Below are 114,158 nucleotides of genomic sequence, written 5' to 3' on the forward strand. Positions count from 1 at the left end.
CGCCTCGGCCGCGGCCGCGTCGGCCGGGGTGAGCGGCACCACCGGGCTCAGGTCGAGCGTGACGCCGACCTCGCCGCTGCCGCTGAGCACCGACATCCCCAGCCCGTGCGCGAGCAGCAGGTGGTGAGCGGCCCGGTCGCGCTGCACCCGGTCCCGGATGCCGGGCGCGTGGATGCCGTCGCCGTAGCCGGCGTGGCTGGACACCTTCGGCTCGTTGAGCGTGGCCCAGTGGTCGACCACGTCGCCGAGCGCGTCCCGCACGATCCCCGCGTAGTCGGCGAACCGGTACGCGGTGTCCCGCGCCGGCCAGCCGCCCCGGTCCTGCAGCGCCTGGGGCAGGTCCCAGTGGTACAGCGTCACGTACGGGACGATGCCCCGCTCACGCAGCCCGTCCACGAGCCGGCGGTAGTGGTCGAGGCCCTTCTGGTTGGCCGGGCCGGTGCCGTCCGGCTGGACGCGGGGCCACGCGATGGAGAAGCGGTACGCGCCGAGCCCCAGCGACGCCATCAGCGCCACGTCCTCGGGCCACCGGTGGTAGTGGTCGCAGGCGACGTCGCCGGTGTCGCCGCCGGCGATCGCGCCCGGCACGCGGCAGAACGTGTCCCAGATCGAAGGTCCGCGCCCGTCCTCGCCGACCGCGCCCTCCACCTGGTAGGCGGCGGTCGCCGTGCCCCACACGAACCCCGCCGGGAACCGGACGCCGGTCATCCCTTGACTCCCCCACTCACCAGGTCGAGCCGCCAGTACCGCTGCAGGAACAGGAACAGCGCGACGAGCGGCAGCACGGACAGGAAGACACCCATGACGACCAGGGAGTACAGGGCGGGCTGGCTGGCACCCTGGTTGAGCATCGTGAACAGGCCCACGGTCATCGGGAAGCGGCCGTCGTCGGAGATCATGATGTACGGCAGCAGGAAGTTGTTCCAGATCGCGACGAACTGCAGCAGCAGCAGCGTCACCATGCCCGGGATCATCGGCGGCAGCCCGACCTTCCAGGCCAGCCGGTACTCGCCCGCGCCGTCGATCCGCCCGGCCTCCAGCATGTCGTCGGAGACGACCGAGGCGGCGTAGATCCGGGACAGGTAGATGCCGTACGGGCTGATGATGCTCGGCAGCAGCACCGACCAGTACGAGTTGACCAGGTCGAGCTCGGACATCAGCAGGTACTGCGGCACGGCGAGCGTGATCTGCGGTACCAGCACGCCGGCGAGGATCGTCATGAAGATCAGCTCGCGGCCGACGAAGTCGTACTTGGCCAGCGCGTACCCGGCGAGCGTGGAGACCGCGACCGACAGCACCGAGCCGACGCCCGCGTACAGCAGGCTGTTGAGGGCCCACTTGAGGAACACGCCGTCGCGGAAGTCGAGCAGGTGCGTGACGTTGTACTGGAACCCGCCCTGGAAGCTCGGCCAGAACGAGAACGTGCTGAACAGCTCGCTCGGGCCCTTCGTGGCGGCGATCGCGACCCAGACCACGGGCGCGAGGCAGTACACGGCGCCGAGCAGCAGCAGCGCGGTCGGTACCCACCGCGTGCGCGGCTTTTCCGGGCGCGGGACCGGCCGGGTCCGCGCGGGCGCCGGTCGCTCGGTGAGGACGCTCATGCCCGTCCTCGCTTCGCTGCGGGCGGGCACGAGGCTCCACGAGGGCTGTGCCTGATGATTCGCTCGCTGCGCTCGCTCATCGGTCCCTCCCGAAGGCCCGCCGCTGCAACACCGTGAGCACCGCGACCGACACGGCGAGCGTGCCGAGCGCGAGCACCACCGACGCGGCCGCGGCGCTGTAGAGGTCCGCGTTGACGAACGCGTCCCGGTAGATCGTCATGAGCGGCACCCAGGTCTGCGAGACGGTGTCGGTGAGCGGCTGGAGCGTCGCCGGCTCGGTGTAGACCTGGAGCGTGGAGATCATCGCGAAGATGGCGGTCATGATGACGGCCGGCATGATCAGCGGCACCTTCACGCGCAGCGCGATCTGCACCTCGTTTGCGCCGTCGATGCGGGCCGCGTCGTACATCTCCTGCGGCACCCCGCGCAGCGCGGTGAACAGCACGATCATGTTGAACCCGACGCCGCCCCACACGCCGATGTTGGCGACCGAGAAGAGCACCGAGCCGGGCGCGAGGAAGTCCGGCGCCGGGAGCCCCACCGCCTCGAACACGTCCCGGATCGGGCTCACGTTGGGCAGGTAGAGGAAGCCCCACAGCAGGGAGGCGATCACGCCGGGCACCGCGTACGGCAGGAAGATGCCGATCCGGGAGAACGCGCCGAAGCGCACCCGCGGCGTGTCCAGCAGCAGCGCGAAGAGCAGGGCGAGGCCGAGCATGGTGGGCACGACGATCAGGCCGTACAGCAGCATGCGCAGCAGGCCGTCGACGTACGCCGAGTCGGTGAGCACGCTCGCGTAGTTGTCGAGGCCGACGAACGTCTCCTTGCGGATGCCCAGCCCGCCGCCGGTGACCCGGGCCGCGCGCAGGCTGAGGTACACCGTGTACCCGATCGGGACCAGCAGGAAGAGCACGAGCAGGACGATGGCCGGGGCCAACAGCACGTACGGGGTCGGGCCGCCGCGCCGGCTGGGCCGGCGACGGCGGCGGACCGCGGTGGCGGCGGATACCATGCTTACCTCGCTCCGCCGCTCGGCGCTCGTCCACCATCGTGGTCGAGGTCCGTAGCCTCCCGGCTCCCGCTCATCACGCCTCCTTGACCTCGAAGCCCTGCTTCTTGAGGTCGGCGACGGACGCGGCCTGGATGGCGTCGACGGCGGCGGCGAAGTCGGACTTGTCCTGGATCGCCTTGGCGAAGATGTCGTTGTACTGGCTGTACGTCACATTGACGTTCGGCGCCCAGTTGAAGCCGCGCGCGGTCTTGGCGATCTCGGCGGCATCGGTGAAGAACGTGGGCTGGTTGGGCATCATCGCCGGCGCCTTGTTGAGCTGCGGGCTGGACTGTCCCTTGGACGCGGCCGGGTAGATGCCGCCCTCGGAGATGAGCGCGTCGAGCGCCTCCTGGTCGGTGTTGAGCCACCTGACGAACTTCTCCGCCTGCGCCCGCTGCGACGACTTGCTGGAGATGGCGGTGGCGGAGCCACCCCAGTAGCCGCTGGCCGGCGCGGCGGCGTCCCACTGCGGCATCGGCACCATGCGCCACTTGCCCTTGGTGCTCGGCGCGACGCCTTCCAGCACGCCGGCGCCCCAGATCGCACTGGGCCAGGCCAGCAGCGTGCCGTCGGTCATCGCCTTGTTCCACTCAGGGGTGTACATCGGCTTGCCGGAGAGGACGTCGGCGTTGACAAGCTCGCCCCAGAAGGAGGCGACCTTCTTCGTCGGCTCGTCATTGATGCGCACGGTCCACGTACCGTTGTCGTTGGTCCACCAGTTGGCGCCGGCCTGCTCGGCCAGCCCCGCGAACCAGCCCGGGTCGCCGGAGGAGAAGGTGGCCAGGTACCGCTTGCTGTCCTTCTGCCGCACCTGCCGCGCCACGCCGGCGAACTCGTCCCACGTCTTCGGCACCGTGAGGCCGAGCTGCTGGAAGAGGTCTTCGCGGTAGTACAGCATCATCGGGCCGACGTCCTGCGGTATCCCGTACGTCTTGCCGCCGAACGAGGTCAGCGCCCAGGTCCCCGCGGTGAAGTCGCCCTTGATGCCGTCGGCCAGGGACGTGAGGTCGGCGGCGACGCCGTTGGTGATGAGCACCGGAAGCGCCTGGTACTCGGCGTGGATCAGGTCGGGTGCGTTGCCCGCGCGGTGCGCGGTCAGCGTCTTGGTGATCAGCTCTTCACCCTGGGCCTGGTTGCTCACCGTGACCTTCTGGGTGGGGTTCTTCGCGTTCCAGATGTCGACGACCTTCTGGATGTTGGTGGTCCAGGTCCAGAACGTCAGGTTGGCCGGGGCGTCGGGGTCGCCCGCGGTCTGTGCCGGCTCCTCGTCGTCACCGCTGCACGCGGCGAGGAAGGCCGGCATCGTGGCGGCCGCGCCGATGGTGGCGATGCCCTTGAGGAAGCCGCGCCGTTGGATCCGCTGAGTCATGGGGGTGCCCTCCTGAGTTCACTCGAAGGGGTAGCAGTCTCTCTGTGAGCGTTCACAGAATCGGCGCGTCGCCGAGGCTGTGTCAAGGCTTCGTTGCGGATTTGTTTCCGCTGTCAATCTGCGCTCAGCGGTTGACTCTGGTGTGCCTGTGAGCGGTCACGGTAGGGTGCCGGTCGTGACGACACGTTCCGCTGGGCTGCGGCAGGTGCGGCTCGGTTCCCGCGACCTCGACCGATCCGCGGCCTTCTATCGCGACCTGCTCGGCTTCGACGAGGTGCCCGCGGCCGGCCCGCACGCGCGGTGCTTCGCGGCCGGCGAGGTGCGCGTCCTGGTCACCGAGGTCGAGCCGGGCGCCGACCTCGGCGGCTGGGTCGACGACGACCTGCAGGGCGGTGTCCGGCACTTCGGCATGAAGGTCGGCGACATCGACGCCCGCGTCCGCGACCTCGCGGCGGCCGGGGTCACCGTGCTCTCGCCCCCGGCCGACGTGCTCGGCGACGTGCGGATCGCGTTCTTCCTCGACCCGGACGGCGCCCGGCTGGAGTTCGTCCAGGGCAACCTTTCCTACCAGCACGTGTTCGCGCCGGATCTGGCCGCCGCCGAGGCCGCGACGAGGGCGGCGCCGGGCGAGCGGCCGCGCTTCGACCACGTGGCGATCACGGTCGAGGACCTGCCGGCGGCGCTGCGCGAGTTCGACTACGAGGTGATCGGGGAGATCCGCCACCACGACGACGCGCGCGGCTTCCTCATGACCTACCTGCGGGCCGGCCCGGCGGTGCTCGAGGTGTTCAGCTTCGACGTGCCGGTGCGCCCCCGGCCGCTCACGATCGAGGGCGTGCTCGGCTTCCAAGGATTCGAGGTCGACCGATGAGCGGGACCCTGGCGAGCAGGTGCCTGGTGACCGGGTCGTCGGACGGCATCGGCGCGAAGGTCGCCGAGGTGCTGGAAGGCATGGGCCACGACGTGGTCCGGCACGCCCGCGACGAGGCGAAGGCGGCGCGGCTGCGCGAGGCCGGCGCGGGCGAGGTGGTGGTCGGCGACCTCGCATCACTCGCCTCCACCCGCGACATGGCGGCGGCGCTGCGGGCGGGCGCCCCGTTCGACGTGGTTGTGCACAACGCCGGCTGGCTGCCGCCGGAAGGCCCCCGGCCGGTGACCGCAGACGGGCTGGAGCGCACCTTCCAGGTCAACGCGCTCTCGGCGTACCTGCTCACCGCCCTGCTCCCGCTGCCGTCCCGGCTCGTCTACGTCAGCTCCGACTCGATCGTCCGCGGCCGGATCGACCTCGACGACCTGCAGCACGCGGCGGCGTGGACCGCCGACAGCGCGTACGCCGACTCGAAGCTCGCGATGACCGCGATCGCGTTCGCCGTCGCCCGCCGCTACCCGGCCCTGCGCGTCAACGCCGTGCATCCCGGCTGGATCCGCACCAAGATGAGCGGCTTCCCGGCCCAGGGGCCGGCAAGCTCCGGCCCGAGGAGCGCAGCGACGAGGGCGGAGCGCGCCGGCCTCCCGGGGCCGCCAGCGAGCGAAGCGAGCGCGAACAAACCAGCCCCCTCGACGTGGCCGCCGGCGCCGACACGCCCGTGTGGCTGTCCACATCGGACGAGCCGGCGACCGGCCAGTTCTTCCACGACCGCCGGGTGGTGCGCCTCAACGAGCAGGCGTACGACCCGGAGGTACAGGACGCGCTGGTGGAGCACTGCGCCCGGCTCACCGGGGCGGCGCTCCCTCCAGCGTGACGAGGTCATAGCACCCGCAGCTCCAGTTCCAGCCGCGCGGGGGCGGCGGGCAGCAGGTAGGGCGGCAGAACGCCGGGGCCGCACGAGGCGGAGCCGATCCCGTTGTGCCCGGCGTCGAGCGTGAGCCAGGTGTGCCCGTCGGGGCCAGGTCCGTCGGGTGCGCGGCCCGGTCGAGCGCCTCCGCCGTCCACGGGCGCACGGTCAGGCCGAACGGCGCCCGCCCGCCGACCCGCAGGCCGCCGCCCTGGCCGCCGGTCACGGTCGCCCACCGCACGTCCGCGCGGCGCCCGTTCTCCTGGGGAAGACGTAGGGCGCCTGCAGGTCGGCCACCGTCCGGAACCAGCGGCCGAAGCGGGTGGCGAGGCCGGTGTCGGGGTACGCCTCGCCCGGCCCGCGCCCGAACCACTCCACCTGGTCGAGCTCGCCCGGCAGCGCGAAGAGCACGCCCAGCATGGGCAGCGGCCCGGGCAGGTGCCCGTCCACGCCGATGTCCACGACGAGGCCGGCGCGGTCGCCGTCCAGGGCGGTCCAGGTGTACGTGGCGAGCAGCCCCGCGTCCGACGACGCCGGCGCGACCCGGGTGCGTACCACCGCGCCGTCCGCGGTGACGGTCAGGTCGTCGAGGCGGTGGGTGAGGCGGTCGAGGCCGGCGGCGCGCCAGCGCGGTTCGAGGGCCTCGCCGTGCGGCGCGCGGTCGTTGTCGGTGGGCGCCCGCCAGACCTGCAGGCGCGGCCCGTCGACCGGCCAGCTGCCGAGCTGGGTGAGGCGGCCGGTCCGCTCGTCCAGCACGGCCGGCCCGAGCGCGACGCGACCCCCGTCGCGGCGCACCGCGCCCGCCGCCCGACGCCTCCCGGCCAGCAGCGGCACCCCTTCCGGCGGTGGCGCGGCGGCGACCGGGACCTGGGCGGCGGCGACCTCGTGGCCGGCCTTGGCCCACGGCTCGTCGGCGGCGAGGACGGCCTGCACGGTCAGGAAGGCCTCGCCCGCGGTCTGCGGCAGGGCCGGCAGGTCCACCCGCACGCTCGCGCCGGGAGCCACGTCGGCGACCTCCAGCGTGCCGCGCGCCACGACCTCGCCGTCGTCCTCCAGCACCCAGCGGAAGTCCAGATAAGACAGTCCACTGTGGACGTGTTTGTTGTGGACGGTCAGGCCGCCGTCGCCCGACGGGGCGATCCGCACCGGCTCGAAGACCTTCTTCAGGTCCAGCAGGCCGGGCGAGGGGGTACGGTCCGGGAAGAGCAGCCCGTCCGCGACGAAGTTGCCGTCGTGCAGCACCTCGCCGAAGTCGCCGCCGTAGGCGAAGTACTCGCGGCCGTCCGCCGTGCGCGCGCGCAGGCCGTGGTCGATCCACTCCCACACGAAGCCGCCCTGCAGGCGCGGGTAGGTCTCGTAGAGGCGCTGGTACTCGGCGAGGCCGCCGGGTCCGTTGCCCATCGCGTGCGCGTACTCGACGTGGATGAACGGCATCGCCCGCCGCCGCGCGTCCAGCGCCGGGTCGTCGAGGGGTGCCTCCGCGCCGCGGCCGATCGCCTCCACCTCGGCGACCGTGAGGTACATCCGGCTGTACACGTCGACGTCACGGCAGGTCCAGTCGCGCTCGTACAGCAGGGGGCGGCTCGGGTCGCGGTGGCGGGTCCAGCGGGCCATCGCGGACAGGTTGCGGCCGCTGCCGCTCTCGTTGCCCAGGGACCACAGCACGACGCTCGGGTGGTTCTTGTCCCGCTCGACGGTACGCCGCATGCGGTCGACCAGCGCCGCCTCCCAGCGCGTGTCGTCGGCCGGGTTGCCGCGCCAGTCCACCGCGCCGTAGCCGTGGGTCTCCAGGTCGCACTCGTCGACGACGTACAGGCCGTACTCGTCGCAGAGCTCCAGGAAGCGCGGGTGCGGCGGGTAGTGGCTCGTGCGTACCGCGTTGACGTTGTGCTGTTTCATCAGCCGGACGTCTTCGAGCATGTCCTCCTCGGTGACCGCGCGCCCCCGGTCCGGGTGGAACTCGTGCCGGTTGACGCCGCGGAAGAGCACGCGGCGCCCGTTCACCGTCAACGTCCCGTCCTCGATCCGCACGGTCCGGAAGCCGATTCGCAGGGTGACGGTCTCGGCGGCGGTGCTGACGATCGCGTCGTACAGGCGGGGGTGCTCGGCGGACCACGGCTCGACCGAGGCCAGCCGCACCGTCTCGCCGGTGGCCGCGTCGACGCCGAGCTCCGGCACGCGCACCCGGGCCGGGACGTCCGCGGCGACCGTGAGCGTGCCGCCGCCGCTCGTGTGGTCGTAGTCGGCGCGCACCTCCACGTCGCCGACGCCGCCGTCCGGCCGGGCGAGCAGGTCGACGCCGCGGAAGATGCCGGACAGCCACCACATGTCCTGGTCTTCGACGTAGCTGCCGGCGCTCCACTGCACGACGCGTACCGCGAGGACGTTGTCGCCGTCCGGGCGCAGCGCCTCGGTCACGTCGAACTCGGTCGCCAGCCGGCTGCCGGTGGTGCGCCCGACCTCGACGCCGTTGAGCCAGACCAGCGCGGCGGAGTCGGCACCGGCGAAGCGGAGCACCGCGCGCCCTTCCGGCCAGCCGGCCGGGAGGCGGAACGTGTGGCGGTAGTCGCCGGTCGGGTTCTCGTCGGGCACGTGCGGCGGGTCGAGCGGGAAGGGGTAGGTGATGTTCGTGTACGCCGGTGCGCCGTACCCGTGCAGCTGCCAGTGCGACGGCACCGGCAGGCTGTCCCAGCCCTCGTCCTCGAAGGCCGGCGCGGTGAAGTCCAGCGGCCCGTCGGCACGCTCGGCGTACCGGAACCGCCACAGCCCGGAAAGCGACAGCCGCGGGGCGTCGCTGTCGAGCCAGGCCCGGGCGGGCGCGGCGGTCGGCGGCGGGGCGAAGGACTCGTACCACGGGTGCTGCTCACTCATGGCCAGAACCATACTGTGAGCGCTCACAGGAGGCTAGCCTGCACTGCTTCCCCGCCGTTATCGTGAACCATGCGCCGCTGGACCCTGGTCGGGGCGGCCGCGGTGGTGGCGCTCCTGCTGCTCGCGGTCGCGCTGGTCCGATGGGGCCCGGGTGGCGGTTCGCCCGAGGCCGAGCCGACCCCGTCGCCCAAGCCGACCGCCGTGGAGGAGCTGAGCGCCGCCGAGGTGTACCAGACGGTCGCCCCGTCGATCGTCATCGTCGAGCGGCTCGCCGCCGGTGACCGGGTCGAAGGCACCGGCACGGGCGTGGTGGCCAGCGACACCGGCGTGATCCTGACCGCGCTGCACGTGGTCAAGGGCGGCAGCGCGGTGCGGGTCACGTTCGCCGACGGCACGCGCTCGGCCGCGACCGTCGAGGCGAGCGACCCGGAAAATGACATCGCCGCGCTCTCAGTGGCCAGCCTCCCGACCGTGCTGGTGCCCGCCACGATCGGCAACTCCGGCCGTCTCGCGGTCGGCGACACGGTCGTCGCCGTCGGCAACCAGCTCGGCATGACCAGCAGCGCGACCTCGGGCGTGGTCTCGGGCCTGGACCGGGCCGCGTCCGGCAACGACGGCACGCGGCTGGCCGGCCTCATCCAGTTCGACGCCGCGGTCAACCCGGGCAGCTCGGGCGGCCCGCTGGTCAACACCCGCGGCGAGACGGTGGGCATCGTCGTCGCCCTGGCCAACCCGACCAGCGCCGGCACGTTCATCGGCATCGGCTTCGCGGTGCCGATCGGCACCGCGCTGGGCGGCGGCCCGGGCAGCGAAGACGGACCACAGCGATGACGAAACGACGATAGGACGCCTGGATGGACACACCGGTGGAGCAGGTCCTCTACGAGGTCAAGAAGACCATCGTCGGCCAGGACATCCTGCTCGAACGGTTACTGGTGGCGATGCTCGCCCGCGGCCACATCCTCGTCGAGGGCGTGCCCGGCCTTGCCAAGACGCTCGCCGTCAAGGCGCTCGCCGGCGCGATCGGCGGGCAGTTCCACCGGATCCAGTTCACGCCCGACCTCGTGCCCGCCGACATCGTCGGCACCCGGGTCTACCACCAGCCGACCGGCGAGTTCCAGGTCTCGCTCGGGCCGGTATTCACCAACCTGCTGCTCGCCGACGAGATCAACCGGGCGCCGGCCAAGGTGCAGAGCGCGCTGCTGGAGGTCATGCAGGAGCAGCAGGTCACGATCGGGCGGGAGACGCACGAGGTGCCGCGCCCGTTCCTGGTCATGGCCACGCAAAACCCGATCGAGTCCGAGGGCACCTATCCGCTGCCCGAGGCGCAGGTCGACCGGTTCATGATGAAGGTCGTGGTGGGGTACCCCAGCGCCACCGAGGAGTTCGTGATCGTCGAGCGGGCCATCGCGGCGCCGCCGGCCACCCAGGCGGTCGCCGACCCCGCGCGGCTCATCGCCATGCAAGCCAAGGTCGAGCAGGTGTACGTGGACCCGGCGCTGATCGAGTACTCGGTCCGGCTCGCCGGCGCCACCCGCCGCCCCGCGGAGGTCGGCCTCGACGACCTGACGCGGTACGTGAGCTTCGGCGCCAGCCCCCGCGCCTCCATCAACCTGGTGCTGGCCGCCCGCGCGCTCGCGTTCGTGCGGGGACGCGACTACGTGGTGCCGGCCGACCTCACCGACCTCGCGCTCGACGTGCTGCGGCACCGGCTCGTTCTGTCGTACGAGGCACTCGCCGACGACGTCACGCCCGACGCGATCCTCACCCGGGTGCTGGCCACGCTGCCGGTGCCGGACGCGCCCTCGCGAGAAAGCGCGGCCGTCCGGTGACCACCGCGCCCGACCGCCTGCTGCGCCGCCTGGAGTGGCAGGTCGTGCGCCGGCTCGACGGGCGGCTGCAGGGCGCCTACCGCACGGTGTTCCGCGGCACCGGCATCGACTTCGCCGACCTGCGCGGCTACACGCCGGAAGACGACGTGCGGCACATCGACTGGAACGTGACCGCCCGCCTCGACGAGCCGTACGTGCGGCAGTACACCGAGGACCGCGAGCTGACCGCCTGGCTGGTGCTGGACCGCTCGGCCTCCATGCGCTTCGGCACCGCGTCCGGGCGGGCAGGCTCCGTTCCGACGAGTCCGGAGCGCGCGGGCCGGCGGAAGCGACCGGCGAGCGCGGAGGGCGGGGACGCCGAGGGCGGCAAGGCGTCGGTGGTGACGGAGCTGGCGGTGTGCCTGGCGCGGCTGTTCACGCAGGGCGGCAACAGGGTCGGCGCGATCCTCTACGACAACCAGGTGCACCGGGTCGTCCCGGCCCGCACCGGGCGCAACCACGTGCTGCACCTGACACACGAGCTGACCAGGGACGGGCCGGCCCGCGCCGACCGCCGCCCCACCGACCTCGCCGCGATGCTGCACCTGGCCGCCTCGACCGCGCGGCGGCGGGGGCTGGTGTTCGTGGTCTCCGACTTCATCGGCGACCTCGACTGGGAGCCGGCGCTGACCCGGCTGGCGATGCGGCACGAGGTGGTGGCCATCCGGGTCGTCGACCCGGCGGAGCTCGACCTGCCCGACCTGGGGCTGGTGCTTGTCGAGGACGCGGAGACCGGCGAGCAGCTGCTGGCCGACACCAGCGACCCGCTCTTCCGGCGGCGGCTGCGGGCCGAGGTGGACGCGCGCGAGTTCGCGGTCACCGGCGCGATCCGGCGGGCGGGGGCGGCCGCACACCGGCTCGGCACCGACCAGGACCTGGTGACCGCGCTGGTCGAGATGGCGCAGCGCTCCAAGCGGAGGCGAGCGTGAGCGAGCGCAGCGAGCGAACCATCGGGCCCAGCGCGTCTTGTGGCTCATGGCCGCCCGCAGCGAAGCGAGGACGGTCATGAGCTTCCGGTACCCGCTGTTGCTGATCGTCGCGCTGGCGGTCGGGGTGGGGCTGTTCGTCTCGTACCACCTCTTGCAACGCCGCAGGGCGACGGCGCTGGCGGCCGCCGGACTGCAGCCCGCACGTCCGCGCGGTGGGCGCCTGCGGCGGCACCTGCCGCCGCTGCTGATGCTCGCCGCGCTGGTCCTCCTCTTCCTCGGCGTCGCGCGTCCACAAGCGACGGTGCCGGTGCCGAGGGCCTCGGGCACGGTGATCCTGGCCTTCGACATCTCCAACAGCATGGGCGCCAAGGACATCGCGCCGACCCGGCTGGGCGCCGCGCAGGCCGCGGCGGCCGCGTTCGTGCGCGAGCAGCCGGACACGGTGGACGTCGGGGTGGTCGCGTTCGGGCAGGGCGCGCTCACCACCCAGCTGCCCAGCGCCGACCACGACAGCACGATCGCCGCCATCAACCGGCTCACGATCGCCGGCGGTACCTCGGTCGGGCAGGCGATCCTCGCCTCGCTCTCCGCGATCGTCGGGCAGCCGGTGAGCCTGCCCGACCCGGACGCCGCCGAGCCGCCGCCCGATTTGGGCTTCTGGCGTTCGGCGACGATCGTGCTGCTCTCCGACGGCGAGGACACCGGCGGGCCGGACGCGGTCGCCGCCGCGGAGCTCGCCGCCACGGCCGGCGTGCACATCGAGACGGTCGGGGTGGGCACGGTCGAGGGCGCGACGATCGAGGTCGACGGGTTCCAGATGGCGACCTCGCTGAACGAGGAGCTGCTCACCGCGGTCGCGGAGACCGCCTCGGGCTCCTACCATCGAGCACAGGACGCGCAATCCCTGAACGACGTCTACGACTCGCTCGACCTGCGCATCACCACCGAGGACAAGCTCGTCGAGCTGACCGCGGCGGCCGTCGGGATCGCGCTGCTCCTGCTGACGATCGGCGGGCTGCTCATGATCACCTGGTTCGGACGGATCCTCTGATGTCGCTGACCTGGCCATGGGCCCTCGCCGCGCTGCTGGCCTTCCCCTGCTGCTGGGCTACCGGTGGTGGCTGCGCCGCCGGCGCCGCCGCGAGACGGTGCGGGTCTCCAGCGTCACGCTGATCCGCGCCGCGCTCCCCGGCCGCTCGCTGTGGCGGCGGCGCATCCCGATCTGGCTCTTCGCCGCCGGCCTCGTCGTGCTCGCCGGCGGCGCCACCCGCCCGCAGGCCTCGGTGCCGGTGCCGTCCAACTCCGCCTCGATCCTGCTCGCGATGGACGTCTCCGCCTCGATGTGCTCCACGGACGTCGAGCCCAACCGGCTGAGCGCGGCGCAGGAGGCGGCCCGCGCCTTCGTCAAGGACCTCGACGAGGGCACGCGGATCGGGCTTGTCACGTTTTCCGCGATCGCCGGGCTGCTGGTCGAGCCGACCAGCGACAAGGACGTGCTGCTGGCCGCGATCGACGACCTCAAGACCTCCCGCGGCACCGCGATCGGCCAGGCCATCCTCACGTCGGTCGACGCGATCTCCGAGATCAACCCGGATGTGCCGCCGACCGGCGTCGAGGTGCCGCCGGCCACGGGCGACACCGGGGAGTACCAGCCGGACACGATCGTCGTGCTCACCGACGGCCGCAACACACAGGGCGTCGACCCGGTCACCGCGGCCGCGGAGGCGGCGGCGCGGCGGCTGCGCGTGTACACGATCGGCTTCGGCAGCACCGAGCCCGCGCCCTCGATCTGCACGCGGGAGCAGATCAGCGGCGACGCGGCGTTCCGCGGCGACGCAAACGGGCCGTTCGGCGGCTTCGGCGGCCGCGGGCGGTACATGCAGGCCGACGAGGGGACGCTCACCGAGGTCGCCGAGCTGACCGGCGGCGAGTTCTACAAGGCCGAGGACACCGACGCGCTCACCGAGGTGCTGCTCGACCTGCCCTCCTCGATCGTGCTCCAGCGGGAAGACGTGGAGATCACCGCGTGGTTCGCGCTGGCCGGGGCGCTGCTCGTGCTCACCGGGCTGGGCCTGGCGCAGTGGTGGCAGCGCGCGGTCGTGGCGGTCCCGCCGGCGCCACCTGCCACCGCCGCGCCCGAGCCCTCGCCCTCTCCACCTCCCGCCGCGCCCCCGCCACCGCCGCCCGGCCGGGACGACACGGTGTGGAAGCGTGGATAACGCCGCCCTGGTGCGCCTGAGCCGGCGCGTGTCGTACCTGCTGCGCCATGACCCCGCCAGCGCCGGCCTCACGCTGGACCCGCAGGGCTGGGTGGGGGTCGACGACCTGCTCGCCGCGCTCGGCACGTCCGTGAGCCGGGCCGACCTGGACGCGGTGGTGGAGGGCAACGACAAGCGGCGGTACGCGATCCGCACCGGCCCCGGCGGCCGCGACGAGATCCGCGCGAGCCAGGGCCACACGGTGCCGGTCGACCTGGGGCTCGACCGGGTGCCGCCGCCACCGGTCCTCTACCACGGCACGTCCGCGGCGGTGGTGCCGTCGATCCGCGCGCGCGGGCTGGAGCGGGGCGAGCGGCACCACGTGCACCTCTCGCCGGACGTACCGACCGCGCGGGCCGTGGGTGGCCGCCGGCGCGGTCCGGCGGCGGTGCTCGCCGTCGACGCGGCGGCGATGGCGGCGGCCGGGTTCGCCTTCTACCGCAGCGCCAACGGCGTGTGGCTCACCGACCACGTCCCGCCGGAGTACCTGCGAGTGTCGCCGTGATCGCCTCCTCGGCGTGTGCCCAGGTGGGGGTGTGCGTCAGCCACGGTTGCGGCGTTTCCCGCTCGCCGAAGAGGTAGAGGTGCGGCACCAGGCCGCGCAGTGCCTCGTGCACCTCCATCGTGTCGTCGACGAAGTGCGTGATGCCCAGCTCGGCGCAGTGGATCGCCTTGTCCGGCCGTTGCCGGCAGAAGCGGACGTGGTCCGGCGGGATGCCGGTACGGCCGGCGAAGTCGTGGTGCTCCAGCCACTGGAGCGTGCGCCGCTCCACCCGCTCGCCGCATTTGGAGACGATCCACACCCGCCCGTCGAAGAGCGTCACGAGGCGGGCGATGGCCTCGAACGAGCCGGGCATCGCCGGTGTGCGCAGCATCCGCGCCGTGTCGCCGGTGAAGAACGCGGTGTCGCCGCCCTCGGGGTGCGCGGGACCGTTGATGATGACCTTGCCGATGTCGATTCCGAGTCTCATGCCTTTGATGGTGGGGCCGGCGGTGCTTGAGCAGAACTATTGTTCGCAGCCCCAGCTATAGTCAGGGACTATGATTGAGGCGGGAGTGTCGAGCGAGGCGCTGACCGCGTTCGCCGTCTTCGCCGAGCACCTCAACTTCACCCGAGCCGCCGCCGAGCTGCACATCTCCCAGCCCGCGCTGCACGTCAAGGTGGCCAAGCTGGCCCGCACGCTGGACCGCCCGCTCTACCACCGCAGCGGGCGGCGGCTGGTCCTCACGCCGGACGGCGAGGCGGTGGCCCGCTTCGCCCGCGACCACGACGACCGGCTGGCCCGCTTCCTCGGCGAGCTGCGCGCCACTCCCCCGCACCAGCCGGTGATCCTCGCCGCCGGCCAGGGCGCCTACCTGTACCTGCTGGGCGACGTCATCCGCGAGACGCTCCCCGCCCGGCTGCGGCTCGTCAACGGTGACCGCGGCCAGACACTCGCCGCGGTGCGCACCGGCCGCGCCCACCTCGGCGTCGCGGTGCTCGACACGCTGCCGGACGACCTGACGACCGAGCTGCTGGCCAGCTACCCGCAGACCGCGATCCTGCCGGCCACCCATCCACTGGCCCGCCGCCGCCGGCTCCGCCTGCGCGACCTCGCCGGCGCCGCGCTGGTGGTGCCGCCACCCCACCGTCCACATCGGATCGCGCTGGAGCGCGCCTTCCGCGCCGCCGGCGTCGAGTGGTCGGTAGCGGTCGAGGCCGAGGGGTGGCCGCTGACCGTCCACTTCGTCTCGCTGGGCCTCGGGCTCGCGATCGTCAACGGGTGCGTCACCCCGACCGCCGGCCTGGTGAGCCGCCCGGTCACCGACCTGCCCGACGTGCCGTACCACGCCATCCACCGCCCGGCCGCCCTCGACGACCCCCGCGTCGCCGACCTGCTCGCCCGCACCCGCGCCCACCTCGCCTCGGCCGGCGCGCGGTGAGCGGCCGGCCTCACCCTCCGCGGTCGCGCACCTCAACCCCTCCTGGCCCGAACCCGGCGCGCGGCTGACGACGCTGGCCGGTCGAGCGCACCCAGGTCGAGCGCCGCTCGCCGCGTTCCTGGAAGGAATCAGGGGTGCGTCGCTAACTTGCCAAGATCTGCCGGAGCGGGGAGCTGGCCGACCGCGGAGGGTGAGGCCGCGGGAGCAACGGTCCGGACCACCGCGGACATCGCGGCAGCTCGCATCTCATTCGGTTTTGACTTCCAGAAGGCTCTCCCCTGAACCTCGCGGTCCCTCGTGGTCGCACGGTCGCACGCGGCGCGGCCCACGAAGATCCGCTAGCAGGAGCCGCGGTACTTCACGAGCGCGTCGCGGGCGGCCTTGACCTTCTGGGTCTGCAGCAGGTCGACCGCCTCGGACGCGGCGGCGTCGCTCGCCAGCTTCGCCTTGGCCGCGCCGGCCGCGGCCACCACCGTCGCCAGGTCGTCGGCCAGGTTGGCGGGGAGCTCGGGCTCGATCAGCGCGCCGTGCGCGGCGATGGAGTCGACGAGCTGGCTCACGTTCCGCCGCTCGTTGGGGGTCTCGCCGTCGATCAGGGCGAGCGCGCCGAGGTCGAACGCGGGCCCGGCGGCCGCGGCGAAGGCGTTGAGGTCGGCGCAGAACGCGGCCAGCGCCGCGGCGCCGTCCGGCGACGGTGTGGGTGTCGGTGTGCCGGCGGCGGAGGGTGACGCGGTCGCGGGCGGGGCCGGTGGCGCGGTGTCGGGCTCGGAGGAGTCGCAGGCCGCGGCGGCGAACGCGACCACCGCCAGTACCGCCGCGCCGCGTGCCAGGGCAGCCCTCATGGTCGTCAATGCTACGGGCGGCGAGGCGTCAGCGGCGGGGCAGCTGGACCGGCTCGTGCAGGGTGGGGTCGGGCGCGGACGCCCGCTGCTTGCGCACCAGATGGCTGAGGTACAGCAGCGAGCCGGCCAGCAGCCCCATGTCGTCGAGGTAGATCGGGTCGGGCAGCACGTCGACCGGGAGGATCGTGTAGAGCAGCGCGCCGTAGAACGCGACCTTGCCGCCGGCGCCCAGCTCGCCGAGCAGCTTGCGGGTGCGCCAGACGCGGAAGGCGAGCACGATCGCGCCGATCAGCGTCACCACGGCGAGGATCACGCCGAGGACGATGACCACGGTCCAGGCTTCGCGCGACATGCCGTCACCGTATCCGAGCGGAGCGCAACCCGCCCGTCGAGCGGCGCCCGGCTATCCCACCCGGTCGATGAACGCGAGCACCCGCTCGGTGAGCAGACCGGCGGCGGCCTCGTCGTAGCTGGCCAGGCCGGGGTCGGCGAACAGGTGCGCACCGCCGGGGTAGAGGAACAGCTCCGCCGCCGGCGTCGCCTCGACAAACGCCCGGGCCGCGTCGAGGTCGCCCTCGCCGGCGAAGATCGGGTCCGCGTCCATGCCATGCACCTGCGCGGGTACGCCCGCGGGCCACCCGCCGAACTCGGACGGCGGCACGAACGACTCCAGGAACAGCGCGCCCTTGGCTCCCGGCCGGGTCTGCGCGAGTCGCTGCGCCGGGAGGACGCCGAGCGAGTAGCCGATGTACACCAGCCCGGCCGGCAGGCCCTCGGCCGCGGCGACGCCGTCGTCGATGATCGCCTCGAAGCCCAGCGACCGCCCGTACGCCGCGCCGGCGTCGAGCGTCTCGAAGACCTTCCCCCCGTACAGGTCCGGCGTGTGCACCGTGTGCCCGGCGCGGCGGAGCGTCTCGGCGAGGTCGCGCTGCCCGGACGTCAACCCGAGGGCGTGGTGGAGGTAGAGGATCTCGGCCATGGCATGAGCCTAGGCCCGACCCTCCAGGAGGCGCTTGAGGCTCGCGTAGCTGGGCGGCGCGCCCTTGGCGGCCAGGCGGCGCACCATCGGCGCGAGCGCCACGCCGACGCCGTGGCCGGTGAAGTCGAGCGTGAACGTGACCCGCGAGCGCTCGCCGGGAAGCGGCTCCACCGTGACCGAGGCGTTCGGCCGGATCGGCCCGTCCACTCCCGCCACCGCCCACCGGCGCGGGTGGCGCAGCTCCGTGACCTCCTGGGTCATCGTCCGCTCGGTGGCGCCGATACGGCGGGTGGTGGTGAAGCGGGCGCCCACCGCCGGGTGGTACCCGTCCTCGACCTCCACCCGCACGACGTCGCCCTGCCACTGCGGGAAGCGGGTGGGGTCGGTGACGTACGCGAAGACCTCCTCCGGAGGCCGCGCGATCTCGATGGTGCTGGTCAGGGCCGTCATGATGCCTCCAAACGGTTGCCGTCACCGCAATGACGGAGGCGACCGCGAGGAGGTAACAGGAGGGCTTCAGGACCAGGAAGCGTGCGCCTCGTACGCGTCACCGACGGTGAGGCGCTGCAGGTCCTTGCCGTCCGGGCGGGCGATCCAGAGCGACGGCTCCTTGACCTTGCCGCGGGTGAAGGCGACCCATTGGCTGTCCGGCGACCAGGTGGGGTCCATGTCCTGCGCGGTACCGCTGGTGACCGCCCGGTTTTCCGACCCGTCCGGCCTGACCACCCAGATGTCCTGCTGCCCGCTCACCTTGCCGTTGCGCGTGTACGCGATCCAGCTTCCGTCCGGCGACCAGCACGGGTCGGCGCAGTTCACCTTGTCCTTGGTCAGCCACCGCGGGGTCGCGTCCGGCTGTTCGAGGCTGACGAGGCCGATCTGCCGGTTGCCCTTCGTGTTGATCCACATCGCGACGTCCCGGCCGTCCGGCGACCAGGTGGGGTCGTCCTTGTCGTCCGTGCTGCGGGTGACCTGCTTCGGCCCGGCCTCACCGAGCGTGAACGTCATGAGCTGGTTGCGCCCGTCCACCCGGTCCACATAGGCCAGCTTCTTGTCATCCGGCGACCAGCAGACACGGGTGCCGCGCACCACCTCGTCGATGATGACCGTCTGCTGCGAACCGTCCGGGCGCATGGTCACCACCTGCCACCAGTTGCCGGCGTCCCGGATGTACACGATCGTCTGCCGGTCGTGCGACCACTGCGGCAGCGCGTCGTGCCCGGAGTTGGCCAGCATCTTCCGCTGGTCGCTGCCCGGCGTGCCGCTGAAGATGAACGATTTTTCGCCCTGGTCGAGGCGGAAGAGGATGGTGTCGCTCGGGTACGGCCGCGCCGGGCCGACCACCGTCGGCGACTGGGTCGGCGCCGAGCCCAGCCCGCCGCTCCCCCGCCCACCGTCGCCGGTGCCGCCCTCGCCGGCGGGCGGGTCGCTCGCGAGGCTGTAGCCGGTCACCGCGCCGATCGCGGCCAGGCCGGCCAGCACCGGCACCCCGATGAGGATCGTGCGACGGTCCACGACGGATGCCAGGCCCTTCGCGCGCGGCGCGGGACCACCGGCCGGGGCGTCGCCGCCGGTGTAGGGTGGCGCGCCGCCCGGCGGCGTGGCGCCCATGAGATAGGTCTCGGGCGGCGGGCCCGGCTCGTGCCCGGGGTTGGTCATCGTCCCTCCCCTGGCTTCGACGACCGGTGCGACCGCACGGTCTGCGACCGCCGGCAAACGGGACCGCGGTCCCTCGCCGCAGCAGCCAGATCGTTGCACCCAGTGGCAACTCCGACAAGGAACAGCAGTGTCGCCTACCCGTCAGGGTTTGGAAGATAGAGTCTCGGGAACATCTCGGCCAGGTCTCGGTTAGGTCACGGCGGACGGGAGCACAGATGCGCATCGCGATTCTTTCGGTCGACCACCGGCCCGTGCGCCCGGCAAGCCGTGACTGGACCGCCGCGCCTGCGGTCCACGTCACCGAGCTGGCGGCCGCCCTCACCGGCCTCGGGCACGACGTCCGCGTCTACACCCGGCGCGTCAACCCCTCACAACCCGAGGTCAAGGAGGGTACGGACGGGGTGACGACCATCGCCGTGCCCGCGGACGAGGGCGACGTCTTCGGGCAGTGGCTGGACGCCGCGTGGCAGGACGGCTGGGCACCGGACATCGTGCACGCCCACGCCCTGACCTCGGCGGTGGCCGCGATGGCGGCCCGCAAGCTGACCAGCCGGCCCACGGTGGTCACCTTCCACGGGGACGAGGAAGGCGACGCCGCGGCCATCGCCGGCACCACCGACGCCGTCGTGGCGCTCTCCAGGGCCGAGGCACACGGGGTACGAAGACTCGGCGCCGCCCCGGCGACCGTGTCGGTCATCGCGCCCGGGGTGGACGTCACCCGGTTCACCCCGGAAGGGCGAGCCTGGGCTCGCCGGAGGACCCACCGCCTGCTCGCGGTGGGTCAGCTCGTGGCGGAAAGCGGCTTCGCCGCGCCCATCGAGGTGCTCCCGGAGCTGCCCGACACCGAGCTCGTCGTGGTGGGCCGGCCGCGCCCGCCGTCGAACGGCCTCGGCCCGCACGCCGCCGAGCTGCGCGCGCTCGCCGTCAACCACGGCGTGCACGAGCACCTGCGACTGACCGGCGCCGCGCCGTACGGCGACATGCCCGGCTGGTACCGCTCCGCCGACCTGCTGGTCTGCACGCCCGAGCACGCGTCGTTCAGCCGCGCGGCGATCGAGGCGATGGCCTGCGGGATCCCGGTCGTGGCCACCACCGGCGGCCCGCTGGCCGAGACCGTGACGGATGGCGTGACCGGCCGTCTCGTCACACCCGACCGGCTCGCCGAAACCGTCCGCGACCTGCTCGCCGACCCCGAGCTGCGGCGCGCGTACGGCATCGCGGCCGCCGAGCGGGCACGCGGCGCGTACGACTGGACGGTGGCCGCTCTGCGCACTGTGGAGACATACGAGCGGACCCGCACCCAGCACGCCCTGACCCATGAGGGTGCGACCGCGGCGGAGCTGGCCGCGTAAGCTTCGGTACGTGATCGCACGGGTTCCGTTCGGCGCGACCGGACACGAGTCGAGTCGGGTGATCTTCGGCGGTGCCGCGCTGGCCAACGTCTCCAAAGGCGAGGCCGACCGCACGCTGGATCTCCTGCTCGCCCACGGCATCAACCACATCGACGTCGCGGCCGGCTACGGCGACGCGGAGCTGCGGGTCGCACCGTGGCTGCGGCGCCACCCCGGCACGTTCTTCGTCGCCACAAAGACCGGCGAGCGGTCGTACCGCGGCGCCCGCGAGCAGATCCACCGCTCGCTGGAGCGCCTCGGCACCGACCGCATCGACATGATCCAGCTGCACAACCTCGTCGACGTCATCGACTGGGAGACCGCCCTGCGCGACGGCGGTGCGCTGGAGGCAGCGGTCGAGGCGCGGGAGGAAGGGCTGGTCCGCTTCATCGGCGTGACCGGCCACGGCTTGACCGTGCCCGAGATGCACCGGCTCAGCCTGGAGCGCTTCCCCTTCGACTCGGTCCTGCTGCCGTACAACTACCGGCAGATGAAGGACCCCTACTACGCGGAGAAGTTCGAGGCGGTCGCGGCGGTGTGCGCCGAGCGCAACGTCGCGCTCCAGACGATCAAGAGCCTCGCCCTGCGCCCGTGGGAGGGCCGGCCCAAGACCGCCGGTACCTGGTACGAGCCGCTGCGCGAGCAGGCCGACATCGACCTGGCGGTGCACTGGGTGCTCGGCAACCCGCAGGCGTTCCTGCTGACCACCGGCGACGCGGAGATCCTGCCCGCCCTCCTCGACGCGGCCGAGCGCTTCGAGCAGCGCCCGTCCGACGAGAGCATGGAGTCGCTCGTCGCCGAACGAGGGCTCTCGCCCCTGTTCGTCTAGCCCTCTGACCTTCCCGCACCTGCCGCGGCGCACGTGGTAGCCGTTTCAAAGGACCCAACCCGAACCAGATCCGGGCTACCGCGATGTCCGTGGTGGTCCGGACCGCTGCTCCCGCGGCCTCACCCTCCGTGGGCGCCCAACTCACCCCAACCCCCAGTCGCCGTTCAGATCGTGGTCGTTTGCTGCCCCTGGAGGGGCAGCAAACGACCACGATCTGCTCTATGGGCCTCTTGTTGACACCCGATCAAGGAGCCGGTGTGGCCCAGAACATCCGTGATCGCCCACATCGGCCCACGGCGGCGGCTCCGGCGGATCTGTAGAGACTTCGGGGTGTGGGTCCTCGCGGTCGCCGGCTTCCCCGCACGCCGTCGCTGTTTCTGACCGGCGGCCAACGCGCCAGCCTTTCTTTGATCGGCGTCGACACCGGCGACCACCCCGCCCTGTCCCGGACGGGAATCGCCCCACCTCAACGCCGAGCTCTAAAGATCTGTCCGTGCCGGGGCGCGCCGGCGGCTCCCTCTCGACGAAGGAGATCCACTATGGACAGACGTCGGGTGGCCATCCTGGTCGCCGCGCTCGCCAAAACCGGCCCGCATGGCTGGCCCCGGAGTGGGTACAGGGCCGGCATGCGGATCGGCTACTTCCTGTCCAGCGAGGAGTACACCCCGGCTGAGCTCGTCGCCCAGGCTAAGGGCGCCGAGGCGGCCGGCTTCCAGGCGCTGTGGATCTCGGACCACTACCACCCCTGGGTCGACGCACAGGGGCAGAGCCCGTTCGTCTGGTCGATGATCGGCGCGCTCAGCCAGGTGACCAGGCTGCCGGTCACCACCGCCGTCACCTGCCCGACCGTCCGCATCCATCCCGCGGTCGTCGCGCAGGCGGCCGCGACGAGCGCGGTGCTGCACGAAGGGCGGTTCGTGCTCGGCGTCGGCTCGGGCGAGGCGCTCAACGAGCACATCTTCGGCGACCCGTGGCCCAGCGCCGACGTCCGGCTGGAGATGCTCGAGGAGGCGGTCGACGTGATGCGCCAGCTGTGGAAGGGCGGCTTCGTCGACCACCGCGGCCGCCACTACACCGTCGAGAACGCCCGCATCTACACCCGGCCCGAACGGCCGCCGGCGGTCTACGTGTCCGGGTTCGGCCCCAAGGCGGTCGACCTCGCCGCGCGCATCGGCGACGGCTACGTCAGCACGATGCCGGACGGCGACCTGGTACGCCGCTTCCGCGACGGTGGTGGCGGCGACAAGCCGTGCCAGGGCGGCTTCAAGGCGGCGTTCGCCGGCAGCGCCGAGGAGGGCGCGCGGATCGCCTTCGAGCGCTGGCCGAACGCGGGCGTGCCGGGCGAGCTGTCCCAGGTGCTGCCGTCGCCCCGCCACTTCGAGCAGGCCTCGCAGCTGGTCACCCAGGAGATGGTCGGCGACTCGTTCGCCTGCGGCGACGACCCTGAGCCGCACCTGCGGCAGATCGAGCAGTACGCCGAGGCCGGGTTCGACGAGGTCTACGTCGCCAACACCGGGCCGCACTGGCAGGGGCTCTTCGACATGTACGCCGCGAAGGTGCTCCCCCGCTTCGCATAGGATGCCGCGGTGACCGAGCCGCCCGCGCACCTCACCGAGACCCGCATCGCGTACGACACCGTCGCCGCCGACTACGCCGACCTGCTCAAGGGCGCGCTGGCCGAGGCGCCGCTGGAGCGGGCGCTGCTGGGCACGTTCGCCGAGCTGGTCCTGGCCGCCGGCGGCGGGCCCGTGGTCGACGCCGGGTGCGGGCCGGGGCGGATCACCACGTACCTCGACGGGCTGGGCCTCGACGTGCGCGGCGTGGACCTCTCGCCGGAGATGGTGGCGGTGGCCCGCCGCCTGTACCCCGGCCTGCCCTTCGCGGCCGGCAGCATCACGGACCTGGACGTCGCGGACGGCGCGCTCGCCGGCCTGGTCGCCTGGTACTCGGTCATCCACACGCCGCCCGCGCAGCTGCCGGCGGTGTTCGCGGAGTTCGCGCGCGTGCTGCGGCCCGGCGGCCACCTGCTGATGGCGTTCCAGACCGCGTCCGCCGGCGACGTCGAACCGCGCCGGATCGAGCGGGCGTACGGGCACACGCTCGCCCTGGACGCCTACCGGCTCTCGCCGGACCGGGTCACGGAGCTGCTGGCGGCGGCCGGCATCGAGGTGACCACGCGGGTCGTCCGCCAGCCGGAGATCCAGGAGAAGACCCCGCAGGCGTACCTGATGGCCCGGCTCAGCTGAGCACGCGGAAGGTCAGGCCGGCGGCTTCCAGGCGGGTGCGGAGCGCGTCGCCCATCGCGGTCGCGGTCGTGAGCTGGCCGGCCAGGTCGGGCAGGTCGTCGTGGGTCAGGCAGAGCGCCGACTCGGCCAGCATCTTCGCGGTCTCGCCGTAGCCCGGGTCGCCGCCGGCCACCTCGGTCAGCACCCGGCGGCCGCCGCTGTCGGCGACGAACCGCATCCGGAACCAGCCGCGGGCGCGCTGCTCCTCGCTCGGGCCGCGCCCCGCCGGCAGGAGCCGTCCCAGCGCGCGCCGGGTCGGGCCGAGCTGGGCCAGCGCGAACGCCCCGCCCGCACCGGCCGCGATACCGACCGCGCTGAGCGCGCGGCGCACGCCGATGAAGTGGCCGTACGTGAAGTCCGGCCCGTACCGGGGAAGCGACCGCGCCGAGCGGACCACGATCTGCGGGTCGATGCTCGCCATCGGCAGGGCCCACACGCCGAGCTCCGCCTGGCGGTGCGGGCGGCCGGCCACGGCGCGGACCCGGCGCCCGTCCGGCTTCGGCTCGACCTCGCGGCGGGCGGCGTGTGCGGCGGTCGCCGCGCGGAAGCGGCCGAAGTTCACCAGCACGGTGTTGAACGTGCCGCCGGACGGCCGGCCGCCGGCACTGATGTACCCGCGCATCCGGATCGGCTCGCCCTCCGGCAGCTGCTGGACCGTGAAGAGGGCGCCGAGGTCGGGCGGGATCGAGTCGAAGCCGCACGCGTGCACGAGGCGGGCGCCGGTGCTGGCGGCGGTGGCGTGGTGCTCCACGTACACGCGGTCCACGAACTCCGGCTCGCCGGTCAGGTCCACATAGTCCGTACCGGAGGCGGCGCAGGCGGCGACCAGCGGCCCGCCGTACCGGATGTAGGGACCGACCGTGGTCGCGACGAGGCGGGTCGACGCGGCGAGGTCGCGCAGCGCCCGCTCGTCGCCGGCCTCGGCCGTGACCACCTCGACCGGCGCGCCGAGCCGGTCGCGGAGCGCGCGCAGCCGCTCGCCGTCCCGCCCGGCCACCGCCCACCGCAGGCCGGCGGGAGCGTGTGCGGCCAGGTACTCGGCGGTGAGGCGGCCGGTGAAGCCGGTGGCACCGAAGAGGACGACGTCGTACGCCCGATCCGTCATTACCGGAGGGTAGCCAACGCATGAACCGGCGCCGGTCCGGGTACCAGACGGAAACCGACCTCGCAGACAGGAGGACAACGATGAGAAGGGCCATCGGTCGTTGGGCCGTACTGGCGGTCGCCGTTCCCCTGGCGGCGATGGGCGCGCGGCGAATCGGCCAGGCCGTCGAGGCACGCCGCGGCTCCAACCGCGTCACGCGGATGCTGCACAGGGGTGCCGACACGCTGCAGGGCATGACCGGACGGAAACGGAAGCACCGTTTCGGCTTCCGGTAACACGTACCGGCGAGAACGGCCCGCGTACCCGTTTGGGACGCGGGCCGTTCCGCTGACGCATTTCATTGAGAGTATTGGATATTTCGGGCAACTTCCGTAACATACTGCAAGCGAGCCCGCCGGGTCTGGCGGAGTGGCACCCCGGCCCACATCGCGCGAGCTCGATGGTCCAGCCCCACCATCATCAGGAGCCATGTATTGCCCACGGCGCGGTGCTCGATCACCCCGAGGCGAGATCAGAGGCGATAGAGCACCGCGCCGTCGATGTCTTCACGGGTGATGCCCAAGCCGTCCACCGGCCGGGCGGGCACGCCGTCCCACGGCGTCCCCGGCAGGTACGCGGGGATCACCAGCACGTCCTTCACGCCGATGCCCCGCAGGTACGCGATCGAGGCCTGGTCCGGGAACGAGACCGTGGCCGCCCGGGTCTGCGCCTGCGTGGTCGGCTCGAAACCGGCCATGCCGTTGGTGATCCGCGGCCACCCGTCGACCGTCCACATCATGTAGTGCAGCTCGATCAGGCCGGTCGCCGGCAGTACCAGCAAGGGCTCGCGGGCCTGGGCGAACGCGGCCGGCGGCTGCGGCACCGGCGGGTGACCGGTCTTGTTCACCCCTTCGCCGATCACCAGCAGCAGCGGGATGACCAGCGCGACCCGGGCCACGACGCGGCCGGCGCCCTTCAGCAGGTCGGCGTTGCGGACCGCCTCGCTGACCGCGCCGGCGGCGAGGATGGCCAGGAGCAGGCTGATCCAGATCATCAACCGGCCCGGGGTGCGCAGCGCGTCCCAGCCCGGCAGGTGCTTGGAGAGCGTGATGTACCCGGGGTCGCCGTCATCGCCCAGCGTCGCGCCCAGCCCGAGCAGGCCGGTGACGACAGTGCCGATCGCCAGCATGATCCGGTGGCGCACCGAGAAGATCGAGAAGAACAGGCCCGCCGAGGCGAGCACGATCAGGCAGATGCCCGGCAGCAGCGCCATCTCCGGCGGCCAGGTCAGCTGCTCCCGCGCGACGGCGTGCCGCTCGCCCCAGAACCACGACTCCCCCGGCGCGGTGAAGTACGCCTTGAACGGCGGGGAGAACATGACCGTCCACTCAAGGCCGCGCACGCCCTGCGGGTTGAGCTCGGTGACCTTCAGGTACACCGACGCGATCGAGACGGTGACCAGCCCGAAGATGGCACCGCCGGCGAGGTTGGCGATCAGCAGGCGCCGGCCGAACGGTGGCCGGGCTTTCTTGCGCCACCACGAGAACGCGTACGTGGCGGCGGCGACCACGCATGCGCCGAACAGGAAGTACACGAACGGCAGGCCGATGCCGAAGCCGAGGCTGACCTGCCACGCCGCGGTGAGCCAGCCGGCCACCACCCAGCCGGGGCGGCGCTTGTCCGGCTGGTAGCCACCGGTGAGGGACCAGCCGTGGCCGCGGGCCAGCATGGCCAGCGACAGCGCGATGCCGCCGGTGGAGAGGATGTTCATGTGGCCGCCGTGCGCCAGCCGCCACGGCGAGAACGCCCAGGCCACACCGGCCACCGCCGCGCCGAGCCGGCCGGCGCCGAGCTGGCGGACCAGCGCGTACGACCCGATGAACGCGAGAGCGTACAGCAGCACGTACATGACGTTGTAGCGGATGATCGTCGCGTCGAGGCCGGAGCCGATGAAGCCGGCCGGCGCGTAGCCGAGCAGCGAGTCCGTGTACGCGTACGTGTAGCGCTCGGGATAGAACGTGTTCGAGTGCCACAGCGAGAGCGGGTCGGTCAGCAGCGCGTGCCCGCCCCACGCCATCTGCCACGCCTGCACGGTCGGGTCGCCGATGTCGCCCGGGATCGTCGAGGCCGGATGCTTGAGCGTCGGCCAGGTCAGCACCACCGCGAGGAGCAGGCCGCCGAGCACGGCGAGGGTCCACTCGTGGGTCAGCACCCGCCGGACGCGCGACCGCCCGCCGCCGCCTTCCGGCTCGTCGGACGCGGTCTCGGGCTCGATCGTGGGTGCTGCGGCTTCCATAGGAGTCGATGTTAGGTCAGACACCCGCGCCGTCCGATACCCGGGCGTGCAGCACCGTGAACGCGTTGAGGTGCCAGCCGGGCACCCGGAACGGCCGCCAGCTCACTCCCAGCCGGTCGGCGCGGAAGACGTGCCGCGCCTGTGCCAGCAGGGACGGGAAGTGGTTGCGGTGGTCGAGCGCGGTGACCACGGCGTACATCTCGGCGATGCCCTGCCGCCGGGCGGCTCGCCCCGAGGTCAGCGCCTTGCCCGCGCGGTAGGCGAGGCCGGGGTCGGTCGGCAGCAGGATCGTGACCGTGCCGCCGGGCGCGGTGACCCGGCGCATCTCCTCCAGCGCGGCGAACGGGTCGGGCAGGTGGTGCAGCAGGCAGGTCGCGATCACCCGGTCGAAGCCGCCGTCCGGGTACGGCAGTGCCGACACGTCGCAGGCGCCGACGCTGATCCGCGGGTCGGCCGCCACCTCCTCGGTCGGGTGCGGCTCGCGCAGGTCGGTGAGCAGGTACTCGTCGAACGTGTGCCGCACGTAGGGCACGTGCTCCCCGCGGTTGCCACCGACCTCCAGCACGCGGGCGAACCGGACGTCCGGGCCGTAGGGCGCCTCCATCGACCGGTGCAGGTACCGCTCGAAGAACGACCCGTCAGCCGTCGCCGCGGTCGTGGAGTAGTGGTCCTCGTACCACCGGGTCAGCAGGTCGTGCGCGCGCTGGCCGGGGGCCGGGTCGTCGAGAGGTGGCATCGCAGTTCCTTGCGGCGCGGAGGAGGCCGGATTCGACCGAATGGTACCGGTCAAACCCGGCACGGCATCCACCGGTCGGGTACCAATGTCTACTTGCCCTTGAATCTCTATGGGTTAAGTGGAATATTGCGGGCGTGACGAAAACACGTACCAGAGCAGCCGTCGCCGTCGCACTCGCCGCGGGGCTGGCTCTTTCCGCTTGTGGGGGTGGCGACGACGCCGCCTCAGGTAGTGGTGGGTCCACCACCCTCTCCATCGTCGGCTTCGCCGTCCCGGAGGCGGCCAACAAGGCGATCGCCGCGGAGTGGAACAAGACACCCGAGGGCAAGGGGGTCAAGTTCCAGACGTCGTACGGCGCGTCCGGCGACCAGAGCCGCGCGGTGGTGGCCGGCCTGAAGGCCGACTACGTGCACTTCTCGGTGACCAGCGACGTCACGCGGCTGGTGACCGAGGGCCTTGTCGACGAGACCTGGGACGACGGCCCCAACAAGGGCGTGGTGTCCTCCTCCGTCGTGGTGCTGGCGGTGCAGAAGGGGAACCCGAAGAACATCCAGGGCTGGGACGACCTCATCAAGCCGGGCATCAAGATCGTCACGCCGAACCCGGCCTCATCCGGCGCCGCCCGGTGGAACGCGCTGGCCGCGTGGGGCCACATCGCCGCCAACGGCGGCACCGACGAGCAGGCCGCGGACTACCTGAAGAAGCTCTTCGCGAACGTCTCCTCGCTGCCCAACAGCGGCCGCGACGCGACGACGAGCTTCCTCAACGGCGGCGGCGACGTGCTGCTGGCGTACGAGAACGAGACCATCCTCGCCACGCAGAACGGCGAGGAGCTCGAATGGATCTACCCGGACACGACGATCAAGATCGAAAACCCGGGCGCCGTCCTCAAGAACGCCGGCCCCAAGGCGAAGGAGTGGCTCAACTTCGTGCTGAGCGACAAGGGCCAGCGGCAGTTCGCGCTCAAGGGCTTCCGCCCGATCATCGACGGCGTCGACACCGGCGGCATCGAGGGCGCCAAGGACCCGAACAACCCGTTCCCCACGCCGAAGAAGCTGCTCACCGTCGAAAACGACTTCGAGAGCTGGTCCGCCTTGTCGAAGAAGTTCTTCGACGAGAAGGAGGGCATCATCACGAAGATCATCGCTGAGTCGGGCAAGGCACAGTGAGCGAGCGAGCTGGCGCGGCGGCGTCTGGACGGAGCCACCCCGCCGACGAAGTCGGGGTTTCGGGGTGGCGGAGGAAGACGTCGCCTTCAGCGCCGCGCGAGCGAGCGAACCAGGAGGGCACAGTGAGTCAGGGGATTCAGTGACTACCGCGACCCTCGCCCCGGACCGGTCGGCCGCGCGCCGATCGGCCCGGGGTGGCCGCCGCCTCAACCGGTACTCCGGCCTGGGCCTCGGGGTCGCGATGCTGTGGTTCAGCCTGCTCGTGCTCATCCCGCTGACCGCTGTCGTGGTGACCGCCTCCGAAGGCGGCTGGAGCGGCTTCTGGGACGCGGTGACCAACGAGCAGACGGCCGCCGCGATCCGGCTGACGGTCGGCACCGCGTTCGGGGTCACGCTCGTCAACGTCGTGATGGGCACGCTGATCGCCTGGGTGCTCGTGCGCGACCGGTTCTTCGGCAAGCGCCTGCTCGAGGTCCTCATCGACATCCCGTTCGCGCTGCCGACGATCGTGGCCGGCCTCGTGCTGCTGTCGCTGTACGGGCCGGAGAGCCCGCTCGGCATCGACATCCACAACACCCGGATCGCGGTGTTCATGGCGTTCCTGTTCGTCACGCTGCCGTTCATCGTCCGCACCGTGCAGCCGGTGCTGGCCGAGCTCGACCACGAGGTCGAGGAGGCCGCGGCGTCGTTGGGGGCGAGCCGGTTCACCACGTTCCGGCGGATCATCCTGCCCAGCCTGACCCCGGCGATCGCGGCCGGCGCGGCACTCTCGTTCGCCCGCGGGGTCAGCGAGTACGGCTCGCTGGTGCTCCTGTCCGGCAACCTGCCGATGCGCACCGAGGTCACCTCGGTCCGCATCCTCAGCAGCATCGAGAACGACAACCTGGACAGCGCCGCCGCGGTCGCCGCGGTGCTGCTCGCCATCTCGTTCGCGGTGATCGTGATCCTCGACGTCATCCAGCGGAGGGTGATCCGCCGTGGTTAAGCGCGTGATCGTCGTGACGTACCTGTTCTTCCTCGTCGCGTGGCCGGTCTTCCTGGTCGGGCAGAACACGTTCGAGGGCGGGACGGAAAACCTCCGGGGCATCCTCGAGGACCCGGACGTCGTGCACGCGCTGCGGCTGAGCCTGTTGGTCGCGATCATCTCCGTGGTGATCAACACGGTGTTCGGCGTGGGGATCTCGCTGCTGCTCGTGCGCTACGACTTCCCCGGCAAGCGGCTGCTCAGCGCGCTGCTCGACGTGCCGCTGTCGGTGTCGCCGATCGTGGTGGGCCTCGCGCTCGTCCTCGTGTACGGCGGCCGCAACGGCTGGTTCGGCCCGACGCTGGAAAGCGCCGGCTTCCAGGTCATCTTCGCCACGCCGGGCATCGTGATGGCCACGGTCTTCGTCGCCCTGCCGCTGGTGATCCGGGAGGTCGTGCCGGTCCTGGAGGAGGTCGGCGACGAGCAGGAGCAGGCGGCGCGCAGCCTCGGGGCGAACGCGCTGCAGACGTTCTGGCGGATCACGCTGCCGGCCATCAAGTGGGGCGTCATCTACGGCGTGGTGCTGAGCCTCGCCCGGTCGCTCGGCGAGTTCGGCGCGGTCAAGGTGGTCTCCGGCAACGTGCTCGGCGAGACCCGGACCACGACGCTCGTCGTCGAGGAGAAGTACCTCAACTTCGACAAGGGCGGCGCCTACGCCGCCGCGTTCCTGCTCGCGTTGGTCGCGGTCGCCGCGATCATCGTCGTCTCCGTCCTCCGGCCGAAGGAACATCGGTGAGCATCGAGATTTCCAACGTCAGCAAGAGATTCGGCAGCTTCGTCGCGCTCGACGACGTCTCCGTGAGCATCCCTTCCGGCCAGCTCACCGCGCTGCTCGGCCCGTCCGGCGGCGGCAAGTCGACGCTGCTGCGGATCATCGCGGGCCTCGAGGAGGCGGACAGCGGCCGGGTGCAGATCGAGGGCGTGGACGCGACCGGCCTGCCGCCGCAGAAGCGGAACGTGGGCTTCGTCTTCCAGCACTACGCCGCGTTCAAGCACATGTCGGTGCGCCGGAACGTGGCGTTCGGCCTGGAGATCCGGCGCCGCCCGAAGGCGGAGATCCGCGCGCGGGTCGACGAGCTGCTGCGCCTCGTGCACCTGGAGCAGTTCGGCGACCGCCTGCCGGCGCAGCTGTCCGGCGGTCAGCGGCAGCGGATGGCGCTGGCCCGCGCGCTCGCGGTCGAGCCGACAGTGCTGCTGCTGGACGAGCCGTTCGGCGCGCTCGACGCCAAGGTGCGCAAGGAGCTGCGCGACTGGCTGCGGCGGCTGCACGACGAGGTGCACGTGACGACGGTGTTCGTCACGCACGACCAGGAGGAGGCCCTGGAGGTCGCCGACGAGATCGTGGTGATCAACGACGGGCGCATCGAGCAGATCGGCACGCCCGACGAGCTCTACGACGCGCCCGCCAACGACTTCGTCATGCGCTTCCTCGGCCCGGTCACGCAGCTCGGCGACCAGCTGGTGCGGCCGCACGACCTGGACCTGCACCCCGGCGACGAGGCGGAGCACGGCACGGTGACCGGGCGGGTCACCCGGGTCACCCGGATCGGCTTCGAGATCCGTGTCGAGGTGACGACCGAGGACCAGGTCGTCGTCGTCACGCTGACCCGCACCCGCTTCCGGGCGCTGGGCATCGCGGAAGGGTCCATCGTCCAGGTCGGGCTCGCGCCGGAGGCGCTGGCCGCGTCGGTGGAGGCGGCCTAGTGCAGATCTCGGCTCGCAGTGACTACGCCCTCCGGGCGCTGATCGCCACCGCCGGTTTCTCCGACGGCGGTCCCGTCTCGGCGACGAAGCTCGCCGAGGCGCAGGCGATCCCGCTGGGCTTCCTGCACGACATCATGTCCGACCTGCGCCGCGCCGGGCTGCTCACCAGCCAGCGCGGCACGGACGGCGGCTACACGCTGGCCCGCCCGCCGGACGACATCACGGTGGGTGACGTGCTGCGGGCGATCAACGGCTCGCTGAGCACGGTCCGCGGGCTGCCGCCGGACCAGGTCAACTACCACGGGGTGGCGAGCAGCCTGCCGGAGCTGTGGCTGACGCTGCACGAGGCCATCGCGGACGTGGTGGACCGGACGACACTCGCGGACCTGCTGCCGACGCAGTACCGGCAGAGCGCCTGACCTGCCCCGCCAGCACCCCGGCGAGCACCAGCGCGATGCCGGTCGCCTGCGCGGCGGTGAGCCCCTCGCCGGCCACGGCGGTGCCGAGCAGGACGCCGGTCACGGGGTTGAGCAGGCCGACGAGGCCGACCGTCGCGGCGCTGAGGCGGCGCAGTGCGGAAAACCAGGCGGCGAACGCGAGCGCGGTCGCGACCACCGTCACGTACCCGAAGCCCCAGGCCGCCGGCGCGTCGAGGGCCGGCGGCGCGCCCTCGAACGCGACCGCGAACGGCAGCAGCAGCACTCCGCCGGCGACGAGCTGCCAGGACGTGCTCGCGAGCACGTCGACGTCGCGCCCCCACTTCTTGGTCAGCACGTAGCCCAGCGACGACATCAGCATCGCGGCCACCGACGCCGCGACGCCGCGCCAGTCCACCGCCTGCGTACCGCGGAAGAGCATCAGCCACACCCCGGCGATGCCGACGGCCGCGCCCACCGCGGTGAGCACCCTCGGCCGCTCGGCGAGCAGCCCCCAGGCGATCAGCATCATGACCACCGGCGAGCTCGCCATGATCGTGGAGGCCACGCTGGTGGGCAGGAGCTGCGCGGACAGGTAGATCAGCACGAAGAACGCGCCCACGTTGAGCGCACCGAGCAGCAGTGACCGCCACCACCAGGCGCCGCGCGGCAGCCGCCGGCTGATCACGAGCAGCAGCAGGCCGGCGGGCAGCGCGCGGATCGCGGCGCCGTACAGCGGCGCGCCGGGCGGCAGGTACTCGTGCGTCACGAAGTAGTTGCTCCCCCACGCGACCGGCGCGATCGCGCAGATCAGGGACCACATGGATGCAAGATACCTTCCTGGGAAGGTATCTTGGCTGTGTGACCGACCACGTTGCCCGCATCCAGGCGGAGTGGGCCCGCGAGCGCCCCGACGTCGACACCGCGCCGCAGGGAGTGATCGGGCGCCTGCACCGCCTCGCCGCCCACCTGACCGAGGAGCTGTGCGTGGTGTACCGGCGGCACGGCCTCAGCGAGGGCGAGTTCGACGTGCTCGCCGCGCTGCGCCGGGCCGGCGCGCCGTACGAGCGGGCCCCGGCGAGCTGGCCGCGTTCACGATGGTGACCACCGGTGGGATGACCAAGCGGATCGACCGCCTGGAGCGGGCCGGCCTGGTGACCCGCCGGCGCAGCGGCACCGACGGCCGCGGCCGGGTGGTGGCGCTGACCACGGCCGGGCGGGAGCTGATCGACCGCGCGTTCACCGAGCACATGCACAATGAGCGGCGCCTGCTCGCCGCGCTCCGCCCCGAGGAGGCGGCCCAGCTGGAGGCGCTGCTCACGACCTGGCTGGAGCGGGCCACCCCCAGCGGGTGACGACCGACCACCCGGCGCCGACGGACGATTGCCGGCATGACAGCCGAGCTACGCACCGACGAGCAGGTCCAGCGGGATGTCATGGCGGAGCTGCGATGGGACGCCCGCGTGCAGCCCAACGAGGTGGCCGTCGCGGTCAAGGGCGGCATCGTCTCGCTCGCCGGCTCCGTGGACCACTTCGTCAAGCGCTGGGCGGCCGAGCGCGCGGCGCAGCGGGTACGCGGCGTGGTCGCGGTCGCCAACGACATCGAGATCCGCCCGCCGTCCGGCAGTGCCGAGCCCAGCGACCCGGAGATCGCCACCACGACGGCTCAGGTGCTCGCGTGGAACGCGCTGGTGCCGGCGGACCAGCTCCAGATAACCGTCTCGGCCGGCCGGGTGACGCTGCGCGGCGAGGTCGAGTGGGAGTACGAGCGCCGCGAGGCCGAGCACGCCGTGCGCGGCCTGGCCGGTGTGCGCGGGGTGACCAACTCGATCGCGGTGCGGCCGCGGCAGCGGATCCAGCCCGAGGACCTGGAGCGCCGCATCGCGCAGGCACTGCTGCGCAGCGCCGAGACGGACGCGGAACGGATCATGGTGGAACAGGACGGCGACCGGGTGATCCTCCGCGGCGCGGTGCGGTCCTGGCCGGAACGGCGCGACGCGGAACGGGCCGCCTGGTCCGCGCCGGGCGTGCGCACCGTCGAAAACGACATCAGGATCGCCCCGTAGCCAGCGCGCCCCGGGGGTTCCCTCGGGCTTGGGCAGGCCATCCGTCCACAGTGCAGCGCCGCCGCGGCTCACACCGCGCGGTGCAGCGCGCGCGGTATGTACAGCCCGCGGCGCAGCGCGTAGACCGCCGCCAGGGTGCGGGTGGGCGCGTGGAGCTTGGTGAGGATGTGCTCCAGGTGTGTCGCCGCCGTCCGCTCGGTCAGCCGGAACGCGCTGGCGATCCGGCGGTTGGAGCAACCCTCCACGAGCAGGCCCAGCACTTCCAGCTCGCGGCGGGTGAGCCGGCTCAGCTCGCCCGCCGGCGCCACGACCACCGCGGCGATCACGTTGGCCGGCGGGATCGCGGGGCAGGCGAGCACCGTGACCCGCAGGTGCCGGTGGTCGCCGTCCGCGTCGAACGGGCACAGGAACGTCGAATGCGCCGTCTCGCCGAGCTGGCGGGCGGCCACGTCGAGCAGCCGCGAGCCGCCGGCGAGCATGGGGTGGTCGGGAAGCCCTGGCAGCGCCTCTGTCCTCCCGTCGCGGCACAGCAGCACCCCGCCGGCGGCCCGGTCGACGAGTCCGGCGGCCGCGCTTATCGAGCGCAGCGGGTCCAGTGCGTCCGCCATCGTCGTGGACAGCGCGGCGAGGATTTCCCGGGCCGCGTCCGTCGGATGCGCCGGGACCTCCGTGTAGAGGCTGAGGATGCCGAGGTAGCGGCCGTCCGATGTGGTCAGCCGCACGCCGATCCCCTCGCGGAAACCGGCCGGCATCAGGTATTCCGCCCACGAGCGGATCTCTTCGGCCGGCACCTGCAGATCACGCAGCCGCATCGGCGGCCCCGGCGGTCGAGGCCCACGAGCTCGACGTCGTCCAGGTGCTGTGGACTGTCCAGGTAGGACCGAACCTTTTCGTCGTAGCCCGTGGAATAGAGCGAATGCTCTGCCCGCCGCTCCATGTCCAGCAGGTAAACACGAGCCGCCTCGAACGGCACGACGGGCCGAAGTGGGCCCAGCATCGCCCCCGCCCGCTCCCTAACTCCGGCTGGAACGGCCGCGACCGAGGCCACCTCGGTGGCGATTTCCAACGCCGCCGAGCGCATACGGCATCGCCTCCCGGCACAGCCTAATACGAACGGCCGTATCGCAGAGCCTCACTCTCGTCACGGATTGGATCGGTAATCTTGCGGATTGGCACATCGCCGATGACAGTGTCGAATTGTTCAGGTGCTCTCCAGATTGGTCGACTATCGAGAACTGGTAGAACAAGCCTGCCGCGCCATCCGCGCCGACCCGAGGCTGGGCCCGGCGCTCGGAATCGCGCACGCCACCGTGCGCGACCCGTTGAAAGCGGCGGTGACGATGCTGGTCGGCGAAACGCTGGCGCGCCGGGCGGAACGCGCTGTAGCGGGATTCGTCGCCTTCGTCGGTCCACACCGGCTCAGCGGCGACGAGTACGACCTGCTGGCGCATTATGTGCTTTCCGCCGCGCTGGCCCGGCGGGTCGGCCCGGAACGGCTGATTCTCATCGGCGCTTCCCTCACGACCGTGCGCGCCGCGGTCCTACCAGGACACCCCCGCCGCTGACGACAACCGTTCCCTTTGGGAAACCAACACTCAGCCGCCGGGTTCGCGGCCCATGCGGGCCAGGTGCTGGTGTACGAGGCGGATCGCCATCGCGCCCTCGCCGACGGCCGAGGCCACTCGCTTGATGGAGCCGCTGCGCACATCCCCGACGGCGAAGACGCCCGGCGCGCTGGTCTCCAGCAGGTCCGGCGGGCGGTCGCCGCCAGCGGGCGCGCCGACCGCGGGGCCGGTACGCACATAGCCGTCCTCGTCGAGCGCCACGTGGCCGCCGAGCCAGTCCGTGCACGGGCGCGCGCCGACGAAGACGAACAGCAGGCGGGCGTCGAGGGAGCGGCGCAAGCCGGTACGCAGGTTTTCGACCACGACCGACTCCAGCCGGCCGTCCGCGCCGGCCAGCTCGCACACCTGGCTCTCGCGGAACACCTCGACGCGGCTGTCCCGCTCGATCTGGTCGACCAGGTACCGGGACATATCCCGGCCCAGGTCTCCGTGGCGGATCACCAGCCGCACCGACCGCGCGTGCTGGACCAGGTACACGACCGCCTGGCCGGCCGAGTTGCCGCCACCGACCACCACGACCGGCCGCTCCGCGCAGAACCTCGCCTCCACGACCGTCGCCGCGTAATAGACGCTGGTGCCCTCGAACTCGGCGAGGCGCGGCACGTCGAGCCGCCGGTAGCGGGCGCCGGTGGCGACCACCACCGTGCGGGCGCGCACCTCGCCGCCGCGGCCGTCGACGCGCACCGCGTGGTACCCGTCCCCCGCGAAAGGCCCGCGACCGCCGCCGGTGCCGCGATCACCGCGCCGAACTTCTCGGCCTGTACCACCGCGCGGTCGGCGAGCTCCGCACCGGTGATGCCGGCCGGAAAGCCCAGGTAGTTCTCGATCCGCGACGCCGTGCCGGCCTGCCCGCCCGCGCCCACCGCGTCGAGCACCACGGTGGCCAGCCCTTCCGAGGCGCCGTAGACCGCCGCCGCCAGGCCGGCCGGGCCCGCACCGGCGATGACCACATCCACCATCGAGCCGGGCAGCTCGTCGATGGCGCCGGGCCCGATCAGCCCGGCGAGCTCGGCGTTTGTGGGGTTGTGCAGCACCTGGCCGTCCCGCCAGACCACCACCGGCGTCTGGTCCGGACCGACGCTCATCCGGCGCAGCAGCCGTTCGGCGCCGGCGTCCTCCTCCAGGTCGGTCCAGCTGTGCGGGATGCGGTTGCGGGCGGCGAACTCGCGCAGCCGCCGGGTGTCCGGCGAGAAGCGCGACCCGATGAGGCGTATGCCGGCGACGCTGCCGAGCAGCTGCTCGCGGCGGCACAGGAAGGCGCGCAGGATCGCGTCGCCCAGCCGCGGGTCGCGGGCCACGAAGTCCAGCAGGGCCGCCACAGACACGGCGAGCACCTCGCCCGGCTCGCGGACGACCGCGGACACGAACGAGGGCTGCCCGGTCAGCAGCCCCACCTCGTCGAGAAACGCGCCCGGACCGTGCACCCCGACCAGGCGCTCCTCCGCCGTACCCGGCCCTTCGACCATCGCGACCGCGCCGCTGAGCACGACGAACAAGTCCCGCTGCCGCCGGCCCTCCTGGACGAGCAGCTCGCCGGCCCGGGTGCGCCGCCGCACGCCGTACCCGCTGAGGGCGCCGATCTGGTCCCGGTTGAGCCGGGAGAACGTTCCGGCGGGCTCGCTGCTGTCCACGGCTCTCCTCGCTGGCTCAAGGGTCGGGCGGCGGCGCGTCCGGCGGGAACCGCGCCGCGCTCGACCGGCGCCGGCGGTCCTGCCAGTACCAGAGCGTGACCAGGACGACCGCGCCACCGGCGAGCATCACGATCACTCCGGTCGCCTGGAGGTCGATCCACCAGGGATCGACCTGGATGGCGAACGCCAGTACGGCGCCGAGCGCGATCAGGAAGATTCCCCCGCCGATGCCCACTGCTCATGCCCTCCGCCGCTCGGGGACGGGACCGTGCCTCCGCCGCTCGGGGACCGACCAACCGAACGTATCTCGGGCCGGGACAGGCGTGTCCGCCCTGGTCACCCGGCCTGGGTGGGGTCACGTCACCCGGCGCCGGCGCAGCCTCGGTGCATGGCCAAAGACGTCAACATCGCGGTGATCTACTACTCGGCGACCGGAAACGTGCACCGCCTCGCCGAGGCCGTGGCCGAGGGCGCGGCCAAGGTCGGCGCGCAGGTGCGGGTGCACCGGGTGCCCGAGCTGGCGCCGGACACCGCCATCGACGCCAACCCGGACTGGCGCGCGCACGTCGACGAGACCCATGACGCGGTACCGGAGGCGAAGCTGGACGACCTTGCCTGGGCGGACGCCTTCGCGTTCGGTTCGCCGACCCGGTTCGGCATGGTCGCCGCGCAGCTCAAGCAGTTTCTCGACCAGGCCGGCGGGCTGTGGCTCAATGGCGTGCTCACCGACAAGCCGGCCACCGCGTTCACGTCCAGCATCAACCGGCACGGCGGCCAGGAGACGACGCTGGTCTCGCTGTACAACCTCTTCGCCCACTGGGGCTCGATCATCGTCCCGCCCGGGTACACCGACCCGGTCCTCTACGAGGCGGGCGGCAACCCGTACGGCGTGTCGTGGCCGACCGGCCAGCCACCGGCGCTGCCCGACGACCGGACCCTGCGGGCGGCGCAGTACCAGGGCAGCGGTTGGCGGACATCGCCCAACGGCTCAACCCGAAGGAGGAGTCCACGCGCTGACGGCGCCGCCCTCTCCACATCGTCCGGTCACTGTGGAGTCGCTACACGGCCTTGCGCATCTGCTGGGTCACCACCGCGTACCCCGAGGTGGCGTAGAGCGAGATGGCGACCGGGTTGTCGCCGAAGACGTTCAGCTCCAGCGCGGTCCCGCCGTGCTCGCGGACCGCGTCCTCCGCGGCGGCCAGCAGCGCCCGGCCGTACCCGGCGCCGCGGAACTCCGGCTCCACCTCGATGTCGTAGAGGAACGCGCAGCCGGCCACGCCCTGCGGGTGCTTCAGCGTGATCCACAGCCGCCCGACCGGCGTACCGTCCGGGCGGATGCCCTTCAGGATCAGGTTGTCCTCAGTGGCGAGACCCTCCGGCAGCAGCGCGGCGTTGGCCTGCCGTGCCTTGTCGAGCGCCTCGGCCGCGGTCCAGGTGCCGGCGGCGACCTTCGAGTCGGCGAAGCGCCGGGCGAGGGCATCCTGCCACTCGTCGAACTCTGGCTGCGTCATGGACCGTACGGACAGCTCCGGCATGGCAAGATCGTGGCACATGTCTCCGCCGAACGCGCCGCCAATACCCCGGACCCGCACCGCGAGCGCCGGCGGGCGATGCTGGCCGGGGTGGCCGGGCGGCTGCGCGAGGTCGGCATCGGGACCGCGTTCGGGCCGCTGGAGAGCTACCGCGACTTCTACGGCACGCTCCCCGCCGGTACCGCCGGCCTCGTGTGCGAGCAGCCGCCGACGACCGCGCGCCTGCAGGTCACCGCGATCCTGGTGCGCCGCACGCTGCCGCCCGGCGAGGGTGGCCTCTCCCCCGACCGGCGCTCGTGGGTGCGCGACGCCGACGTCTCGTACGACCTGGACGGATACGGCGAGCCGGCCTTCGAGGTCACGATCCTGGAGGACCCGGACGACGGGCTGGGGCACAGCCGGGACACGTCCGCGCAGCGCACGGTCACCGCCGACGAGCAGGCCGTCGTGGACGCGGCCCGGCTCTGGTACGGGTACCGGCACACCTTGCGCGCCACCCCACCCAAGGCCGACCCCCGCCGCGAGCGGACCCGGCTGCGGCGCGAGGTGGAAAAGCGTGACGCGGCCGCGGCGGCGCCGGACCTGCGCACGGAGGTGGCCGGCGAGATCGTGCCGGCCCGCGACGCGCTCGCCGCCGACCTGGACCGCGTGGAGGCCGGGCTGCTGTGCTGGCACTTCCCGCGAGAGCGCAGCGGCCGCTACGCCCGGCGGGCGGTGGTGGCGCTGGCCCGCTACGGCCCGGACCCGGGAAAGCGCGGCCCCTGGCTGACCGCCCGCGTGCGCGACGGCGCGCTGGCGCTCGGCGTCGAGCCGCTGATCGGCGTCAACCAGGACCACCGGTGGGACACCACGCCGTGGCTGTGGAGCGCGGCCGGCCGGGACGCGACCCCCGCCGACCGGTGGCAGGTGGCGAGCCCGAGCAGGCCCGCCCGCTCGCGCGGCTGCTCGACGCGCACGAGGTCGGTCCCGCGCTGGAGGCCGCCGGGGTGCGCGTCGACGACGACGTGGCGGCGCTGCTCGACGGCTTCCCGACGCGGTACCTGCGCGCCGCGTACACCGACGCCTGGGTCACCACCCTCTACACCCAGCTCGCCCGGTCCGCGCCGTGGCGCTTCGCCACGGCGTACGAGACGTGGCAGCGCGAGCGTGCCGGCCTGGGGCGGCCCGCCGCCGGTCCGGTGCCGCTGTGCGGCCTGACCGGGCTCAACCAGCAGCGCCGGCCGATGCTCGCCCTCGACCTGGCCGGCGGCGCGCCGTGGCTGCGGATGGTGTGGACCGGCAGCAACGCGCGGCTGTCCCGGGCGCTGTGGGAGCGCCCGGCCGACCTGGACGCCGCCCTCGCGGGCCTGGCGACGCCGGTGCCGACGGCGCGATGAGGTCGCCCGGGCCGCCGCGCCGGCAGGGGTTGGACACGCTGCGGTGCGGGCTCTCGGCGGTGGTGCCGTCGGCCGAGGTGCCGCGGACCCACCAGACGAGCGTGGTGTAGCGCAGGCCGCCGCGGCGGCCGGTGGCGGCGCCGCGTGCGGTCGGTGTCATGGTGGCGCTCTCGGTGGCCGACCCGGCGCCCCGCCAGAAGAGCCGGCTCGCGGTCATCGTGCGGTTGGCGGTGGCGTCGGCGGAGAGCGTGTACGTGACGCCGTCCGGGGCGCACCGCACGGCACCGCTCGCGGCCACGCTGAAGGCCGCTTCCCGCTCCGGCTCGGGCTCCGGGTCGGGCTCCCTTGTGGACGGTGGTGGATCCGCGATGGCGGGTCCGGTCGGCTCGGTGGCGGCGGGCACCGGCGACCGGGTGGGCGCCGGCGATGCCGCCGTGGCCGGCGGTGCCGCTGACGCCGGCGGGGGCACGGCCGAGGCGACAGGTGGGATCGGCGGGGGCGGCGTGCCCGGCGTGGCGGCGGGTGGAGCCTGCGGTGACACCGAGCCGCTGGCGAGGTCGGGCGCCGGGGGCGGCTCGCCGGGCCGGGTCAGCACGACCACGACCAGCACCGCCGCCACGGCCGCGGCGCCGGCCACCGCGAGCGCGCCGCGACGCCTGCGCACCGGAAACCCGTCCCGGTCCAGGCCCACGTCCGGCGGCCCGCCCGGTCGCCACGAGGCGGCCGGCAGGACGGTGAACGGTACGGCCACATACCCGGTCAGCAGCGCCGCCGGGCTGAGCAGCGCACCCCGGCTGGCCAGGCACCGGGCGCACCCGTCGACGTGCCGGCCGAGCCGCTTGCGCAGCAGCGGCGTGAGCCGCCCGTCCCAGGAGTGTCCTCGCTGCCCGCTTCCGCCGGGAAGCAGCTCGCGCAGCTCGGGGCAGCCGCCGGCCCGCGCCACGAGCAGGACGCCGAGCGCCCGTTCGAGCTGGGCACGGGCGCGGGACAGGCGGGCGTGCGCGTGGTTGGCGGAGACGCCGAGCACCGCGCCGACGTCCGCCGCGGACAGCCCGTGCCGCAGGGCCAGCTCGATCACCTCCCGGTCGCCGTCGCCGAGCCCGGCCGCCGCCGCGTGGACCAGCTCGCGCACCTCGGCCGCCCGGACACCGGCACCGAGGTCGGCGGTGTCCGCGGTGACCTCGTCGAGGTCGGCCGGCGCCTCCCGCCGCCGCTGCCGCAGCTGGCGCAGGCACTCGTGCCGGGCGATCGCGTACAGCCACGGCAGCAGCCGCTCCGGCTCGCGCAGCTGCCCGGCACGGCGCCCCGCGATCACGAACGTGTCCTGCACCGCGTCCGCCGCCGCGTCGGCGTCGCGCAGGGTCGCCCGGCAGTACGCGTACAGCCGGGGTGCGTAGCGGCGGTAGGCGCCGTCGAGGCCCGCGGGTCGCCGGCGGCCATCGCCGCCACGAGCGCGCGGTCGTCCATCTCCGGCACGGTAGCTCCCCTTCGCACCCCGGCTCGCCGGCTGTCAGGTCAGCAGGTCGCCGACGTACCAGGCGATGGCGGACGCGTGGTCGGCCGGGTCACTCAGCTCCTCCCGGTTGATCATGACGGCGATCGAGATGCCGTCGTCCGGGAACACCAGCAGGTGCGCGTCCGAGCCGAGCTGCCCGCCGGACTTGCTCGCGTACCGGTGGCCGTTCTTGCTGCCGACGCCCCAGCCGTACGCGTAGTCCCAGCCGTTCGCCGTGCCGTCCCAGATGTGGTCGGTGTCGGTGACGATCTCGCCGGAGATCATCGCGTCGCCGAAGCGGGCCATGTCCCGCACGTTCGACTCCAGGCCGCCGCCGAGCGTCTTCCAGCTGATCTGGTCCGGCGCCACCTCGGTGTTGGCCGCGCCCTTGTAGATCTTCGCCCGCCGCACGCCGGTGTCGTCCGGGTCCTCCTGGCGCAGCGTGGTCATCCCGAACGGGTAGCTGATCTCCTGCCACACGAGGTCCTTGACCGGCACCCCGGTCGCCCCTTCGAGCCCCGCGCCGAGCACCGTGTACCCGTGCGTGCTGTACAGCTCGGACGCACCCTGCGTGCAGCTCGTCGAGACACCGCCGACCTCGGTCCAGGAGCGCAGCGGGTCGCTGTCGAACTCCGCGACCGCCGTGCGCGCGTCCGGGTACCCGGTCTCCGTCAGGTGGTCGTCGGTCGCCACCTCCACGTCGTACTGCTCCGGGTCGAGCGTCTCCAGCGTCGACTCCTCGTCGCCGGCGTAGTGGCGCACACAGCCGCGGTTGCTGGCCAGCTGCTCCAGCGTCGCGTCGTGCTGGTCGTCGAGCGGGGCGTAGTAGTGCTCCGCCGTCTCGTCCCGGTCCACCTGGTCGCCGGGCTTCTCGTCCAGCCGCATGACGAGCGCGCCGCCGACCGCCTTGGCGACCGAGGCCCAGCGCAGGACGTGGCCGGAGTCCATCGAGATGTCACCGGCGATGTCGGCCTTGCCGAAGCCGCGGGTGTACTGGAACACCCCGTTCTCCATCACCGCGACGGCGACGCCGGGCACGCCGTCCTCGTCCATCTCCATGTCGATGAACCTGTCCACGTCCGGCCGCTCCGGCCAATATGGACGGTCGCTGTTCTGCCGCCAGATCGACGCGTACTTGAAGCCGCTCGCGGTCTGGTACCGGCCGACGAAGATCTGCCGGTACCCCTCGTCGGCGTCCAGGTGCCAGTTGTTGCCGTACTGGTGCGCGCTCATCTTCCAGCGCCCGCGCCACCCCCGGCCGTTGGCGTTCTCGACGAATATGCCGCCGAAGACCTGCGAACCCGCGTAGGCGGAGTCGAAGGAGAGCGACCGGAAGCCGGTGCCCGCGTACATGGTGAATGCGGCCGTGTACTGCGCCTCGGTGAAGTCGCCGTGCAGATGCCAGTCGAGCCCTTCCGGGTTGTCGAGAAACACGATGCCGTACCGGATCCCGTCCGAGGTGCGGTACATGTCGAAGTCGATCGGCATCCGGCCGGCCCGCCGCTGCTCCTGCTCGCGGGCGGTGAGCTGGGCGAGCGTGAGCCCGTACCAGGTGGTCCAGCCGAGCCCTTCGACGTTCTCCACCCACACGGCGGCGAAGTGCCAGGCACCGTCCACGATGTACATCTCGCGGTCGACAAGCCGCAGCCCGTCGCCGCTCGCCTCGGCGGCCACCGCGGTGTACTCCGCCTTGGTCATCCCGGCCTCGGCCCGCCACTGCCGCCCGTCGAGGTTGCGCTGCACGGCGCTGGCAAACCACGGCTTGCCGCCGAACCCGTCGGCCTCGACGTCGACGGGTATGTAGTCGTTCTCATCCCAGCGCGCCATGTCCTGCTCGAACTCGTCCTCCGTGCGCTCGCGTAACTCGTACCAGCTGGTCTCGTTCGGGTCGAAGACGGCCGACGGCTGTCCCGGGTGCGCGCTGGCCTCCGGGCCACCGGTGACGAGCGCGGCGCAGATGCCGGCCAGCGCGAGGCCGGCGACCCCGAAGCGGGCGCGGCGCCGCAGCCGGCGAGCCCTCCGCCATGCCTGTGAGACGTGGAGCATGATCCCTCCTGGTGTCGTGGGTTGACACCGGAACGAGAGCCGCGCCCGGCGGACGCCAACACCTTTCTCCTGTCGCCTGCGCGACAGGCCGTCGAGCTTTCCGTGGACGCCCGCGACGAGGTGCGCTTCGCCCGCTTCACCGAGGCGTCGCTGGGACTGCCGGACGGCGCGGCCGGCCCGACGACGCCCGACGCCGCGGTGCTGCGGCTGCCGTTCTGACCTGCGCGGGGCCGCGGCGCTGGCGGGTCTGTGGCAGACTCGCGCACTTATGAGCACCCAACAACTCCAGAGCTTGCAAACCCTGATCGTGCGGCAGCGCATCCGCATGATGGTGAACCAGTACGAGGTGCACGCGGCCGGGCCCGACGGGTCCGAGGCCGGAATGATCGCTTTCGCGCAGCAGAAGCGGATGGCCTTCAAGGAGCAGGTCACCCTCTACACCGACGACACCAAGCAGCAGCCGGTGCTCGGGTTCAAGGCCCGCAAGGTGATGGACCTCGGCTCGGCGTACGACGTGACCGACCCCTCCGGCGCCGCGATCGGCGTGTTCCGCAAGGACTTCAAGCGGTCGCTGCTGCGCTCGACGTGGATCGTCGAGCAGCCGGGCCTGCCGGCCGCGACGGGCCAGGAGCGCAGCCAGCTCGTGGCGATCCTGCGCCGTTTCATGGAGTCGATGTCGTGGCTGCCGTACCACTTCGACTTCGTCTTCGAGGGTGAGCAGCCCGCGTTCTCGGTCGTGAAGAAGTGGGGCCTGCGCGACAAGTACGTCGTGACGATCCACGACCCGCGCCTCGACCGGCGCATGGTCATCGCGATGGCCGTGGGGCTGGACGCGCTGCAGGCTCGCTGAAACTCCGTTGCCACAACGGATCGGGCGGTTTACGTTCAATGTCACCAGCTTGTGGCTAGCTGAGGCCGGCGCCCTGTCGCGGGTGCCGGCCCCACGCGGCCGGCGGACACCTCTCTCGCCCGCCGGCCGTCGTGGGCTCGTCCACTGTGGACTCACCTCGCCGTCCGTCGCTCAGCCGGTGACCGCAAACCAGCTGCCCTTGTCCGCCACGGTGGCAAACCGCAAGCCGTCGGCGATCGCCCGCACCTGCGCGTCCGACAGCGTGCCGGACTGGTCGTGCACCTCGGCGTAGTAGCGGGCGTCGATCTTCACGTCGCAGAAGTGCTGGCCCGCGGGGCACGGCGGGTCGAACGGGTGTGGGTACGGGCCCTCCGTCTCGACCGGCGCCACCGTGATCCGGATCGCCGCCGGGTTCGCGTCCAGGTCGAGCGGGCCGGTCAGGCCGCCGAAGTCCGTGGCCGCCGGCACGAAGCGCAGCAGCGCCACTGACGTGTCACCGGCAACCAGGCTGCCGGCTCCCGCGCTGCCGAGCCGCCAGCCGTCAGGCAGGTGGGTCACCCGGACGGGCACCTTCGCGGCCACTGGGACGCGGGTGGTGAACCGTTCGGCGAGCTGCCGCTGCACGCCGGCCGTCATCGTGCGCTCCGCCAGGTAGCTGGCCTCGATGGTCGCCCACGCGCCGCCGGCGTACTGCCACGCCAGCGCCGGCACGTCGACCACCCGCTCGGTCGGGTTCAGCCGGGACGAGCGCTCCGGCCCGGCCACCAGCACCCGCTTGGCGATGACGGCCGCACGGCCTTCCCGGCCCCGCACGGTCACCGGCTTGCCGTCGCGCAGGAAGGTGTCCGGCTGGAAGGCGCCGGGCCGGTAGACGGTGAGCGTGCCGGCGGAGAGCGCGACCGGCGGCCCGTCGCCGACGTCCACGTTTGACTGCGTGATGTCCGCCCGCTGGTAGCCGGGCGTGACCTCCAGCGGGTCCCCGACGCGGTAGTCGCCCACGGCGTACCCGCTGAAGGTGAAGGCGAACAGCGGCGCCGGCGCCACCGCCACGGACCCGACCGGTCCGGACTCCGCCGGATGGTCCGCGGGCAGCACGCTCGCCGCGGCCAGCACCACCGCCGCCACCCCGCAGGCAACCCCGGCCGCCCGCGCGTACCAGCGGTGCCGCACCCGCCGCTGGCCCGCCCGCACGATGTCGTCGACGCTCACGCGTACCGGTGGCGCGTCCGCCTTGGCCACTTCCAAGAGTTGACGCATGTCGTTCATGACTCTCCTCGTTCGCTATCCGATGGCCGCGTGAAAGTCGTGGCTGCCGAGCGCGGCCCGCAGCGCCTCCAGTCCCTTGGCGGTCTGGCTTTTGACGGTGCCGGTGCTCCGGCCGAGCACCCTGGCTGTCTCCTCGACGCTGAGCTCCTCGTAGAACCGCAGGACCAGCACGGCGCGCTGCCCCCGCGGCACGCGCAGCAGCGCCTCGCGCACGTGCGCGTGGTCGTCGCCCGCGTCGATGCGGCCGGGTGCCGGCCGGTCGAGCAGGTCGGGGCTGGTGGACCGCTCGCGCCGCCACGGCCGCCGCGTCTCGTCGATCGCGGCGTGCACGACGGACCGGCGCACGTAGTTGTAGGGCGCGCTCACCCGGCTCCAGTGGACGTACAGCTTGCTGAGGGCGGTCGAGACGGCGTCCTCGGCCGCCTGCCAGTCACCGCAGGTGAGGTACGCCAGCCCGCGCAACGACTCCATCCGGCCGGCGACGAACTCGCGGAACTCCTCCTCGTCGCGCTGGTTCACTCGCGTTGGCTCCTTCCGTCGGGATCCAGACGGAAGTCGCGGCGCGTGAGGTTGCCCGGCGGCGGAACTTTCTGGAGCGCGGTCCGGCCGATTCGGTTGATCAGGGACTTGGTGTGGGTCCCTGATCAGCGGCTCAGTGGGGTGGGTTGGCCTGGACGGCGGCGCGGGTGGCGGCGACGGTCGTGGCGATGTGCTGGAACGCGGCCTCGCGGAGCCCGGCGGCGACGTGGGCGGCGATCGCCTCGACGGCCGTGCGGGTGGGGCGCTCGGCGAAGACGTGCAGCGTGCCGCCGGTGGTGAGCAGCCGCCCCAGGCGGTCGAGCAGGCCGGGCGGGGTGGCCAGCCAGAAGAGGCTCACGTTCACCGCGAAGATCGTGTCGAACGACCTGTCCGGCAGCTCAGCCGCCGTGATGTCGAGCTGCCGCACCTCCACGCTGCCGGACCGGATGCCGTCCGCGTTGCGCTCGCGCGCCTGGCGTACCGCGCTGGCCGCCCGGTCCACGGCCAGGACGCGGCCCTCGCGGAGGCGCTCGGCGACCAGCGCCGTGGCCGTGCCGGCGCCGCAGCCGATTTCGAGCACGCGGCCCGCCGGACTCACGTCGAGCGTCTCGACCACCCAGCGCTGCCGGTCCGCCGGAGTCAGCGTGGGTCGACCCGCACCGTCACCCGCCATGGTGAGAGAGCCTACGGCTCAGCCGGTGTTGAAGTTGTCGTCCACATCGCTGCACAGGTGGCTCATCGTCTCGTCGAGTACCTCGCGCACACTCTGCGGGTCGAGGTCGACGCCCTCCGCGCTGACCACGATGTGCACCTCGCTGCCGCCCGCCGGGTCGTCCGTGACGTAGGCCGTGCCCTGCACGCGCGGCGCATGGAGGGAGCGCAGTGTGAGCCGCATGTCCTCGGCGGCCGCGTCGACCTCGCACTCCGCCACGCCGAGCGGTGCGATGAGGCGTACCCGGTCGGAGCCGCACCGCTGCATGTTCACCCCGGACGGCAGCCACCGGTGCGCCCGGTCCGGGTCGGTGAGGTTGTTGAACACGACCTCGGACGGCGCGTGGAACCCGTACCTGCCACTGATCTCCATGCAGGTCTCATACCCAGCGCGGCCGCGGTTACCGGGCACCGCGGCGGGTATGGCGTACAGATGTCTGACAGCACAGAGAAGCTTGACGAGCAGACCCTGCGCGACGGTGGCCCCACGCGCGGCCACGGCGCGGTGACCACCACGGGCGGTACCGCCGGTCCGGCCAGCGTGCGCCGCCGGACAAACCGGGACACCGGTGACGGCAAGGTAGCTCCCACCACCACCGGCGACGCGACCAGCGGTGGGATGAGCACGCCCGCCGGCGGCGCCACCAGCGACGGGACGACCGGCGGAGCCGCCGCCGGCAACTTCACCGAACGCTGAGCCGCCGCTCGCCAAACTCTCGCCGGCAACCGATGAGTTCGCCGCGGCTCACAAGTCTGACCGGGCAAAGATACGACGGGTCACGACACGAGGAGCGGCAACCATGAGCGACACCACCGCCGGCCGGTACGCAGAGGTCAACGGCATCAACCTGTACTACGAGACGCACGGCTCCGGCCGGCCGATGATGCTGCTGCACGGCGGCCTCGGCTCGGGCGACATGTTCGCGCCGATCCTGCCGACGCTCGCCGCGCGCCGCCAGGTGATCCTCGTGGACCTGCAGGGGCACGGCCGCACCGCGGACATCGACCGCCCCATCGACATCGCGCTGATGGCCGACGACATCGCGGCGCTCATCGACCACCTGGGCCTCGACCGCCCCGACGTCGTGGGCTACTCGCTCGGCGGCGGGGTGGCGCTGCAGACCGCGGTGCGGCACCCGGAGAAGGTCGGCCGGCTGGTGAGCGCGTCCGCGCACGTACGCACCGACGCGATCCCCGCCGAGATGCGCGAGCAGCAGGGCCAGGTGAGCGCGGCGGCGGCGGAGTTCATGAAGGACACGCCGATGTACCAGACGTACGTGAAGGTCGCGCCGCGCCCCGAGGACTTCCCGCGCCTGCTCGACAAGATCGGCGAGTCGATGGCGCACGACTTCGACCTGACCGAGGAGGTGCGCGGCCTCCAGGTGCCCACACTCATCGTGGCCGGCGACGCGGACATGGCGCCCCCGAGCCACTACGTGGAGGTCTTCAAGCTGCTCGACGGCGGCCTGCGGGACGGCGGCTGGATGGGCGAGGGCCGGCCGAAGGGTGGGCACGCGCTCGCGATCCTGCCCGGGCTCACGCACTACAACCTCTTCGCGTCGCCCTTGTTCGCGGCGGTGACGCTGGCGTTCGTGGATCCCGAGGAGACCAGTTGGGAGAGCTGATCGCGGCTGACTTTGCGAGGCCGCCCCTCGACGGGGCGGCCTCGCCGCTTTTGGCGGTCGCTGCTTGCGGGGGCGGTCGGCGCTCGCGGGGGCGGTCGGCGCTCGCGGGGGCGGTCGGCGCTCGCGGGGGCGGTCGGCGCTTTCCGGGCATGAAGAGCCCATCCCCTGGGTACGGTCAGGGCGTGGAAGCACTTGGCGAACCTGTCGCGTACACCGCCCTGCCCGACGGCGCACCGGTGTACGACAGCAACCATGTCCTGACCGGCGAAGTGGAGCACGTGCTTGCCGACGAAGGGTCGGACATCTTCCACGGTCTTGTGGTCAAGACCCCGAACGGGCACCGCTTCGCCGACCGCGACGAGGTCGCCGAGCTGCACCGTGACGGCGTCCTGCTAACTGTTCCCGGCGCGGAGCTGCGCGAGCCGAGCGCCGACCCGGTCGCCGCGGATGCCGACCGACCGGTCGGCGAGCAGGTCCAGGAGGGTCTGCGCCGCGCCTGGGACTGGCTGAGCCAGCCCCGCTGACCCGAGCCCGCTGTTCTGAGTCGCGTCTGTTTCTGAGTCCCGCTGTTCTGAGCCCCGCTGTTCCGAGTCGCGTCTGTTCTGAGTCCGCGCCGCCGGGCTGGGGCAGCCCCACCGCCCTGATCTCGCGCCGCCTGCTGTGGCGGCCGCTGCCCGAGCGCTGCGCCGATGCGGCTCAATCTGCACGCCGCCTACCCGAGCCTCAGGCCCGTGACTTGAGTTGCCGCGTTGACCGAGGCCGCGCGCGGCGCGAGTTCGTTGGGTGAGCACTCCCACTCTTGAACTAGTTCAAATCCAGGGCTAGCGTGAGCGGTGATTTGAACAAGTTCAAATCCGGAGGTGCCGTGGGATGACCAGACCGGCCGGTGCGGCAGCGGCCGCGCACGGAGAGCGCACGCGCGAGCTGATCCTGCAGACCGCGCTGCGGCTGTTCGCCGAGCGGGGCTACGAGCGCACGACGATGCGGGCCATCGCGGATGCGGCCGGCCTCTCGGCGAGCAACGCGTACTACTACTTCCGCTCCAAGGACCATCTCGTCCAGCAGTTCTACACGGAGATCCAGCGCCGCCACCGCGAGGAGTCCGCTGAGGCACTGTCCCGCACCGGCCTCGTCGACCGGCTGCGGGGCGTGCTGCACGCGGGTGTGACGGTGATGGCGCCGTACCACGAGTTCGCCGGCTCCTTCGTCGGCGTGGCTATCAACCCGAAGTCGCCGTCGAGCCCGTTCAGCGACGAGTCGACCGCGGCGCGGGAGGCGGCGATCGGCCTGTTCCGCGAGGTGGTCGAGGGCTCGAAGCCCGCCGTCGACCGGCAGGTGCGCGCCGACCTGCCCGAGCTGCTGTGGCTGGGCTACCTCGCGCTGACGCTGCACTGGGTGCACGACATGTCGTACGAGCAGGACCGCACGCGCCGCCTGATCGACCTGGCAACGCCGTTCGTGGGGCGGCTGATCCGCCTCACCCGGCTGCCCGGCATGCGCCCGATCACCAACGACCTGCTGTGGCTCGTGCGGAAGCTGCGCTCATGAGCACCTGGAGCCACGGCCTGCTCAACCTCCTGATCTGCGTCGGGCTGCTGGCCGTGATGCCGCTCGGGCTGCGGCTGGTGGCGGTGCCGGGCGCGGCGCGCGTTCACCGGCTGTGGTTTCTCGCCGCGACGCCGGCCGCAATCTCGGTGTGGCTGCCCCGCGGCTGGCTCGCGGCGGTGCTCGCCGCCGCGTATCTGCCGGCAACCACCGCGCTGCTGGTGAGCGCGCCCCGCCTGGTCCTCGCCCACCGTCGACCGATGCCGGCCACCAGCGAGGCCAGCGGCGACCGCGACAGCCATCTGCGACCCGGCAGCGACGACCACGCCGGACGCCACAGCGACCCGGGACCCGACAGCGACCCGGGACCCGACAGCGACCCGGGACCTGACAGCGACCGCGACGCCCCGAGACCCAACAGGTACCGCAACGACCTGGACCCGGGCAGCGACCGCCACGACCTCGCACCCGGGAGGGAACGCGACGCAGGCGCGAGCCAGCACGGGCCCGACAGCGCCCACAGCGGCGCGAGCGCACGCCAGCCCGGGCATGGCGTCACGCTGCGGGTTGTCGCCGTCGCCACCGCGTTGGCCGCGCCGACCGTTGCGGCTTGCGCGTTGGTGGCCGAGCGGGCGGGCTACCGGCTGTTCGGGTTCGAGCTCGACGTGCTCGCTTTGACCGTCGCGCACTTCCACTACGCCGGCTTCGCCGCCGCGCTGATCGCCGGGCTGGTGTGCGAAGTGGACAGTGGCCGGCCCACGGGGCGCCTCGCCGCGATGTCCGTGCCGGCTGGCATCGCGGTCGTGTTCGCCGGCTTCTTCACCAGCGAATGGGTCGAGCTGGCCGGCGCCGCCGTGCTCACCGCGGGCATGTGGCTGGTCGGCTGGCTCACCTGGCGGCGGGTCCGCGCCAGCGGGGCTGTGCGCGGGCTGCTGCTCGTATCGGCGGCCACGCTGGTCGTCACGATGCTGCTGGCCCTCGACTGGGCGCTCGGTGAGGCCACGGGTCTCCCCCACCTGCCGCTGTCCTGGATGGTGGCGACGCATGGGCTGGCCAACGCGGTCGGCTTCGCGCTCTGTGGGCTGGTCGCCTGGCAGATCCTCGCCGCCGACCGCGGCATCCCGACCACCACCGCCCAGGGGCTGATCGCCGGCCAGCGAATAGAAGCCCACCAGGAGATGCACGCCATCCAGCAGGCAGGCGCCACCCAACAAGTGGAGACGAGCCAAGAAGCGGACGCCAGGGCGGATGCCGGGCAGGTGACGGGCACGACCCAGACGACGGGCGCGAGGCAGAAGACCAAAGCCAGCCAGGAAACGGGCGCCCTGCGACGGATGAAAGCGGGTTCCGAATGGCACTGACCACCTACCCGGAGGCCGGCGCCACGCAGCGCGGTCCGCTCCCGGCTGGCTACCGCCACCTGCGGCGACGGATGCGGGTGGGCGCGGGCGACGCAGCGTTCACGGGCGCGGCGGAGGCGGTGCTGACGTGGCGGATGCACGAGGCTATGGGCGTGCCCGTCAAGTCGGGCGCGCCGCGGGCCGCGCCGGGCGTCGCGGTGGCCACGCGCCCTGGGCTCGGGCCGCTCCGCATCTGTGCGCCGTGTGTGGTGGTGTGGGCCGAGGAGGGTGAGCGCCGGGCCGGCTTCGGATACGGGACGGTGGCGGGGCACCCGCTGCGCGGCGAGGAGGCGTTCGTGGTGACGCGGGACGACGAGGGCGGGGTGTGGCTGGAGGTGGTCGCCTTCAGCCGTCCGGTGCGCTGGTGGGTGCGGCTGGCCGGGCCGGTGCTGCCGGTCTTCCAGCGCTTCTACGCCTATCGCTGCGGCGCCGCCCTACGCCGGCTCGTCCGGACTCGCGGCTGACGGCGCCACGGTCACGCCACTGGCCGGACGGCACGCATTTTCTCCGAGCTAGGCAACGCGGCTACCCATGCCGACCACGCCAAGGGACGCCATACCGAAGCCGAAACCACAGACCTCGAAGCGTCAGACGTAGCGGAAGTTCCACACGCCGGTCGGATCGGCGACCGGCTCGGGAACGTCGCGCTTCGGGTCCACCTCGACGAGCTCGACCCGGTCCGAGGGGAGCACGCGGGCGGGCAGCTCGCCGAAGCGCAGGTAGCGGAACAGCGCGGCCTCGTCGTCGGTCATCGGACCGATGCGGTCGGACTCGATGCTCATGGCGTCCATCGTGGCGCACGCGGCCCCGCCTGTCACGGGCCGGATATGCCGGCGCCGGCCGCGGTGATGGCGTCGTCGACGCGGTGGGCGAGGTCCACGTCGAGGTGGGTTACCGCGTCGACGGAGTTGGTGTACACGGTCAGGGTGGCCGTGTCGCCGTCCCGGTCGATGTCCGGCAGGCGGCCGGTTTCGTCCCGCAGCCGCTCGATGCGCGCCAGCACGCGGCTCAGGTTGCTGTCCGGCAGCTCGATGGTCCGCCGGATGGCGCGGTGGCCGCCGGTCCAGTGGGGCAGGTTGGCCAGCGCCGCGGCGAGTTCGTCGTCGGTCAGTGGCGGGGTGCCGCCGTGCGGTCCGGTGATGCCGCCGCCCGGCGCCGGGTCGCTGACGAGGTCGCGGATGTCGCCCGGCAGGTCCAGCTCTCCCACGAGGTCCGGCTCGCGGCGCGACAGGATGTAGAGGACCGCCTGCGCCCGTTCGCGGGCCTCCTCCGGCGTGGTGCCGGTCAGCCAGGACACCTCGGCGACGAAGTCGTCGCCGTCCCACGCCGGCCCGGGCGCGGCGTCGACCTCGCTGGCGAGCAGTGCGGGTACGGCGTCCAGGACCTGCCGCCGCTGCGGCTCGTCCACCGTGCGTACCAGCGTGGCGACTGTCGCTTCCGCCGCTCGCCGCGCCTCCTCGACGGAGACGCCGATGTGGTCCGCCACGGTCGTGACCAGGTCTCGATGCTGCACCATGTCAGGAACTCCCCCTCGGGCCCGCCTCGCAAGGCCCTTCGCTAGTCGGCTCGCGAGTCGCCCGTCACTTCCGGTGCCAGGTCGGGCACGGGCGCTTCGTCATCGACCGCGGCCGCGGTACGCTCCGACTCCTCGATCGGGCGCACCACTGGCTCGCCGGGCGGCTTGGCGCCCAGCTCGCGGGCCGCTTTCTCGACGTCCTCGTAGTCGCGGCTGCCGGCCTCCGTCACGCCGGTCCCCTCACCGGTTCCGCGCGGGACTGCTGGCGCACGGGGCCGGTCGGATCGGTGGGCGACGGTCCGGGCGTTGGCGGCACCGGGGACGGGTCGGGTGCGGGGCCTGGCGGCGGCTCGACGGGTGACGGCGGCCGTGGTGGTGGACCCGGCTGCGGTGGCGCGGGCGGTACCGGTGGCTCGGTCACTGTGCTCATGACCACCGGGTACCCAGCCGGCGCGACCCGAACCCAGCGGCCACGCCACCAAAGCCAACCCGCCGCGCCGCGACGGCAAAACAGCGCCGGGACGGGCAAAGCCACTATGCGAAAAGCGCGGCACCCGAAAACCCCAGGGCTAAGAGCGCCACGGGTCGTGGCCGACCGCCATCAGGCTGTGCCGCCACGGCTCCTGGTCGATCTCGTCCGCCGGGCGCTGGTCGAGCCTGCGGTTGATCAGTTCGGTCACGTCGCGCATCACGGTGACGTCGTCGCCGGTCAAATCGCCGCGGCGCTTGCCCAGGATGCGCAGCACCCGGTTGCCGAGGTCGATGACGTCCACGCCGGGTTCGGGCGGGTACGTGTCGTTCAGTGACGTCTGCGCGAACAGCCAGTCCCGCAGCTGTGGCGAGGTCATGTTGACCGCCCCGTGAAACTCCTGCCACACCCGTTCCAGCTCCGGATCGGCACCAGTCATGTGTGGTCACCCCCTCAACTCCCCGCCTACCCAGTTGGGGGCGCCGCAACCGCCCGCCATGCTTACCCGGTGCGTGGCGTGCTGGCCGGGTTCGCGGCCATCTGGGTGGTCACCCTGGTCGGGTACCTCATCGGGCGGTACGAGCTGCTCGGCCCCTCCGGCCCCACCGTGCTCGCCCGCCTCGTGTTCTTCGTGGCCGCGCCCGCGCTGCTCGTCACCACGCTGGTCCGCTCCTCCCCCGGCGACGTGTTCACGGGTGCGCTCGCCGCGTTCGTGCTGAGCACGGTGCTCGCGGCGGGCGCCTTCCTCGCGATCACGCTGCTGGTGCGCCGCGGGCGGGAACGCCCCGATGCCGGAACGCTGACCGTCGGCACACTCGCCGCCTCCTACGTGAACGCGGGCAATCTCGGCATCCCCGTCGCCGCCTACGTGCTGGGCGACGTCTCGTTCATCGCGCCGGTGCTGCTCTTCCAGACCATGGTGGCGGCGCCGATCGGGCTCGCCGTGCTCGACGTCACCACCGGCGGCCGCCGGCCGTCCGCGCGGGCCCTCGCCATGCTGCCGCTGCGCAGCCCACTCACGCTCGCCTCGGGGGTGGGCATCGCGATCGCGGTGATCGGGTGGCGGCCGCCGGACGAGGTGCTGCGGCCCTTCGACCTCGTGGCCTCCGCCGCGGTGCCGCTGGCGCTGCTCGCGCTGGGGATGTCGCTGCCCGGCAGCCGGCCGTTCACGGCGGGGCCGGATGGCCGCGACCGGTACGTGGCGGTGGCGCTCAAGGCGCTCGGCCAGCCGCTGCTCGCCTACGTCATCGGCCGCTTCGCGCTGGGCCTCTCGGGTGCGGCACTGCTCGCCGCGGTCGTGACGGCCGCCCTCCCCACCGCGCAGAACGTCTTCGTCTTCGCCAGCCGCTACGACCGCGCGGTCGCCCTGGCCCGCGACGCGATCGTGCTGACCACGCTGGCCGCCGCGGCGACGCTCGTGCTCATCGCCGCCTGGCTCGGATAGACAACCTATCTTCCCGCGTCCGCGTCAGCTGCGGACCACATGCGCGGGCCCCCGGGGAAACGTGGAGCACAGCGGAGCGTTTTCTTTGGGTGCTTTCCCGCGGGCACCGCTGCGGTCGGCGGCTCGCCAGGGCTCGCCGACTGCCCCGACCTCCGCTGCAAGGTCCGCGGGCCAAGCCCAACCCCCGCGGACGGTGAGGCCGCGGGAGCAACGGTCCGGACCACGACGGACGTCGCGGTAGCTCACATCCTCTAAAGGATCCGGGGTTAGGCGAAGGGCTCCGCGGTCGTGGCCAGCGCCTGGCGGACGAGGTCGATCAGCGGCTCCTCGGGGCGCTCGAGCCACATCTGGTTGGCCACGCGGACGGCCGCGAGGAAGTGCGCGGCCAGCAGCCGGGAGCGCAGCGGGACGTCGGGCGTCGCGGGGAGGCGGCCGGCGATCACGCCGGAGAGCTCGCGCTCGGCCACCGCGTAGGAGCTGACCAGCTCGCCGGCGAGTGCCGGGTCGCGGCGCAGCTTGCGGTAGCGGGCCTTCCACTCCGGGTCCTCGTCGGCGTTTTCGGCGACCGACGCCTCGATCGCACGGCTCAGCGCGGTCCACGCCGCCTCGCCGGAGGGGCGGTCGCGCACCAGCTCGACGAGGCGCGTGAGGCGCACGTAGTCGGTGTGCAGGAGCGCCTGATCCTTGCCGTTGAAGTAGTTGGAGAAGGTGCGGCGCGACACGTTCGCCGCGTCGGCGATGGCTTCCACGGTGACGTTTTCCACGCCGTGCTCGGCCGCGAGGCGGACGGCGGCCTCGTGCAGGGCCTGCCGCGTCGCGGCCTTCTTGCGCTCACGCAGGCCCGGTGCCGGCGGGTTGGTTGTCACGGTCATCACACGCAGCGTACCGCTGGAGTGACGTGCTTCCCAGTGAGAAAACTTGCGCACTGCGCATGTTCGCGAGATGCTCGAAGTGAACCAATCCACCCGCTCCCTGGAGGCCGCGTCGCATGACCGCGCCCGCTTCGTCCCCCGAGGTGATGACCCACCGGCAGCGACTGGAGAGCCTGAGTGGCCTGCTGCTCGTGCTCTTCGTCGCGCTGCTCAGCTCCACCGTCGTCTCCACCGCGCTCCCCAAGATCATTGGTGCGCTCAACGGCAGTCAGACCCAGTACACGTGGGTCGTCACCGCCACCCTGCTCACCGCCACCGCGTCCACGCCGATCTGGGGCAAGCTCGCCGACCTGCTCAACAAGAAGCTGCTGGTCCAGATCGCGATCGGCATCTTCGTCGTCGGCTCGATCCTGGCCGGGTTCGCGCAGAACGCGAGCGAGCTCATCGCCGCGCGCGCCTTCCAGGGCATCGGCGTCGGCGGCCTGCAGGCGCTGGTCCAGGTCGTGATCGCGGCGATCATCCCGCCGCGCGAGCGGGGCCGCTACAACGGGTACCTGGGCGGCACCATGGCCCTCGCCACGGTCGGTGGCCCGCTGCTCGGCGGCCTGATCGCGGACACGTCATGGCTCGGCTGGCGCTGGTGCTTCTTCGTCGGCGTGCCGGTCGCGATCGTCGCCCTGCTCCTGCTGCAGGCCACGCTGCACGTGCCCACGATCCGCCGCAAGGTGAGCATCGACTACCTCGGCGCCACGCTCATCTCCGCGGGCGTGAGCGTGCTGCTGATTTGGATCACGTTCGTCGACAGCTCGTTCGGCTGGCTCTCGTGGCAGACCTTCGCGATGGTGGGCGGCGCGGTCGTGCTGCTCGTCGCCGCGATCGGGGTCGAGGCGCGCGCCGCCGAGCCGGTCATCCCGCTGCGCATCGTGCGGGAACGGACCACCGCCCTCGCGATCGTGGCCAGTCTCGCGGTCGGCACGGCGATGTTCGGCGGCGCGGTCTTCCTCGGCCAGTACTTCCAGATCGGCCGAGGCTACAGCCCCACCGAGGCCGGCCTGCTCACGATCCCGATGATGGCCGGCGTGCTGCTCACCTCGATCGTCGCCGGGCGGCTGATCAGCGCCTCCGGCCGCGTCAAGCCGTACATCCTGGCCGGCACCATCCTCCTCGTCGCCGGGTTCGCCCTGCTGTCGACCATCGACCACGAGACCTCGCTGGTCGTCGTGGGCGCGGCGATGTTCCTGGTCGGCGCCGGCGTGGGCATGTCGATGCAAAACCTGATCCTCGCCGTCCAGAACACCGTCCCCCTGCGCGACGTCGGCGCGGCGAGCGCGTCGGTGACGTTCTTCCGCTCGCTGGGCGGCACGATCGGCGTCTCGGTGCTCGGCGCCGTGCTCGCCAACCGCGTCACCGACAGCATCACCCACGACCTGGCCGCGGCCGGGCTCCCCGCCTCCGGCAGCGGCGGCACCAGCACGCTGAACCTCAACGCGCTCCCCGACACGGTGCAGCACATCGTGCGGGCCGCGTACGGCGACGCGACCGGCCACATCTTCCTCATCTCGGCCGCGATCGGCATCCTCGGCGTCATCGCGGCGGCGCTGCTCAAGCCCGCGCCGCTGCGCACAAGCCTCGACCATCCGGCGCCCGCTCCCGAGGCCGAGCCGGTCTCCACACCAGCGCGGTAAGCACTATGACCGCGGTCGCGGAGTACGGCCCCGAGGTGGGCCCCACCACCGTTCGAGCGGGGCACCGACGGCCCACGCGTGATCCTCGTCGGCGTGGACGGTTCGGACACGTCGATGCGCGCCGCCGCGTACGCCTGCGGCCTTGCCCGGCGGCAACGGTGCCGCCTCGTCGTGACGTACGCGGCGCCCGTGCTGACCTGGGCCTGGGCCATCCCCGGCGCGACCTCGATGTTGCTGGCCGCGCACCAGGAGCTGGAGACCGAACTGCGCGCCGAGGTCCAGCGGGCCGCCGAGGAGATGCGGATCCCGGTCTGCTTCGTGTCCCGGCGCGGCGACGCCTACGGATGCCTGCGCGAGGTCGCCGCCGAGGTGAAGGCGGACATCGTGGTGGTCGGCGCATCGACGCAGGCTCATCATGTGCTCGGCGGCTCGGTGGCGAGCCGGCTGGTCCGCCTGGGCCGCTGGCCGATCACGGTGGTGCCCTGATCCGTGCGGTGCCGGCTGGTCATCGCGGGCCTGGCGTCGATCCGCGGCCTGGTTCTTGTTGATCCGCGACCTGGGCCTTGTCGATCTGTGGCCTGGCCCTTGTCGGTCCGCGGCCTGGCGCGACGTCGGTCCGTGGCCTTGCTTTGTCGATCTACGGCCTAGCGCTTGTCGGTCCGCGGCGTGGCGCGACGTCGGTCCGCGGCCTGACGCGACGTCGGTCCGCGGCGTGGCGCGACGTCGGTCCGCGGCCTGGCGCGACGTCGGTCCGCGGCGTGTGGCGCGGTGTCGAGCCGCGACCTGGCTCTGTTGATCCGCGGCCTGGCGCGACGTCGGTCCGCGGCCTGGCGCGACGTCGGTCCGCGGCCTGGCGCGACGTCGGTCCGCGGCCTGGCGCGACGTCGGTCCGCGGCGTGGCGCGGTGTCGAGCCGCGACCTGGCTCTGTTGATCCGCGGCCTGGCGCGCGGTCGGTGTCACACTCGGCGGCCGGCCGGACCGCGGCGCAGCTGCGTTCCGGCGGCGAGCCGGGCCGCGGCGCAGCTGCGGTCAGGTCCGCTGGTCCGTGGACGGGCCGCGGCCGGTCCGTTCCTGGAGTTCCTCGATCAGCTTGGCCGCCTCCGCTTTGGTGAGGCTCTCCGGCGCGTCCTGGCCGGCCTCGCGGGACAGTGTCTCCAGATAGGACCGCTGCGGCGCGGTCCACGGCTCGTCGCCGGTCACCCAGTCATCGGGATCCTTGATCGCCGCCTGGGGATCCGGCTCAGTGATGTCGCGACGTGTCCGCCCACTCATGATCCACCTCCTCGAACAGGCGTACCATTACCCCCGAATCACGTCCACAAACGAATGCCTCTTCGGGTGCAGTGCGGGTGGTGCGGGCGCAGCCCGGATGGTGCGGGCGCAGCCCGGATAGTGCGGATGGTGCGGGCGCAGCCCGGGCGGCGCGGGCACAGCCCCTTGGACGAGCCCAGACCGGGGCACGAGCCCAGCCCGGGGGCGCGGAGCCGGCTGGGTGATCGTGGTACGGACACGGCTCCCATGAGGGCCGATGCGTACCACGATCTATTCCTGGCGGCACCAGTCCGATCTTCGACGCGGGTTGCGAGCGCACGGGCGGGTCAGACCGCACCGCAATGTCCGTAGCGACCCAGACGTGCGCTCGCGCCCCACGGCCGCCCTCGGCAGATCTTGGCAAGTTGGCGCCGCTCGACTTTCGGAGTACGGACTGCTTGCCGTGCGAGAGCCTGCGGTGTCCTCCCAGCTCACGATGCCCGCGCCGGGCAGTGGCCAGCTTTACGGGGTAAGGCATTGACCAGGCAAGATGCAAGGTCCGCCTGTCCCATCTTCCCCGCCGTGCTTCTGCAGATCTTTCGAGGCGGGAGTGCGCGAATCCGCCCCCAGTTCGGCACCGTCGTCGCGGCCGGTGACTGTCGATCAGGTGCAGGCGGTGTGAGCTTCGCAATCTTGGTGAGTTGGCGCGCCATTTCGACGCCAACTTGCCAAGATCTGCCAGAGCGGGCTCCTGGGTTGAGCTGGCGACCACGGAGGGTGAGGCGGTGACCGCGAAAGGACTCCAGACGACGAAACTGCTTGCCGTGCGACAGCCTCCGGTGACCTCCCAGCTCACGGCAGCCGCGCCGCGCGGATTGAGCACCGCCCGACCTCTTGGGTGACCGCAACCAAGCGCGAAGGGTGATACGCAGCCCGCACCCGTCCTTCCAGAACGCTCACCCCACCGCGGACATCTCCTGACGGGACGCGGGAGCGAATCAGGTCCGCGGGCGCAGGGCGGCGCGGGCGCGGCCGATGTCCAAAACCAGCACCGCCAGGTTGGCGGCCAGCACCGCACCGAGGATCGCGGTCAGCGCGCCCGCCAGGCCCGCGACCGCGTGCCCGCCCAGCCAGGCGCCGGCCAACCCCAGGCCACCGCCGCGGCGAGGGCGCCGTAGCGCAGTCCCGGGCCGATTCCCCGGCGCAACCAGGCCAGGTACACGCAGAGGCCGACCGCGATGCCCGCCGCCACCACCGCGAGCCCGCCGCTGGCGAACAGCCCCGGCCACACGCTCGCCACCACGAGGATCGCCAGGAACCACCCGCCGAGCCCCACCACCGCCGCGGCCAGGCTGCGCAGCAGTGCGCTCGCCACCACGCCGAAGCCGCCGCGCCGCCACACCCACAGCGCCATCGCGCCGAGCAGTACGACCGCGAGGAGCGCGCCGCCGGCCAGCATCAAGAGGATCACCCGTGCGATCGCCGGCATCGTCATCCCCACCTCGAAGTCGACCGGCTGCGTCGTGTACCCCGAGCGGTCCACCACGCCACGGTCGTAGAACGTGTTCAACAGCCGCTTGCCGGCTGCCGGCTGGTTGTGCCAGAAGTCCGTCGTGTGCCCGAGCTCGGCGAGCACGACCTGGTGACCGTTGCGCAGCGCGGGCATCAGCTCGTCGGCCGCCACCCGCGGCGGTGCGGTGAAGTCGACCGAACCGCTCACCACCAGCGTCTCCACATCGGACGGTCGGACCCGCTGGTACTCGGCGTGGTCGGGGCTGGTCGGCCACGCGTCGGCGAGCCGCCCCCTGGCCCACACGAAGTCGGTCGCCGCGTTGCCCAGGATCGTGCCGGGGTCGCCGCCACCCGCGTAGTACGCCTTGACCGCGGGCGAGTCGATGCTTGCCGTCGCGGCGGACTCGCCCCACACGAACGACCCCGGAAAGATCAGGTCGGCCATCGTCGCGAGTGCCCACAGCCCGCTCGGGTCGCCCTCGGCCGCGCTCAGCCAGGCGTCGAACGTGGTCGGCGCGTTCAGCGGCGCCGCGGCGGCGGTCGCCTCGTGCAGGCCCCACAGCGTCGCCGTGCGGGCGGTGCCCTTCTTGAGCGGCAGCGGGCCCCACCGGTCTGGAGCGTCCGCGACGGTGGCGCGCAGGGAGGCGGCGAGATCGCCGGTACGGGCCGCGCAGCCCTCGTCCGCCGCGCACAGTTCGGCGTAGTGGCGCAGCTGCTCGTCGGTGATCTCCGGGTCCCACATGAAGTGGCCGGGCGGGTTCGCGCCGATCATCACGGAGCGGTGCAGCGACGCCGGGTAACGCCACGCGTAGATCATCGCCGTGCGCGTGCCGGCACTCTGGCTGAGCAGGTCGATCCGGCCGTACCCCAGCGCGCGGCGAGCCGCCTCCAGATCGTCGACGCGCTGCGGCAGCGAGTACCCGTCGAGGTCGGCGCCCGCGTCCGCGAGCCGGCGGCGGCAGTCGCGCAGCGCGCCGGCGAAGCGCTCCGCCGTCCGCTCGGACGCGAGGTCGGCCGAGCGCCGCAGCGCGGCGGTCACCTCCGGGCAGTCCAGGCGTACCGACCCGTCGACACCCCGGTAGCCCACCAGCACGACATCGCGGTTGCCCGACAGCCAGCCAGCGGTCGGGAAGTCCAGGTTGCTCTGCCCCGGCCCGCCCTCCAGCCGGAAGACCGGCTCCGCCGCCGGGGTGGCGGTCGCGCGGACGCGTACCACCGGCAGGGCGATGAGGCGGGAGCCGGCGTCGCGCCGGTTTTCGGGGACGACGAGCGTGCCGCAGTCGGCCGCGCGGTCACCGTCCCCGGTCGGGTACGTGCACGGCTCCAGCGTCAGGTCGCCGGAGCGCGCGCCGTCCGGCACCGACGGCCGGGATCGACCCGACCATCCGGTGTAGACAAGCCCGAGCGACAGCAACCCGATCACCCCGAGGGCCACGGCCCTTCTCCCCACCATGACCTCTGAGTCTGGAGTGGATGGGCGCCCGGTTCGATGGTGCCTGCCGCCGTATCCGGGGTAAGGACAACCCCACCCCCGGTCAGCAAAATCCGTACGAGGGACCGCAAGAATTCGACCAAGAAGCGTATATCGACGCGCATGAGGTCGCACCAGCATGGGCGGGGTGACGGTGATCGCGGTCCCGTTCGCCGGGGAGGGCGCCGGCGAGGACGAGCTGAGCTGGGGCCAACAGGACATCTGGGGCAGCATGCGGCGGGACCGCTCGTGGCTGCCGATCGGATTCGCGCGACCTGTGCCGCCCGGCACGACCGTCGAGGACATCGTGGACGAGCTGCGCTGGTGCGTGAGCCGGTACCCGTCGCTGCGCACGCGGCTGCGCTTCACCGGCGGCGACCGACCGCGCCAGGTGGTGTACGCGAGCGGCGAGGTCGAGCTGGAGGTCGTGGACGCGCCGCCGGACGCCGACCCGGCCGCCGTGGCCAAGGGCGTGCAGGACCGATACCAGGGCACCGACCACGACCACGCGGCCGAGTGGCCGGTGCGGATGGCGGTGGTCCGTCATCTCGGCGCACCCGCGTACCAGGTCATGGTCGTCTGCCACCTGGTGGTGGACGGCTTCGGCGCCCTCGTGATGCAGGACGGCATGCGGGACCGCCCGTCCGGACCCGGCGCCGCATTGGAGCCGCTGGAACAGGCGCGGGAGCAGCGGACGCCGGCGGCGGTACGGCGCAGCGAGGCGGCCCTGCGGCACTGGGAGCACCTGCTTCGCACCACCGCGGCGGACCGCTACCCCGGCTCGGCCGACCCGCGCACCCCGCGCTACTGGGAGGTCGTCCGCACCTCGCCCGCCCTGCACCTGGCGGTGGAACGGGTCGCCGCGCGGGCCCGGGTGGAGTCCTCGACGGTGCTGCTCGCCGCGTACGCGATGGCGATGTCGGCGGTGACCGGGATCGCCCCGCTGCTGACCCAGCTGGTGGTCGGCAACCGCTTCCGGCCGGGCCTCGCCACGACGGTCAGCCCGGTGAGCCAGACCGCGCTGTGCCGGCTCGACGTCGCCGGCCGCGAATTCGACGACGCGCTCGCGGTCACGTGGCGGGCGGCGCTGGCCGGCTACAAGCACTCCTACTACGACCCGGCCGCACTCGACGCACTGCTGCGGCGGGTGGCCGCCGAACGGCCGGACCCGGCGGTCATGCGCTGCGGCTTCAACGACCGGCGCGGGCTGCTGCGCGACCTGCCACCGGCGGACCCGGCCGCGGACCCGCGGGCCGCGCTCGCCCACACGACCACGCGCGTGGAACGCCGCCAGGACAAGCCCTTCGACCCGTGCTACCTGCACGTCCTCCAGGAGCCGGGCGCGGTCGTGCTGGTGCTCTGCGCCGACACGCACTTCCTCGGGCCGGACCAGCAGGAGGACGTCCTGCGCCGCATCGAGGAAACCGTCGTGGACGCCGCCTCGCGCGGTGGCCACTAACGTTTCCGGATCCGCCCGCTGCGCGGGCGGACCCGGAAACTCTGCGCCCGGCAGGGCCGGGTTCGCCGGGGAACCCGGCGAACCGTAGTGGTCACCGCACCAGCGCCTGCCTCAGGTGATGGCGGCGAGGTCGAGGACGTACCTGGCGCCGTTCCCCTCCTCCCACTGCACGACGGTGAGCGGCGTCCGGGCCGTGGTGGACAGGTCCGCCTGGGGCACGGTGGCCGCCGCGCCGGTCCTGCGGTCCCAGATCCAGGTCCGCCCGCCCGACTCGGCGAACGAGCCGAGCCCGAACCGCCCCGCCAGCGCCGACTTCTCGTACGGCACGGTCCGCTGGCTGAACGGGACCTCCCGGAAACCGGTGCCGTCCAGGCGCTGCACCGTCGCCCGCCCGCCGGCGTCGAGGCCGAGGCAGAGGGTCGGGTTGCAGTCGATGGACGCGGCGCCGTCGTTGGCGGTCCAGCCGCGCCGCTCCCCGGTCAGCACGTTGAGCAGGGAACCGGTCCGCTGCTCGCTACCGCCGGCGGCCTCCTCGGCGTCCACATCGGACTGGCGGCGGGTGGTCACCCAGGGGAAGGCCCCGAAGTCCTGGTACCCCTCGGTGCCGTCAACCTTTTGCGGCACCAGGTTGCCCAGGCGCATGCGGTAGATGGCGCTCGCGGCGCCGTCCCCGTCGTACCGCCAGTAGACGACGCCGAAGTCCACCCCGATCGGGTACGCCTGCCCGGCCAGCGGCCACGTGGTGAGCAGGCGGGCGGGGGCCGAGCCGTCCACCGGCGCGATCCACAGCTCGTACGGCGCGGTGTCGCGGCGCAGCCCCCACAGCACGTCGCCGCCGTCGACGAAGACCTCCGCCAGCCCGGCGTCGAGGCGTTCCACCGCCGGCCCGTTGAGCGAGCGTGCCGTGCCGGCCGCGGCGTCGAGGAGCACCGGCCACACGGTCAGGTCGTTCGAGGTCGTCGCGGTCGGCAGGAAGTCCGACCGCACCACGTACTTGCCGGCGCCGATGACCGCGGAGACCGTGTACCGGCCGCCGCCCGGGAGGGTGGCCGGGATCCGGTGCACGGCGGCGGGCCACACCTCCTGCGGCGTGGGGAGATCACCGAAGTCCGGCACCGTGCCTGACCAGGCCGCCGCTTGCGCCGCCGGCGGCTGTGCCGCGCCGAGGTGCACGGCGAGGGGTACCGCCGCGACCACGAGTCCCAGCACGCACGCCGCGGCGACCATCAGCGCGGCGCGCGAGCGCCGCCGGGGCTGCGCCGCCGCGGGCCGCGGCAGCTTGGCCAGGATCCGCTCGGGCGGCACGGCGCGCCCGGCCTGGCGCTGCTGGGCGTCGCGGATCAGGTCCTCGAGGTACGTGTTCATGACGGGACCTCCTCGATCAGGGACGACCGGGCGGGAAGTGCGGCCCGCAACGTCGCGAGGGCCCGGAAGATCTGGGTACGGACCGTGACCGGACGGCAGCCGAGCAAATCGGCTATCTGCTCGTCGGGAAGGTCCTCGTAGTAACGCAAAGCCAGCGCCGCACGCTGTTTCGGTGGGAGGGTGGCGATCAGGCGGAGCACGAGGTCGCGATCCTCCGCGGCCACGGCGTTGTCCTCGACCGGCGGGGCGATCGACTCGAGTGCCTCCGGCGAGATCGTCACGAGCCGTGCCGCCCGCCGCCGCCGCCAGGAGAGGAACTCGTTGAGGATCATGCGCTTCACGTACTGCTCCGGCGCGTCGAGCCCACCGATCCGCCCCCAGCGCGCCTGCGCCCGCACCAACACGTCCTGCGTGATGTCCTCGGCAAGGTACGGGTCCCAGGTCACCACCGTCGCGTACCGGACCAGTGGACCTAACCGGGCCGCCACGAACTCCTCGAAGGTCACGCGCCGCCGCCCTCCCGTGCCGGCATTCTCCGACCTCGAAACTCCCGAGCGGGCCTGCGATGTTGCACGCGGGACGAAAGTTCCCTACCGTGGCGCGGGTTTAGCACTGTGCACCCATATTTGTGCGTGTTTGGGGGTACACAGACAGTGAGAGTGTGATCCAGAATACATCTCTGCGACCTGGCCGGGCCGCGGAGGCGGCCACACCGGAGGCGGACGTGGGGGTCGAGGTGGACATACGGCGGGTTATGCGCTGGGCGATAGTCGCCGGCGCGGTTTGGCTGGTGTTGTACGCGGTGCTCACGGGCCTGAGCCAGGGCTCGGAGGCGATGGCCCGGTTCGTCGGCAACGTGGTTTATGTCGTTCCGCTCGTGCTTCTCGCGCCGCTGTCCGTGATGGCCGCCCGCCGCTCGCGGGGACGGCTGCGCACCGCCTGGTGGCTGCTGGCCGTCTCCAACCTGCTGTGGCTCGTGGGGGAGCTGATCTGGAGCGCGTACGCCTTCACCCGGCCGGGCGGCGCACCCTCACCCTCGATCGCCGACATCGCCTACATCGGCTCGTACGCCGTCGCCCTGCCCGGCATCGTGATCGGCTTCGGCGGCACCTGGGCCGAGCGGCAGGTGCGCTGCATGGTCGACTCCGCCCTGGTGACGCTCGGCATCGGCGCGGTCGGCTGGGCGCTGGTGGTCGGCCCGCTCATGCCCGGCACGACGACGGCCGGCGCGATCGTCACGTTCGCGCAGCCGCTGTTCGCCATCACGATCGTCACGGCACTCGTCGCGGTGGGGCTCTGCGGCCACCGCACGATCCCACCGTCGTTCCTGCTGGCCGGCGCGGGCTTCGCGGTGGCCGGCATCACCGACGCCGTGTACGCGTACCTGTTCATGGTCCACTCGTACGACGACGCGAGCTGGCTCAACCTCGGCTGGCAGGTCGAGGCCGTGCTCCTGTGCCTGGCGGCGGCCGCCGCCGCGCTGCGCACCGAGCCCGAGCCCGAGGTGCGCAGCCTCGACCGCGACGTGGCCGTGCTGCCGGCCGCCGTGGCCGTGCTCTCGATCGTCGGCATCGCCATCGCCGACCGGCTCACCGAGGGCCACCTCGCCCGCTCCACGCTGGTCATCGCGGTGCTGCTCGCGTCCGGCCTGCTGCTGCGCCAGGTGCTCGTCACCCGCGACCGCACGCGGCTCGCCGAGGCGCTGGCCACCGCGCTGCGCGAGCAGGAGCGGCTGGCCGTCACCGACGGGCTGACCGGCCTGTACAACCGCCGCTTCTTCCAGGAGATGCTGCGGCTCGACGCGGAGCGCGCGGAGCAGAACAGCGCGCCGATCAGCATCGTCATCATCGACCTGGACCGCTTCAAGAAGATCAACGACAGCTGCGGCCATCCCACCGGCGACCGGGTGCTTGTCGAGGCCGCCGACCGGATCCGCCGCGCGGTACGCCCCGCCGACCTTGTCGCCCGCTACGGCGGCGAGGAGTTCGTCTGCCTGCTCCCCGGCGCCGGCGAGGACACCGCGATGGAGGTGGCCGAGCGGGTACGCCGCGCGCTGTCCCGCACTCCCCTGGTGGTGCCTAGCGGCCGCGAGGTGCGCCTCACCGCCTCGCTCGGCGTGGCCAGCGCCGGTACCCGCGGCGGCCGGCCGCACGGCGACCTTGAAGGCCTGATCCAGGACGCGGACGGCGCCCTCTACCGCGCCAAGGCCCGCGGGCGCGACCAGGTCGTCGCCGCCGGGCGGCTGGCCGACCTCGCGCTCGACACCGACCCGGACCTGCCGTCCGCGCTGGTGTGGCTGGCCGACCAGATCGACGCCAAGCTCGGCAACCACGAGCACAGCACCGCCGTCTCGCGGTGGGCGCTGCTCACCGGCGCGCGGCTCGGCCTGCACCAGGCCGAACTGCGCCGCACCGCCGCGGCCGCCCGGCTGCACGACATCGGCAAGATCAACGTCGACGACGCGATCCTCACCAAGCCGGGCCGCCTCAGCCAGGAGGAGTGGGACGTGCTGCGCCGCCACCCGCAGGAGGGCGCCCGCCTGCTGACCGAGCTCAGCGACCGCGCCGACCTCGCCCCGCTGGTCGGCGCGCACCACGAGCGGTACGACGGCGCCGGCTACCCCACGGGCCTGCGCGGCGACGGCATCCCCATCGAGGCCCGGATCATCGCGGTGTGCGACTCGTGGGCCGCGATGCGCGCCGACCGCGCGTACGCCTCGGCGCTGAGCGAGGCTGAAGCGAGGCACCAGATCGAGCGCGGCCGGGGCAGCCAGTTCGACCCCGCGGTGGCGGACGCCTTCCTGGCCCTGCTCGACGAGGGCGCCATCGACGAGCTGGCCCCGCTGCGCCACACCGACGCCGCCACCACGCCGCGCTGAGCGACCGGCCACGCCGGGCGGCCGCGCCCCAGACATCCGTTTCAGAAGATCCAACCCGAAACAGATCCGGGCTACCGCGACGTCCGTCGTGGTCCGGACCGTTGCTCCCGCGGCCTCACCCTCCGCGGTCGCCAGGCTCAGCCCAAGGGCCTTGCCCTTGATCGACAGTCACGCACCGCGGGGCGAGTCCGCCCACGATGCGGCACCGTCGCGGAGGTCTCTCCTACGGTCAGTGACCATCCGTTGGACCCAAGCGGCGCCGCAGTCGAGATCTTGGTGAGTAAGCGCGTTATTGGCCAACTTGCCAAGATCTGCCGGAGCGGGCTCCCGGGTTGAGCTCGGCGACCGCGGAGGGTGAGCGGCAACCGCGGGCGCGGCGGCAGCTCACATCCAACTCGGGGGGACTTCAAGAGGACTCACCCCGAAGCTCCTTAGCGGGACAGCAGGGCGCGCAGCGCCTTGACCACCTCGGCCGGCGCCTCCTCGGCCATGAAGTGTCCACAGGAGACAGTCTCGTGGTGCAGGTCGGGCGCCCAGGCCCGCCAGATGGCCGCCGCGTCGAAGCCGAGCGCCGCGCCCCAGTCCTGCTGGAGCACCGTGACCGGCATGCGGAGCGTGTTGCCGGCCTCCCGGTCGGCCCGGTCGTGTTCCACGTCGATGCCGGCCGAGGCGCGGTAGTCGGCGACGATCGACGGCACGGCCGCCCGGGACGCCGCCAGGTACTCCCGCCGCACCTCCGGCGGGATGGCCTCCGGGTCCCTGGTCCAGATGTCGAGGAAGTGGCCGAAGAACGCGTCCGCGCTCGCGCCGATCAGCCGCTCGGGCAGGCCGGGCGGCTGCGCCATCAGGTACAGGTGGAAGCCGACCGCCGCGGTGGTGCCGTGCATCACGTCCCACATGTCGAGGGTGGGCAGCACGTCGAGCGAGGCCAGGTGGGTCACCCGGTCCGGGTGGTCGAGGCCGGCCCGGATGGCGACCAGCGCGCCGCGGTCGTGCCCGGCCAGCGCGAAGCGCTCGTGGCCCAGCGCGGCGGCCAGCGCCACGACGTCGGCGGCCATCGTCCGCTTGCCGTACCCGGTGCCGTCCGGGTCGGCGGGCTTGTCACTCGCGCCGTAGCCGCGCAGGTCGGGCGCGATGACCGTGTGGTCGGCGGCGAGGTCGGCGGCGACGTGCCGCCACATCAGGTGGGTCTGCGGAAAGCCGTGCAGCAGGACGACCGGGCTGCCCGCTCCCCCGACGGCGACGTTCAGCGCGACGCCGTCGGCGACCGGCACCCTCCGGTACTCGAATCCGGTGATCTGAGGTGTCATGCGGCAAGCCTGCGCGGCGGCGATCAGCAATCACTGAGCAACGGATCAGTACCGGCTACGGTGGGGCCGTGACCAGGGCCGGCGTGACGTTCACGGTGCTCGGGCCACTCGCGGCGGCGCACCGCGGCGACCCGGACCGGCCGCTGCCGCTCAAGGGCGGCCGGCAGCGCGCTGTCCTCGCCCGCCTGCTCATCGCGCGCGGCCGCGTCGTACCCGTCGACCGGCTCGCCGGCGACCTGTGGACCGAGCCGCCGGACGGCGCGGTCGGGGCGATCCGCACGTTCGTGGCCGACCTGCGCCGCGCGCTGGAGCCCGACCGGCCGCCCCGGCAGCCGGCCCGCCTGCTGGTGACCGCCCCGCCCGGGTACGCGCTGCGCGCCGCCGCCGAAGACGTCGACGCCGGCCGCTTCGAGGCGTGGGTGGCCGAGTCCGGGACGCTGCTCGCGGCCGGGGACGGCGCGGGCGCGCTGGCCCGGGCCGGGGAGGCGCTGGGGCTGTGGCGCGGGCCGGCGTACGCGGAGTTCGCCGCCGAGCCGTGGGCCCGCGCCGAGATCGACCGCCTCGACGAGCTGCGCGCGCTGGCCGTCGAGCGGCGGGCGGAGGCGATGCTCGCGCTCGGCCGGGCCGCCGAGGCCGCCTCCGACCTGGGTGCCCACGCGGCCGCACACCCGCTGCGCGAGGAGGCGTGGCGGCTGCTGGCCATCGCGCTGTACCGGGCCGGCCGCCAGGCGGACGCGCTCGCCGCCCTGCGCCGGGCCCGCGAGACGCTCGCCGACCGGCTCGGCCTCGACCCCGGGCCGGCCCTGCGACGGCTCGAAGCCGACATCCTGGCCCAGTCGCCCGCCCTCAGCCCGCCGGTGCCCGACGAACCAGCCCCCGCCGCCCACGACGCACCGCCCCCAGCGCGAAGCGCGCTGGCGGGCACGGCCGGCGGCTTCTTCGGCCGGGCCGGTGAGCTGGACGCGCTCGCCCGCGCGGCCGGGCGCGTGTCCGGCCGCGGGGAGCCCGGCCTCGCGCTCATCTCCGGCGAGGCCGGCGCCGGCAAGACCGCCCTCGCCGGGGAGTTCGCCCGCCGCCTCTCCGGCGCCGGCTGGTCGGTGGCGTGGGGCCGCAGCCCGGAGTACGAAGGCGCGCCCGCCGCCTGGCCCTGGCAACAGGTCACCGGCACGCCTGGACCCGACCGGCCGGCCGCCGACCCCGCCGCGGCCCGCTTCCGCCTGCACCGGGAGACCGCGGCGTGGCTGTCGGACACCGCGGGCCGGCGCGGGCCGCTGCTCGTCGTCCTCGACGACCTGCACCAGGCCGACGAGGGCACGCTCGACGTGCTGGCCGCCGTGCTCGCCGGCCCGGAGCCGGCCAGCGGTCCGCTGCTGGTCGCCGGCACGTACCGCGCCACGGCCATCCCGGCCACCCTGACCGCCGCGCTGGCCCGCCTCGCCCGGGTCGAACCGGTCCGGGTGTACCTCGGCGGCCTCACGGTGACCGAGACCGGCGAGCTGGCCCGCGCGGCGGCCGGGCGCGAGCTCGACCCGGCCGCGGTGCGCCTCATCCACCACCGCAGCGGCGGCAACCCGTTCTTCGTCCGCGAGCTGGCCCGGCTGCTCGGCGCCGAGCCCGGCGCGGTACCCGCCGGCGTGCGCGACGTCATCCGCCACCGCCTCGCCACGCTGCCCGAGCCGGCGCGCGCGGTGCTGCGGCAGGCGGCGGTGCTCGGCCGGGACGTCGACCCGGAGGTGCTGGCGGCGCTCACCGGCGACGAGCCGTCCACACTGGACGCCCTGGACCGGGCCGTGGAGGCCGGCTTCCTCAGCGCGGACGGCGGCCTGCGGTTCACCCACATCCTGGTACGGGACACGCTGTACGGCGACATCCCCGCACACCGCCGGGCGCAGTGGCACGCCGCCGCCGGCGAGGCGCTCGAACGGCTGCGCCCCGGTGACGTCGCCGCCCTCGCCCACCACTTCGGGCTCGCCGCGAGCCGGGCCACCGCGCCGCGCGCGGCCGCCTACGCGCGGGCCGCCGCCGAGGACGCCGAACGCCGCGCCGACCCGCACGCCGCCGTCCGGCTGTGGCGCCGGGCGGTGGACGGGTACGACCGGGCCGGCGCGCAGGACCGGCGCGGCCGCTTGGAGGCGGTGATGGGGCTGGGCCGGGCGCTCGCCGTGAGCGGCCACCTCGACGAGGCCCGCCGGCTCCGCGCCGAGGCCGTCGCCTCCGTGGCCACAGTGGACGATCCGGAGCTGGCGGCGGACGTGCTCGCCGCTTTCGTGGTACCGGCGATCTGGACCGCCAACGACGACGAGGAGCTGTCCGGCCGCATCGCCGCCGCGGCCGAGCGCGTGCTGCCGGCGCAGCGGGGCGAGCGGCGGGCGCGCCTGCTCGGTACCCTCGCGCTGGAGCTGCGCGGCACCACCACGGACCGCGGCGCGGCGGCGGCGCGCGAGGCGGAGTCCCTCGCCCGCGCGGCGGGTGACCCCACGCTGCTGGCCTTCGCGCTCAACGCCCGGTTCATGCACGCGTTCGGCCGCGCCGGGATGGCCGCCGAGCGGGCCCGCATCGGCGCCGAGATGGTGGAGGTGGCCGCCGGGCACGACCTTGTCACGTTCGAGGTGCTCGGTCACCTGATCGCGATGCAGGCGCACGCCGGGCTCGCCGACCTCGCCGCCGCGGACGCCCACGCGGCGGCCGCCGACGCCCTCGCCGGACGGTACGAGCTGCCGCTGGTGGGCGTCTTCACGGCCTGGTACGCGGGGCTGCGCCTGGCCGTCGAGGGGCGGACCGGCGAGGCGGAGGAGGCGTACCGCGCGGCGCGCGCGAAGCTCGACGGCGCCGGTATGCCCGGCATGGCGCGCGGCCTGTACCCGCTGGCCCTCCTCACGCTGCGGCCACCCACCACAGTGGAGTGGTCTACATCGGACTGGGGCCCGTACGAGCCGTGGGTCCGCCCGCTCGCGCTGCTCGCGCAGGACCGGCCGGAGGCGGCCGCCGGGGCGCTGCGGGCGCAGCCGGAGCCGCCGCACGACCTGCTCCGCGAGGCGCGGTTGTGGCTCACCGGGCGGGCCGCCATCACGCTCGGTGACCACGCCACGGCCCGCCGCGTGTACGACGCGCTGCTGCCGGCCGCCGGCGAGCTGGCGGGTGCGGGCAGCGGAGTGCTCACGTTCGGCGCGGTGGCGGACCTCCTGGAGGAGCTGCGCTGAGCGGACCTTGACGACCGAAGCTAACTGCATTAGCTTGTTAGCTATGACTCGTAGCAACAAGCTCGGTGCCGCCGCGCTCGCCGCGGCCGGCGTCCTGTTCCTCCTCTATCCCGCGGTCCGCCCGTGGCACGACGAGGCCACGGTGGACGGCGCCGTCGCGTCGATGGCCTCCGGCGCGTGGGTCGCGTCACACGCGTTCGCGATGCTGGGTTTCGTGCTGGCCGCCCTCGGCCTGCTCGCCCTCCGCGACACCGTGCCCGGGCCCCTCACGACCGCGGCCGTCGTCACCACCTGGATCGGCGCGGGCCTCGTCCTGCCCTACTACGGCGCCGAGGACTTCGGGCTGCACTCGCTGGCCCGGCGCTACGCGGACGGCGAGAGCTTCGACCTGCTCGCGACGGTGGACGCGGTCCGCAACCAGCCCGTGGCGATCACGATGTTCGGCGTCGGCCTGCTGGTCCTGGCGCTGGGTGGGGTGCTGGCCGCGCTGGCGGTGCGCCGGTCGGGCGTGCTCCCCCGGTCCAGCGGCGTGCTCTTCGGCCTCGGCCTGGTGCTGTTCCTCCCGCAGTTCTTCACGCCGGCCCCGATCCGCATCGCGCACGGCGTCCTGCTGGCGGCCGGCTGCGGGTGGCTGGCGTTCGCGCTGTGGCGGGCCCGGACCGCGTCACCCGTTCGGGTTACCGAGCGTGCGGCGCCGCTTCCCCGCGATCGCTAGCCTGGCGGGCATGCAGAGGCCACGGACGACGTTCGGGGTGGAGCTGCGGCGACGCCGGCTCGCCGCCGGCCTGTCGCTGTCCGACCTCGCCGCCCTGGTGCACTACAGCCGCAGCCACCTCAGCCGGGTGGAGACCAGCGGCAAGCCACCGAGCCTCAGCCTCGCCCGGCGCTGCGACACCGAGCTGGGGGCCGACGGCGCGCTGACGAGGCTCGTCGAGCGCCCCACCGCCGGCCCGCCGAAGAGCACCGAGGTGTCCCCGGTGGACCGCTGGTGGATGGGGCTGTCGGCCAACGGCGGCGGCACGCTGATCGTCACCCATCCGGGCGAGCCGTGGGAGGGCGGCGAGGCGCTCGTCGCCAACTGGGCGCTCAGCGCGCAGGCCGCCACGGACGCGTCGGCGGACCGCGTGCTGGCCGGCTTCGAGGAGATGTTCCGCCAGATCAGGTCGGTCGGGCAGACGGTGCCGCCGGTCACGCTGCTGCCCCTGGTCATCGCGCACGCCCACGCGCTGCGGGTCCTGGCCAGCACCGCCGGCTCGGCGCAGCGCGGGCCGGTGCTGCTGCTGGCCGCACGGTTCGGGGAGTACGCGGGCTGGATGCACCAGGAGGCCGGCGACGACCGCGCGGCGGCCTGGTGGACCGACTGGGCGGTGGGCCTCGCCCGCGAGGTCGGTGACCGCGACATGACGCCGTACGCACTGGTCCGCCGCGCCCTCATCGCGCTCTACCAGGGCGACTCGGCCACGACGGTCGCGCTGGCCCAGCAGGCGCAGGCCGCCGACTGTTCGGCCCGGGTGCGCGGGCTCGCCGCCCTGCGGGAGGCGCAGGGGCGGGCGATCAGCGCCGACTACGACGGCTGCATGTTCGCGCTGGAGCGGGCCGCCGCCCTGCTGGAGCCCAGCAACGGCCAGGAGCAGGTGCTCGGCTCGTGGACGGTGCCCGACCAGGTGGCCCTCGCCTCCGGCTGGTGCCTCTACGACCTCGGCCGCCCGGTGGAGTCCGCCGAGATCCTGTCCCGGCAGCTGGCCGCGATCCCCGCGCACGCCGTCCGGGCCCGCGCCCGCTACGGCGCCCGGCTCGCGCTGGCCCACGCCGGCGGCAACGACGTCGAGCAGGCGTGCACGGTCGCAGCCGGCGTCCTCGACGCGATGCCCATGGTGCAGTCGGCCACCGTGCGCGCGGACGTCCGCGACCTCAGCCGGATGCTGGGCCGCTGGCGCGCAAACCCGACCGTGCGGGACCTGCTGCCCCGCTTCGCCGCGGCGCTCGCGCTGCCGGCGCCCGCCGCTACCCGAACGGGGTAGGCCGTACGACCCAGGCGGCTCCCGATCATCCGGTACACCGCGACGAACCGACCGTCCACCCTGTCTGTTGTCCATCCCAGGGGATACTGACAACGGCTTGTCCGCTCCCGCCCGCCATCGCAAGCTGTACGGCGACACGGCATCCCAGGGAGACGCGCTCGCGCATGACGAAGATATTCATCAGCTTCCGCAACGGTGACGAGAGCTTCGCCGCGGTGACCCTGGACGACCGGCTCTCGGCGCGTTTCGGCCCCGAAAGCGTCTTCCGCAGCAGCCGCTCCATCCCGGCGGGCACCGACTTCGAGCCGGTGCTGTGGCGCAGCCTCGGGCTCTGCTCGGTGGTGCTGGTCGTGATCGGTCCACATTGGCTCACCGGCCGGGCGGGCAACAACCGCCTGTGGGACCACGAAGACTTCGTCCGCCGGGAGGTGGCGCTCGCCCTGCGCCTGGGGCTGACGACGATTCCCGTCCTGGTCGGCGGGGCGCACATGCCCGGGCTGGGCGAGCTTCCGGCGGAGCTGGCCCCGCTCACCAGCCGGCAGTACCGGCGGATCGACGCGCGCAGCGCCGACGCGGACGTGCGGGCCCTCGTCGAGGAGGTGGCGCGGGTGGTCGGCGACACCGGGCCGGCGGCGGCCGGCGCGTCCACAGTAGAGCCCGAAGCCCGGCCGCAGGGCAACAACCAGCGCTTCCGTACGGGCAACGCGGTCCAGGCCCGCGACGTGCACGGCGACCTGGTGATGGGCGACAAAGTGGACGGTCCGAAGATCGTCTTCGGGCCCGGAGGGCGGGCGTGACGGCACCGGCTCCCCCACCGGCGCCCACCGCGACCGCACCCGCCCCGAGCGCGCCCGCCGGCACCCCTCCGGCCGGAGCCGCCGCATCGCCCCCGGGCGGCGGCTCCGGCCCCGCCGACACCAAGCCCGCCGGCGCGCGGCCCGCGGCAGCCGCACCCGGCGAGGCGGTCGACGGGGTCGACGGCGGGTCCTGGGCCGAGCCGGGGCAGGCGACCTCCAGGCCGGGCGAGGGCACCGCGCGCAACGAGCACTGGCGCGCGGCGCGCACCGTCCACGGTGACCAGATCGGCGGCGACAAGGTCGCCGGGCACAAGTTCGAGCTGCGGTTCGGCGACCGGACCGTGCCGGTGCGGGAGCTCTCCATCGACCTTGTCGAGCCGGTCCGGTACGCGTTCGTCGACCCGGACAACTGGTCGCAGCTCCTGCAGCGGTTTCGCCGCCAGCGCTCCGCCGTGATCCGGGGCCGCCCCGGCCACGGCAAGGACGCCGCCGCGATCCGGCTGCTCATCGGCGAGGTCGAGCGGGTGTACCACCTGGACCCGACGGTCGACGTCGCCCACCTCGCCGACTCGATCGCAGAGCAGGCCGAAAGCGTGGGCGGAGCGCGGGGTGGCATCGGCTTCCTGCTCTGCCAGCCGGACGGGGCCACCAAGCTGCGCGGCTTCACGTTCCACGCGCTGGAGATGGCGCTGGCCAAGGCGAACGCCCGCCTCGTGATCACCATCTCGCCCGGCCAGCTGGCGGCTGACCAGGACGTCGAGCCGTACGTGCTCGACCTGCCCGACCAGCAGGTCGACCGGCAGAAGGTCTTCGCCGGCCACCTGGCCTGGCGGTGCGGCGACGGGCTGGCCGACCGCCTGCTCGCCAGCGAGACAGTGAAAAGCCTCCTCGGCGAGCTCGACGAGGGCGAGGCGAGCTGCCACTCGGCCGCCGAGCTCGCGGCGGTGATCAGCTCGGAGTGCGACGACAGCGGCACCGTCGACGGTTTCCGGGTGCGCGAGCGCCGCCGGCGCCAGCACGACCAGGCGTTCGACCTGTGGTTCGACAGCCTGCGCGACGCCGAGGAGCGCAGCTTCGCGGTCGCGCTCGCGGTCCTCGACGGCCTGCCCTACGAGGACGTCACAGCCGCGTCCCGCCGCCTGCGCCGCAAGCTGGAGGTCACCCAGCACCTCGTCGTCTCGGGCGGCAAGCCCGAGCTGCGGATCGCCCGCAACGAGGCGCTGCGCACGCCGACCAACCGCCTGCTGGAAAGGCTGCGCGCGGTCGAGGTCGAGCAGCAGGTGCGGTACGCGTACGGCATGGTCCCGGTCCGCACCGTGCGGTACAAGGACCCCAGCTACCCCATCAAGGTGATCGAGCGCGTGTGGTGCCGGTACCAGATCCAGCCCACCCTGCTGGAATGGCTCGGCGAGCTGATCGTGGAGCGTTCCGAGCCGGTGCGCATCTTCGCCGCCAGCACCCTCGGCGTGCTGTCCCGGTACTCCTTCGACTACCTGTGGACGTACGCGCTCAACGGCTGGGCGAACAGCAAGGACTACCGGCTGCGCGAGGCGGTGGCGTACGCGCTGCGCGAGCCGTCCGGCGACAAGCAGCTCGCCGCCAGCGTCGGCACCATCGTCGGCGTGTGGTACGCCAACCGCGAGCAGCCCCGCGCCCAGGCGACCGCCGCCCGTGCCTACGGCGCCGGCGCTGGCGGCCTCGACACCGCGACCGCGGTCGACCGCCTCGGGCGTCTGGCCACAGTGGACGACTACGCGGTGGCTGTGGCGATCGGAGACGCGCTGGCCGACCTCATCGTGGAGGACCCGGACCGCGTGGCGCCGATCGCCTGTGCCGGCCTGCTCTCCTGGTTTACCGACCGGCTCCGCTCCCGCCCGGCGCAGCTCGCCTTCCTGATCCTGGCCGACAGCCTGGTCACCTGGGAGCCGGACGGCGGCGGTGGCGAGACCCGCTGGCCGACGCTCCTGCACCTGGCCAGGACCGCCGAGGCGCTGCGCGCCCCGCTGTTCGGCCTGTGGCGGCGGGCGCTCAGCGAAAACGTCCTGCACGACCAGGCCCGCGGGGTGCTCACCGGCTGGGCCGGGCTCGCCGAAGCCGACCCCGCGCAGCTCGACGTCCTGCTCCGCCTCTTCCGCGCGGTCGTGACGGTGCCGCGGGTGGAGCCGCGACTGCTCCGCATCCTTTCCGCACTGGCCGCCGAGTGGGTGCGGCCGGACAACCTGACACCGCTGCCCCGCGCGCACCGGGCGGTCGACGCCCTGCTGACCCAGATCAGGCACGACGCGGGGCACAACGGGGAGTAGCCATGACCGAGACGATCTCGCTGTTGTTGAAGCAGGAGCCGGTGAAGCGGGTGACGCTGGCGCCCAGCCCGGCACGCGCGCCGTCCGTCGCCGTCGTGTACGCGCGGCGCGACGGCGACCTGGAGGTGCTCGACGGCGGCAAGCCGATGCGCTGGTCGGACCAGATGTTCACGAAGTACAGCACCCGGTACGAGGTGGACATCAGCGACCACCACGTCGACCTCAAGTTCGAGGGCGACACGGCGCTGCCCACCGAAGGCGACGTGTACCAGTTCCACGCCACGTGCAGCGCCAACTTCCGGGTCACCGACCCGGCCGAAGTGGTCCGGCGCAACGTCCGCGACGGCGCGCCGCTGGTGCACGGGTACCTGCTGCGCATGTTCCGGGCGATCACCCGCCAGTACTCCATCGAGGAGGCGGAGGAGGCCGAGGCGGCGATCCACGCGCAGCTGCGCCGGGACACGCTGCTGCACGGCGGGATCACGCTGTACGCGGTGGCCGTCCGCCTGTCGCTGGACGAAGCGGGACGCAAGTACCTGCAGGACGTCGAGCAGGCCCGCCGCGACGAGAAGATCAAGGCGGCCCAGCACCACACGAACGTCAACGACGTCGCGCGGCAGAGCCAGCTCGACCTGCTCCAGCAGACCGGACAGCACCTGCTGCAGGACCGGGAGCGGGCGCTCCTTTCGGGCCAGTCGATGGACGCGGAGTCCCTGATCCGCCTGCACCTGCAGCGCAACCCCGGCGACACCGCCGGCGCGATGAAGATGCTTGCCGAGGTCGAGGACGCCAGGGAGGCCCAGCGGGTACGCGAGAACGAGCGCTGGGAGGGCCTGCTGGAGAAGCTGGCCAACAGCGGGATCGCGCAGCCGTCCGACCTCACGCCGCTGCTGGACGCCGCGGTCCGCCACGTGGAGGGCTCGGGTCCGCCGATCCGGGCCACCGCCACCGTCCACTCACCGCAGCAGCCGCCGGAGCCCGCGGCGATCGGTTGGGACGCGCCGCTGGCGGGCGTACCGGCGCCGGAGGTCAGCATGGTCCCGCCGGCAGTGAACGCCAACGCGCTGGCCGCGCCGCCGAACCTCTGCCCGGTGTACGTGGTCGTCGACGAGTCCGAGGCCGCGTCGCCCTGGCTGGACCGGCTCAACGAGGCCGTCGGCGACCTCTACCGCGCGCTCGCCGGGCAGCCCCGCGACGCGGCTCCGCTGCGGCTCGCCGTGTGCGGGTTCGCCGAGGACGTCGCCGTGCGGGCCAAGCTGGCGGCGGTGGAGGCCGATCCCCGGGTGCCGCGGCTCACCGGGCGGGGCCCGGCCAGCTACACCGCGCTGTTCGAGTGGCTCCGCGACCACGTCGCGGCCGACGCCGAGGCGCTGCGGGCCGAGCACCCCTCGGTCCGCCGGCCCCTGGTCGTGCTGCTCAGCGCCGGCACGCCGGCCGGCGTCGACGACTGGGCGCCCGCACACCGGCAACTGCTCGGCCAGCTCCGCCGGCCCGACATCGTCGCCTTCGGGTTCGGTGGCGCCGGCGAGGCCGCCGCGTCGTTCGCGCTGTTCCCGGAGTACGCGTTCACCGCCGAGGACGCTCCGGAAACCGCCGCCGACCGCTTCGCCACGTTTCTGCGCGGCTACCTGCTCGCCTGCGGGCAGGCCGCGCTCGCCGGCACGGAGAGCCCGCTGCCGGCGCCGGTGGGTTTCCGCCCGGCCGGCGGCCCGGCCTGACGCGGAGTCACGGCTGGAGCCGGGCCTCCAGCACCGCGGCCGCCAGCCGGCCGGCGCCGAGCGCGAGCACGACCGGCCCGAGCAGCGCCGGCACCCAGCCGAGCGCGAAGAGCACCCAGAGCAGCGCCCCAAGCGCCGGCACCGCGGCCGCGCCCACGACGGCGGCGGCGAACAGCGTGCGCGTCGCCGCGGTGGCGAGCGCGCCCGCGCACAGCGACAGCACCATGACCAGCCAGAGCAGCAGCCAGGCCGAGACCCACGACGGCGGTCCGGGCACCCGCGGCAGTGCCCCGGCGGTCGCCACGCCGGCGGGGACGGCGAGCACCGCGCACACCGCGCCGAAGACCACCAGCTTGGCGGCCACGAGCGCACCCGCGCCGAACCCGGCCCGGCGGTCGCGGGCCAGCGCCGCGCGCTCGGTCACCAGGTCGGCGCGGCCGACGCTCAGGCCGGTGAGGACCGCGACCGCGAGCGGCCCGGCCGGACCGTCGAGCAGCAGGGCGGCGAGGATCGCGCCGACCACCGGCAGCAGCGGCAACGCGGCGAGCGCACCGGGCCCACGGCGCCAGAAGAGCAGCCACTGCCGCGCCACCGCTGCGGGCATGCCGGCGAGCGCGCCGTCGGGCTGGATCACGGTTTCGCACGCGGGAGGGGACGACGGCGGCAGCGGCCGCACCCCGCCGCCGGGGTCGCCGCCGGAGAGGTCCAGGGTGGCGACCCACTCGCCCCAGGTGAGGTCCGGCTGGTTCGCCAGCGGCTGGCCGGGCGGGCCGGCGAACCGCGTCCGGCCCTGTGCGTCGAGTACGACGACGAGGTCCGCGCCGTCCAGGCCGCCGACCGACCCGGTGGCCACGACGACGGTGCAGTTGGTGTCGCGGCTCACGGTCCGCAGCCGCGACAGGAGGTCGCTGTCCCGGCCGATGTCGTGCGATGTCCGCGACTGCGGTACGAGCAGCAGGCCGGGGCGCTGCACCACCTCGGCCGCGACCGACAGGCGCTTGCGCTGCGGCTCGCTGAGCGTGCGCACCCACTTGTCGGCCTCGGCCTCCAGCCCCAGCCAGGACAGCGCCTCCTCGACAAGCGCCGCCACGCGCGCCGCCTCGCCCGCGCCGGAGCGCAGCGCCGCGGCGTAGCCGAGCACCTCCCGCACGGTCAGCGTGCCGTGCAGGTCGTCGGTGGCCGGTACGCAGCGCACGGCGGGATCGCCGCGACGGCTGGACCCGCCGACCCGGACGGTGCCGCTGTCCGGACGGTGCGCGCCCGCGACGAGGCCGAGCAGCATCTGCGGGCTCGCCTCGTTCTGGCCGACGACGGCGACGAAGTCACCGGCGGGCACCGACAGCGTCACGTTGTCCAGCAGCGCCCGGCCGCCGCGGCGCACGGTGACGCCGGCCAGCTCCACACCGAGCGCCCGGCCGCCGCGGCGCCCGCCCCGCCCGGGCACCGTCACCGTCCGGCGCCCGACCATGAAGCGGCTGCCGGGCTCGCGCACCGTCCAGTCGACGGGCTCGCCGTCCACGTACACCTTGCCGTTGTGCGCGGTCACCCACCACGCACCGCGGGCGTCCACCTCGACCCGGGCGTGGTCCGGCCGTACCGAGGGGTCGTCGATGACGAGGTCGGCGTCGGTGCCGGGCGGGCCGATGACCCGCTGGCGGGTGGCGGTGCCCGGCCCGGCGCCGCCGCCCCCGTGCGCGGGCCGGCTGTAGTCCTTTGTGGACCGTGGGGCCGGTCGCTCCTGACGGGGCGCCGGCTCGCTGTACGGCTCGCCGGCCAGGCGCACCTCGGCCCGGTCCCCCGGCAGCGCCACGTCCCGCTCGGTGACCGGGCGGCCGTTGATCCGCAGCTCGCGCGGGCACTCCGAGGGTCCGGCGTAGAACGACCACGGACCGAACTCGCACACGAAGTGCCCGACGCACACCTCGATGCTCGGCGGGTTGGCCGATACCCGCAGGCGGTTTGCGTCCATCCAGAGGTAGTGCACGTCCTGCTCGGGCAGGCGCCGCTCGGCACCTCCCAGGATCAGCAGCAGCGAGCCCACCGCGCTCCTTCCGGCCCCGACCTGGTCAGGGCGCACCTCCTTGGACCAGCAACGACAGGACCGCGCAGGTGGCCAGGACCGCGACCGCGACGAACGCGATGAGCCGCAGCGGCGGCTCGCGGCGCCGGGCGTCCTGCGCCGGCCCGCGTCCGGTGTCGCCCAGCGGCGGCGCGGGTGCGGGCGGGAGCGCCGGTTGCCGGTACTGCGCGGGCAACCATCCACGCGTCTGTGTGGACATGACGACCTGCCGCCGGCGCTCGGGCATCGGCAGGGTCTGCGGGAGGGTCGGCTGGGGGCCCGCTGCATGACCGGCGCCGTGCCGGTCCAGGTCCGCACCCAGCGGTCGGCCAGCCGGCGCCACTCCGCCACCTCGAACGGGTCGAGCTTGCTCGTGCGGCGCAGCAGGTCCGCGGGGCCGTCGGCGACCAGGCGCCTGAGCTTGTCCATCGGCGGATCCATCAGGCCGAACTGGTCGAGCAGCAGCCAGATCGCCAGCCACGCCAGGCGGCACAGGTCGGTGCGGCGGTCCGCCCTGTCACTGCGCGGCAGGAGGGACATGAGGTAGCCCGGAGCGGCCGCCGGGCTTACCTCACCCCACGGTCCCATCATCGCGTCGCAGTCCACGTAGTACACGCGCTGGCCGTCCAGTGTGGACAGGATGTTGAGCTCGCGGAGGTCGTTGACGACCACGTTGTGGTCGTGAAACCACAGCAGGGCCTCGGCGGCGTGGCCGAGCGCCAGGCACTTCACCTGGAGCGAGGCTCCGGTCCGGACCTGCCGGTCCGCCTTGTAGTGCTGGAGGTGGGCGATCGTCCGGGGCGTCTCGGCGCCGTCGATGCGGTCGAGCTGGAAGAACTCGCGCGCCGCGAAGGGCAGCAGCACGCCCTCCAGGATGCCGCGCTGGCGCACGCGGTACCGGGGCCACGCCGCGATCGCGTCGAGGTGGTCGCGATCGTGCCGGGCCAGCCCGTCACGCCACGCGATGAGCCCGCCGAGAGCGTGCTGCTGCGCTCCGGTGCGGAACTCGACCGAGTACTGCTTGAACACGTACTCCACGCCGCGCAGCCGGCACCGCCACAGCGTGGAGTTGCCGGCGTCGGCCCATGCCAGCCGTTCGAGCCCGCTCAGCTCGGCGAGCTCCACCCAGTGGTCGTCGACTATCTGATCCACACCGCCACAACCGCCCTGTCGTCAGTCCAGTAGTCGTCGACGAAGTCGACCTGAGCCAGGTACTCCACCGGGGACGGCGGCGCCTTCCACCGCCCGGCCAGCTCCCGCGCCAGCGGCGAGCCGTCGCCGCCGAGCGCGCCGGCGAACCCGTCGCTGGCCAGCACGAGCACCGCGCCGGCCGGCAGCCGCTGCGGGCGGCCGCGCTTGAGCCGGTGCCGGGGCAGCTGCCGGGTGACGTTTTCCGCGTCGCCGCGGCGCTCGTGATGCAGCGCGTGCCAGCCGCCGCCGTGCAGCACCCACGCCTCGGAGTCGCCGACCCCCCAGGTCGTCACCACCGCGCCGCCCGCCGCCGGGCGTACCTCGGCCAGCACCAGGGTTGTCGCGCCGTCGACGTCCTGCGCGACCATGTGGTCCGCGAGCTGGCCGGTGACCCGGTCGAGCATGTGCTCGACGTCGTCGCCGGGATCGAGCCGCTCGCCCTGGTCCATCGCGTGCCCCACCACCCAGCGGGCGACGTAGCCGGAGTCGACCATCGAGCCGAGCCCGTCGGCGACGGCGACGAGCAGGGACTCGCGCCGCTGGTTCCAGACGACGCCGGCGGCGTCGTCGCCCGGTACCCCGTCGAAGGCGTGGCTCGCCCCGCGCATCGCGGCGGCCCGCACCACGAAGCGGCCGCCGCGGGCCTCGCAGGCGCCGTGGTCGACCGCGCGCCCCCAGACGCCGGCGGTCAGGACCGGTGCGACGAGCTTCGGCTCGACCGGCCCGCGGCTCCGCTCGGAGAGCACCATCGGGCGGACATCGCCCTCGGAGGCCGGGGTTGCAGCCGCTCCGGAACGCCACGGCAGGCGGGCCCATCGCGGGAGCCGGGGCCGCCGGGGAGCCCGGACCGGCTCGTCCCGGAGGCGCTCACCCCCGCCGGCCGGCCGCCGGGCGCGACCGGTGGCCGTGACCTCCTCGCCGACCTTGAGGTGCTGGACGTTCGCGCTCCTGGTCCGTGCCTTCGCCAGGGCCGCGAACGCGAGGAGGATGCAGGTCGCGGCGACCACGATGACGGTCACCGTGGCGGTGGACGCGCCCTGCGCGGCCTCAGCCATGGCGCGGCCCCTCGATGCGCCGCATCCCGACCGGCGTCCGGATGGTCAGCAGGCCGGTGCTCGCGGACGTGGAGATGCTGCTCTTGATCGCGTCGACCACGCTCTCGGACAGCTCCTTCGGGTTGGTCCGCCGGTCCGCGATGAACGCGTTGCGGCGCCCGTCCTCGCTGCCGGTGGCCAGGTGCCACAGGATGTCCCGCTCGGCTCCCGGCAGCCCGATCGCCGCCAGCCGCGCCCCGACCGGCTCGTCGGTGAGCCGCCGGCGGTGCCCCATCCACTCGTCCATGCTCTGGTTGCGCTCCCGCGCGAACGGCCGCCCGTCGGTGACGAAGAAGATCCACGGGCGGGCGACGTCCACCGTGTACCCGTCGCGCATCCGGCTCTGCTGCACCGCCCGCACGTCCTTGCGGTGCTGGTCGGCCAGGAAGCGCAGGACCCGGGCGTAGTCGGTGCCGTAGCCGAGCCGCGGCGGCCGAATCGCCGCCGGCTGGTCCAGCGACGTCATCGGCCGCAGGATCTCCGGCTCGTCGTTGAAGGCGAGCACGCTCACCGAGGCGAGCTTGTTGGTGACCGGATGGTCGGCCAGCTCGCGCAGCATGCGCGGGATGAGCCGCACGAAGTGCGCCTGCGAGCCGCCGTCCTGCGGCGCCTCGGGCCAGGGGCGGCGCATGGACTCCGAGGTGTCCAGGACCACGTAGATCAGGTACGTGCGGACCTTCGCGGTCCGCGCGCCGTCGGACGGCGCCGCCGACTGGTACGTCACCAGCGGCCTCCCGGCATGTCACGGTGGGAGATCTCCTGGGTGGGCAGGTCGGCCACGTCGGCCATGTCCACCACGCGGTGGTCGTGCGCGTGCGGGTCCCAGCTCGGGCTCGCCGGCCCGGTCGCGGTGTTCAGCAGGTGTTCCTCCAAGGCGTCTATCAGCTCGCTGCGCCGCTCGTCGTGGTTGGCGAGCTGGATGCGGCTCGCCTCGTTTATGCGTTCGAGCTCGGTCCGGTACTGCCGGTCGGTGCGGCGCCGCACGAGGTCGCCGTACCGCGACTGCCGGTCGAGGTCCTCGCTGGAGCGCAGCTGCCGCACGCGCTCCTGGTGGCGCAGCTCGTCCTCGAGGATCCGGTCGTACGACGTAGTGCCGCTGAGCACCTTGAGGATCACCGGCAGCGCGTCGATGAGGATGAAGAAGATCCGGATCGCCCACTGGGTGATCTTGACGAACCCGTTGCTGTCGACAAGCTCGTCCAGCGCCCGGAAGCGCTCCAGGATGCCCACCGGCCCCTGCCGGCCGCGTACCTCGGCGAGCTCCTCCTGGATGACCTCGTTGATCAGGACGCCGTAGTTGTTGCGGGCCTTGCCGATGCGCTCGTCGAGGGCGGCGAGCTGCGTGTTCAGGTCGGCGAGCTTCTTGCCGTTGTCACCAATCTTGTGGTCGTTGCGGAACCGGTCGGCCTCGGTGCGCAGCCGCTTGCAGTTCGGGCCCTCGCCCCGCCGGCCGGTCAGGCCCGGTCCGGGCGTGCCGTTGCACTCGCGGCGTGCCTTCTCCTCCAGCGCCGCGTACGCCTCGGCGTCGTCGCCCACCACCGCTTTGAGGTCGGTCACCTGCTTCTGCACCGCGTCGCGCTGGGCCTGCAGCGCCTGCGGCGACTCCCCGCCGAGCGAGCGGCGGAAGGGCTCGCAGCCCGGCTCGTTGACCTTCGGACTGGACGCCTCGGGAGTGCCCGGGATGGGGTTGCAGGTGCGCAGCGCGCCCTCCCGGTCACTCACCTCCTGCTGCCGGTCCTTGGCCACCTTTTCGGTGATCGCGGTGTTGTAGATGCCCAGCAGCAGCGGCTCGGCCACGATCACACCGAGCGCGATGGAGAGCAGCACGCGCGGCAGGATCTTGCGGGCCGCCCGCCCCACCTGCCCGACCGAGGTGGACGACATCAGCCAGCGGTCGATGCTGAGGATGAACAGGCCCCAGATCGGCACGGCGAACACGATGAACGGCTGGAAGCCGTCGAAGACGAAGTAGAGCGCGGCCGCCATCGAGAGCATGGCCATGACGGCGGTGCCGACCACCACGCCGCCCATCGACGTGTACCGCGCCCGCTCGCTGGGCACGTGCGCGAGCACGTCCTCCCGTACGCCGGTGGCCAGGCGGAGCACCCGGCCCAGTCCCCAGCGCGCCGGCCTCGCCGGTGGCGGCTCGAGTGACCCGATCGCGCCCGGGTCGATGCCTTGCGCTGTCATTCCCGCTCGTCTCCGTCCGGTGAATAGGTGCCGTACCCGTCGCGCGGCCGGCCGTTGCCGTGTCCGTCGCCGAACAGGTCGCGCGTGCCGGGGTCGTACGGCTCGCTCTGCTCGGCCGACTGCGGCTGCCCGACCGTCCACCCGCCGTCGTGGTGGATCGCGAGCGTGACGTCGACGAGCCGCACGCGCATGCCGGGGATGTCGGGCGGCTCCAGCTCGTTGCGCGCGATGGTGCGGGCCAGGATCCGCTGCGAGACCTCGGGGTTGCGGACCACGTCGTCGCGGGCGCCGAGCATGCGCAGCTTGGGGTCTCCGAGCAGGTACTCCAGCAGCTCCGGGCGCACGTCCCAGCAGCCGGCCGTGAGCACCTGCACCGGGTTGTGGACCTTGCAGTTGTAGCTGGCGCGCAGGGCGAGCCGGTACTCCGGGTTGATCGACGGCAGGATCGCCACCGCGGGCACCACCTGTGCCCGGGTCAGCACCACCGCGACCATGGTCGCCTTGACCACGACCTCCGACATCAGCATCTTGGGACCGGACGGCGCGACGGCGAACTGCTCGTTCGTCTGAAACACGTGCACCGATCCGCCGACCAGCTCGGGCAGGTCGTCGGAGCGGCGACGGGGCGTCCGGAAGAGCCGGCCCGGCACCGGGGTCAACGACGCCGACTCGACCACCGGAAACCGCACATCCGTCTGCATGAGGTCGAAACCGGAGGAGTCCTCCAGGAACGACACAGCCAAACCCCTATCTCTCCACAAGAGACGTCGTTGGAATATGTGCGCGAAGCCACGTCACTGTGTGCCTTCGGTAGGCAGGGCAGGGCGCGGTCATGCGGGCGCCGACCCTCCGTACGCCCTCAAGCTAGCCAGCTGCCGAAGCGCCAACCAGCGGTTGTCCGTACGGTCGCCACATGGACAACAGGCACGGACGGCTGGCCGCAGCAGGCGATCGCGCTCCCGACAGTCCAAATCGGATCGCCGATCATCCATCAGATTCCGCGTATCGAGGTCACCCGCGCGAGTGCTTCTCACGTTGCGGGAGCGGGCGGCGCCGGCTTGTCAGTCCACTGTGGTCGGAAAGTCGACAGTCAGCGCGCGCTGGAGGTCCTTGCGCGTGCTGGCCACGTGGGTCCGGCCCAGCCGCTCGGCTTCGGCGGCGTCCCGGCGGCGCAGCGCGTCGACGATCGCGCGGTGGTCGGACAGCGACGCCGCGCGGCGGGTGGGTGCGACCGCGGAGAAGTAGAACCGCGCGCGCAGGCTCAGCGAGCGCACGAAGCCGGCCATGAGGTCGTTCTGCGAGCAGGCCGCGACCGCGATGTGAAACTCCGCGTTGAGCGCGGCGAGCACCACCGGCTCCGCGGCGGCGGCCTGGCGGGCCAGGATCTCGTCGAGCGTGGCCAGCTGCTCGGCGGTGCGGCGCTCGGCCGCCATCGCGGTCGTGCGCCCCTCCAGCTCCAGCCGCGCCTCGAAGAGGTCGGCCAGCTCCCGCTCCGAGCGCTCCCGCACAAAGGCGCCCAGGTGCGGGCGGTAGTCGATCCAGCCGTCGGCGCCGAGCGAGCGCAGCGCCTCGCGGACCGGGATGTGGCTGACGCCGAGCTGCTTGGCGAGCGCGTCCGCGTTGAGATGGGTGCCGGGTGGGAGGGTGCCGGCCAGGATCGCCTCGACCAGGGTGTCGCGGACGCGGTCGCCGGTGTTGCCCGGGGCACGCTCGACCGTGGGCAGCTTGGTCAGGCTCACGCCGACATCCTATAGGGCACTGAGAGCTTTACGGCCGCGATACAGGGCTGTAACGAACCAGCCGTCCTATAGGACGCATGCAGTCAACAGCGGTAGCCGCGGCGACGCCCCTGCTCGCCGTACGGGGGCTCACGTGCCGGTTCGGCGACGTGGTCGCGAACGACGCCGTGGACTTCGAGGTGGCACCGGGCGAGGTGCACGCCGTCCTCGGCGAGAACGGCGCCGGCAAGAGCACGCTGATGAAGCTGATCTACGGCGTCTACCGGCCGGACGCCGGTGAGGTGCGGGTCGACGGCGTACCCACGCCGCTCGGCTCGCCGGCCGCCGCCCGCGCGGCCGGCATCGGAATGGTCTTCCAGGACATGCGGCTGATCCCGGCCCTGAGCGTGGCGGAGAACATCGCGCTGGCGCTCCCGCGGCGGCGGGGGATCGCCCGCGCGGTCGCCGAGGCGAGCCGGCGGTACGGGCTGGCCGTGCGCCCGGCGGCACTGGTCCGCGACCTCTCCATCGGCGAACGGCAGCGGGTGGAGATCCTCAAGGTGCTGATGAGCGGGGCGCGCCTGCTCATCCTCGACGAGCCGACCAGCGTCCTCGCGCCACAGGAGGTGGACGCGCTCTTCGCCGCGATGCGGTCGCTGCGGGCGGCCGGGCTCTCGCTCGTGATCATCACGCACAAGCTCGGCGAGGCGCGGGCCATCGCCGACCGCGTGACGGTGCTGCGCGGCGGCCGCGTGGTGCTGCGCAACGCCGACCCGTCCGCCCACACGGACGCGGACCTCGTCGAGGCGATGGTGGGGCGCGCGGTACCGGCCCTGCCCCGTGAGCGGACCCGGCACACCGCGCGGGAGTCCATCGTGGAGCTGCGCGGGGTGGGCGCGGGACGTGCCCTGCGCGGAGTCGACCTCGACCTGCACCCGGGCGAGCTTGTCGGTGTCGCGGGCGTGGCGGGCAGCGGCCAGCGGGAGCTGTGCGAGGTGATCCTGGGGCTGCGCAAGGCGAGCACCGGCGCGGTACGGCTCGGCGGCAGGCCGCTGCACGGGCCTCGGCAGGCGCTTGCGGCCGGCGCCGTCGGCGTGCCCGAGGACCCGATCAGCGACGCCGTGGTGCCCGGCCTCACCGTGCTGGAACACTTCGCGCTGAGCGCGCGCCGGCTCGACTGGCGGGCCGTGGGCGCCGAAGCCGACCACCGGGACGCCAAGGCGCGGCTGCGGATGGCGGCCCACCAGCGCGTGCTGGGCGAGCTGTCCGGCGGCAACGTCCAGCGGGTCGTGCTCACCCGGGCACTGGGCGCGCCGGCGGCGGTGGTCGTCGCCGCGTACCCGAGCCGGGGCCTCGACATCGCCACCACCCGGCGCACCCAGCAGCTCCTGCTCGAACAGCGTGACGCGGGCGCGGCCGTGCTCGTCGTGTCCGAGGACCTGGACGAGCTGCTGTCCATCTCGGACCGCATCGCCGTGCTGCACGACGGCCACCTCGCCGGAATCGTGCGGCCGGGCGAGACCGACCGGTACGCGATCGGCCGGCTGATGCTGGGAGGCGACCCGCAATGACCGACACCGCCGTGCGACCTGCCGACCTTCACCCTGAAATTGTCGACAATCGACAAAGAAGCTGGCCGAGGTGGGTTGTCGCGATACTCGCGGGCCCATTGATCTTCGGGGCGTTCGCCGCGGTCAAGGGCGTCGACCCGCTCGCCATGTACACGGACATGCTCGCCTCCCTCGCCAACCCGGACCAGGCGCAGACCGTCCTGGTACGCGCGGCGGTCCTGCTCCTCGCCGGACTGGCGGTGGCCGTGCCTGCCCGCGCGGGCCTGCTCAACGTCGGCGGCGAGGGCCAGATCGTGATCGGCGCGGTCGCGGCGGCCGGCGTCGGCCTCGTGGCCGACCAGCGCCTGCCGGGCGTCCTGACCCTGGTCCTGATGATCGTCGCGGCGATGGCGGCCGGCGCCGCGTGGGCCGGGATCGCCGCCGGGCTCCGGCTCACCGTCAACGTGAACGAGGCGATCAGCACGCTGCTGCTCAACTTCGTCGCCATCGACATCATGCTCGGCCTGATCTACGACCCGTGGAAGGACGCCTCCGGCTTCGGCCAGCCCTCGTCCCGCCCGCTCGAGGAGACCGCCCGCCTGCCGCTGTTCACCGCCGGAGGCACCGCCAACGCCGGCATCCTGCTGGCCCTGCTCGCGCTCGCCGGCGTGTGGTTCGCGCTGCGCCGCACCGCGTGGGGCTTCCGGCTGCGGGTGGTCGGCGGGAACCCGGAGGCGGCGCGGCGAGCCGGCATGCGCGTCGGGTGGCTGCTGCTGTCCGCGATGCTCGCCGGCGGAGCGCTGGCCGGCCTCGCGGGGCTGGTGCACTTCGCCGGCACCGAGTTCAAGCTGCGTCCGGGCATGACCACCGGGTTCGGGTACGTGGGCTTCCTCGCCAGCTGGCTCGCCCTGCACCGGCCGCTGCGGGTCGGGCTCGCCGCGCTGCTGCTGGCCGCGATCGCGATGGGCGGCGACAGCCTCCAGATCGACTCGGGCCTGCCCGCGGCCTCGCTCAACGTGCTGATGGCGCTCGTGCTCCTGGCCGTGCTCGGCATCCGTCGCAACACCGGGAGGACCCCATGATCGTCGACGTACTCGCCGGCGGGGTGCGCGGCGGCACCGCGATCCTGTACGCCGCGCTCGGCGAGACCCTCGCCGAACGGGCGGGTGTCATCAACCTCGGCACCGAGGGCTCGATGCTGACCGGCGCGCTCGCCGCGTACGCGGTCACGGCCGGCACCGGCGACCCGTGGGCCGGCGTGCTGGCCGGTGCCTTCGCCGGGGCGCTGCTGGCGGCGGTGCACGCGTTCACGGTGCTCGCGCGGGGCGCCAACCAGCTCGCGACCGGGCTCGTGGTGCTCTTCCTCGGCGCGGGGCTCACCTCGATGTTCGGCGCCGCCTACGTGGGGCGCGCGATCAGCCCCTTCCGCCCGTACCCGATCCCGGGTCTCGCGGAGATCCCGTGGGTCGGTCCGATCCTCTTCGACCACGACCCGCTGGTCTACGCCTCCTACCTGCTCGCACCCGCGCTCTGGCTGCTGCTGTTCCGCAGCCGGTGGGGGCTCGTGCTGCGCAGCGCGGGCGAGCGGCCGGCGGTGCTCGCCACCTACGGCCGCTCGCCGCTGACGGTCCGCTTCCTGGCGGTGGTCGGCGGCGGCCTGCTCGCCGGGATCGGCGGCGCGCACCTGTCCACCGCCTACGCGAACGCCTGGTTCGAGAACATGACCGCCGGCCGCGGCTTCATCGCCGTCGCGCTGGTCATCTTCGCCGCGTGGCACCCGCTGCGCGCGGTCGGCGGCGCGTACCTGTTCGGCGCCGCGCTCGCCCTCTCCCCGCGCTGCAGGCGCGCGGGTACGGCTTCAACCAGTTCGCGCTCGACGCCCTCCCCTACCTCGTCACGATCGCCGCGCTCGTCGTGCTCGGCCGCCGCCGCACGAACGCGGCACCCGAAGACCTGTCCCGCGTTTTCCAGCTGACCCCGACCCGATAAGAGGTGCCGATCGTGAAAAGACTCGTCGCGGTCGCGGCATGCGCCGTGCTCCTGACCGCCTGCGCCACAAACACCACGTCGTCGAGCAAGACCTCCGCGACCGCGCCCGGCACCGGCGGCACGAAGATCGGCTTCATCTTCGTCGGGCCCAAGGACGACTACGGGTACAACCAGGCGGCGTACGAGGGCAGCCAGGAGGTGGCCAAGGCGTTTCCGGACCTGGAGGTGCTGACCGCCGAGAACGTGCCCGAGGACGACAACGCCGCCCGCGTGATGGAGGGCATGATCCGCAAGGGCGCGAAGATCATATTCGCCACCTCGTACGGCCACCGCGACCCCGCGCTCAAGGTCGCCGCCGCCAATCCCGACGTGGTCGTGCTCCAGCAGGGGAACATCGTGGACGGCGCGATGCCACCCAACTTCGGGACGTACTTCGGCACCGTCTACGAGCCGGTCTATCTGGCCGGGATCGTCGCGGGCAAGGCCACCAAGAGCAATAAGCTCGGGTACGTGTACGCGTTCCCGATCTCGCAGACGCTGGACAACATCAACGCGTTCCAGCTCGGGGCCGCGTCGGTCAACCCGGCCGCGAAGACCTACGTCGTGAACACCTCCAACTGGTGCGACCCGGCCAAGCAGGCCGAGGCGGCCAAGAGCCTGCTCTCCCAGGGCGTCGACGTGATCAGCCAGCACCAGGACTGCACGGCCACCGTCATCCGGGCCACCGAGGCGGCCGGCGCGTACACGGTCGGATACCACGCGGACGCCAGCGCGCTCGCCCCGAAGGGGTGGCTGACCGGCTCGCAGTGGGACTGGGGCCCGCTCTACACGAAGATGGTCCAGACGGCGGTGGCCGGGTCGTTCACCGGCTCGCCGTACAACGCGAACTTCCGGGTCGGCCTCAAGACCGGCGACAACCCGTTCGTCCAGTCGCCGTACGGCCCGGCGGTCACCGGCGATGCCAAGGCGCTCGTGGACGAGGCGAAGGCGAGGATCAGCAAGGACGGGTCGCCCTTCCTGGGACCGGTGGTGGACCAGGAGGGCACGGTGCGGGTGCCCGAAGGCACGGTCCCGGACTACAAGACGATCGAGTCGATCGACTACTTCGTCGGCGGTGTCGTCGGCAAGATCCCGGCCTCATGACCGGTCAGCCACTGTGGACACTCAAGCTTGACCGATCCGAAGTGGACGAGCTGGCCGGCCGGGCCGATCCCGAGGCGCCGCTCGCCGGCGTGCGCTTCGCCATCAAGGACAACATCGACCTCGCCGGCCACCCAACCACCGCCGCCTGCCCCGCCCTCGCCGCCAAGCCGGCCGGTGCCTCGGCGACCGCGGTGCGGCTGCTGCTCGAAGCCGGCGCCGTACCGGTGGGCAAGACAAACCTGGACCAGTTCGCGACCGGGCTGGTGGGCACGCGCAGCCCGTACGGCGCGTGCCACAGCGTCGCCAGCCCCGCCCACGTCAGCGGCGGCAGCAGCTCGGGCAGCGCGGTCGCGGTGGCGAGCGGTGCGGTGCCGCTCGCGCTGGCCACGGACACGGCGGGGTCGGGGCGGGTACCGGCCGCGTTCAACGGCATCGTGGGCGTCAAGCCGACCAGAGGGTTGGTGTCCAACGCCGGCGTGCTGCCCGCGGTCGCCGACCTCGACTGCGTCACCACGCTGACCCGCACGGTCGCGGCGGCCCGCACCGCGTTCGCCGCGCTCGTCCGGACGGACCCGCAGGACCCACGGTCGCGCCCGACGCCACCCCGCCCCCCGGCCGGCGTCGCCGCACGGATGCGCGTGGTGGCGGTACCGGATGGGGATCTCGACCTGGACCCACCGCACGAGGAGGCCTGGCGGGCGGCGCTGGACCGGCTCCGCGGCGTCGCCGCGCACGTCGTGACCGTCGACATCGGACCGTTCCTGGACGCGGGCCGCCTGCTGTACGAAGGCCCGTGGCTGGCCGCCCGCTACGCCGCGATCGGCCGCTACCTGGAGCCCGACGGCCCGCACCTCGACCCCACCGTGCGCCGCATCGTCATGCGGGGCCGCGACATCACCGGCCCGGACGTCTTCGCCGGCTTCGAGCGCCTCGCGGTGCTGCGCGCGCAGACCGAGCCGGTGTGGGCCGACGTCGACGCGCTGATGCTCCCCACCACGCCCGGCCACCCCCGCCTCGCCGACGTGGCGGCCGACCCGGTCGGGGTGAACGCGCGGGTGGGCACGTTCACCACGTTCGCCAACCTGCTCGACCTGTGCGCGGTCGCGGTGCCGGCCGGCGAGCGGGCGGACGGGCTGCCGTTCGGCGTGCAGTTCGTGGCGCCCGCCTTCGCGGACGCCCCGCTGCTGGACCTGGCCGCGTCCTGGTGCGGCGAGCCCGCCGCGCCGCCGCCGAACCCGCCCGGGACGGCGCTGCTGGCGGTGGCCGGCGCCCACCTCTCCGGCCTGCCGCTCAACCACGAGCTGGTCTCCGCCGGCGGGCGGCTGGCGTTCCGGGCCCGGACCGCGCCGGGGTACCGGCTGTACCGGCTGAGCGGTCCCGGCGTGCCGAGGCCGGGCCTGGTGCGCACCGGCGACGGGCCTGCGGAAGGGATCGCTGTCGAGGTGTGGCAGGTTCCCCACCAAGCGGTCGGCGGGCTGCTGGACACGGTGCCGGCGCCGCTGGGGCTGGGCCGGATCGAGCTGGACGACGGTACGCCGGTGACCGGCTTCCTGGCCGCCGAACACGGCGTCCGCGACGCGACCGACGTCACCTCCGCCGGCGGCTGGCGTGCCGCCCTCAACCAACCGCCGGGGTGAGCGCCGCGGCGCCGGCGGCTCAGCGCTCCGCCGCGCCGCCGAAGAGGTCGGCCTGCTCGCCGGTCGTGGGCGGCGCTTCGGTGTGCGCGGGTGCGGGCCGCTCGCGGACCGGCTGCCGGCTGTACCGGAGGGCGCCGCCACGCCGTGCCGTGACGGCAACAGTCACCATCCGCACGGGCTCCGGCGGCTCGGCGAACGGGCCGGTCCCCCACCGGAGCCAGATCGCCACCCGGCCGGCCTCCGCCTCGGCCAGAAGCTTGTCGACGGTGCGCCGGCGGTCGCTGCGGTCCAGCTCGACGGCGATGGGCGCGCCGGCCGGGCGGGCGCACCCGACGTCGATCCAGGAGTGCCGGTGCTCGTACGGCGGCGGCAGCGGGAGCACGCTGGGCGCCCGCCGGTACGCCCGCCAGCCCTGCCCCCGCGCCCACGCCACGACGGCGGACGCGAGCAGGTCGGTGACCTCGTCCGCGCCCAGGTCGGCGAATGTCACCCCAGCCAGCCACTGCGCCAGCGACGCGGCCACCCGCTCGCCGTCCGACAGACCCTCCATGCGGCCGAACGCTACTCGCCGACCTCGCTGACCTGGGCGACCGGCTTGCCCTGCCAGACGGCGTGGATCACGAAGTAGTGGTTGGGCTCGGTGAACTGGACGGCCAGGTTGCCCGGCTCGTTCTGCACCGTGTCCGCGGTGAAGCCGGGGTTGGGCGTGGCCGTGACGAGGTGGACGCGGCCCGGGGTCATCCGGATCACGGCCGTGCCGCCGCCGACGCGGAACGAGCGCGTGTACGTGGTCTGGCCGTCCGCCCCGGTCGTCACCGTCCACCCGTCGACGACCGTCGCGGGGCTGGGCGGCGGTGTCGTGGCGGCGGGCGGCGGCGACGGTGGGCGGGAGCGGGACGCCGTCGGGGACGGTGACGGCGAGGGACGCGGCGACGGCGTGGGGGCGGGTGCCGAGGTGACTGGCGGCGGGGGTGCGGCCACCGCGCGGTCGATCGGGGCCGAGGCGAGGTCGGGCGTGGCGGTACGCAGCACGGGCTGCAGCGCCACCGTCGCCACGCCGATGCTGGCGAGCGTGGCCGCACACCACCCCAGCACCGGGACGAAACCGCGCAGCCGCATGTGGGTCATTCAACCATCGACCCATATGGTGAACCGCATGGCCATGATCCTGCTGGTCGAGGACGACCGCATCGTCGCGGCGGCGCTCACCCGCGCGCTTGTCGACGCCGGCCACGTCGTGCGCGGCGCCACCCAGGCGGTGGACGCCCTGCGCATCGTCGCCGACGACCGGCCCGACCTGGTGATCCTCGACCTTGGGCTGCCGGACATCGACGGCGCCGACGCGCTGCGGATGATGCGGAGCGTGTCGGACGTACCGGTGATCGTGGCCACCGCCCGCCGCTCCGAGGTCGACATCATCAACCTGCTGAACGCGGGCGCCGACGACTACGTGACCAAGCCCTTCTCCGGCGGACACCTGCTGGCCCGGATCGCGGCGGTACAGCGGCGAGGCCGCCCGGTGCCCGCGGAAACGCCGAGCATCACCGTCGGTTCGCTCGTCATCGACCCACAGCAACGGGAGGTGCGGCTCGACGGCGCGCCGATCAAGCTGACCCGGCGGGAGTTCGACGTGCTCGCGTACCTGGCGGGTCGGGTCGGCCGCGTCGTGAGCCGGCGGGAGCTGCTCACCCAGGTGTGGCAGCAGGACCGCATCGGCGAGGAGCAGACCATCGACGTGCACATCTCGTGGCTGCGCCGCAAGCTCGGCGAGACGGCCGCGCACCCCCGCTTCCTGCACACGGTGCGCGGCGTCGGCGTGAAGCTGGTCGAGCCGCGATGAGGCTCACCCTCACCCGGCTCGCGCTGGCGATCACGTCGATGGTGGCGCTGGCGTTCCTCGTGCCGCTGGCGATCCTGACCCGCCAGATCGCGCACGACCGCGCCGTCGGCGACGCGCGGCAGCAGGCGACCGCGATCGTGGTCGCGCTCGCCGTCGACACCGACCCCGCGCTGCTCGACCAGGCGGTGGCGAGCACGGCGGCGGGCAGCGACGGGCGGCTCGCGGTACACCTGCCGGATCTCGACGCGATCGGGTCGCCGCGCGCCGCGGCCTCCGACGTCGACGCGGCCGCGCGCGACCGGCGGCCATCCATTGTGGAGTACGACGGCGGCCTCGCCTACCTCCAGCCGAGTGTCCTGGACGGAGGGCGGACGGCGGTCATCGAGGTCTTCGTGCCGGACGACCAGATCAACCGCGGCGTGTGGCCGGCGTGGCTCGCGCTGGCCGGGCTCGCCGTCGTGCTGGTCGCGGGGTCCACATTGGTCGCGGACCGGCTCGGCGCCCGCCTGGTGCGCGCCACCCGCGAGCTCGCCGCCGGCGCGCGCCGCCTCGGCGACGGCGACCTCAGCGTGCGGGTGGAGCCGGCCGGGCCGCCGGAGCTGACCGACGCGGCGCGCTCGTTCAACACCATGGCGGACAACATGCGGCAGCTCATTGACAACGAGCGCGAGCTCGCCGCCGACCTCTCGCACCGGCTGCGCACGCCGCTGACCGCGCTCCGCCTGGACGCGGAGGCGCTGCCGCGTGGGGCGGTGGCGGACCGGATGGCGCAGGCGTTCGACATGCTCGACGACGAGCTGGAGGCCATCATCACCGGCGCGCGGCTCAGCTCGGGCACGCGGGCCAACCACTCCACCGACCTCGTGGAGGTGCTCGCGGACCGGCTGGCGTTCTGGTCGGTGCTGGCCGAGGACCAGGGCCGGCCGACCACAGTGGTCGGTGGTGAGCGGCCGGTGCCGGTACCGCTGCCGCGCGGCGAGCTGATCCTGGCGATCGACGCGTTGCTGGGCAACGTGTTCGCGCACACGCCGGAAGGGACGGCGTTTCTTGTCGGCGTCTCGCCCGAGGGCCTGGTGGTGGACGACGCGGGGCCGGGCATCGCCGATCCGGCCGCGGCGGTACGGCGCGGGGTGAGCGGCAGCGGCTCGACCGGCCTGGGACTCGACATCGCGCAGCGCATCGCCCAGTCCGCGGGCGGCCGCCTGGACATCGGCCGCGGCCGGCTCGGCGGGGCCCGGGTGGCGCTGCTGCTGCCGCCGGGACCACGATCCGATTTATAAGACGTTTAAGGTCTGTTTATGGTCACCGTCCGTAGCGTCCCGGGGCATGCGTAAGGTATTCGTCTATCCCCTGGTGATCGCCGGCACTGCCGCCGCGGGCCTGGTCGCGACCGGCTCCGCCGCTTCCGCCCACGGGTACGTCTCCGCCCCGCCCAGCCGCCAGGCGCTCTGCGCGTCACGCGCCGTGCCCGACTGCGGGCCGATCCAGTTCGAGCCGCAGAGCGTGGAGGGCCCCAAGGGGCTGCGCAGCTGCGACGGCGGCCTCTCCCAGTTTTCCGTGCTGAACGACAACAGCCGCGCATGGCCGGCCCGCACGGTCGGCTCGACGGCGACGTTCACGTGGGTCTTCACGGCCCGCCACCGCACCTCGAACTGGGAGTACTTCGTCGGTAACACCCGCGTGGCGGTCGTCGACGGCGGCAACGCACAGCCGGACGCGGTCGTGTCCCACCAGGTCGACCTGTCCCGCTTCCCGGGTCGCCAGACCGTCCTTGCCATCTGGAACATCGGCGACACCCCGATGGCGTTCTACAGCTGCATCGACCTCAACGTCGGCGGCAGCGGCGGCGGCACCACCCCGCAGAACCCGCCCACCACGACCGCGCCCCCGTCCACCACGCCGACCACCCGCCCGCCGGCCACCACCCCGCCACCGGCGCCCGGCAACAACGCGGGCGGCACGTGGGCGACCGGCACCGCGTACAAGATCGGTGACGAGGTCACGTTCCAGGGCAAGCGGTACCGCTGCCGCCAGTCGCACACGTCGCTGGCCGGCTGGGAGCCGTCGGTGTTCACGCTCGCCCTCTGGCTGCCGGTCTGACATGCGACGCGCCCTCTTCGCGGCCGCTGCCGCCGCGCTGCTGCTCGCCGCGGGCTGCTCGACGGAGCCGCCGGCGCCCGCGACGCCGTCCGCCGGCGCCGTGCCGGCGGCCGACACCCTGCCGGCCGCCGACGCGGAGCACAACTCGGCGGACGTGATGTTCCTGCAGATGATGATCGCGCACGACGGGCAGGGGCTGGAGCTGACCGGCCTGGCCGCCGACCGCACGGTGAGCGAGGAGGTACGCCTCCTCGCCGCCGCGATCGACACGACACAGCGCGAAGAAGTGAAGATCATGCAGTCGTGGCTGACCGGCTGGAAGGAGGCCACGACGGCGAGCCAGGACATGTCCGCGCACGCCAGTCACGGCGGCCTGCCGGCCACCGGCCCGGAGCAGATCGACGCGCTGCGGAACACGTCCGACGCGGACTTCGAGGCCACGTTCCTCAACCTGCTGACGGGACACCAGAACAGCGCGGTCGAGCTGACCAACCTCGCCGCCGACGGGGTGAACCCGCAGACCAAGGACCTCGCCGAGCGGATCAAGCAGTCGCGCGCCGACCAGGTGGCGCAGATGCTCCGGATGATCGGAGGTTAGGCGTGAACACTCCTACGCCGCGGGTGGCCGTCGTGACGGGCGGCTCCCGCGGCATCGGGCGGCAGGTCGTACGCTGGCTCGCCGCCGAGGGCCACGCCGTGGTCGTGGGCTACGCCGACGACGCGGACCAGGCCGCGCTCGCCGTCAAGGAGATCGTCGAGGCCGGCCGGAGGGCCATCGCGGTACGGGCCGACGTCTCCGACGAGGCCGCCGTCGCGGCGCTTTTCGACCGGGCGGAACGGGAGTACGGCGGCGTGGACGTGGTGGTGCACGCCGCCGCCCGTACCGGCAGCGGGTCGATCGCCGAGCTCGATCTGTCCGAACTGGACGATCTGCACCGGGTGAACGTCCGCGGCACGTTCGTCGTCAACCAGCAGGCGGCCCGGCGGGTACGGCCGGGCGGCGCGATCGTCAACTTCTCCTCCTCCGACGTGGGACTCGCGCCGGAGGGGCAGGGCGCGTACGTGGCCAGCAAGGCGGCGGTCGAGGCGATCACCCTGATCCTCGCCCGCGAGCTGCGCGGCCGGGACGTGACAGTGAACGCGGTCGCACCCGGCCCCACCGCCACCGACCTGTTCTTCGACGGCAAGGACGAGGAGACCATCGCGCTGCTCGCCGCACGCCCGCCGCTGCAACGGCTCGGCACGCCCGAGGACATCGCCGAGATCGTCGCGTTTCTCGCCGGCCCGGCCGCCCGCTGGGTCAACGGCCAGGTGCTGCGGGCGAACGGCGGCATCGTCTGAGCGGTCAGTCAGCAGCGCCACATGCGCGGGCCCAGGCTCTCACCACCGTCCGGCTTGTCCTCCACCGCGTGCCCCACGACGAGGCCCGTGTCGGAGACGTCCCGGGCGGTGGCGACCTGGCCGGCCGGCACCTCCAGCGTCGGGTCGGCGCCGTCGCGCAGCACCTGCCCGGTCGCGTTCACCACCCAGCCCGCGGCGTTTATCGCGTCACCCGGTTCGAGCGCGTCCAGGTCCGTCACCGCACCGGTGCGGATGTCCCACACCACCGTCCGGCCGTTGCCGTCCGCCCACACGCCACCCGTCGCCCGGTCACCCGAGATCGCGTAGGCGGCGGCGCCCTCGGTGCCGGCCGGCCGTGCCAGCTTGCGACCCTTGCCGCGCTGGTCCCAGGCGTAGGCGTCGGTGGCGCTGCCGTCCGGGTAGAGCGCGCCGACGAGCGTGCCGTCGTCGCTGATCTCGAAGACGTTCGCGCCCTCCGGAAGCGGCAGCTTGGTGGCGGTGGTCGCGCCCGCCCGCCACAGCAGCACGATGCTGCCCTCGCCGCCCGTGTTGCCGCGCGGCTCGGCGTTGATCACGATGTCACCGGCCGCGTTGATCGCCGGCACGGGGTAGACGTGCCAGTCGCCGGGCGGCGTGCGGAGCCGGGTGAGCACACCGTCCTGGTAGCGGAAGACGTCATTCTTCGCGTCCTCGCTCACGAGGCCGACCACGACGCCGCTGGAGTTGACCGCGGTGGCCTGGACCGAGTCACCCACGACCGGCAGTGCCCGCGGCCGGCCGTCGGTCCACAGCACGGCGCGGAAGTCCTGACCGACCGTGTCGTTGCCGGCGATGTACCGGCCGCTCGGGTCGACCGCCTCAGGCACGATGCCGTCCATCCCGCCGGTGGCGGGCAGCTCCGCCATCGCGCACCGGCCGGCCGGGACGGTCTGGCTCGGGCTCGGGGACGATCCGGTCGGGCTCGGCTTCGCCGCCGGTCCGCTGGGTGTCGCGGCCGTCGGTGCGGGCGTCGGGGCGGCCGGTGTGCCGCTGCCGCCGACCGCCGGCGGTTTCGCGGGGTCCCCCTCGGCCGCGTTCAGGGCCAGGGGGACGGCCAGCAGCACGGCGGCGACCAGGGCCACGCCACCGGCCGCCTCCGCCGTGCGGCGGCGAAAGGCACGGCGGCGCCCGGCACCGACCAGCATCTCGACGTCGAGGTGGGTGGGTGGCGCCTGCACCGCTTCAAGCCGGTCCCGCAGGTTGTCTTCCAGGTTCATGACCGACCCTTTGCTTGCTGGGTGGAGGCGACCGCGGGCGCCTCGAGCACATCGCGCAGTGCGGCGAGCCCCCGGGCGCACTGGCTCTTGACCGTGCCCACCGAGCAGCCGAGCGCCTCGGCGGTGGCCTCGACCGACAGGTCGCCGAAGTAGCGCAGCGCCACGACCGTCCGCTGGCCCTTCGGCAGCGCGCGCAGCGCGGCGACGAGGGCGTCGCGCTCCTCGAAGCTGTCGCCCGCCGGCGCCGCGGCCCGCTCCGGCAGATGGCTGCTGAGCAGCACCTTCGCCCACGAGCGCCGCCGCTCGTCGATGTAGCGCCGCACCATGATCCGGTGCACGTAGGCGTCCAGGTTGTCGGCGGCGCTGGCCCGCTTCCAGTTGACGTAGAGCGCGGTGAGCGTGGCCTGCACGATGTCGTCCGCGGCGAACGCGTCGGCGCAGATCAGGTACGCCAAACGGTGCAAGCGCGGCAGCCGCGCCCGCACGTACTCGACGTACTCCCGCTCATGGTCGGGCCGCATCGCCGCTCCGTTCTCGGAGTCCTCGGTGCTCCGGTACTCCTAGACGTCGGAACGGCACCGCCGAAAGGTTGCACTCCCGGCCCAAATTTTTTACGGACCCGGCCCACCGCGGAGGGTGAGGCCGCGGGAAAGCACCCCAAGAAAACGCTCCGCTGCGCTCCACGTTTCCCCGGGGGCCCCGCGCAACGGTCCGGACCACCGCGGGCATCGCGGCAGCTCGCAGCTGGTTTGGGCCGGCCCTTCCAAGGCCGCACCCCCGATCCGCGAAGGATCTCCGGCGAGCGAGCCCGCCCGCGACGCCGGACCGTCTGGATCTACAGCGCGGAGTCGGCGGCGGGGAGCGCGGCCTTCTCGCCGCCCGCGTGGTCGCGGAGCTGGCTCTCGATGTAGGCGGTGAGGCGGCTGCGGTACTGCCGCTCGAACTGCTGCAGCTCCTCGATGTGACGCAGCGTGGCGGTGCGCTTGGCGTCCAGGCCGCCCATCGCCTCCTGGTGGCGCTGGCGGGCGTCCCGCTCGACCTCGTCGGCCGCGGCCCGCGCCTCGCCGGTGAGGTCGGCCGCGCGGCTGCGCGCGTCGGCCAGCAGGCCGTCGGCCTCGCGCCGGGCATCGCCGAGGTGGTCGTCGGCGGTGCGCTGGGCCATCATCAACACGCGCGCGACCTGGTCGCCGTCGCCGCCGCCCATCGGCCCGCCCTGCGAACGGGCCCGCTCCAGCTCCATCTGCGCGGACCGTGCGGCCTGCTCGGCCGAGGCACGGTCGCGCTGGGCCCGGTCAAGCTGGATCCGCACGTCGTCGAGCTCGGCGTCCATCCAGCGGTCGGAGGTGGGCTCGGCGCGGCCGCCGGAACGCTCCAGCTGGGCGCGGAGCTGGTTGTTTTCCTCGATGAGGCGGATCAGCTCCTGCTCGACCTCGTCCAGGAAGGCGTCGACCTCTTCCTCGTCGAAGCCCCGCTGGCCGAGCGGCGGCTTCTTGAAAGCGACGTTGTGCACGTCCGCCGGGGTGAGCGGCATCAAACACTCCTCGTTGTCGGTCGCCGCCCGCGCAGCGACAAGGCCGATTGACGTCCACCGAGGAATCAGGCCAGTGCCGCGACGGCCAGCTCGCACCGACAGTACCAACCCCGGCCGGCTTCGCGTGGACCCCCTCGGGCGCTCACCCGCGATGTCACCGGGAGGTGGGGCGCGAACCGGCCGTACGGCGGGTCGACGGATCTAGGAGTGGACACTAATCTATCTTGCGAACGAACCTCGACGGGGAAGGGACCCCACGGGCGGTGGGCACGGCCGCGGGTCCCGAGGGGAGACCACGTGCCTTTCGCAGGCTGGCGTCCACTGCGCGCCGGTGCCGGATCCGAGGCTGTCCTCGGTGTCGACTTCACCCAGGCCCGGGTGCGGGCCCAAGCCGGATTTGCCCAGCTTGTCCCGATGTTGCCGGAGCCGTACCCCGTGTGGGGCACGGTCGAGGAGGGCTGGCAGCTGCCCGGCGACCCCGCCGCCCGGCTGTCGGGCTGGCTGGCCGCCAGCGAGGATCTGCGAGCCCGGGCCGTCCTCGGGTACTGCGCCGGCGCGCCACTGGCCTGCGCCCTCGCCCGCCACCTCGCCGACCGCACCGGGGCGCCGGTCGACGTGGTGCTCTTCGACCCCTCGGTGGCCGGCCCGCTGACGCTGTACTACCAGTTCGACGCGGCGCTCGGCAGCCTCGCGGCCGTGCTGGCCGAGGCCGAGGTGGCCGCCGCCCGGGAGGCCGCCCTGCGGGACGCCGAGGCCGCCGGTGACCTGGACGCGCTCGCCGCGACGCTCGCCGGGCGGTACACGGCGCTGGCCGGACCGGCCTGTGCCAGCCAGGGTGTGCCGGCGTCGATCGCCGACCAGATGTGCACCCGGCTCGCCACCCACCTGGGCTACTTCGCGCTCTCCGCGGCCGCCGAGCTGGCGTACCCGCCGGAGACGCTCATCGTCCTGTCCGCCGAGCACGACCCGCCCCGCTGGGCGGGCGCGTGCTGCGGCTGCCGGTCGGGCAGAACGCGTTGCTCGGCGACCCGGCCGCCGCCGCCGCGGTGGGCGGCCTGCTCGCGGGCGTGCGGTCATGAGCGGGGTGGTGGCCAGCGGCAGCGCGGTCGGCGACACCCTCAACCGCAAGGAGGAGGCGCTCTGGCTGTTCCAGCGCTTCACTCCCGGCTCGGCCGTCGACAACCTGCCCTTCGCGATCCGGACCAGCGCGGCGATCGACCTGACCGTGCTGGCCGCCGCGGTCCGTGAGCTGATGCGGCGGTACCCGGTGCTGCGCACCACGTTTCCGGCCCGCGACGGCGTGCCCGCGCGCCACCTCGCGCCGGTGGGCGACCCGCCGGTGACCGGTGAGGTGGTCGCGCCCGACGACCTACCGGCCGCGCTCGCCGCCGCCACCCGGCGGGCCTTCGACCTCACCACCGACCTGCCTTTCCGGGTACACCGCTTCGCGCTCACCGGCGGCGGCAGCGTGCTCATGCTGGTCGGCCACCACATCGCGGTCGACGGGCAGTCCGGCGGGCGGCTGGTGCCCGAGCTGTGCCGGATCTACCAGGACCTGCTCGACGGCGGCCCTTCCGGCGCGGCACCGGAGGCGGAGCAGCTGCGCGAGGCGCCGCCGTCCGAGGGCAGCCTCGCGTACTGGACCGAGCGCCTCTCCGGCCTCGACCCGCGGCAGCTCGCCCTCGGCCGCGCGCGGCCCGACCCGGACACGCCGTCGTTCAGCGGCGGCCGGATGGGGCGCGACCTCACCGACGCCACCCGCACCGCCCTGCACGCGCTGCGCCGCCAGCTGCGGGTCACCGAAAACATGGCGCTGCTGGCCGGCTTCTACGCGCTGCTGGCCCGCCACGGCGCCGGCCCCGACCTCGTGGTGGCGCTACCGGTCAGCACCCGCGGCGACGCCGGCCACGCCGCGGTCGGCTACCACGTCAACACGCTTCCGCTGCGGGTGCGCGTCGACCTCGGCGCCGGCTTCCGCCACCTCGCCGGGCAGGTGCGCGACGAGCTGATCGCCGGCCTGGCACACGCGGACACCTCGTTCGAGAGCGTGCTCTCCGAGGTGCGGCTCGACGGGGCGGGGTGGCGGGCGCCGCTGTTCCGGCACATGTTCAACTTCCACCCGCCGGCCGTGGTCGGGCCGGCCGGCCACCTGCCGGACGCGGCGTGGCACCCGGTCGACGCCGGGCTGACCCGCCACGACCTGCACGTCGCCGTCTTCCACCGCACCGAGCGGCTGGACATGCAGGTCGAGTACAGCACCGAGATCCACGACCCGGAGTACATCGCGGACCTGGTCGAGCGGTACGAGCTGCTGCTGCGCGCGGCCGCCGCCGACCCCGACCGTCCACTGTCCACACTCGACCTGTGGCGCCCGCACGAGCGCGCGCTGGTCGTGCCGCCCCCGCCCGAGGACACCTCCGCCCTGCCGGGGGCGCTCGCCGCGCGGCTCGCCGAGCCGGCGGCACCCGCGCTCGTCGAGGTCGACGGCACGGTGCGCGACCGAGGGTGGCTCGCCGGCCGCGCCGCGAGCATCCGGCGGCACCTCGCCGCGGCCGGTGTCGGGGCGGGCGACGTGGTGGCCCTGGCCGCACCCCGCGGCGGCGACCTCGCGGCGGCGGTGCTGGCGGTGTGGTCGCTGCGCGCGGCGTACCAGCCGGTCGACCCGGCGCAGCCGGCCGCGCGCACCGCGGCCCAGCTCGACGACGCGCGGGCCCGCGCGGTGGTGCTGGCCACCGGCGAGCTGCCGGCCGGGGCGGCCGAGGGGCGGGCGGTGCTCCGGCTCGACCTGGTCCCCGAGGCGCATCCGTCCACTCAGGACCTCGTCGACGGGCTGCGGGCGAGCGGCGGCGACGACCTCGCGTACGTCATCTTCACCTCGGGCTCGACCGGCCAGCCGAAGGGGGTGGAGATCGCCCATGCCGCGCTGGCCAACCTCGTGCGCTTCTTCGCCGGCCACCTCGGGCTGCGCGGACACGAGCGGGTGCTGTGGCTGACCACGTTCGGCTTCGACATCTCCGCGCTGGAGCTGCTGCTCCCGCTCTGCCACGCCGGCACCGCGGTGGTGGCCCCGCCGGAGGCGCAGACCGACCCGCGCCTGCTGCTCGACCTCGTCACCCGCCACGACGTCGCGGTCGTGCAGACCACTCCGACGATCTGGCGCCTCGTCGCCAACCGCCTCGGTGACGAGCTGGCCGGCCGCACCGTCCTCTGTGGCGGCGAGCCCCTCTCCGCGACGCTCGCCGCGCGCCTGCTGCGGTCGGGGTGCCGGCTGTTCAACGTGTACGGCCCGACCGAGACGACGATCTGGTCCACAGTGGCCGAGATCGCGCCGGACGTCACCGACCCGGTCGGCGTCGGCCGCCCGATCGCCGGCACCGCCCTGCACATCCTCGACGCGCACGGCCAGCCGGTACCGCCGGGTGTCGTCGGCGAGCTGTGCATCGGCGGCACGGGTGTGGCCCGCGGGTACGCCGGCCGCCCGGAGCTGACCGCCGAGCGCTTCCGCACCTCCGGCGGCGTGCGGCTCTACCACACCGGCGACCTCGCCACCTGGCGGCGCGACGGCACCGTCGAGCTGCTCGGCCGGGCCGACCGGCAGGTCAAGCTCCGCGGGCGGCGGATCGAGCTCGGCGAGGTCGAGGCGGCGCTGGAGCGGCACCCGGGCGTGACCGCCGCCGCGGTCGTCGTGCAGGGCGACCCGCAGGGAGACGGCCGGCTGATCGGCTACCTGCAAGGGCCCGCGGCACCGGACGAGGTCGCCGCGCACGCCCGCTCGGTCCTGCCCTACTACCTCGTGCCGGCCGACCTCGTCACGCTGGACGCCCTGCCCCGCAACCCGAGCGGCAAGGTGGACTACCGCGCGCTTCCCGCCGTGGTCGCCACCGCGCCGGCCTCCGCGCGCGCCGAGACGTCCGACCCGCTGGTGGCGGAGCTGGTCGACCTCTGGACGGACCTGCTCGGCGCGCCCGACCTGGGTCCGCACAGCAACTTCTTCACCAGCGGCGGCCACTCGCTGCTGGCCGCGATCCTGGTGACCCGGATCGCCGGGCAGATCGGGCGCGAGGTGTCGCTGCCCGAGCTGTTCGCGGCGCCGACACCGGCCGAGCTGGCCCGCGAGCTCCGGAATGGGAGGTAGCCGAGTGTCCGCGCCAAGGGTGGTACCCGACCTGCTCCGCAACAGCGCCCGGCTCGCGCCCGACCGGGTGGCCGTCGCGGCCGGGACGCACGCGCTGACGTTCGCCGAGCTCGACGCGCGCGCCGGCGCGATCGCGCGGGGCCTGCGCGAGCGGGGCGTCTCCCGCGGCGACCAGGTGGGGCTGATGTTCGGCGGCGAGGCGTGGCCGGACTACGCGGCCGCGTACTTCGGAACGCTCGCCGTGGGCGCCACCGCGCTGCTGCTCGGTGACCGCTTCACCCCCGCCGACCTCACCGAGCTGACCCGCCGGCACCGGGTCGCGGGCATCCTCACCGCACCCGGCCGCGCCGCGCCCGACGTGCCCTGCTGGGTCGCCAGCACCACGACCATCCACGAGGGACAGTCCGAGGCTCCGTACCCCGCCGAGGCCGCCCCCGGCGACGCCGCGGAGGTCGTCTTCACCTCCGGCACCACCGCGCTGCCCCGGGGTGTGGTCGCCACCCACGCCAACGTGCTGCGCGCCCAGGTGGCGTGGCCGGCCGGCCCGCGCGGAAACCAGCCGTGCCTGCACGCGCTGCCGATCGGCTCGGTCGCCGCGCAGGTGGTGCTTGTCAACTGCGTGGGCGGTCAGCACACGCTCGTCGCGCTCCCCCACTTTTCGGCGCCCGCCCTGGCCGAGGAGGCCGAGCGCTGGCGGGCGAGCACCGTCTGCCTGGTGCCCGCCATGGGCCACTGGCTGCTGCGCACGCCGGGACTGACTGTGCCGTCGGTCAAGGGGGTCAGCTTCTCCGGCGCCGCGCTGCCGGTCGGGATCCTCGCCGACCTCGCGCCGGTCTTCCCGAACGCGGAGTTCTACAACTTCTACACCTCCACCGAGGCGTTTCCGGCGAAGGTGGCCACCCGCTACGACCCGTCCCGCCCGGAGTCGGTGGGCCGCCCGATCGGCGCCTGCGCGGTACGGGTCACCGCGCCCGACGGGACCCCGCTGCCGGACGGCGAGACCGGCGAGATCTGGCTCCGCTCGACCGACGCGCCGCCACGGCGGTTCCTCGGCGGCGACGGCGACGGCGGGGCCACCTTCCAGGACGGCTGGACGCGCACCGGTGACCTGGGCCATGTGGACGGCGACGGCTACCTCTACCTGGCCGGTCGGGTCAGCGACATCGTGATCGTGGGCGGCTTCAACGTCTCCACGTACCGCGTCGAGCAGGTGCTCGGCCGCCACGAGGCGGTCGCCGAGGTGGCGGTCTTCCCGGTCGACCACCGGGTGCTCGGCGAGGTGGTGGCCGCGCTGGTGGTACTGCGCGCCGACGCCACCGTCCGCGAGCTGCGCGAGCACGCCGCCCGCCACCTGTCCCCGCGCGAGCTGCCGGCGGTCCTCCGCATCGTCGACGAGCTGCCGCACAACGCCGGCGGCAAGGTGGTCAAGTCCGGCCTGCCCGCGCTGCTGGACGAGGAAGGCCCGGCCGCCTTCGTCGCGCCGCGCGGCGACACCGAGCGGGTCGTGGCACAGGTCTGGTCCGAGGTGCTCGACGTCGGCTCGGTCGGCGCCGCCGACGACTTCTTCGCGATCGGTGGCGACTCGCTCGCCGCCACCGAGATAGCCGCCCGGCTCGGCGCCCGCCTGGGCGCGCAGGTCGACGCGGTCACCATCTTCGAACGCCCCACGGTGGCCGAGCTGGCCGCCTCCCTGCATGGAGGAGACGCACGATGATCGCGGTCGAGACAGCGCTCCGCAAGCACCCCGACGTGATCGACGTGGCCAGCCGGGTCACCGACGGCCCGCCGGCCCGGCGCATCGTGGCGGTCGCCGCCCAGGTCCACTGTGCACCGATCGACCTGCGGGACCACGTGTGGGACACCGTCGCCGAGCCCGACCTGCCCGACGTGCTCGTGGTGCTCCCCCGCCTCCCCCGCGCCGACGACGGGAGCCCCCAGCTCAACTGGGACGCCGTCGCCAGCGGCGAAGGCTGCTCGTTCGTCCCGCTCGCGACGGGCACCGAGCGCGCGATCGGCGAGATCTGGGCCGAGGTGCTGGGCCGCACGCGCATCTCGGCCGAGGACGACTTCCTGTCCCTCGGCGGCGACTCGATGACGGCGACGCTGCTGCTCGACCTCACGAACGACCGCCTGGGCACGACCTTGACCTTCGACGAGCTGCTCGCGGTCCGCGACCTCCGCGAGCTGGCCCGATCGATCGACGCCCGCCGCTGACGCAGCCAGCCGGCGCCGCTCAACGGCGCCGCGCCGCGCGACCGCGTCCGGGTCAGGAGCTGGTCAGGCGTTGGGCTTCGGCCTCGTCCATGGCTTCGATCTCGGCGAGCAGCAGGTCCTCGACGGCCTCGGCGAGTGCGCGGACCGTCGTCGCGCGAAAGATGAGGCGGAGCGGCACCTCGAGGCCGAGGCGCGCGCGCAGGCGGGCGGCGACGCGGGTGGCCAGCAGCGAGTGCCCGCCCAGGTCGAAGAAGTCGTCGTGCGCGCCGATCCGCTCGACGGCGAGCACCTCGGACCAGACCGCGGCGATGAGCCGTTCCGCGTCGGTGCTCGGCGGTTCGCCAGGTGCCGCGGAGGTGGCGACGTCCACGGGTGGCAGTGCGGCGCGGTCGAGCTTGCCGTTCGATGTCAGCGGCAGCGCGCCGCGCACCGCGAACGCCTCCGGGTGGAACGCCGCCGGGAGCAGGCCGGCCAGGTGTGCCCGCAGGTCCGCGGCGCCCGGCGGGGCCGTCCCCGGCTCCAGCACGAGGTGCGCGACAAGGCGCCCGCCGTCGAGGGTCACCGCGGCGTCGCGGATGCCGGGGTACCCGGTAAGGGCGCCCTCGACCTCCTCCGGCTCGATGCGGTGCCCGCGCACCTTGAGCTGGTGGTCGGTGCGGCCGAGGAACTCCAGCGCACCGTCCGGACGGGTCCGCACCCGGTCGCCGGTGCGGTAGTGCCGCACGCCGTCGAGGTCGACGAACCGCCCCTCGGACAGGTCCGGCCGCCCCAGGTAGCCACTGGCCAGGCCGGGGCCGCCGAGGTAGAGCTCGCCGGGCACGCCGTCAGGCACCGGGCCGCCGTGGCGGTCGCGCACGTGCGCGCAGGTACCGGCGATCGGGCGGCCGATGGGTGGGCGGCGGCCCGCGTCCGCGGGCGTGAGGCGGGCGGCGGTCGCGATGATTGTCGCTTCGGTCGGGCCGTACGTGTTCCACAGCGCGACCCGGTCGCCGAAGCCCTCGAACCACCGCGCCAGCACGTCCGCGCGGGCCTGCTCGCCGCCGATGACGACGAGGCGCAACGCGTCCGGCCACGCGCTCGCGGGCAGGCTGGTGACCAGCTCGTGCCAGTACGCGGTCGGCAGGTCGAGCACGGTCAGCGCGCGCCCGGCCGGCGTGGCCAGGAAGTCGGGCAGCTCGGCCCGCGCGACCGGCGGTACGACGAGGGTGGCGCCCCGGCTGAGGCACGGGTACACCTCCTCGCCGAACGTGTCGAAGCCGGGCGAGGAGAGCTGCAGCACCCGGTCGCCGGGCCCGATGCCGTACGCCTCGGCCATCCACTCGACGCGGGTGGCGAGCGCGGTGTGGCCCACGGCGACCGGTTTGGGCGCGCCGGTGGAGCCGGAGGTGTGCATGACGTACGCGAGCCCGTCCACGCCGTCACCGTCCCCGCGCGTCGACGCCCGCCGCGGGTGTGCCGGGTCGAGTGGCAGGTATGCCGCGCCGGCGCGGAGCACCGCGAGCACGGCGACCACGAGGCCGGCGCCGGGCTCCCGGCGGACTTCGACGAGTGCTCCACTGTGGACCTCTTTGGACTCCCGCTCGGCCCGGTCGACAAGCTCGGCGTAGGTGAGCCGGCCGTCCGGCGCGTCGACAGCGATCGCGTGCGGCGTCGCGGCGGCCTGCGCCCAGATCCGCTCGACCACGCCGGTGACCGGTGCCGGGCGGGCGCATGCGGTCTCGGCCGGCGCCTCGGCCGCGGCGAGGCGGGAGTACACGGTGGACAGCCGGGCGTCCGGGTCGGCGGCGGCCAGGTGCAGGAAGGTCTCCAGGCGGCGCAGCAGCAGGGCGATCGTCGCGCTGTCGAAGAGGTCGCTGCGGTACGAGGCGATGAGCGTGACCTCGTCGCGGCCGGCGAGCACGTCGACAAGCAGGTCGAACTTCGCCCGCGCGAGCCCCGTGTCGAACCACCCGACGTCGAGCCCGGGCAGCGCCAGCCCGCTCGCCTGGGCGGCGTGGTAGATGAACATCGTGTCGAACAGCGGCGTGCGGGAGGGGTCGCGGCGCAGTCCGAGGCGGGCGGGCAGCTCTTCGAGGGGTGCCTTGCGGTGCTGGTACGCGCCGATGAGTGTGGCCTTGACCCGGCCCAGCAGCTCGCGCACGGTGGGATCGCCGGACAGGTCGCCGCGCAGCACGACCGTGTCGAGGAAGAAGCCGACGAGCGGCTCCAACTCGACGCGGTCGCGGGTGTCCACCGGCGAGCCGACCGCGATGTCGTCCTGTCCACTGTAGAGGCCGAGCAGCGCCAGGTACGCGGCGAGCGAGGTCATGAACGCGGTGGTGCGGCCGGCCCGGCAGAGGGTGCGCAGGTCGGCGGCGGCCTGTGCGCTGCGCAGCGACTCGGTGCCGCCGTCGGTGGTGGGCGCCGCGGGCCGGGGCCGGTCGGTGGGCAGGTCCAGCGGGCGGATGCCGGCGAGCCGCTCGGTCCAGTACCGCAGCACCTCCTCCCGCCCGGCGTCCGCGGCGGCGCGCTCGTCGCGCGCGTAGTCGGCGTACTGCACCGGCAGCGGCGCCGGGTCCGCGATCTCCCCGCCGACCCGGGCGGCGTACCCGGCCGCGACCTCGGCGCCGAGGATGCCGATGGAGATGTCGTCGGCGACAAGATGGTGGGTCACGACGCAGAGCACGTGGTCGGCGGCGGCGATCCGGAGGAGCGTGGCCCGTACCGGCGGGGCGGCGGCGAGGTCGAAGGGCTCGACGATCCGGGCGGCGGCGATGTCGGCCGCTTCCTCCTCGGTGGCGTCGAGCCGCTCGACCGGGAGCCGCCAGTCCGGCAGCACCTCCTGGACCGGCCGCCCGTCCCGGGCCGGAAAGCGGGTCCGGAGCGCCCCGTGCCGCCCGACCGCGTCCTGGATCGCCGCGCAGAGCGCGGCCACGTCGAGCGGGCCGCGCAGGCGCCAGCTCATCGGCACGTGGTAGTCGTCGCCCACCTGCCCGAGAAACCAGATCCGCTCCTGCGCGGTGGTGAGCGGCGCGGTGGCCGGCGGTGACGTGCTCACCGGGCCTCCTCGACGGCGGCGGCCAGGTCGCTGACCGTGGCGGCGTCGAAGTAGGTGCCGAGCGGCAGGTCGACGCCGAGCCGCTCGCGTACCCGCGCCGCGGTGCGCACGACCGTCAGCGAGTCGAAACCGGCGTCGAAAAGGTCGTCGTCGGGGCCGACGCGCGGGTCGTCGAGAACCTGGCGGACGATCTCCAGCACGGCGGTCGTCGTGTCCTGCCCGGTCATGCGTCCCCCGTTTCGCGGCAACGGCCTCGCGCCCGTACAGGTCGTCCGGCGGCGCCTCGGGCACCTCGGCGTCGAACCGGGACAGCGTGCCCAGCCGGAGGCTCACCGCGGCGAGGGCGGCCATCGCGAGCGCGAACACCAGGTACATGAGGCCGATGCCGCGCCCATCGCCGGTGCCGATGAGCTGCCCGACGGTGCCGGCGAGCGGACCGCCGGCCGCCATCAGCGGCTCGAACAGGCGCGGTCCAAAGGGGACGATGACGGCAAAGCCGAGCGGCAGCGTCGACCAGGCGACGATCGTGTTGAGCGAGAAGACCCGGCCGTGGAAGCGCTGCGGCACGGTCACCTGGACGATCGTGGCGTAGATGGCGTTGACGACGGTCAGGCAGAGCGAGGTGCCGAAGATCCCGATCGCCACCGTCAGCGTGGCCGGCCGCAGCCCGGTGAGCAGGCAGCACGCGGCCATGGCGAGAGTGCCGAGGAGCAGGCCGCGCATCCGCCGCCTGCGCGGACCGCCCCATACCATCATCGCCAGCCCACCGAGCAGGACGCCGAAGCCTCCGCCGAAGGCAACACGCCCCACAGTGGACAGATCGGCGAACGATAGCACCAGCGGGGACGAGAGCAACAGTAGCGGCGACAAGAAGATGTTCAATGCGGCGAAGAACAGCAGCATCGACCGGATGCCGCGGTGGCTGAGCGTGTATCGCAGGCCGCCGGCTATCTCCTTGAGCAGGCTCTCCCGCCGCCGGTACGCCATGGTGGCCGGGAAGCGCACGAGCAGCACGGCGACGATCGCGAACGCGTAGCTCACCACGTCAAGCACGAGGATGCCGGTCAGGTCGATGGTGGCCAGCAGGCCCACCGCGACGAGCGGGGCCACGAACTGGGCCACGCCGGTCGCGGTCTGCACGACGCCGTTCGCGTGGCCGAGGTAGCGCTTGGGCACGAGCTGCGGCACGGCCGAGAAGAACGCCAGCCGCTGGAACGTGAGCGCCACCGACAGCGAGGCCAGGAGCCCGTAGATGGCGGCGGTAGGCAGGTTGCCGGTCCACAGCAGCAGCCCGAACGCAAGCTGGACACCCAGCGCGGCCGTGTCGGCGGCGAGCATCACGCGGCGCCGGTCGTACCTGTCGACGATCCCGCCGGCGAGCGGCGCGATGAGCAGGCCGGGCAGGAGGCCGACGAGGAAGAAGACGGCGAACCGGGTGAGCGAGCCGGTCTCCAGGTAGATCCAGAGCGGGATCGCGAAGTCGGTCAGGGCCGCGCCGGTCATCGAGACCAGCTGGCCGAGCATCACCCACAGGAAGCGTCGCATGCTCGGCTCGGGTCCACTGGGGACGGCGGCGCCGGTCGTTTCCGACACGCCTTGCAGCCACCAGCCGGTCCGTGCCGGCACCGGTGTCCCACCGGCGACCGCCGGGTGCACGCTGGTGACGATTTCCGCCAGCTCCTCGGCCCGGTACTTGAGGAAGAAGTGCCCCGCCTCGTCGAGCACCACCAGCGCCGTGCGGTCGGTCAGGAAGTGCCACTCGCGGAAGCGCTCGTCGTACCACTCGGTGGCCGGGTCGCGCTCGCCGGCGACCGCGATGATCGGGCAGCGCAGCCGGGTGGCGCCCGTGTCGAGCAGCCGGGTGAAGTACTCCTCCGCCGCCTCCGAGTCGCGGCGCATGTTGCGGACGATCTGCCGGGCCTGCGCGGGGTCGACGTCGGCGAGGTCGACGCCGAGGCCGGCGAGCCAGTTGACGTAGTGCTGGTCGCCGCGGAGGCGGTTCATCGCCCGGGACAGCGCGGCGACCGCGCCGGCCCGCGGGCGGGCGAAGGGGAAGATCGCGCCGATGTACGTCGCCTCGACCTCGCGGCCGGCCTCCTCCAGCCTGCGGGCGACCTCGACGATCAGCGCCGAACCGACGCCGCAGTGCCCGTAGAGGACGATCGGGCCGCTGACCCGGTCGAGGACCTCGGCGGCGCAGCGGGCGGCGAGCACGTCGAACGGCAGGTGCTCCTCGTCAAGCCCGACGTCGTGGCCGGGGATCGCGAGGGACCACAGCGCGTACCCGTCCGGCAGCGCGTCGGCGAGGGGCTGGTAGACGATCGCGCTGCCGCCGCCGTACGGGACGCAGACGTAGCTCAGCGCGGGCGGCTCGGCCGGCTCGGCGGTCAGCCGGTGCAGCAGGTGCCGGGGGCGCTCGGCGGCCGGCTTGTCGAGCAGCGCGGCCAGCGCGCGCACGGTCGGCGCCCGGAACATGTCCATCACCGCGACGCCGGGCGAGCCGGCCGGCAGCTCGCGGCGCAGCCGGGTGACCACCTTGATGGCCAGCAGCGAGTGGCCGCCGATCGCGAAGAAGTCGTCGTCCGCGCCCACGCTCTCCACGCCGAGGACGGCGGCCCAGACGCCGGCGACCAGCCGCTCGGTGGCGGTGCTCGGCTCCGCGCCGCCGGCCGGCGCCGTGCGCCGCGGTGCGGGCAGCCGCTTGCGGTCGACCTTGCCGTTGGCGGTCAGCGGGATGCGCGGCACGGCGGTCAGGTAGGTGGGCACCATGTAGGCGGGCAGCCGGTCGGCCAGGTAGCCACGCAGGTCGTCGACGTCGAGCGGCGCGCCGTCGCGGGGCACCGCGTAGCCGGCCAGCTCCCGGGCGCCGCGCTGGCCGAGTGTGACGACGGCGCAGTCGACCACGTCCGGGTGCCGCCCGAGGTGCGCCTCGATCTCGCCCAGCTCCACCCGGTACCCGCGGATCTTGACCTGGGAGTCGGCCCGGCCGAGGAACTCGATGGTGCCGTCCGGCCCGCACCGGGCGAGGTCGCCGGTGCGGTAGAGGCGCTCGCCGGTGCGCGCGTGGGTGACGAACGCGGCGGCGGTGCGCTCCGGGTCGCGCCAGTACCCGGTG

At 73.4% G+C, this 114,158-nt stretch carries 99 protein-coding genes and 8 pseudogenes (2 of these 107 cut by a window edge); 57 read left to right on the forward strand and 50 right to left on the reverse strand.

What is annotated here, in order from left to right:
* The 4 genes from Phou_RS01815 to Phou_RS01830 form a co-directional block, all read right to left on the reverse strand.
* A protein-coding gene (locus Phou_RS01815) for a GH1 family beta-glucosidase (RefSeq protein WP_173052964.1) crosses the window boundary here: on the reverse strand, positions 1-708 show its 5' portion. The gene continues 603 nt to the left of window position 1, outside the view; 708 of the gene's 1,311 nt are visible here — the first part of the coding sequence; the start codon lies at positions 706-708; the stop codon falls past the left edge of the window.
* Positions 705-1,601 (reverse strand): carbohydrate ABC transporter permease, encoded by an 897-nt coding sequence (locus Phou_RS01820; protein WP_173052966.1) that lies wholly within the window; start codon positions 1,599-1,601, stop codon positions 705-707. The genes Phou_RS01815 and Phou_RS01820 overlap by 4 nt, the downstream gene beginning before the upstream one ends.
* Before the next feature lie 76 nt (positions 1,602-1,677).
* Positions 1,678-2,613, reverse strand: a complete 936-nt coding sequence (locus tag Phou_RS01825; protein WP_173052968.1) for a carbohydrate ABC transporter permease — start codon at positions 2,611-2,613, stop codon at positions 1,678-1,680.
* Positions 2,614-2,686: 73 nt separating this feature from the next.
* Complete coding sequence (locus Phou_RS01830) at positions 2,687-4,021, reverse strand: ABC transporter substrate-binding protein (RefSeq protein ID WP_173052970.1); 1,335 nt, start codon at positions 4,019-4,021, stop codon at positions 2,687-2,689.
* 175 nt (positions 4,022-4,196) lie between these two features.
* On the opposite strand from Phou_RS01830, the gene Phou_RS01835 reads away from it, so the two are divergent.
* Positions 4,197-4,892, forward strand: coding sequence for a VOC family protein (locus tag Phou_RS01835; RefSeq protein WP_173052973.1), 696 nt, complete (start codon positions 4,197-4,199; stop codon positions 4,890-4,892).
* The gene (locus tag Phou_RS01840) at positions 4,889-5,887 is read left to right on the forward strand and encodes an SDR family oxidoreductase (protein ID WP_173052975.1); all 999 of its coding nucleotides are present in this window, start codon (positions 4,889-4,891) and stop codon (positions 5,885-5,887) included. The genes Phou_RS01835 and Phou_RS01840 overlap by 4 nt, the downstream gene beginning before the upstream one ends.
* On the opposite strand, the gene Phou_RS55260 is transcribed toward Phou_RS01840, so the two are convergent.
* Both Phou_RS55260 and Phou_RS01845 read right to left on the reverse strand, forming a co-directional pair.
* Positions 5,769-6,032, reverse strand: coding sequence for a beta-galactosidase small subunit-related protein (locus Phou_RS55260; RefSeq protein WP_371872162.1), 264 nt, complete (start codon positions 6,030-6,032; stop codon positions 5,769-5,771). The two genes, Phou_RS01840 and Phou_RS55260, sit on opposite strands and share 119 nt — an antisense overlap.
* A pseudogene (locus Phou_RS01845) lies at positions 5,963-8,679 on the reverse strand (glycoside hydrolase family 2 TIM barrel-domain containing protein); the annotation flags it as partial. The gene Phou_RS55260 and the pseudogene Phou_RS01845, both read right to left, overlap by 70 nt.
* A 57-nt stretch (positions 8,680-8,736) precedes the next feature.
* Here Phou_RS01845 and Phou_RS01850 point away from each other — a divergent pair.
* The 6 genes and pseudogenes from Phou_RS01850 to Phou_RS01875 all read left to right on the forward strand — a co-directional run bounded on the left by Phou_RS01850 (position 8,737) and on the right by Phou_RS01875 (position 14,230).
* Entirely contained in the window at positions 8,737-9,498 is a 762-nt protein-coding gene (locus Phou_RS01850; RefSeq protein WP_173052977.1) for a S1C family serine protease, read from the forward strand.
* Between the two features lie 23 nt (positions 9,499-9,521).
* A pseudogene (locus Phou_RS01855) lies at positions 9,522-10,533 on the forward strand (AAA family ATPase); the annotation flags it as partial.
* Positions 10,496-11,467, forward strand: a complete 972-nt coding sequence (locus Phou_RS01860) for a DUF58 domain-containing protein (protein WP_173052981.1) — start codon at positions 10,496-10,498, stop codon at positions 11,465-11,467. The pseudogene Phou_RS01855 and the gene Phou_RS01860, both read left to right, overlap by 38 nt.
* Positions 11,468-11,543: 76 nt before the next feature.
* On the forward strand, positions 11,544-12,518 hold the full coding sequence (locus Phou_RS01865) for a VWA domain-containing protein (RefSeq protein ID WP_173052984.1): 975 nt from the start codon (positions 11,544-11,546) through the stop codon (positions 12,516-12,518).
* A gap of 16 nt (positions 12,519-12,534) precedes the next feature.
* Positions 12,535-13,686 (forward strand): VWA domain-containing protein, encoded by a 1,152-nt coding sequence (locus Phou_RS01870; protein WP_246273125.1) that lies wholly within the window; start codon positions 12,535-12,537, stop codon positions 13,684-13,686.
* Positions 13,679-14,230: an RNA 2'-phosphotransferase gene (locus tag Phou_RS01875; RefSeq protein ID WP_173052986.1), complete on the forward strand. Its 552-nt coding sequence runs from the start codon at positions 13,679-13,681 to the stop codon at positions 14,228-14,230. The genes Phou_RS01870 and Phou_RS01875 overlap by 8 nt, the downstream gene beginning before the upstream one ends.
* Here Phou_RS01875 and Phou_RS01880 read toward each other — a convergent pair.
* The gene (locus tag Phou_RS01880) at positions 14,187-14,696 is read right to left on the reverse strand and encodes a hypothetical protein (protein ID WP_173052988.1); all 510 of its coding nucleotides are present in this window, start codon (positions 14,694-14,696) and stop codon (positions 14,187-14,189) included. The genes Phou_RS01875 and Phou_RS01880 overlap by 44 nt on opposite strands.
* 70 nt (positions 14,697-14,766) lie before the next feature.
* On the opposite strand from Phou_RS01880, the gene Phou_RS01885 reads away from it, so the two are divergent.
* Positions 14,767-15,648, forward strand: coding sequence for a LysR family transcriptional regulator (locus Phou_RS01885; protein WP_173052990.1), 882 nt, complete (start codon positions 14,767-14,769; stop codon positions 15,646-15,648).
* 338 nt (positions 15,649-15,986) lie between these two features.
* Here Phou_RS01885 and Phou_RS01890 read toward each other — a convergent pair whose 3' ends face one another.
* The 5 genes from Phou_RS01890 to Phou_RS01910 all read right to left on the reverse strand — a co-directional run bounded on the left by Phou_RS01890 (position 15,987) and on the right by Phou_RS01910 (position 19,125).
* On the reverse strand, positions 15,987-16,490 hold the full coding sequence (locus tag Phou_RS01890; protein ID WP_173052992.1) for a hypothetical protein: 504 nt from the start codon (positions 16,488-16,490) through the stop codon (positions 15,987-15,989).
* A gap of 28 nt (positions 16,491-16,518) precedes the next feature.
* The gene (locus tag Phou_RS01895; protein ID WP_173052994.1) at positions 16,519-16,842 is read right to left on the reverse strand and encodes a YkvA family protein; all 324 of its coding nucleotides are present in this window, start codon (positions 16,840-16,842) and stop codon (positions 16,519-16,521) included.
* A gap of 51 nt (positions 16,843-16,893) precedes the next feature.
* Positions 16,894-17,469: a dienelactone hydrolase family protein gene (locus tag Phou_RS01900; RefSeq protein WP_173052996.1), complete on the reverse strand. Its 576-nt coding sequence runs from the start codon at positions 17,467-17,469 to the stop codon at positions 16,894-16,896.
* 9 nt (positions 17,470-17,478) lie between these two features.
* A complete protein-coding gene (locus tag Phou_RS01905) occupies positions 17,479-17,919 on the reverse strand; it encodes an SRPBCC family protein (protein WP_173052998.1) in 441 nt (146 codons plus the stop codon).
* A 66-nt stretch (positions 17,920-17,985) separates the two neighbouring features.
* The gene (locus Phou_RS01910; protein ID WP_173053000.1) at positions 17,986-19,125 is read right to left on the reverse strand and encodes a TolB family protein; all 1,140 of its coding nucleotides are present in this window, start codon (positions 19,123-19,125) and stop codon (positions 17,986-17,988) included.
* A gap of 215 nt (positions 19,126-19,340) precedes the next feature.
* On the opposite strand from Phou_RS01910, the gene Phou_RS01915 reads away from it, so the two are divergent.
* The 4 genes from Phou_RS01915 to Phou_RS01930 all read left to right on the forward strand — a co-directional run bounded on the left by Phou_RS01915 (position 19,341) and on the right by Phou_RS01930 (position 23,591).
* The gene (locus Phou_RS01915) at positions 19,341-20,477 is read left to right on the forward strand and encodes a glycosyltransferase (protein WP_173053002.1); all 1,137 of its coding nucleotides are present in this window, start codon (positions 19,341-19,343) and stop codon (positions 20,475-20,477) included.
* A 10-nt stretch (positions 20,478-20,487) separates the two neighbouring features.
* Positions 20,488-21,345 (forward strand): aldo/keto reductase, encoded by an 858-nt coding sequence (locus tag Phou_RS01920; RefSeq protein WP_173053005.1) that lies wholly within the window; start codon positions 20,488-20,490, stop codon positions 21,343-21,345.
* Between the two features lie 626 nt (positions 21,346-21,971).
* On the forward strand, positions 21,972-22,922 hold the full coding sequence (locus tag Phou_RS01925) for a TIGR03557 family F420-dependent LLM class oxidoreductase (RefSeq protein WP_173058053.1): 951 nt from the start codon (positions 21,972-21,974) through the stop codon (positions 22,920-22,922).
* 9 nt (positions 22,923-22,931) lie between these two features.
* Positions 22,932-23,591 (forward strand): class I SAM-dependent methyltransferase, encoded by a 660-nt coding sequence (locus Phou_RS01930; RefSeq protein WP_173053007.1) that lies wholly within the window; start codon positions 22,932-22,934, stop codon positions 23,589-23,591.
* Here the strand turns inward: Phou_RS01930 and Phou_RS01935 are convergent.
* Positions 23,584-24,735, reverse strand: coding sequence for a saccharopine dehydrogenase family protein (locus Phou_RS01935; RefSeq protein WP_173053009.1), 1,152 nt, complete (start codon positions 24,733-24,735; stop codon positions 23,584-23,586). The two genes, Phou_RS01930 and Phou_RS01935, sit on opposite strands and share 8 nt — an antisense overlap.
* Before the next feature lie 80 nt (positions 24,736-24,815).
* Between Phou_RS01935 and Phou_RS01940 the strand changes: the two genes are divergently transcribed.
* The gene (locus Phou_RS01940; RefSeq protein WP_173053011.1) at positions 24,816-25,010 is read left to right on the forward strand and encodes a hypothetical protein; all 195 of its coding nucleotides are present in this window, start codon (positions 24,816-24,818) and stop codon (positions 25,008-25,010) included.
* 236 nt (positions 25,011-25,246) lie between these two features.
* Here the strand turns inward: Phou_RS01940 and Phou_RS01945 are convergent, their stop codons facing one another.
* Complete coding sequence (locus tag Phou_RS01945; protein ID WP_173053013.1) at positions 25,247-27,010, reverse strand: hypothetical protein; 1,764 nt, start codon at positions 27,008-27,010, stop codon at positions 25,247-25,249.
* 16 nt (positions 27,011-27,026) lie between these two features.
* The gene (locus tag Phou_RS01950; RefSeq protein WP_173053015.1) at positions 27,027-27,746 is read right to left on the reverse strand and encodes a class I SAM-dependent methyltransferase; all 720 of its coding nucleotides are present in this window, start codon (positions 27,744-27,746) and stop codon (positions 27,027-27,029) included.
* Between the two features lie 134 nt (positions 27,747-27,880).
* Between Phou_RS01950 and Phou_RS01955 the strand changes: the two genes are divergently transcribed.
* The 5 genes from Phou_RS01955 (at position 27,881) to Phou_RS01975 (ending at position 32,062) form a co-directional block, all read left to right on the forward strand.
* Positions 27,881-28,915, forward strand: coding sequence for a sulfate ABC transporter substrate-binding protein (locus tag Phou_RS01955; RefSeq protein ID WP_173053017.1), 1,035 nt, complete (start codon positions 27,881-27,883; stop codon positions 28,913-28,915).
* 139 nt (positions 28,916-29,054) lie between these two features.
* Positions 29,055-29,900, forward strand: coding sequence for a sulfate ABC transporter permease subunit CysT (cysT, locus tag Phou_RS01960; protein ID WP_173053019.1), 846 nt, complete (start codon positions 29,055-29,057; stop codon positions 29,898-29,900).
* Positions 29,893-30,675 carry a sulfate ABC transporter permease gene (locus Phou_RS01965; protein WP_173053021.1) on the forward strand — a complete coding sequence of 261 codons (783 nt, stop codon included), beginning with the start codon at positions 29,893-29,895 and terminating at the stop codon, positions 30,673-30,675. Before cysT ends, Phou_RS01965 begins: the two co-directional genes overlap by 8 nt.
* Positions 30,672-31,643, forward strand: coding sequence for a sulfate/molybdate ABC transporter ATP-binding protein (locus Phou_RS01970; protein WP_173053023.1), 972 nt, complete (start codon positions 30,672-30,674; stop codon positions 31,641-31,643). The genes Phou_RS01965 and Phou_RS01970 overlap by 4 nt, the downstream gene beginning before the upstream one ends.
* On the forward strand, positions 31,643-32,062 hold the full coding sequence (locus Phou_RS01975; protein ID WP_173053025.1) for an RrF2 family transcriptional regulator: 420 nt from the start codon (positions 31,643-31,645) through the stop codon (positions 32,060-32,062). Before Phou_RS01970 ends, Phou_RS01975 begins: the two co-directional genes overlap by 1 nt.
* Before the next feature lie 22 nt (positions 32,063-32,084).
* Here Phou_RS01975 and Phou_RS01980 read toward each other — a convergent pair.
* Positions 32,085-32,882 (reverse strand): annotated as a pseudogene (locus tag Phou_RS01980) (EamA family transporter); the annotation flags it as partial.
* Between the two features lie 38 nt (positions 32,883-32,920).
* On the opposite strand from Phou_RS01980, the gene Phou_RS52050 reads away from it, so the two are divergent.
* From Phou_RS52050 to Phou_RS01990, 3 genes are read left to right on the forward strand one after another with little or no spacing between them, the layout of a single operon-like run.
* A complete protein-coding gene (locus Phou_RS52050) occupies positions 32,921-33,163 on the forward strand; it encodes a winged helix DNA-binding protein (RefSeq protein WP_246273126.1) in 243 nt (80 codons plus the stop codon).
* An 11-nt stretch (positions 33,164-33,174) separates the two neighbouring features.
* Positions 33,175-33,414, forward strand: a complete 240-nt coding sequence (locus Phou_RS52055; RefSeq protein WP_246273127.1) for a MarR family winged helix-turn-helix transcriptional regulator — start codon at positions 33,175-33,177, stop codon at positions 33,412-33,414.
* A gap of 36 nt (positions 33,415-33,450) precedes the next feature.
* On the forward strand, positions 33,451-34,125 hold the full coding sequence (locus Phou_RS01990) for a BON domain-containing protein (RefSeq protein WP_173053027.1): 675 nt from the start codon (positions 33,451-33,453) through the stop codon (positions 34,123-34,125).
* 68 nt (positions 34,126-34,193) lie between these two features.
* On the opposite strand, the gene Phou_RS01995 is transcribed toward Phou_RS01990, so the two are convergent.
* Positions 34,194-34,937, reverse strand: coding sequence for a helix-turn-helix transcriptional regulator (locus Phou_RS01995; RefSeq protein WP_173053029.1), 744 nt, complete (start codon positions 34,935-34,937; stop codon positions 34,194-34,196).
* 393 nt (positions 34,938-35,330) lie between these two features.
* Here Phou_RS01995 and Phou_RS02000 point away from each other — a divergent pair, with 393 nt between their 5' ends.
* The gene (locus Phou_RS02000; protein ID WP_173053031.1) at positions 35,331-35,690 is read left to right on the forward strand and encodes a hypothetical protein; all 360 of its coding nucleotides are present in this window, start codon (positions 35,331-35,333) and stop codon (positions 35,688-35,690) included.
* Positions 35,691-35,720: 30 nt separating this feature from the next.
* Here Phou_RS02000 and Phou_RS54890 read toward each other — a convergent pair whose 3' ends face one another.
* The 3 genes and pseudogenes from Phou_RS54890 to Phou_RS02010 all read right to left on the reverse strand — a co-directional run bounded on the left by Phou_RS54890 (position 35,721) and on the right by Phou_RS02010 (position 37,616).
* Entirely contained in the window at positions 35,721-37,001 is a 1,281-nt protein-coding gene (locus Phou_RS54890; protein ID WP_308784474.1) for an NAD(P)/FAD-dependent oxidoreductase, read from the reverse strand.
* 95 nt (positions 37,002-37,096) lie between these two features.
* Positions 37,097-37,498 (reverse strand): annotated as a pseudogene (locus tag Phou_RS54895) (Crp/Fnr family transcriptional regulator); the annotation flags it as partial.
* Positions 37,398-37,616 carry a DUF6458 family protein gene (locus Phou_RS02010; protein ID WP_173053033.1) on the reverse strand — a complete coding sequence of 73 codons (219 nt, stop codon included), beginning with the start codon at positions 37,614-37,616 and terminating at the stop codon, positions 37,398-37,400. The pseudogene Phou_RS54895 and the gene Phou_RS02010, both read right to left, overlap by 101 nt.
* Before the next feature lie 153 nt (positions 37,617-37,769).
* Here Phou_RS02010 and wrbA point away from each other — a divergent pair.
* Positions 37,770-38,285 (forward strand): annotated as a pseudogene (gene wrbA / locus Phou_RS02015) (NAD(P)H:quinone oxidoreductase); the annotation flags it as partial.
* A gap of 154 nt (positions 38,286-38,439) precedes the next feature.
* On the opposite strand, the gene Phou_RS02020 reads toward wrbA, so the two are convergent.
* Complete coding sequence (locus Phou_RS02020; protein ID WP_173053035.1) at positions 38,440-38,916, reverse strand: GNAT family N-acetyltransferase; 477 nt, start codon at positions 38,914-38,916, stop codon at positions 38,440-38,442.
* 9 nt (positions 38,917-38,925) lie between these two features.
* On the opposite strand from Phou_RS02020, the gene Phou_RS02025 reads away from it, so the two are divergent.
* Complete coding sequence (locus Phou_RS02025) at positions 38,926-40,110, forward strand: hypothetical protein (RefSeq protein ID WP_173053037.1); 1,185 nt, start codon at positions 38,926-38,928, stop codon at positions 40,108-40,110.
* Positions 40,111-40,116: 6 nt separating this feature from the next.
* Here the strand turns inward: Phou_RS02025 and Phou_RS50855 are convergent.
* Together Phou_RS50855 and Phou_RS02035 are read right to left on the reverse strand one after the other, a co-directional pair.
* Positions 40,117-41,694: pseudogene (locus Phou_RS50855) on the reverse strand (RNA polymerase sigma factor); the annotation flags it as partial.
* A 105-nt stretch (positions 41,695-41,799) separates the two neighbouring features.
* Entirely contained in the window at positions 41,800-43,830 is a 2,031-nt protein-coding gene (locus tag Phou_RS02035; protein WP_173053039.1) for a serine hydrolase, read from the reverse strand.
* 268 nt (positions 43,831-44,098) lie between these two features.
* Here Phou_RS02035 and Phou_RS02040 point away from each other — a divergent pair, with 268 nt between their 5' ends.
* Positions 44,099-44,680: an LURP-one-related family protein gene (locus Phou_RS02040; protein WP_173053041.1), complete on the forward strand. Its 582-nt coding sequence runs from the start codon at positions 44,099-44,101 to the stop codon at positions 44,678-44,680.
* Positions 44,681-44,851: 171 nt separating this feature from the next.
* Here the strand turns inward: Phou_RS02040 and Phou_RS02045 are convergent, their stop codons facing one another.
* From Phou_RS02045 to Phou_RS02060, 4 genes are all read right to left on the reverse strand, one after another.
* Positions 44,852-45,946, reverse strand: a complete 1,095-nt coding sequence (locus Phou_RS02045; protein WP_173053043.1) for a hypothetical protein — start codon at positions 45,944-45,946, stop codon at positions 44,852-44,854.
* A 15-nt stretch (positions 45,947-45,961) separates the two neighbouring features.
* Entirely contained in the window at positions 45,962-46,465 is a 504-nt protein-coding gene (locus Phou_RS02050) for a SigE family RNA polymerase sigma factor (RefSeq protein WP_173053045.1), read from the reverse strand.
* Between the two features lie 133 nt (positions 46,466-46,598).
* Positions 46,599-47,138, reverse strand: coding sequence for a class I SAM-dependent methyltransferase (locus Phou_RS02055; RefSeq protein ID WP_173053048.1), 540 nt, complete (start codon positions 47,136-47,138; stop codon positions 46,599-46,601).
* A gap of 18 nt (positions 47,139-47,156) precedes the next feature.
* Positions 47,157-47,549: an SRPBCC family protein gene (locus Phou_RS02060; protein WP_173053050.1), complete on the reverse strand. Its 393-nt coding sequence runs from the start codon at positions 47,547-47,549 to the stop codon at positions 47,157-47,159.
* Positions 47,550-47,627: 78 nt separating this feature from the next.
* On the opposite strand from Phou_RS02060, the pseudogene Phou_RS02065 reads away from it, so the two are divergent.
* The 6 genes and pseudogenes from Phou_RS02065 to Phou_RS02090 form a co-directional block, all read left to right on the forward strand.
* Positions 47,628-47,873: pseudogene (locus tag Phou_RS02065) on the forward strand (hypothetical protein); the annotation flags it as partial.
* Positions 47,874-47,976: 103 nt separating this feature from the next.
* A complete protein-coding gene (locus Phou_RS02070) occupies positions 47,977-48,801 on the forward strand; it encodes an alpha/beta fold hydrolase (RefSeq protein ID WP_173053052.1) in 825 nt (274 codons plus the stop codon).
* A 182-nt stretch (positions 48,802-48,983) separates the two neighbouring features.
* Positions 48,984-49,325, forward strand: a complete 342-nt coding sequence (locus tag Phou_RS02075) for a hypothetical protein (RefSeq protein ID WP_246273128.1) — start codon at positions 48,984-48,986, stop codon at positions 49,323-49,325.
* Between the two features lie 346 nt (positions 49,326-49,671).
* Positions 49,672-50,349 (forward strand): TetR/AcrR family transcriptional regulator, encoded by a 678-nt coding sequence (locus Phou_RS02080; protein WP_173053056.1) that lies wholly within the window; start codon positions 49,672-49,674, stop codon positions 50,347-50,349.
* Positions 50,346-51,707 carry a YndJ family protein gene (locus Phou_RS02085; protein WP_173053058.1) on the forward strand — a complete coding sequence of 454 codons (1,362 nt, stop codon included), beginning with the start codon at positions 50,346-50,348 and terminating at the stop codon, positions 51,705-51,707. Before Phou_RS02080 ends, Phou_RS02085 begins: the two co-directional genes overlap by 4 nt.
* Entirely contained in the window at positions 51,698-52,210 is a 513-nt protein-coding gene (locus tag Phou_RS02090; protein WP_173053060.1) for a DUF1990 domain-containing protein, read from the forward strand. Before Phou_RS02085 ends, Phou_RS02090 begins: the two co-directional genes overlap by 10 nt.
* 123 nt (positions 52,211-52,333) lie before the next feature.
* On the opposite strand, the gene Phou_RS02095 is transcribed toward Phou_RS02090, so the two are convergent.
* From Phou_RS02095 to Phou_RS02110, 4 genes are all read right to left on the reverse strand, one after another.
* A complete protein-coding gene (locus Phou_RS02095; protein ID WP_173053062.1) occupies positions 52,334-52,528 on the reverse strand; it encodes a hypothetical protein in 195 nt (64 codons plus the stop codon).
* Positions 52,529-52,560: 32 nt separating this feature from the next.
* Positions 52,561-53,262: a 4a-hydroxytetrahydrobiopterin dehydratase gene (locus tag Phou_RS02100; RefSeq protein ID WP_173053064.1), complete on the reverse strand. Its 702-nt coding sequence runs from the start codon at positions 53,260-53,262 to the stop codon at positions 52,561-52,563.
* A gap of 41 nt (positions 53,263-53,303) precedes the next feature.
* Complete coding sequence (locus Phou_RS02105) at positions 53,304-53,492, reverse strand: hypothetical protein (protein ID WP_173053066.1); 189 nt, start codon at positions 53,490-53,492, stop codon at positions 53,304-53,306.
* Between the two features lie 339 nt (positions 53,493-53,831).
* On the reverse strand, positions 53,832-54,170 hold the full coding sequence (locus tag Phou_RS02110; RefSeq protein ID WP_173053068.1) for a DUF3140 domain-containing protein: 339 nt from the start codon (positions 54,168-54,170) through the stop codon (positions 53,832-53,834).
* Positions 54,171-54,239: 69 nt separating this feature from the next.
* On the opposite strand from Phou_RS02110, the gene Phou_RS02115 reads away from it, so the two are divergent.
* Complete coding sequence (locus Phou_RS02115) at positions 54,240-55,175, forward strand: AEC family transporter (protein ID WP_173053070.1); 936 nt, start codon at positions 54,240-54,242, stop codon at positions 55,173-55,175.
* A gap of 266 nt (positions 55,176-55,441) precedes the next feature.
* Here the strand turns inward: Phou_RS02115 and Phou_RS02120 are convergent, their stop codons facing one another.
* Positions 55,442-56,047 carry a TetR/AcrR family transcriptional regulator gene (locus tag Phou_RS02120; RefSeq protein ID WP_173053072.1) on the reverse strand — a complete coding sequence of 202 codons (606 nt, stop codon included), beginning with the start codon at positions 56,045-56,047 and terminating at the stop codon, positions 55,442-55,444.
* 116 nt (positions 56,048-56,163) lie between these two features.
* On the opposite strand from Phou_RS02120, the gene Phou_RS02125 reads away from it, so the two are divergent.
* Positions 56,164-57,732, forward strand: coding sequence for an MDR family MFS transporter (locus Phou_RS02125; protein WP_173053074.1), 1,569 nt, complete (start codon positions 56,164-56,166; stop codon positions 57,730-57,732).
* A 93-nt stretch (positions 57,733-57,825) separates the two neighbouring features.
* Positions 57,826-58,218 (forward strand): universal stress protein, encoded by a 393-nt coding sequence (locus Phou_RS02130; RefSeq protein ID WP_246273130.1) that lies wholly within the window; start codon positions 57,826-57,828, stop codon positions 58,216-58,218.
* A gap of 544 nt (positions 58,219-58,762) precedes the next feature.
* Here Phou_RS02130 and Phou_RS02135 read toward each other — a convergent pair.
* From Phou_RS02135 to Phou_RS02145, 3 genes are all read right to left on the reverse strand, one after another.
* Positions 58,763-59,005, reverse strand: coding sequence for a DUF3072 domain-containing protein (locus tag Phou_RS02135; RefSeq protein ID WP_173053076.1), 243 nt, complete (start codon positions 59,003-59,005; stop codon positions 58,763-58,765).
* Between the two features lie 977 nt (positions 59,006-59,982).
* On the reverse strand, positions 59,983-60,129 hold the full coding sequence (locus Phou_RS02140; protein ID WP_173053078.1) for a hypothetical protein: 147 nt from the start codon (positions 60,127-60,129) through the stop codon (positions 59,983-59,985).
* Positions 60,075-61,931: an alpha/beta hydrolase gene (locus Phou_RS02145; protein WP_173053080.1), complete on the reverse strand. Its 1,857-nt coding sequence runs from the start codon at positions 61,929-61,931 to the stop codon at positions 60,075-60,077. Before Phou_RS02145 ends, Phou_RS02140 begins: the two co-directional genes overlap by 55 nt.
* 184 nt (positions 61,932-62,115) lie before the next feature.
* Between Phou_RS02145 and Phou_RS02150 the strand changes: the two genes are divergently transcribed.
* A complete protein-coding gene (locus Phou_RS02150; protein ID WP_173053082.1) occupies positions 62,116-63,426 on the forward strand; it encodes a condensation domain-containing protein in 1,311 nt (436 codons plus the stop codon).
* Positions 63,427-63,537: 111 nt separating this feature from the next.
* Here the strand turns inward: Phou_RS02150 and Phou_RS02155 are convergent, their stop codons facing one another.
* Together Phou_RS02155 and Phou_RS02160 are read right to left on the reverse strand one after the other, a co-directional pair.
* Positions 63,538-64,791: a hypothetical protein gene (locus Phou_RS02155; protein ID WP_173053084.1), complete on the reverse strand. Its 1,254-nt coding sequence runs from the start codon at positions 64,789-64,791 to the stop codon at positions 63,538-63,540.
* Positions 64,788-65,297, reverse strand: coding sequence for an RNA polymerase sigma factor (locus tag Phou_RS02160; RefSeq protein ID WP_173053086.1), 510 nt, complete (start codon positions 65,295-65,297; stop codon positions 64,788-64,790). The genes Phou_RS02155 and Phou_RS02160 overlap by 4 nt, the downstream gene beginning before the upstream one ends.
* A 218-nt stretch (positions 65,298-65,515) precedes the next feature.
* Between Phou_RS02160 and Phou_RS02165 the strand changes: the two genes are divergently transcribed.
* Positions 65,516-67,669, forward strand: a complete 2,154-nt coding sequence (locus tag Phou_RS02165; RefSeq protein WP_173053088.1) for a bifunctional diguanylate cyclase/phosphohydrolase — start codon at positions 65,516-65,518, stop codon at positions 67,667-67,669.
* Positions 67,670-68,100: 431 nt separating this feature from the next.
* Here the strand turns inward: Phou_RS02165 and Phou_RS02170 are convergent, their stop codons facing one another.
* Complete coding sequence (locus Phou_RS02170; RefSeq protein WP_173053091.1) at positions 68,101-68,979, reverse strand: alpha/beta fold hydrolase; 879 nt, start codon at positions 68,977-68,979, stop codon at positions 68,101-68,103.
* Positions 68,980-69,047: 68 nt separating this feature from the next.
* On the opposite strand from Phou_RS02170, the gene Phou_RS02175 reads away from it, so the two are divergent.
* The 6 genes from Phou_RS02175 (at position 69,048) to Phou_RS02200 (ending at position 79,018) form a co-directional block, all read left to right on the forward strand.
* Positions 69,048-72,179 (forward strand): ATP-binding protein, encoded by a 3,132-nt coding sequence (locus tag Phou_RS02175; RefSeq protein ID WP_246273131.1) that lies wholly within the window; start codon positions 69,048-69,050, stop codon positions 72,177-72,179.
* Between the two features lie 43 nt (positions 72,180-72,222).
* Positions 72,223-72,894, forward strand: coding sequence for a hypothetical protein (locus tag Phou_RS02180; RefSeq protein ID WP_173053093.1), 672 nt, complete (start codon positions 72,223-72,225; stop codon positions 72,892-72,894).
* Between the two features lie 10 nt (positions 72,895-72,904).
* The gene (locus Phou_RS02185) at positions 72,905-74,200 is read left to right on the forward strand and encodes a helix-turn-helix domain-containing protein (protein ID WP_173053095.1); all 1,296 of its coding nucleotides are present in this window, start codon (positions 72,905-72,907) and stop codon (positions 74,198-74,200) included.
* Positions 74,201-74,364: 164 nt separating this feature from the next.
* Positions 74,365-74,997 carry a toll/interleukin-1 receptor domain-containing protein gene (locus tag Phou_RS02190; protein ID WP_173053098.1) on the forward strand — a complete coding sequence of 211 codons (633 nt, stop codon included), beginning with the start codon at positions 74,365-74,367 and terminating at the stop codon, positions 74,995-74,997.
* Positions 74,994-77,300, forward strand: a complete 2,307-nt coding sequence (locus Phou_RS02195) for a hypothetical protein (protein WP_173053100.1) — start codon at positions 74,994-74,996, stop codon at positions 77,298-77,300. The genes Phou_RS02190 and Phou_RS02195 overlap by 4 nt, the downstream gene beginning before the upstream one ends.
* 2 nt (positions 77,301-77,302) lie before the next feature.
* A complete protein-coding gene (locus tag Phou_RS02200; RefSeq protein WP_173053102.1) occupies positions 77,303-79,018 on the forward strand; it encodes a vWA domain-containing protein in 1,716 nt (571 codons plus the stop codon).
* Between the two features lie 7 nt (positions 79,019-79,025).
* Here Phou_RS02200 and Phou_RS02205 read toward each other — a convergent pair whose 3' ends face one another.
* The 6 genes from Phou_RS02205 to Phou_RS02230 all read right to left on the reverse strand — a co-directional run bounded on the left by Phou_RS02205 (position 79,026) and on the right by Phou_RS02230 (position 87,291).
* Positions 79,026-82,229 (reverse strand): ATP-binding cassette domain-containing protein, encoded by a 3,204-nt coding sequence (locus tag Phou_RS02205; protein ID WP_173053104.1) that lies wholly within the window; start codon positions 82,227-82,229, stop codon positions 79,026-79,028.
* Positions 82,217-83,323, reverse strand: coding sequence for a protein phosphatase 2C domain-containing protein (locus Phou_RS02210; protein ID WP_173053106.1), 1,107 nt, complete (start codon positions 83,321-83,323; stop codon positions 82,217-82,219). The genes Phou_RS02205 and Phou_RS02210 overlap by 13 nt, the downstream gene beginning before the upstream one ends.
* The gene (locus Phou_RS02215) at positions 83,316-84,086 is read right to left on the reverse strand and encodes a vWA domain-containing protein (RefSeq protein ID WP_173053108.1); all 771 of its coding nucleotides are present in this window, start codon (positions 84,084-84,086) and stop codon (positions 83,316-83,318) included. The genes Phou_RS02210 and Phou_RS02215 overlap by 8 nt, the downstream gene beginning before the upstream one ends.
* Positions 84,083-85,552, reverse strand: coding sequence for a DUF4407 domain-containing protein (locus Phou_RS02220; protein ID WP_173053110.1), 1,470 nt, complete (start codon positions 85,550-85,552; stop codon positions 84,083-84,085). Before Phou_RS02220 ends, Phou_RS02215 begins: the two co-directional genes overlap by 4 nt.
* On the reverse strand, positions 85,549-86,289 hold the full coding sequence (locus Phou_RS02225) for a hypothetical protein (RefSeq protein WP_173053112.1): 741 nt from the start codon (positions 86,287-86,289) through the stop codon (positions 85,549-85,551). Before Phou_RS02225 ends, Phou_RS02220 begins: the two co-directional genes overlap by 4 nt.
* 324 nt (positions 86,290-86,613) lie before the next feature.
* Complete coding sequence (locus Phou_RS02230; protein ID WP_173053114.1) at positions 86,614-87,291, reverse strand: GntR family transcriptional regulator; 678 nt, start codon at positions 87,289-87,291, stop codon at positions 86,614-86,616.
* 77 nt (positions 87,292-87,368) lie between these two features.
* Between Phou_RS02230 and Phou_RS02235 the strand changes: the two genes are divergently transcribed.
* The 5 genes from Phou_RS02235 (at position 87,369) to atzF (ending at position 93,589) form a co-directional block, all read left to right on the forward strand.
* Complete coding sequence (locus tag Phou_RS02235; protein WP_173053116.1) at positions 87,369-88,841, forward strand: ABC transporter ATP-binding protein; 1,473 nt, start codon at positions 87,369-87,371, stop codon at positions 88,839-88,841.
* Between the two features lie 98 nt (positions 88,842-88,939).
* Positions 88,940-89,902 carry an ABC transporter permease gene (locus tag Phou_RS02240; RefSeq protein ID WP_218578653.1) on the forward strand — a complete coding sequence of 321 codons (963 nt, stop codon included), beginning with the start codon at positions 88,940-88,942 and terminating at the stop codon, positions 89,900-89,902.
* The gene (locus Phou_RS02245) at positions 89,899-90,795 is read left to right on the forward strand and encodes an ABC transporter permease (RefSeq protein ID WP_218578655.1); all 897 of its coding nucleotides are present in this window, start codon (positions 89,899-89,901) and stop codon (positions 90,793-90,795) included. The genes Phou_RS02240 and Phou_RS02245 overlap by 4 nt, the downstream gene beginning before the upstream one ends.
* A gap of 26 nt (positions 90,796-90,821) precedes the next feature.
* Positions 90,822-91,952, forward strand: a complete 1,131-nt coding sequence (locus tag Phou_RS02250) for a BMP family ABC transporter substrate-binding protein (RefSeq protein WP_218578657.1) — start codon at positions 90,822-90,824, stop codon at positions 91,950-91,952.
* Positions 91,949-93,589 (forward strand): allophanate hydrolase, encoded by a 1,641-nt coding sequence (atzF, locus tag Phou_RS02255; RefSeq protein ID WP_173053122.1) that lies wholly within the window; start codon positions 91,949-91,951, stop codon positions 93,587-93,589. Before Phou_RS02250 ends, atzF begins: the two co-directional genes overlap by 4 nt.
* 19 nt (positions 93,590-93,608) lie before the next feature.
* On the opposite strand, the gene Phou_RS02260 is transcribed toward atzF, so the two are convergent.
* Entirely contained in the window at positions 93,609-94,139 is a 531-nt protein-coding gene (locus Phou_RS02260; RefSeq protein ID WP_173053124.1) for a hypothetical protein, read from the reverse strand.
* An 11-nt stretch (positions 94,140-94,150) separates the two neighbouring features.
* Positions 94,151-94,708, reverse strand: coding sequence for a DNA mismatch repair protein MutL (locus Phou_RS02265; RefSeq protein WP_173053126.1), 558 nt, complete (start codon positions 94,706-94,708; stop codon positions 94,151-94,153).
* Between the two features lie 37 nt (positions 94,709-94,745).
* On the opposite strand from Phou_RS02265, the gene Phou_RS02270 reads away from it, so the two are divergent.
* Genes Phou_RS02270 through Phou_RS02290 form a run of 5 tightly spaced genes read left to right on the forward strand, consistent with a single transcriptional unit; the run spans position 94,746 to position 98,870 of the window.
* A complete protein-coding gene (locus tag Phou_RS02270) occupies positions 94,746-95,429 on the forward strand; it encodes a response regulator transcription factor (protein WP_173053128.1) in 684 nt (227 codons plus the stop codon).
* Positions 95,426-96,709: a sensor histidine kinase gene (locus tag Phou_RS02275; RefSeq protein ID WP_173053130.1), complete on the forward strand. Its 1,284-nt coding sequence runs from the start codon at positions 95,426-95,428 to the stop codon at positions 96,707-96,709. The genes Phou_RS02270 and Phou_RS02275 overlap by 4 nt, the downstream gene beginning before the upstream one ends.
* Positions 96,710-96,755: 46 nt before the next feature.
* Positions 96,756-97,529: a lytic polysaccharide monooxygenase gene (locus Phou_RS02280; protein ID WP_173053132.1), complete on the forward strand. Its 774-nt coding sequence runs from the start codon at positions 96,756-96,758 to the stop codon at positions 97,527-97,529.
* 1 nt (position 97,530) lies between these two features.
* Positions 97,531-98,127 carry a DUF305 domain-containing protein gene (locus Phou_RS02285; RefSeq protein ID WP_173053134.1) on the forward strand — a complete coding sequence of 199 codons (597 nt, stop codon included), beginning with the start codon at positions 97,531-97,533 and terminating at the stop codon, positions 98,125-98,127.
* 2 nt (positions 98,128-98,129) lie between these two features.
* Positions 98,130-98,870: an SDR family oxidoreductase gene (locus tag Phou_RS02290; RefSeq protein WP_173053136.1), complete on the forward strand. Its 741-nt coding sequence runs from the start codon at positions 98,130-98,132 to the stop codon at positions 98,868-98,870.
* 8 nt (positions 98,871-98,878) lie between these two features.
* Here Phou_RS02290 and Phou_RS02295 read toward each other — a convergent pair whose 3' ends face one another.
* The 3 genes and pseudogenes from Phou_RS02295 to Phou_RS02305 form a co-directional block, all read right to left on the reverse strand.
* The gene (locus Phou_RS02295) at positions 98,879-100,126 is read right to left on the reverse strand and encodes a hypothetical protein (protein WP_173053137.1); all 1,248 of its coding nucleotides are present in this window, start codon (positions 100,124-100,126) and stop codon (positions 98,879-98,881) included.
* Complete coding sequence (locus Phou_RS02300) at positions 100,123-100,647, reverse strand: SigE family RNA polymerase sigma factor (protein WP_173053138.1); 525 nt, start codon at positions 100,645-100,647, stop codon at positions 100,123-100,125. The genes Phou_RS02295 and Phou_RS02300 overlap by 4 nt, the downstream gene beginning before the upstream one ends.
* 365 nt (positions 100,648-101,012) lie before the next feature.
* A pseudogene (locus tag Phou_RS02305) lies at positions 101,013-101,657 on the reverse strand (DivIVA domain-containing protein); the annotation flags it as partial.
* A 297-nt stretch (positions 101,658-101,954) separates the two neighbouring features.
* Here Phou_RS02305 and Phou_RS52065 point away from each other — a divergent pair.
* Genes Phou_RS52065 through Phou_RS02320 form a run of 4 tightly spaced genes read left to right on the forward strand, consistent with a single transcriptional unit; the run spans position 101,955 to position 108,006 of the window.
* Complete coding sequence (locus tag Phou_RS52065; protein ID WP_246273132.1) at positions 101,955-102,905, forward strand: hypothetical protein; 951 nt, start codon at positions 101,955-101,957, stop codon at positions 102,903-102,905.
* Complete coding sequence (locus tag Phou_RS02310) at positions 102,853-105,792, forward strand: non-ribosomal peptide synthetase (protein ID WP_246273715.1); 2,940 nt, start codon at positions 102,853-102,855, stop codon at positions 105,790-105,792. The genes Phou_RS52065 and Phou_RS02310 overlap by 53 nt, the downstream gene beginning before the upstream one ends.
* A 4-nt stretch (positions 105,793-105,796) precedes the next feature.
* The gene (locus Phou_RS02315; protein WP_173053141.1) at positions 105,797-107,506 is read left to right on the forward strand and encodes an AMP-binding protein; all 1,710 of its coding nucleotides are present in this window, start codon (positions 105,797-105,799) and stop codon (positions 107,504-107,506) included.
* The gene (locus Phou_RS02320) at positions 107,503-108,006 is read left to right on the forward strand and encodes a phosphopantetheine-binding protein (RefSeq protein WP_173053142.1); all 504 of its coding nucleotides are present in this window, start codon (positions 107,503-107,505) and stop codon (positions 108,004-108,006) included. The genes Phou_RS02315 and Phou_RS02320 overlap by 4 nt, the downstream gene beginning before the upstream one ends.
* A gap of 52 nt (positions 108,007-108,058) precedes the next feature.
* Here Phou_RS02320 and Phou_RS56000 read toward each other — a convergent pair whose 3' ends face one another.
* Positions 108,059-114,158, reverse strand: partial view of a non-ribosomal peptide synthetase gene (locus Phou_RS56000; RefSeq protein WP_281365054.1) — the 3' portion only. It continues 617 nt past the right edge of the window; only the last 6,100 of its 6,717 coding nucleotides appear in the window; its start codon lies beyond the right edge, outside the window; the stop codon is at positions 108,059-108,061.

The organism is Phytohabitans houttuyneae, assembly GCF_011764425.1.
Taxonomy (GTDB): Bacteria; Actinomycetota; Actinomycetes; order Mycobacteriales; family Micromonosporaceae; genus Phytohabitans; species Phytohabitans houttuyneae.

Coding starts and splice junctions, on each gene's coding strand:
- Phou_RS02320 (WP_173053142.1), top strand. CDS start 107,503: ATGATCGCGGTCGAGACAGCGCTCCGCAAGCACCCCGACGTGATCGAC.
- Phou_RS01945 (WP_173053013.1), bottom strand. CDS start 27,010: ATGGAAGCCGCAGCACCCACGATCGAGCCCGAGACCGCGTCCGACGAG.
- Phou_RS01880 (WP_173052988.1), bottom strand. CDS start 14,696: ATGAGACTCGGAATCGACATCGGCAAGGTCATCATCAACGGTCCCGCG.
- Phou_RS02090 (WP_173053060.1), top strand. CDS start 51,698: ATGGCACTGACCACCTACCCGGAGGCCGGCGCCACGCAGCGCGGTCCG.
- Phou_RS01820 (WP_173052966.1), bottom strand. CDS start 1,601: ATGAGCGTCCTCACCGAGCGACCGGCGCCCGCGCGGACCCGGCCGGTC.
- Phou_RS01840 (WP_173052975.1), top strand. CDS start 4,889: ATGAGCGGGACCCTGGCGAGCAGGTGCCTGGTGACCGGGTCGTCGGAC.
- Phou_RS01870 (WP_246273125.1), top strand. CDS start 12,535: ATGGGCCCTCGCCGCGCTGCTGGCCTTCCCCTGCTGCTGGGCTACCGG.
- Phou_RS01915 (WP_173053002.1), top strand. CDS start 19,341: ATGCGCATCGCGATTCTTTCGGTCGACCACCGGCCCGTGCGCCCGGCA.
- Phou_RS02200 (WP_173053102.1), top strand. CDS start 77,303: ATGACCGAGACGATCTCGCTGTTGTTGAAGCAGGAGCCGGTGAAGCGG.
- Phou_RS01825 (WP_173052968.1), bottom strand. CDS start 2,613: ATGGTATCCGCCGCCACCGCGGTCCGCCGCCGTCGCCGGCCCAGCCGG.
- Phou_RS01905 (WP_173052998.1), bottom strand. CDS start 17,919: ATGACGGCCCTGACCAGCACCATCGAGATCGCGCGGCCTCCGGAGGAG.
- Phou_RS02235 (WP_173053116.1), top strand. CDS start 87,369: ATGCAGTCAACAGCGGTAGCCGCGGCGACGCCCCTGCTCGCCGTACGG.
- Phou_RS01830 (WP_173052970.1), bottom strand. CDS start 4,021: ATGACTCAGCGGATCCAACGGCGCGGCTTCCTCAAGGGCATCGCCACC.
- Phou_RS01890 (WP_173052992.1), bottom strand. CDS start 16,490: ATGAGGGCTGCCCTGGCACGCGGCGCGGCGGTACTGGCGGTGGTCGCG.
- Phou_RS02270 (WP_173053128.1), top strand. CDS start 94,746: ATGGCCATGATCCTGCTGGTCGAGGACGACCGCATCGTCGCGGCGGCG.
- Phou_RS01865 (WP_173052984.1), top strand. CDS start 11,544: ATGAGCTTCCGGTACCCGCTGTTGCTGATCGTCGCGCTGGCGGTCGGG.
- Phou_RS01940 (WP_173053011.1), top strand. CDS start 24,816: ATGAGAAGGGCCATCGGTCGTTGGGCCGTACTGGCGGTCGCCGTTCCC.
- atzF (WP_173053122.1), top strand. CDS start 91,949: ATGACCGGTCAGCCACTGTGGACACTCAAGCTTGACCGATCCGAAGTG.
- Phou_RS02170 (WP_173053091.1), bottom strand. CDS start 68,979: ATGACACCTCAGATCACCGGATTCGAGTACCGGAGGGTGCCGGTCGCC.
- Phou_RS01995 (WP_173053029.1), bottom strand. CDS start 34,937: ATGCGGCTGCGTGATCTGCAGGTGCCGGCCGAAGAGATCCGCTCGTGG.
- Phou_RS01895 (WP_173052994.1), bottom strand. CDS start 16,842: ATGTCGCGCGAAGCCTGGACCGTGGTCATCGTCCTCGGCGTGATCCTC.
- Phou_RS02080 (WP_173053056.1), top strand. CDS start 49,672: ATGACCAGACCGGCCGGTGCGGCAGCGGCCGCGCACGGAGAGCGCACG.
- Phou_RS01850 (WP_173052977.1), top strand. CDS start 8,737: ATGCGCCGCTGGACCCTGGTCGGGGCGGCCGCGGTGGTGGCGCTCCTG.
- Phou_RS02125 (WP_173053074.1), top strand. CDS start 56,164: ATGACCGCGCCCGCTTCGTCCCCCGAGGTGATGACCCACCGGCAGCGA.
- Phou_RS02210 (WP_173053106.1), bottom strand. CDS start 83,323: ATGGCTGAGGCCGCGCAGGGCGCGTCCACCGCCACGGTGACCGTCATC.
- Phou_RS02035 (WP_173053039.1), bottom strand. CDS start 43,830: ATGCTCCACGTCTCACAGGCATGGCGGAGGGCTCGCCGGCTGCGGCGC.
- Phou_RS02275 (WP_173053130.1), top strand. CDS start 95,426: ATGAGGCTCACCCTCACCCGGCTCGCGCTGGCGATCACGTCGATGGTG.
- Phou_RS02300 (WP_173053138.1), bottom strand. CDS start 100,647: ATGCGGCCCGACCATGAGCGGGAGTACGTCGAGTACGTGCGGGCGCGG.
- Phou_RS02245 (WP_218578655.1), top strand. CDS start 89,899: ATGATCGTCGACGTACTCGCCGGCGGGGTGCGCGGCGGCACCGCGATC.
- Phou_RS02040 (WP_173053041.1), top strand. CDS start 44,099: ATGAGCACCCAACAACTCCAGAGCTTGCAAACCCTGATCGTGCGGCAG.
- Phou_RS02280 (WP_173053132.1), top strand. CDS start 96,756: ATGCGTAAGGTATTCGTCTATCCCCTGGTGATCGCCGGCACTGCCGCC.
- Phou_RS02185 (WP_173053095.1), top strand. CDS start 72,905: ATGCAGAGGCCACGGACGACGTTCGGGGTGGAGCTGCGGCGACGCCGG.
- Phou_RS02020 (WP_173053035.1), bottom strand. CDS start 38,916: ATGCCGGAGCTGTCCGTACGGTCCATGACGCAGCCAGAGTTCGACGAG.
- Phou_RS02120 (WP_173053072.1), bottom strand. CDS start 56,047: ATGACCGTGACAACCAACCCGCCGGCACCGGGCCTGCGTGAGCGCAAG.
- Phou_RS02070 (WP_173053052.1), top strand. CDS start 47,977: ATGAGCGACACCACCGCCGGCCGGTACGCAGAGGTCAACGGCATCAAC.
- Phou_RS02295 (WP_173053137.1), bottom strand. CDS start 100,126: ATGAACCTGGAAGACAACCTGCGGGACCGGCTTGAAGCGGTGCAGGCG.
- Phou_RS02045 (WP_173053043.1), bottom strand. CDS start 45,946: ATGAACGACATGCGTCAACTCTTGGAAGTGGCCAAGGCGGACGCGCCA.
- Phou_RS02190 (WP_173053098.1), top strand. CDS start 74,365: ATGACGAAGATATTCATCAGCTTCCGCAACGGTGACGAGAGCTTCGCC.
- Phou_RS02285 (WP_173053134.1), top strand. CDS start 97,531: ATGCGACGCGCCCTCTTCGCGGCCGCTGCCGCCGCGCTGCTGCTCGCC.
- Phou_RS02220 (WP_173053110.1), bottom strand. CDS start 85,552: ATGACAGCGCAAGGCATCGACCCGGGCGCGATCGGGTCACTCGAGCCG.
- Phou_RS01935 (WP_173053009.1), bottom strand. CDS start 24,735: ATGACGGATCGGGCGTACGACGTCGTCCTCTTCGGTGCCACCGGCTTC.
- Phou_RS01950 (WP_173053015.1), bottom strand. CDS start 27,746: ATGCCACCTCTCGACGACCCGGCCCCCGGCCAGCGCGCGCACGACCTG.
- Phou_RS52055 (WP_246273127.1), top strand. CDS start 33,175: ATGACCAAGCGGATCGACCGCCTGGAGCGGGCCGGCCTGGTGACCCGC.
- Phou_RS01990 (WP_173053027.1), top strand. CDS start 33,451: ATGACAGCCGAGCTACGCACCGACGAGCAGGTCCAGCGGGATGTCATG.
- Phou_RS02180 (WP_173053093.1), top strand. CDS start 72,223: ATGACTCGTAGCAACAAGCTCGGTGCCGCCGCGCTCGCCGCGGCCGGC.
- Phou_RS02265 (WP_173053126.1), bottom strand. CDS start 94,708: ATGCGGCTGCGCGGTTTCGTCCCGGTGCTGGGGTGGTGTGCGGCCACG.
- Phou_RS02095 (WP_173053062.1), bottom strand. CDS start 52,528: ATGAGCATCGAGTCCGACCGCATCGGTCCGATGACCGACGACGAGGCC.
- Phou_RS01885 (WP_173052990.1), top strand. CDS start 14,767: ATGATTGAGGCGGGAGTGTCGAGCGAGGCGCTGACCGCGTTCGCCGTC.
- Phou_RS02085 (WP_173053058.1), top strand. CDS start 50,346: ATGAGCACCTGGAGCCACGGCCTGCTCAACCTCCTGATCTGCGTCGGG.
- Phou_RS02155 (WP_173053084.1), bottom strand. CDS start 64,791: ATGAACACGTACCTCGAGGACCTGATCCGCGACGCCCAGCAGCGCCAG.
- Phou_RS02055 (WP_173053048.1), bottom strand. CDS start 47,138: ATGGCGGGTGACGGTGCGGGTCGACCCACGCTGACTCCGGCGGACCGG.
- Phou_RS01910 (WP_173053000.1), bottom strand. CDS start 19,125: ATGACCAACCCCGGGCACGAGCCGGGCCCGCCGCCCGAGACCTATCTC.
- Phou_RS01900 (WP_173052996.1), bottom strand. CDS start 17,469: ATGGCCGAGATCCTCTACCTCCACCACGCCCTCGGGTTGACGTCCGGG.
- Phou_RS02060 (WP_173053050.1), bottom strand. CDS start 47,549: ATGGAGATCAGTGGCAGGTACGGGTTCCACGCGCCGTCCGAGGTCGTG.
- Phou_RS02110 (WP_173053068.1), bottom strand. CDS start 54,170: ATGACTGGTGCCGATCCGGAGCTGGAACGGGTGTGGCAGGAGTTTCAC.
- Phou_RS01925 (WP_173058053.1), top strand. CDS start 21,972: ATGCGGATCGGCTACTTCCTGTCCAGCGAGGAGTACACCCCGGCTGAG.
- Phou_RS02260 (WP_173053124.1), bottom strand. CDS start 94,139: ATGGAGGGTCTGTCGGACGGCGAGCGGGTGGCCGCGTCGCTGGCGCAG.
- Phou_RS02135 (WP_173053076.1), bottom strand. CDS start 59,005: ATGAGTGGGCGGACACGTCGCGACATCACTGAGCCGGATCCCCAGGCG.
- Phou_RS02100 (WP_173053064.1), bottom strand. CDS start 53,262: ATGGTGCAGCATCGAGACCTGGTCACGACCGTGGCGGACCACATCGGC.